The organism is Frankia sp. EI5c, assembly GCF_001636565.1.
Lineage (GTDB): Bacteria > Actinomycetota > Actinomycetes > Frankiales > Frankiaceae > Parafrankia.
In genome coordinates this window covers 57,672-141,047 of record NZ_LRTK01000010.1, presented here as the reverse complement: position 1 = coordinate 141,047, position 83,376 = coordinate 57,672, and the positions used below count along the sequence as shown (strand labels likewise).

58 protein-coding genes, 2 tRNA genes and 49 pseudogenes (1 of these 109 cut by a window edge) are annotated in these 83,376 nt (G+C 72.3%); 34 read left to right on the top strand and 75 right to left on the bottom strand.

Annotated elements, in window-relative coordinates; translation table 11 throughout:
• Positions 1-643: 643 nt before the first annotated feature.
• The 3 pseudogenes from UG55_RS33935 to UG55_RS33925 all read right to left on the bottom strand — a co-directional run.
• Positions 644-952: pseudogene (locus UG55_RS33935) on the bottom strand (DDE-type integrase/transposase/recombinase); the annotation flags it as partial.
• Between the two features lies 1 nt (position 953).
• A pseudogene (locus tag UG55_RS33930) lies at positions 954-1,158 on the bottom strand (DDE-type integrase/transposase/recombinase); the annotation flags it as partial.
• Position 1,159: 1 nt separating this feature from the next.
• Positions 1,160-1,354 (bottom strand): annotated as a pseudogene (locus tag UG55_RS33925) (IS6 family transposase); the annotation flags it as partial.
• 16 nt (positions 1,355-1,370) lie between these two features.
• On the opposite strand from UG55_RS33925, the pseudogene UG55_RS33920 reads away from it, so the two are divergent.
• The 5 genes and pseudogenes from UG55_RS33920 to UG55_RS08395 all read left to right on the top strand — a co-directional run.
• Positions 1,371-1,673: pseudogene (locus tag UG55_RS33920) on the top strand (hypothetical protein); the annotation flags it as partial.
• Between the two features lie 6 nt (positions 1,674-1,679).
• A pseudogene (locus tag UG55_RS33915) lies at positions 1,680-1,845 on the top strand (site-specific integrase); the annotation flags it as partial.
• A gap of 1 nt (position 1,846) precedes the next feature.
• A pseudogene (locus UG55_RS33910) lies at positions 1,847-1,890 on the top strand (hypothetical protein); the annotation flags it as partial.
• A gap of 1 nt (position 1,891) precedes the next feature.
• A pseudogene (locus UG55_RS33905) lies at positions 1,892-2,177 on the top strand (site-specific integrase); the annotation flags it as partial.
• A gap of 12 nt (positions 2,178-2,189) precedes the next feature.
• Positions 2,190-2,278 (top strand) — tRNA-Ser (locus UG55_RS08395).
• Positions 2,279-2,320: 42 nt separating this feature from the next.
• Here UG55_RS08395 and UG55_RS08390 read toward each other — a convergent pair.
• From UG55_RS08390 to UG55_RS33880, 6 genes and pseudogenes are all read right to left on the bottom strand, one after another.
• Positions 2,321-2,680 (bottom strand): tyrosine-type recombinase/integrase, encoded by a 360-nt coding sequence (locus UG55_RS08390; RefSeq protein WP_242423993.1) that lies wholly within the window; start codon positions 2,678-2,680, stop codon positions 2,321-2,323.
• 83 nt (positions 2,681-2,763) lie between these two features.
• Complete coding sequence (locus UG55_RS28335) at positions 2,764-2,988, bottom strand: hypothetical protein (protein ID WP_066065244.1); 225 nt, start codon at positions 2,986-2,988, stop codon at positions 2,764-2,766.
• Positions 2,989-3,761: 773 nt separating this feature from the next.
• Positions 3,762-3,986, bottom strand: a pseudogene (locus UG55_RS33900) (DUF664 domain-containing protein); the annotation flags it as partial.
• Between the two features lies 1 nt (position 3,987).
• Positions 3,988-4,241 (bottom strand): DUF664 domain-containing protein (locus UG55_RS33895; RefSeq protein ID WP_242424002.1); only part of this gene is annotated, 254 nt, incomplete at its 3' end.
• 73 nt (positions 4,242-4,314) lie between these two features.
• Positions 4,315-4,933: pseudogene (locus tag UG55_RS33890) on the bottom strand (LysR substrate-binding domain-containing protein); the annotation flags it as partial.
• A gap of 37 nt (positions 4,934-4,970) precedes the next feature.
• Positions 4,971-5,334, bottom strand: a 364-nt coding sequence (locus tag UG55_RS33880; RefSeq protein ID WP_242423992.1) for a LysR family transcriptional regulator, incomplete at its 3' end; no start/stop codon positions are given.
• 281 nt (positions 5,335-5,615) lie between these two features.
• Here UG55_RS33880 and UG55_RS08370 point away from each other — a divergent pair.
• Positions 5,616-6,113 carry an O-methyltransferase gene (locus tag UG55_RS08370; protein ID WP_242424001.1) on the top strand — a complete coding sequence of 166 codons (498 nt, stop codon included), beginning with the start codon at positions 5,616-5,618 and terminating at the stop codon, positions 6,111-6,113.
• Positions 6,114-6,166: 53 nt separating this feature from the next.
• Here the strand turns inward: UG55_RS08370 and UG55_RS08365 are convergent.
• A pseudogene (locus tag UG55_RS08365) lies at positions 6,167-6,934 on the bottom strand (SAM-dependent methyltransferase); the annotation flags it as partial.
• 1 nt (position 6,935) lies between these two features.
• Positions 6,936-7,033, bottom strand: a 98-nt coding sequence (locus tag UG55_RS46890; protein ID WP_396230842.1) for a hypothetical protein, incomplete at its 3' end; no start/stop codon positions are given.
• Positions 7,034-7,340: 307 nt separating this feature from the next.
• Here UG55_RS46890 and UG55_RS45215 point away from each other — a divergent pair.
• The 4 genes and pseudogenes from UG55_RS45215 to UG55_RS08350 all read left to right on the top strand — a co-directional run.
• Positions 7,341-7,562, top strand: a pseudogene (locus UG55_RS45215) (siderophore-interacting protein); the annotation flags it as partial.
• A 1-nt stretch (position 7,563) separates the two neighbouring features.
• On the top strand, positions 7,564-8,129 hold a 566-nt coding region (locus tag UG55_RS08360), incomplete at its 5' end, for a siderophore-interacting protein (RefSeq protein WP_242423991.1).
• Between the two features lie 761 nt (positions 8,130-8,890).
• Complete coding sequence (locus UG55_RS33870) at positions 8,891-9,190, top strand: hypothetical protein (protein ID WP_242423990.1); 300 nt, start codon at positions 8,891-8,893, stop codon at positions 9,188-9,190.
• A 139-nt stretch (positions 9,191-9,329) separates the two neighbouring features.
• On the top strand, positions 9,330-10,244 hold the full coding sequence (locus UG55_RS08350) for a hypothetical protein (RefSeq protein ID WP_242423989.1): 915 nt from the start codon (positions 9,330-9,332) through the stop codon (positions 10,242-10,244).
• Between the two features lie 30 nt (positions 10,245-10,274).
• Here the strand turns inward: UG55_RS08350 and UG55_RS08345 are convergent, their stop codons facing one another.
• From UG55_RS08345 to UG55_RS33855, 6 genes and pseudogenes are all read right to left on the bottom strand, one after another.
• Positions 10,275-10,682: a DUF3817 domain-containing protein gene (locus UG55_RS08345; RefSeq protein ID WP_242423988.1), complete on the bottom strand. Its 408-nt coding sequence runs from the start codon at positions 10,680-10,682 to the stop codon at positions 10,275-10,277.
• Positions 10,679-11,110 carry a hypothetical protein gene (locus tag UG55_RS08340; RefSeq protein ID WP_066065220.1) on the bottom strand — a complete coding sequence of 144 codons (432 nt, stop codon included), beginning with the start codon at positions 11,108-11,110 and terminating at the stop codon, positions 10,679-10,681. The genes UG55_RS08345 and UG55_RS08340 overlap by 4 nt, the downstream gene beginning before the upstream one ends.
• Before the next feature lie 508 nt (positions 11,111-11,618).
• Positions 11,619-12,761: a hypothetical protein gene (locus UG55_RS08335; RefSeq protein ID WP_128422901.1), complete on the bottom strand. Its 1,143-nt coding sequence runs from the start codon at positions 12,759-12,761 to the stop codon at positions 11,619-11,621.
• A 374-nt stretch (positions 12,762-13,135) separates the two neighbouring features.
• Complete coding sequence (locus UG55_RS33865; protein WP_242423987.1) at positions 13,136-13,615, bottom strand: sigma factor-like helix-turn-helix DNA-binding protein; 480 nt, start codon at positions 13,613-13,615, stop codon at positions 13,136-13,138.
• Between the two features lies 1 nt (position 13,616).
• Positions 13,617-13,711: pseudogene (locus UG55_RS33860) on the bottom strand (SigE family RNA polymerase sigma factor); the annotation flags it as partial.
• A gap of 1 nt (position 13,712) precedes the next feature.
• Positions 13,713-14,200, bottom strand: a pseudogene (locus UG55_RS33855) (hypothetical protein); the annotation flags it as partial.
• Between the two features lie 521 nt (positions 14,201-14,721).
• Here UG55_RS33855 and UG55_RS08320 point away from each other — a divergent pair.
• Positions 14,722-15,714, top strand: coding sequence for an NAD(P)H-quinone oxidoreductase (locus UG55_RS08320; protein WP_083986583.1), 993 nt, complete (start codon positions 14,722-14,724; stop codon positions 15,712-15,714).
• A gap of 201 nt (positions 15,715-15,915) precedes the next feature.
• Entirely contained in the window at positions 15,916-16,494 is a 579-nt protein-coding gene (locus UG55_RS08315; RefSeq protein WP_083986582.1) for a bacterial proteasome activator family protein, read from the top strand.
• Positions 16,495-16,553: 59 nt separating this feature from the next.
• Here the strand turns inward: UG55_RS08315 and UG55_RS33850 are convergent.
• The 7 genes and pseudogenes from UG55_RS33850 to UG55_RS08300 all read right to left on the bottom strand — a co-directional run.
• Positions 16,554-16,999, bottom strand: a pseudogene (locus tag UG55_RS33850) (metallopeptidase TldD-related protein); the annotation flags it as partial.
• 1 nt (position 17,000) lies between these two features.
• Positions 17,001-17,370: pseudogene (locus UG55_RS33845) on the bottom strand (metallopeptidase TldD-related protein); the annotation flags it as partial.
• Between the two features lies 1 nt (position 17,371).
• Positions 17,372-17,520, bottom strand: a pseudogene (locus tag UG55_RS33840) (TldD/PmbA family protein); the annotation flags it as partial.
• A 1-nt stretch (position 17,521) separates the two neighbouring features.
• On the bottom strand, positions 17,522-18,056 hold a 535-nt coding region (locus tag UG55_RS33835; RefSeq protein WP_304440394.1), incomplete at its 3' end, for a PmbA/TldA family metallopeptidase.
• Positions 18,053-18,509: pseudogene (locus tag UG55_RS33830) on the bottom strand (metallopeptidase TldD-related protein); the annotation flags it as partial. The pseudogene UG55_RS33830 and the gene UG55_RS33835, both read right to left, overlap by 4 nt.
• Position 18,510: 1 nt before the next feature.
• A partial coding sequence (locus UG55_RS08305) for a TldD/PmbA family protein (protein ID WP_242423986.1) occupies positions 18,511-19,624 on the bottom strand: 1,114 nt, incomplete at its 3' end.
• A 59-nt stretch (positions 19,625-19,683) separates the two neighbouring features.
• Positions 19,684-21,105, bottom strand: coding sequence for a hypothetical protein (locus tag UG55_RS08300; protein WP_066065203.1), 1,422 nt, complete (start codon positions 21,103-21,105; stop codon positions 19,684-19,686).
• Positions 21,106-21,691: 586 nt separating this feature from the next.
• On the opposite strand from UG55_RS08300, the gene UG55_RS08295 reads away from it, so the two are divergent.
• Both UG55_RS08295 and UG55_RS08285 read left to right on the top strand, forming a co-directional pair.
• Positions 21,692-21,892 carry a hypothetical protein gene (locus tag UG55_RS08295; protein WP_066065200.1) on the top strand — a complete coding sequence of 67 codons (201 nt, stop codon included), beginning with the start codon at positions 21,692-21,694 and terminating at the stop codon, positions 21,890-21,892.
• A gap of 779 nt (positions 21,893-22,671) precedes the next feature.
• The gene (locus UG55_RS08285; protein ID WP_066065194.1) at positions 22,672-23,589 is read left to right on the top strand and encodes a helix-turn-helix transcriptional regulator; all 918 of its coding nucleotides are present in this window, start codon (positions 22,672-22,674) and stop codon (positions 23,587-23,589) included.
• Positions 23,590-23,625: 36 nt separating this feature from the next.
• Here UG55_RS08285 and UG55_RS08280 read toward each other — a convergent pair whose 3' ends face one another.
• Entirely contained in the window at positions 23,626-24,432 is an 807-nt protein-coding gene (locus UG55_RS08280) for a Cof-type HAD-IIB family hydrolase (RefSeq protein ID WP_066065328.1), read from the bottom strand.
• A gap of 145 nt (positions 24,433-24,577) precedes the next feature.
• Between UG55_RS08280 and UG55_RS33825 the strand changes: the two genes are divergently transcribed.
• From UG55_RS33825 to UG55_RS33810, 5 genes and pseudogenes are all read left to right on the top strand, one after another.
• Positions 24,578-25,069 (top strand): phosphoribosyl-ATP diphosphatase, encoded by a 492-nt coding sequence (locus UG55_RS33825; protein ID WP_242423985.1) that lies wholly within the window; start codon positions 24,578-24,580, stop codon positions 25,067-25,069.
• A gap of 85 nt (positions 25,070-25,154) precedes the next feature.
• A pseudogene (gene hisG, locus UG55_RS08270) lies at positions 25,155-25,729 on the top strand (ATP phosphoribosyltransferase); the annotation flags it as partial.
• A 1-nt stretch (position 25,730) separates the two neighbouring features.
• Positions 25,731-25,973 (top strand): ATP phosphoribosyltransferase (hisG, locus tag UG55_RS33820; protein WP_396230838.1); only part of this gene is annotated, 243 nt, incomplete at its 5' end.
• Between the two features lie 48 nt (positions 25,974-26,021).
• Positions 26,022-27,169 (top strand): annotated as a pseudogene (glsA, locus tag UG55_RS33815) (glutaminase A); the annotation flags it as partial.
• A gap of 1 nt (position 27,170) precedes the next feature.
• Positions 27,171-27,911: Crp/Fnr family transcriptional regulator (locus UG55_RS33810; RefSeq protein ID WP_304440393.1), on the top strand; the 741-nt coding region annotated here is incomplete at its 5' end.
• Positions 27,912-27,952: 41 nt separating this feature from the next.
• Here UG55_RS33810 and UG55_RS33805 read toward each other — a convergent pair.
• The 9 genes and pseudogenes from UG55_RS33805 to dacB all read right to left on the bottom strand — a co-directional run.
• Positions 27,953-28,071, bottom strand: a pseudogene (locus UG55_RS33805) (GTP cyclohydrolase I FolE); the annotation flags it as partial.
• A gap of 29 nt (positions 28,072-28,100) precedes the next feature.
• Positions 28,101-28,579: pseudogene (gene folE / locus UG55_RS33795) on the bottom strand (GTP cyclohydrolase I); the annotation flags it as partial.
• Between the two features lie 122 nt (positions 28,580-28,701).
• Positions 28,702-29,641: pseudogene (locus UG55_RS33790) on the bottom strand (cell division protein FtsH); the annotation flags it as partial.
• Between the two features lies 1 nt (position 29,642).
• On the bottom strand, positions 29,643-30,957 hold a 1,315-nt coding region (gene ftsH, locus UG55_RS33785; RefSeq protein WP_242423984.1), incomplete at its 3' end, for an ATP-dependent zinc metalloprotease FtsH.
• A 223-nt stretch (positions 30,958-31,180) separates the two neighbouring features.
• A pseudogene (locus UG55_RS33780) lies at positions 31,181-31,520 on the bottom strand (phosphoribosyltransferase); the annotation flags it as partial.
• Between the two features lies 1 nt (position 31,521).
• Positions 31,522-32,893: tRNA lysidine(34) synthetase TilS (tilS, locus tag UG55_RS08250; protein ID WP_242423983.1), on the bottom strand; the 1,372-nt coding region annotated here is incomplete at its 3' end.
• 134 nt (positions 32,894-33,027) lie between these two features.
• Positions 33,028-33,418, bottom strand: a pseudogene (locus UG55_RS33775) (zinc-dependent metalloprotease); the annotation flags it as partial.
• A 1-nt stretch (position 33,419) separates the two neighbouring features.
• Positions 33,420-34,164: zinc-dependent metalloprotease (locus UG55_RS08245; protein ID WP_242423982.1), on the bottom strand; the 745-nt coding region annotated here is incomplete at its 3' end.
• Between the two features lie 174 nt (positions 34,165-34,338).
• Positions 34,339-35,787, bottom strand: coding sequence for a D-alanyl-D-alanine carboxypeptidase/D-alanyl-D-alanine-endopeptidase (gene dacB / locus UG55_RS08240; RefSeq protein WP_066065181.1), 1,449 nt, complete (start codon positions 35,785-35,787; stop codon positions 34,339-34,341).
• Between the two features lie 484 nt (positions 35,788-36,271).
• On the opposite strand from dacB, the pseudogene UG55_RS33770 reads away from it, so the two are divergent.
• Together UG55_RS33770 and UG55_RS33765 are read left to right on the top strand one after the other, a co-directional pair.
• Positions 36,272-36,662, top strand: a pseudogene (locus UG55_RS33770) (inorganic diphosphatase); the annotation flags it as partial.
• A 1-nt stretch (position 36,663) separates the two neighbouring features.
• Positions 36,664-36,808: pseudogene (locus tag UG55_RS33765) on the top strand (inorganic diphosphatase); the annotation flags it as partial.
• A gap of 306 nt (positions 36,809-37,114) precedes the next feature.
• Here UG55_RS33765 and UG55_RS08230 read toward each other — a convergent pair.
• Positions 37,115-37,186 (bottom strand) — tRNA-Thr (locus tag UG55_RS08230).
• 452 nt (positions 37,187-37,638) lie between these two features.
• Here UG55_RS08230 and UG55_RS08225 point away from each other — a divergent pair.
• Positions 37,639-38,299 (top strand): annotated as a pseudogene (locus tag UG55_RS08225) (response regulator transcription factor); the annotation flags it as partial.
• A 228-nt stretch (positions 38,300-38,527) separates the two neighbouring features.
• Here UG55_RS08225 and UG55_RS08220 read toward each other — a convergent pair.
• From UG55_RS08220 to UG55_RS45210, 16 genes and pseudogenes are all read right to left on the bottom strand, one after another.
• Positions 38,528-38,992 (bottom strand): annotated as a pseudogene (locus tag UG55_RS08220) (histidine phosphatase family protein); the annotation flags it as partial.
• Between the two features lie 53 nt (positions 38,993-39,045).
• Positions 39,046-39,514, bottom strand: a pseudogene (ricT, locus tag UG55_RS33760) (regulatory iron-sulfur-containing complex subunit RicT); the annotation flags it as partial.
• A 1-nt stretch (position 39,515) separates the two neighbouring features.
• A partial coding sequence (locus tag UG55_RS33755; protein WP_304440392.1) for a regulatory iron-sulfur-containing complex subunit RicT occupies positions 39,516-40,047 on the bottom strand: 532 nt, incomplete at its 3' end.
• Positions 40,048-40,175: 128 nt separating this feature from the next.
• Positions 40,176-41,282 carry a metallophosphoesterase gene (locus tag UG55_RS46165; RefSeq protein WP_313954590.1) on the bottom strand — a complete coding sequence of 369 codons (1,107 nt, stop codon included), beginning with the start codon at positions 41,280-41,282 and terminating at the stop codon, positions 40,176-40,178.
• A gap of 60 nt (positions 41,283-41,342) precedes the next feature.
• Positions 41,343-41,400: pseudogene (locus tag UG55_RS45950) on the bottom strand (hypothetical protein); the annotation flags it as partial.
• Between the two features lies 1 nt (position 41,401).
• Positions 41,402-42,602 (bottom strand): DNA polymerase III subunit delta' (locus UG55_RS08205; protein WP_242423981.1); only part of this gene is annotated, 1,201 nt, incomplete at its 3' end.
• Positions 42,603-42,656: 54 nt separating this feature from the next.
• Positions 42,657-43,894: pseudogene (tmk, locus tag UG55_RS33745) on the bottom strand (dTMP kinase); the annotation flags it as partial.
• A gap of 1 nt (position 43,895) precedes the next feature.
• Positions 43,896-44,641: pseudogene (locus UG55_RS33740) on the bottom strand (MFS transporter); the annotation flags it as partial.
• A gap of 1 nt (position 44,642) precedes the next feature.
• Positions 44,643-44,999 (bottom strand): annotated as a pseudogene (locus UG55_RS33735) (thymidylate kinase); the annotation flags it as partial.
• The gene (gene topA, locus UG55_RS08195; RefSeq protein WP_066065164.1) at positions 44,999-48,157 is read right to left on the bottom strand and encodes a type I DNA topoisomerase; all 3,159 of its coding nucleotides are present in this window, start codon (positions 48,155-48,157) and stop codon (positions 44,999-45,001) included. The pseudogene UG55_RS33735 and the gene topA, both read right to left, overlap by 1 nt.
• Positions 48,158-48,715: 558 nt before the next feature.
• Positions 48,716-50,836 (bottom strand): annotated as a pseudogene (locus tag UG55_RS08190) (sodium-translocating pyrophosphatase); the annotation flags it as partial.
• A 1-nt stretch (position 50,837) separates the two neighbouring features.
• On the bottom strand, positions 50,838-51,037 hold a 200-nt coding region (locus tag UG55_RS33730; RefSeq protein ID WP_255360446.1), incomplete at its 3' end, for a sodium/proton-translocating pyrophosphatase.
• A gap of 666 nt (positions 51,038-51,703) precedes the next feature.
• Positions 51,704-51,942 (bottom strand): annotated as a pseudogene (locus tag UG55_RS33725) (ATP-binding protein); the annotation flags it as partial.
• Position 51,943: 1 nt separating this feature from the next.
• Positions 51,944-52,288, bottom strand: a 345-nt coding sequence (locus UG55_RS33720; protein WP_242423980.1) for an ATP-binding protein, incomplete at its 3' end; no start/stop codon positions are given.
• A gap of 36 nt (positions 52,289-52,324) precedes the next feature.
• Positions 52,325-52,611 (bottom strand): annotated as a pseudogene (locus UG55_RS08180) (STAS domain-containing protein); the annotation flags it as partial.
• 1 nt (position 52,612) lies between these two features.
• Positions 52,613-52,656: pseudogene (locus tag UG55_RS45210) on the bottom strand (hypothetical protein); the annotation flags it as partial.
• 345 nt (positions 52,657-53,001) lie between these two features.
• On the opposite strand from UG55_RS45210, the gene UG55_RS08175 reads away from it, so the two are divergent.
• Positions 53,002-55,467, top strand: a complete 2,466-nt coding sequence (locus tag UG55_RS08175; RefSeq protein ID WP_066065151.1) for a DEAD/DEAH box helicase — start codon at positions 53,002-53,004, stop codon at positions 55,465-55,467.
• A gap of 157 nt (positions 55,468-55,624) precedes the next feature.
• On the opposite strand, the gene UG55_RS46885 is transcribed toward UG55_RS08175, so the two are convergent.
• From UG55_RS46885 to UG55_RS08145, 8 genes and pseudogenes are all read right to left on the bottom strand, one after another.
• Positions 55,625-57,185: Rv3654c family TadE-like protein (locus tag UG55_RS46885; RefSeq protein WP_396230837.1), on the bottom strand; the 1,561-nt coding region annotated here is incomplete at its 3' end.
• A complete protein-coding gene (locus UG55_RS08170; RefSeq protein WP_242423979.1) occupies positions 57,182-57,538 on the bottom strand; it encodes a TadE family type IV pilus minor pilin in 357 nt (118 codons plus the stop codon). The genes UG55_RS08170 and UG55_RS46885, both read right to left, overlap by 4 nt.
• Positions 57,539-57,598: 60 nt before the next feature.
• Entirely contained in the window at positions 57,599-57,841 is a 243-nt protein-coding gene (locus UG55_RS33715; RefSeq protein ID WP_242423978.1) for a DUF4244 domain-containing protein, read from the bottom strand.
• A 159-nt stretch (positions 57,842-58,000) separates the two neighbouring features.
• A complete protein-coding gene (locus UG55_RS08160; protein ID WP_066065142.1) occupies positions 58,001-59,431 on the bottom strand; it encodes a secretion system protein in 1,431 nt (476 codons plus the stop codon).
• Positions 59,428-60,158: pseudogene (locus tag UG55_RS33710) on the bottom strand (ATPase, T2SS/T4P/T4SS family); the annotation flags it as partial. The gene UG55_RS08160 and the pseudogene UG55_RS33710, both read right to left, overlap by 4 nt.
• A gap of 1 nt (position 60,159) precedes the next feature.
• Positions 60,160-60,846 (bottom strand): ATPase, T2SS/T4P/T4SS family (locus UG55_RS33705; protein WP_242423977.1); only part of this gene is annotated, 687 nt, incomplete at its 3' end.
• Entirely contained in the window at positions 60,843-62,207 is a 1,365-nt protein-coding gene (gene ssd, locus UG55_RS08150; protein WP_066065138.1) for a septum site-determining protein Ssd, read from the bottom strand. The genes UG55_RS33705 and ssd, both read right to left, overlap by 4 nt.
• 120 nt (positions 62,208-62,327) lie before the next feature.
• Entirely contained in the window at positions 62,328-63,344 is a 1,017-nt protein-coding gene (locus tag UG55_RS08145; RefSeq protein ID WP_066065136.1) for a hypothetical protein, read from the bottom strand.
• Positions 63,345-63,741: 397 nt separating this feature from the next.
• On the opposite strand from UG55_RS08145, the gene UG55_RS08140 reads away from it, so the two are divergent.
• Both UG55_RS08140 and UG55_RS08135 read left to right on the top strand, forming a co-directional pair.
• A complete protein-coding gene (locus UG55_RS08140; RefSeq protein ID WP_242423976.1) occupies positions 63,742-64,278 on the top strand; it encodes a phage holin family protein in 537 nt (178 codons plus the stop codon).
• 90 nt (positions 64,279-64,368) lie between these two features.
• The gene (locus tag UG55_RS08135; protein ID WP_066065307.1) at positions 64,369-65,304 is read left to right on the top strand and encodes an alpha/beta fold hydrolase; all 936 of its coding nucleotides are present in this window, start codon (positions 64,369-64,371) and stop codon (positions 65,302-65,304) included.
• Between the two features lie 63 nt (positions 65,305-65,367).
• Here UG55_RS08135 and UG55_RS33700 read toward each other — a convergent pair.
• From UG55_RS33700 to nth, 7 genes and pseudogenes are all read right to left on the bottom strand, one after another.
• Positions 65,368-65,636, bottom strand: a pseudogene (locus tag UG55_RS33700) (trypsin-like serine protease); the annotation flags it as partial.
• A gap of 1 nt (position 65,637) precedes the next feature.
• A pseudogene (locus UG55_RS33695) lies at positions 65,638-65,761 on the bottom strand (serine protease); the annotation flags it as partial.
• Position 65,762: 1 nt separating this feature from the next.
• Positions 65,763-66,549, bottom strand: a 787-nt coding sequence (locus UG55_RS08130; RefSeq protein ID WP_242423975.1) for a MarP family serine protease, incomplete at its 3' end; no start/stop codon positions are given.
• A gap of 57 nt (positions 66,550-66,606) precedes the next feature.
• Positions 66,607-67,017, bottom strand: coding sequence for a cupredoxin domain-containing protein (locus UG55_RS08125; protein ID WP_066065133.1), 411 nt, complete (start codon positions 67,015-67,017; stop codon positions 66,607-66,609).
• A gap of 2 nt (positions 67,018-67,019) precedes the next feature.
• Positions 67,020-67,524: pseudogene (locus UG55_RS33690) on the bottom strand (NUDIX hydrolase); the annotation flags it as partial.
• A 1-nt stretch (position 67,525) separates the two neighbouring features.
• Positions 67,526-67,715: pseudogene (locus UG55_RS33685) on the bottom strand (CoA pyrophosphatase); the annotation flags it as partial.
• Positions 67,716-67,843: 128 nt separating this feature from the next.
• Positions 67,844-68,569 (bottom strand): endonuclease III, encoded by a 726-nt coding sequence (gene nth, locus UG55_RS08115; RefSeq protein ID WP_066065130.1) that lies wholly within the window; start codon positions 68,567-68,569, stop codon positions 67,844-67,846.
• Positions 68,570-68,688: 119 nt separating this feature from the next.
• Between nth and UG55_RS08110 the strand changes: the two genes are divergently transcribed.
• Positions 68,689-68,925, top strand: a complete 237-nt coding sequence (locus UG55_RS08110) for a hypothetical protein (RefSeq protein WP_066065127.1) — start codon at positions 68,689-68,691, stop codon at positions 68,923-68,925.
• Between the two features lie 278 nt (positions 68,926-69,203).
• On the top strand, positions 69,204-69,893 hold the full coding sequence (locus UG55_RS08105; protein WP_018637435.1) for a Crp/Fnr family transcriptional regulator: 690 nt from the start codon (positions 69,204-69,206) through the stop codon (positions 69,891-69,893).
• Here the strand turns inward: UG55_RS08105 and UG55_RS33680 are convergent.
• The 7 genes and pseudogenes from UG55_RS33680 to UG55_RS28320 form a co-directional block, all read right to left on the bottom strand.
• A pseudogene (locus UG55_RS33680) lies at positions 69,840-72,020 on the bottom strand (tetratricopeptide repeat protein); the annotation flags it as partial. The gene UG55_RS08105 and the pseudogene UG55_RS33680 sit on opposite strands and share 54 nt — an antisense overlap.
• A 1-nt stretch (position 72,021) precedes the next feature.
• Positions 72,022-72,515 (bottom strand): annotated as a pseudogene (locus UG55_RS33675) (guanylate cyclase); the annotation flags it as partial.
• Between the two features lies 1 nt (position 72,516).
• A partial coding sequence (locus UG55_RS33670) for an adenylate/guanylate cyclase domain-containing protein (protein WP_242423974.1) occupies positions 72,517-73,601 on the bottom strand: 1,085 nt, incomplete at its 3' end.
• 457 nt (positions 73,602-74,058) lie between these two features.
• Positions 74,059-74,838, bottom strand: coding sequence for an MBL fold metallo-hydrolase (locus UG55_RS08095; RefSeq protein ID WP_066065121.1), 780 nt, complete (start codon positions 74,836-74,838; stop codon positions 74,059-74,061).
• Complete coding sequence (locus tag UG55_RS08090) at positions 74,838-75,737, bottom strand: NUDIX hydrolase (RefSeq protein ID WP_066065118.1); 900 nt, start codon at positions 75,735-75,737, stop codon at positions 74,838-74,840. Before UG55_RS08090 ends, UG55_RS08095 begins: the two co-directional genes overlap by 1 nt.
• 40 nt (positions 75,738-75,777) lie before the next feature.
• Positions 75,778-76,269, bottom strand: a complete 492-nt coding sequence (locus UG55_RS08085) for a RidA family protein (RefSeq protein ID WP_066065114.1) — start codon at positions 76,267-76,269, stop codon at positions 75,778-75,780.
• 9 nt (positions 76,270-76,278) lie between these two features.
• A complete protein-coding gene (locus UG55_RS28320) occupies positions 76,279-76,437 on the bottom strand; it encodes a DUF4177 domain-containing protein (protein ID WP_128422900.1) in 159 nt (52 codons plus the stop codon).
• Between the two features lie 172 nt (positions 76,438-76,609).
• Here UG55_RS28320 and UG55_RS33665 point away from each other — a divergent pair.
• From UG55_RS33665 to UG55_RS08075, 3 genes and pseudogenes are all read left to right on the top strand, one after another.
• Positions 76,610-77,100: pseudogene (locus tag UG55_RS33665) on the top strand (ArsA-related P-loop ATPase); the annotation flags it as partial.
• An 82-nt stretch (positions 77,101-77,182) separates the two neighbouring features.
• A pseudogene (locus UG55_RS45945) lies at positions 77,183-77,577 on the top strand (ATPase); the annotation flags it as partial.
• Between the two features lie 272 nt (positions 77,578-77,849).
• Entirely contained in the window at positions 77,850-79,010 is a 1,161-nt protein-coding gene (locus UG55_RS08075; RefSeq protein WP_396230841.1) for an ArsA family ATPase, read from the top strand.
• A 402-nt stretch (positions 79,011-79,412) separates the two neighbouring features.
• Here the strand turns inward: UG55_RS08075 and UG55_RS08070 are convergent, their stop codons facing one another.
• Positions 79,413-79,769 (bottom strand): WhiB family transcriptional regulator, encoded by a 357-nt coding sequence (locus UG55_RS08070; protein ID WP_018637428.1) that lies wholly within the window; start codon positions 79,767-79,769, stop codon positions 79,413-79,415.
• 689 nt (positions 79,770-80,458) lie between these two features.
• Between UG55_RS08070 and UG55_RS33660 the strand changes: the two are divergent.
• From UG55_RS33660 to UG55_RS33645, 4 genes and pseudogenes are all read left to right on the top strand, one after another.
• A pseudogene (locus UG55_RS33660) lies at positions 80,459-80,789 on the top strand (transglycosylase domain-containing protein); the annotation flags it as partial.
• A gap of 1 nt (position 80,790) precedes the next feature.
• Positions 80,791-81,677, top strand: a pseudogene (locus UG55_RS33655) (transglycosylase domain-containing protein); the annotation flags it as partial.
• A gap of 1 nt (position 81,678) precedes the next feature.
• Positions 81,679-82,420 (top strand): annotated as a pseudogene (locus tag UG55_RS33650) (penicillin-binding transpeptidase domain-containing protein); the annotation flags it as partial.
• A gap of 9 nt (positions 82,421-82,429) precedes the next feature.
• Positions 82,430-82,825 (top strand): PASTA domain-containing protein, encoded by a 396-nt coding sequence (locus UG55_RS33645; RefSeq protein ID WP_396230840.1) that lies wholly within the window; start codon positions 82,430-82,432, stop codon positions 82,823-82,825.
• A 121-nt stretch (positions 82,826-82,946) separates the two neighbouring features.
• On the opposite strand, the gene UG55_RS08060 is transcribed toward UG55_RS33645, so the two are convergent.
• Positions 82,947-83,376 carry the 3' portion of a GatB/YqeY domain-containing protein gene (locus UG55_RS08060; RefSeq protein ID WP_066065289.1) on the bottom strand. The gene runs 29 nt beyond the window's last position, so the window shows 430 of its 459 coding nt (coding positions 30-459); its start codon lies off the right edge, out of view; it ends in the stop codon at positions 82,947-82,949.

The window sequence follows — 83,376 nt, the reverse complement described above, 5'->3', positions numbered from 1 at the left end:
TCGGTCAGGTGCGGACCGGTAACGCGCCCCAGGTCATGGCCAGCCTCCGCAACCTCGCGATCGCAATCCTGCGCCTGGCCGGTACTACGAACATCGCCGCGGGAATCCGCTATCACGCCCGCCGCCCCGAACGCCCCCTACAGACGATCACGAAGCTTGCTTGCTAAGCGACAACTTTGCCGGGGCCCTGGTCCGTCACCCGCTATCTCGACGATATGACCACAGCTCAGAGCCGAGTGACAGGCGGTTGGCTGGCGACTGGCGACCTTGGCTACCTCGTAGACCACGAGCTCGTCGTTTGCGGCCGATCCAAAGATTTGATCATAATCGGTGGCCGCAACCTCCACCCGGAGGAGGTAGAACAGGCCGTGGCAGTCGTGCCGGGTGTCCGCCNCGGAAATGCCATCGCATTCGCGATCCGCCGGACTGACATCGGTACGGACGGCGTCGCCATCGCTGTTGAACTGCGAGCCGGCTATGACGAGGATGCCGTTCGACAGCGGGTTGAAAGCGCGGTCTATACTGCCGTCGGCGTGATCCCGGCGGCAGTACACGTCCTGCCGCCGGGATCCGTGCCGAAGACTCCGTCCGGGTCTGTTGCGTTACGGGATGGCAGGGCATGGCTGACCCTGCCAAGCGGTGATCAGATCGCGGCGGCGAGTCCAATGAATGCGGCTGCCAGCCGGAGCTGTGGGTCGGTGTCGGTGGCGAGTTCGTAGTGGCCGCGGCGGATGTTCTGGACGAGGGCATGCCCGGAACTGATCGTCTGGACCGAGCGGAGGCGTTTCAGCCCGCGCATCGGCCGGAGCCGTGCTTTCAACCGGCCGTGGTCGGCTTCGATCCGGTTGTTCTCCCGCGCGGCGTCGACGTGGCAGGCCTCGGGCAGCAGCTCGTCGAGGATCCGCGGGTAGACCGAGGCCTTGTCGGTCGTGACCTCGGCTGGCCGGCGCCCNTGCGCCAGGGCCCGAACGAAGAAGCGCCGGGCAGCGAGCTGGTCGCGTCGTTCGCTGGCGAGGACGTCGATGACCTGGCCATGCTGGTCAACGGCCCGGTACAGATACGTCCACCGGCCCGCGACCTTCACGTACGTCTCATCGACGAACCACCTATCCCCAGGCCGGTGCCGACACGGACGAGCCGCCTCAACCAGCAAGGGCGNGAAGCGCTGCACCCACCGATACACGGTCACGTGATCAACCTCGAGGCCGCGTTCGGCAAGCAGCTCCTCGACATCCCGGTAGGACAGGGCGTATCGCAGGTACCAGCGGACAGCGAGGATGATCACCTCGGGTGGGAACCGAAACCCCGCGAACTCCGATGTCGGGGCCGGTGGACAGGCACGACGTCGACGCATCACTCGATCATGACCGATCGACGGCCGTGGGACAGCGGACTCCGCCGAATGCAACAGAGCCGTCGCCAATCCTGACCAGGTACGGGCGCTGCTCCGGGCGGTCCGCGACCAGGGGGCCACCGGTCGGCACCTGGTGGCGTTCTACGGCTGCCTGTACTTCGCGGGGATGCGCCCATCGGAGGTCGTGGCGCTGCGCCGCTCGTCGTGCGTGCTGCCCGAATCCGGCTGGGGTCGGCTCGACCTGGACGGTTCCGAACCGCGGGCGGGGGTGCGCTGGACGGACGACGGGGCGGCCCGCGACGCTCGGCAACTCAAGCACNGTGCCGTGAAGACGGTGCGTCCGGTCCCGATCCCGCCGGAGCTGGTGGCGCTGCTGCGTGCCCACATCGACGCCCACGGCACGACGGAGGACGGACGGCTGTTCCGTACCGGCTCCGGTGGCCCGTTGCAGAACCACACGATCGCGAAGGTCTGGCGGACGGCGCGGGCGANCGGGCTGAGCGTGGAACAGGCCTCGTCGCCGCTGGCCCGGCGCCNGTACGACCTGCGGCACGCGGCGGCCACGCTGTGGCTGAACTCCGGTGTACCGGCAACGGAGGTCGCGCGACGGCTCGGCCACGGGGTCGCGGTGCTGCTCAAGGTGTACGCGAACTGCCTGGACGGCCAGGAGGTCATCGCGAACGGCTCGATCGAACAGGCCCTCGGCACACCCGGCGCCGGAGCTGCGATACTCGACCTTGACCACCCGGCCGGCGACGGCACGGACGGTCACGCGGAACAGGCGCGGAACGGCACTAGGGACGATCGGGGCCAACCGGGCTGAAGCCGCAGGTCAGGAGGGCTCGCCTAGTGGCCGATGGCGGCGGTCTTGAAAACCGCTAAGGGGAGTGATCCTCTTCGTGGGTTCGAATCCCACGCCCTCCGCTCTACCAGGGGTTTTGCCGAAGGTGGCGCCGGACCGGCGCCCTACTTCGGGCCCGGAACGGGCTTGGAACCCGCATGGTCCCCGCGCCGGACCGCTCTCGGGATCGCCGCGGCCACCTTCTCCGCGGCCGCCTGACCGGCCGGCCGCAGCAGGTGGACGTACGGCGCACCGGTGGTCGCTGGCGTTGAGTGACCGAGACGCTTGGACACCGGGGCGAGATCGACGCCTTCGGCAATCTGGATCGATGCCGACGAGTGGCGAAGATCGTGCAGCCGCTTGCGTGAGAGCAGACCCCGGCCGAGCTCGGCGCCCGCCGCGACGTCGACCGGGAGCGGGTCGGCCAGGGGAGCCGGACACGGCCGCCCCGCACCCCGGACACCGACACGACCGTCACGGTGCACACCGGCTCCCGTGCGGCCGAGTTGATCGGCTCCGGAGCCGTCAGTGCAGGCCGGGACCTGCACTGACGGCTTAGTGGAGACGCTCAGGAAACCGGGGTCCAGCCGCTGCCGTCGGGGTAGAACAACATTTGGTAGATGTTGTAGTTGCCCCAGCGGCCAGCCGTCTGGGTGGAGTTGAACTGAACTCCGTATACGACAGGCCCGTAGCCGGTGCTCAGTGCCCGGGCGCCGCAGAACTTCAGGATTCCGGCGCCGTCACTGGAATACGTGTTCTCGGCCATCCAGAGATTGTTGTCGTAAATGCTCACCCAGACTCCTGATCCGGACGGGCTGAATCCACCGGTGAGCGGGCTGTAGAAACCGGGGCGAGCGTATGATCCGCTCTTCTGGGTGGTGTGTGATACCGGCCCGTATCCGCTGACGAGATAGGGTTTGAGGTCGATGACTGCGCCAGTCGGCCCCCAGTCTGCGCTACAGGAGACCGCCGCCCGGGCTGGCGAGGCAGGCGTCACGATCAGTGCCGCGACTACGGCGAGAAGGGCCGGGAGAATCGCGAACCTGGATCGTATTCTGGAAGGTCTGAACCGCATCTTGGCCTCCGTGGCTGGAAGTCTCCGGGTGGAGACACGCTTCGAATCCCTGTTGCTGTTGCCCGGTGCTCGCGAACCGTGGCGGCAGAATCTGCGCCGTATCCCGTGGACTGCAGTGCACTGTTGTCGACGGCAAGAATCGATTGTCCGGAGTGAGATGCGCTGGTGCGAGCGGGGTCCCGGCCGCTCGTGACTGACAGGCGGCGATGGGATCCTGCGAACAGTGCGCGGTCGTTCTTGCGGGGGTGGCGGCGCGCTTACTCGCATCTATTCTGGATGATCCCTTGCCGTCATGCAAACAAAATCGTCTGACCTGCGCATTTAGCGGAACGTTAGCTGCTTTGGTTTGCTTGCCGACAGTCGAATCTCAAGATCCGGGTGTGGCCCACCCCGGGCGTACTCCCGCTGCTCGGGCCGTGAGCGGACCGCTTACGGTCGGTCTCTTCGTCCAGCGCCTCGAAATACGCCTCCCGCGGAGGCTGCGACTGGCGCTAGCCGAGAACGCCGGTTGCGCCGTCGGTGAGCTCGCGGACGATGTCGGCGTGGCCGGTGTGCCGGGCCGTCTCCTCGATCATGTGGACGTAGATCCAGCGCAGTGACACCTGGCCCAGTTCGGGGTGGGGCACGACGTCGTCGAGAGTGAATCGGGCCGCCACCGTCCGGGACACCTCACACGCGCGGGCGTACCGCGCCAACACGGATTCGAGGGTGTCGCTNTCGTCGAGGACCCAGCCGGCGTCTTCGGAGCTGGAAGGCTGAGTGTCGGAGTTCTCGCCGGTCAGGCTGTGGAACCACTCCTGTTCGACCGCGGTGAGATGCCGGACGAGTCCCGCGAGGGTGGTGAGCGAGGGCAGGAGCCGGTGCCTGGCGGCCTGGTCACCGACACCGCGAGCCTTGTGCGCGAGCACGTCTCGGTAGAAGTCGAGGAAGGCTTCGAGGATCTCCCGTTCGCCGGCGGTGCTTGCTGCCATGACCCGCGCGGCCGGCTGTCGGGGCGTCGGGTGTTCCATGCGGGCACTGTAACGAGGTGGTAGCCCGGGGCTGTCAACCGGTGATCTGCTGGTAGCTATTAGTGATCCGGCCGCTCCGGCCGGTCCGGCCCCTCCCGCCCCTCCGGTCGGCCACGCCCTCGCCCGCGGGCGCGTCGAGGGCCTGCCGCAGGCAGTCGCGGATGCGGTCGCGTAGCCAGCGATGCTCGCCGTCGGCGTCCTGGCGGGGATGCCAGGCCTGGGACAGCACGAGCGGTGGGAGCCGCAGGTCGAGGTCGAGCGCGACGAGGCCGAGTGTCTCCAGGTGGGTGCGGCCCAGCCGGATCGGTGCCACCGTGACGAGGTCGCTGCTGGCGACGAGAAGCAGCGCCGCGGCCTGGGTCGGCACGGCGGCGGCGACCTCGCGGCGCAGCCCGTGAGCCGCGAGCATGTCGTCCAGTGGACCGGTCAGCCGGCCGCGCCGGGACGCTGTCACGTGACGTGCGGCCGCGAGACGTTCGAGGGTGACCTCGCCGTCGGTCAGCGGGTGCCCCGCGCGAACCACCGCGATCGCCCGTTCCTCCCCGACCACCTCGGTGATGATCTCTGGTGCGGTGGAGTCGATCTCTCCGATCTCGAGGTCGGCGGTGCCATCCCGGAGCGGGTCGGACGGCGCGTTCGGCTCGGGCAGGAACNGCAGGCGTACGCCGGGAGCCTCGCGGCCCAGCCGGNCGAGCAGGTCGACGGCGATGGCCGTGATGAGGGCGTCGCCGCTGAGGATCGTGAACGTCCGGGTCAGCGTGCCCGGTTCGGTGGCGCGGGATGCGGCGAACACCGCCTGGGAACGCAGTACCAGGTCGTGGACTTCGGCGCGCATCGCCAGCGCGCGCGGTGTCGGCACCATGCTGTGGCCGGCCCGTACCAGCACGGGGTCGTTGACCGCCCGTCGGATGCGGCTGAGCGTCCTGCTCATGGCGGACTCGGTGAGGTGCAGGCGGCGGGCGGCGCCGCTGACGCTGAGCTCATCGAGGAGTGCGTCCAGGGCGGTCAGCAGGTTGAGGTCGACGCTGGGCGGCCCCGATTGATTTTCACGCATCTGATGACTGTACAAATTGCATTTGAAGTCAGATCGCGAGCTTCCTAGAGTCGAGCCGACCGCTTCCGGAGCCGGCACCGAGCGTGCTCCGAGCTGGAAAGGACGACCTCGTGAACACGTCATCACTGCTCACAACACCCACGGTCGATGTGCTCGACCGGCTGTTCGNCGCATCCGCGAAGGACGACGCGGCGTTCGCCGGGCTGCGCCTGGCGTACCCCGGCCTCGTCCCGGGGGAGACGCCGGCGGCCAGGCTCGCCGAACTGGCCGAGGACATCTACATGCCGGTCTCCCGAGCGACCGGGGCATTCCTGTACCAGCTCGTCCGGGCCGCGCGCCCCGCGCTGGTCGTGGAGTTCGGCACCTCGTTCGGGATTTCCGCTGTGCACCTGGCCGCCGCGGTGCGCGACAATGGGGCCGGGCGCGTCCTCAGCACCGAACTGTCGGCGGCCAAGGCCCACGCGGCCGGCGTCAACCTCGCGGAGGCGGGGCTGGGTGATCTGGTCGAGATCCGGACCGGCGACGCGATGGAGACGCTCGCCGCGCTGCCGGGCCCGGTCGACCTGCTGTTGCTGGACGGCTGGAACCACCTGTACCTGCCGGTCCTGCGTCTGATCGAGCCCAGGCTTTCACCCGGCGCCATGGTGGTCGCGGACGACGTCGAATTGCTCGCCGGCGAGACGGTGGACTATCTCGCCTACGTCCGCGACCCGGCGAACGGGTACGTCTCCGCCTCGCTTCCGGTGGATGACGGCCTGGAGCTCTCCACCCGGCTCTGAACGCCGCCGGCCAACCGCGCCGGTCCTGGACGCAAGGCTCCGGCTCCGAACGCTCAGGGGATGCGGGCGATGCCTCCGTACCAGCTCACCTGGGCGTCGGTCGGCCCGTCCGGCGCCACCTCGGCGCGCCAGCGGTGGACGAACCGTACGCCCGGCTCGACGAGTTCGAGGCCGGCGAAGAAGCCTTCGACCTCGGCCAGCGGCCGGGTGGTGAGGGGAATGCCGCGCTGCCGGTAGATCTCGACGAGCCGGTCGGCTTCGTCCGGGGCGGCGTCGGAGGTGGCGTGGGTGAGGGCCAGGTAGCTGCCGGACGGCAGCGCGTCGAGGTAACGACGCAGCAGGTCGGCGACCTCGTCGGCATCGGGGAAGAAATGCAGGATCGCGATCAGCGACAGTGCGATCGGGCGGGTCAGATCGAGGGTCTCGCGCACCTCGGTCGATCCCAGGATCTTCTCCGGTTCGCGTACGTCGGCGTTCAGGTAGGCCGTGCGGCCTTCCGGGGTGCTGGCGAGGAGCGCGCGGGCGTGGGCGAGAACGATCGGGTCGTTGTCCGCGTAGACCACCCGCGCGCCGGGGGCGATGCCCTGTGCGACCTCATGCAGGTTCGGGGAGGTCGGGATGCCGGTGCCGATGTCGAGGAACTGGTGCAGTCCCACCTCGCCGGCGAGGAACCGGGTGGCGCGGTGGACGAAGGCCCGGTTCTGCTGCGCGGCGATGCGCAGCGTGGGGAAGGCTGTCAGCGCCTGCTCGGCGGCCTCCCGGTCGGCGGGGAAGTTGTCCTTGCCGCCGAGGAAGAAGTCGTACATCCGCGCCGAGTGCGGNACGTCCGTTCGCAGGTCGGTCGGCTCGATCCGCTCGACCAGCCTGTTCAAGTGAAACTCCGCCTGCTTTTCGGTCACGGGCCGGCCTCTCTGCCTCATCTGGTCTGCCTCGTCTGGGCTGCTTCGCACCCTTGCCTGTCCGGGCCGGCTGCCCCTGCATGCTCGGCAGTCGGTCAGGTACTGGGCGTGTTACTACCGGATTATGGTGGTTCGCTCGCTGGGGGTGACAGCAGGGCGGATGCCGAAACCGCGGTTGTCCCGGGGCGCCCCGTGTCCACCGGCCCGTGTCCACCGGCCCGTGTCCACCAGGAGGAGCGTTGTCGTCGGGTCGGCTGCTTCCTACAGTCGNTCGCGCTGTCTCCGTCGTCCCCGGCGGCGCCGTCTCTCGTCGAGGAGGACTTTGATCATGACTGACAACGAGGGTGCGCCCGCACCGGTCACGTCGCCGCGGCGGCGGGCGTGGCGGCTGTTGGACAGGGTGCTGCTCCACGCCCGGGTCGAGTCCGTGGACATGATCGCCCGGCGCACCCGCCGGATCGTGCTCGCCGGCCCGGCCCTGGTCGATCTTGCGTGGTCGCCCGGGCAGAACGTCACGGTCTTCCTGACTGATCCGACCACGCTGGCGGGGNGGCGCAACGGGCCGCGTGACCTCAGGCGCAGCTACTCGGTGTGGGAATACGACCCGCCGCGCGGCCGGCTGGAGCTGGCGGTCTACGACCACGGCGGCGAGGCCCCCGGGACGTCCTGGGCGCGTCGGGTCGGGCCGGGGGACGAGATCATCGTCACTCGCCCCGAGGGGCGTCTGGTGACCAGCCCCGAGCCGGGCCTGCAGCTGTTCGTGGGGGAGGACACCGCGGCCGTCTCGTTCGGCGCGATGCTGCGGGCGCTGCCGGCGTCCGCGGTCGTCCGGGGGGTGGTCGAGTGCGACGAGGAGGACGACCGGCTGCCGCTGCCCCGGGCGGCGGAACTGACGTGGGTGTACCGCCGGGGTGCCTCCGCGGCGAACTCCGCGCTGTTGCCGGCGGCGCTCGCCGATCTTGATCTCTCGGCTGACGCGCCTGGTGCCGCCTATGTGGTCGGGGAGGTCCGCACCTGCCAGGCGGTCCGGCGCCATCTCATCGAGGAAAGAGGCTGGCCTCGCCAGAAGGTACTGGTCAGGGCATTCTGGACGCCGGGCCGCCGCGGGATGGACTGAGGCCCGGGTCGGCCCGAACCCGGTTCGGGGCAGACCGGGCGCGAGCGGGTTTCGATGGCTGATGAAACGGCCCCCGGTTTTCCCGCATTCGTCCAGTCCTCAACTCGTCCACCCGCCCAGTCCTCCACCCGTCCAGTCCTCCACTCGTCCCGCGCCTTTGACCTGTGCGCGTAAAACGTCCGGAAGAATGGATTTGTCTAATGGGTGGGCGAGGAATGCGCGGAAAGTTTCTGTGCCGCCGCACTGGTTTCGGTGGTTTCGGTGGCGCTGCGTCGGATGACGCCTCGGGGCGGCGGTGGACCGGAGGGAGCGGCGGCGCGCGCGCCGGCCCGGCGCCGCACGTCCCGCGGTTGCACGGCGACCCGGACCCCCGCTGTACGCAGCGCCGGAGCAGCCGCGCGCGGGACCACACCGAGCCCCGAGGGGTCACCCGTTCAGGCCGGAGGTCCCCGGGAGGTGGCTGTGCCGCAAAGCCCGGCGGGTCATCATGCCCTGGCCTTTCTGCCTGCGAGTGACCAGGTGGGCTGGGTGACGGACCACCTGGAAGGGCCAAAGAAGGGCGGAACACCGAAGAACTCTGAAGAGTCGACGCCCGGTTGCGTGACGCTTGTGCCGGTGTACGACAGGATGGCCGGGTGCCTCCCCGCCGCTCTGCTGGTCGGCGCGCGATCCCGACCCCACTCGCGCCGAATACCGCCCCACGTGCCGTTTCGGTGACGCTGCCGGCTCGGCCGGGTCCGTCCACTCAGCAGGCGCTCCCCATGCCTGTCGACTCCTCCCGCCAGCCCGCCCGGCTTCGCGTCCTGCCCGTCGTGGTGAGCTGCGGAGGCTGTGCCGAGCGCTGGTCCGACCTGGACGCGGCGCACTGCCGCGCCTGCCATCAGCTGTGGCCGACGACGGCTGGTTTCGACGAGCACCTGGTCGAGTGCCCGGCCTCCCCCGAGATCGCGCCCAGGAAGGCGAAGCGGATTCCTGATCAGCGCCGGCGCCCGGTGGAAGAGGCCCAGTCGGCCGCCGACCCGCCCGCGGGAGCGGACCGGGGCGAGGCGAACGTCGCCTGAGGCCGGCGGCCTGCCCGGCGGTTATGCCGGCTGTGCACCCACCCCGATGGCCGGCGCCGGGCGGATGATGCGGCCATTGGCCGCAACCGCTCGGTGATCCGGTCAGCAAGCTGCTACGTTCCGGCGCGGGAGCGTGGTTGTGCGTTCCGTGACGGTGCGCTCGGGGCGGGAGGACGGCATGACCGTGTGCGGGCTGCTGCGACTGGACGGCGCGGACGTCCGCCGTTCGGAGCTCACCGGGATGCTCGCGGCGTCCTCGATCGGTCTGCCCGCCGCACGTCGCGTGCACCTGGACGGTTCGTTCGGGGTGGTGACCGCCGCCGCCGACGCGGCCGGTGTCCTTCCTACCGTGCTGGTCGGGCCGTCGGGGCTGGTCATCGTGATCGCGGATCACAGCGTGGGCGCGCGGGTCGTGCCGGTCGGCACCGGAACGCCGCGCACCGCCGGCCTGGCCGAGGTTCCTCGTCCCGTGGCGCGTACCGAGGCGGCCTCGCCCGGTTTCGGCTCGGTGACCGTGCTCCGGCCGGCCGGGCCGGGGGGCCCGCTGCCGAGGAGCAGGTCAGGGCAGGACGAGCGCCCCGGCTCCGATCGCGCCGATGACGCCGGGGCCGAGCCCGGCGGGTCCGACGGGGCTGCGGCCGGGCCCGGCGGGGCCGGCAGCGGCTCGGGTGCCGATCTCCGCGGGGAGCGGGATCGCGGTTCGCGGGCGGCGGCCGCGCTGATGGGCGCATACCGATCCGCCGGGCAGCGTGCGTTCGCCGTGTTGGGTGAACATCTGCTGGCGGTCGTCTGGGAGCCGGCCCGCCGGCAGCTGATCGTCAGCCGTGGTGGCCGGCGCGCCGACGATCTCGTGATCTGGTCCGATGGCAGGTATTTCGCCTTCGGAGTCGAGGCGGCCCAGGTGCTTGCGGCGGGGCCGGTCGGCGCCGCCCGCCCGCGCCGCCTCGCGGCCGGTGAGACCCTGCCGGTGACCGTGGCGACCAGGCTCCGCCGGCCGCCCACGGCCGCGTACTCCCGGATGCGGGCCGGCGCGGCGGACGCCCCCGTCACCTGAACGGCTTCGGGTGGGTGGTGCCGGTCGGCGTCAGCCGGAAGTGGTCAGCCCGCCGCGGATACTCGCGGCGACCTTCCGCTCCGCGATGAAGGAGAGGAACGGGATCGTGCCCGCGAGCATGACGAGGATGGTCTTCTTGCCCGGGAACCGGCAGCGGGTAGCCAGATCGAACGTTGCCGCCAGGTAGATCATGTAGATCAGTCCGTGGATCGGGCCGACGGTGTCCACGACTGAAGGCTCGTCCGCCAGGTACTTCAGCGGCATGCCCACCAGCACCAGCGCGATCAGGACCACGCCGACCACATAGGCGATGATCCGGTACCGGGCGAGCGACGAGCGGACGGCGGCGGGCGCCGACCGCGGCCCGCCGGGGGCCACTGGCTGCCCGGCGGCCGAGGCGGTCGACGGGGGTGTCATGGGATCGGAGGATGCCGTCACCGGTTGGCTCCCTTGGCGTTGTTGGCCTGGCCGGCGGCGTCGCGCTCGTACAGCGACGCGAGGTAGCGGTTGTAGGCGGCGAGTTCCCCGTCCTCGTCGGTCTCCGCACCGGCGCCGGCGTCAGAGTCGGCCCGGGTGTGCAGTGCGGGCCCCTCGGGCGCTATCCGCCCGCCCTGGCCCCACTGGGGTCCGGGGTCCTCGCCGGAGTCACGCGGATGAAGGTCCTCGGAGACCATCCGCCACCACCAGTAGACGACGAAGGCGGCGAAGATCGGCCACTCGACGCCGTAGAAGAGGTTCTGCAGGGTTCCGTGGTCGGATTCACCCTTGGTCCACTGCCAGATGCCCATCCGCAGGAAGAGCCCGACCAGGAAGAGCGCGAGCACGTGGCGGGCGACCCACGACGGGCGGAACAGAATCCTGCGCACGAGCCGACGGTACCTGCCTGGTCGCGCCAGCGGGTAGGCCCGGTGATCCCGACGTGACCGGACGATCTCGATGAGGGGTCCGGGCGGTCCACCGGCTTCGGCTTCCGAGGGGCGCGGCGGTGCCCGCGAGCGGAGGGGGGAGGAGTGGGAGGGCCCGTGACCGGGCGGAGGGCAGCCCTCCCACCAGCGGCGGTGCTCGTCGAACGCCGGCGGGTGACGGACGCCGTCGGCGGAGATGTGACGTACGAGCTTCCGCGCTCCGGCCCCGGCCGCCGTAACAGGCCGGTGCCAGCTTCAGTTCGGCCCGCCCGCCCGGCTGGGGGGGGGTTAGCGGGGACGGGCGGGCCGGAACGGCCACCGCAACCTGGCGCGGTGTACGGCAGCGCGTTCATATGTCCAGTCGCCCGGGGGCCGGTGGAGGTTGCCGCGAATCCCGAGTTTTTTCTTCGTTGTCCGTTTCGCGGGGCTGGATGTCCTGGGTTCGGCGCCGGATGTCCGGGGTTCGGTCTCAGTAGAGAATGGCGGCCGCGAGCGCGAGTACACCGTCGCGGCCGCCGGCGGTGACCGTGACGGAGGTCGATCCCGAAGCGCGCGGAAGCCACACGGAAAGCACGGCGTCGGAATCGGCGTGTTGCCGCGAGTCCAGCGTCACCCGGTGTTCGTCGGCAGCACGCCCGTTCCCGACGAGCACCTCGAAGCCCCCGGCGGACGACCCGACGTAGATGTCGAGGCGTCGCGGTCCCGAGCTCACATCGACATCCAGTCGCACCAGGGAGGTGAGGAGGCGGTCGTTGTCGCTCGACCCGGCGGCGATCGGCCGCCCGCCCGTCCAGGCGAAGCCGTTCGGGAAGCCCCCGGCGCCTTTGCCGGTGGCGGTCCGGCCGGCGTCGATGGCGGTCCCGGCGGCGGCCGCCCGGGTCTGGACGCCGCCCGCGTCGAACAGCACCCAGTCGAGGCAGCGGTCACTGGGCAGGACGACCCGCTCGCCGCGGGCGAACGTCCGCGCTGAGGCGGCACTGGCCGGGTTGGCGGAGTGGGAGCCGCGGGCGGCGCCGTCCCGGTCCGACGAGGTGCCGGCCGAGTCGTGGGACCGCCAGTCTCCGCGGGAACGGTCCCCCGCGCCGGCCTGGGATCCGCCGGCGGAACGCGATCCGTCGCGGTCGCCGCCAGTCGCCGTTCCTCGTCCATGGCCCGAGGAATCCGTGGAGCCCGAGCCGGCGGCGGAGCCCGACCCGGCGGCCGTCTCCGCCGACGAGGGTGACGCCGGAGTGCCGGTGGTGACACCGGGCTGCCCTCCGGGCGGCGGGCCGCTGGTTCCCTCCTGGCCGGTGCTGGGTTCCGGGGCGGCCGAGGGGGGCGGTGTGCTGGCCGTCTGGTCGTCAACGACCGCGTCGCCATCCCTGGGCTGGCGGCTCTCCTGGGTGGCGGAGGTGCCCGCGGCCGGGTGCGAACCCGCGGTCACGGTGCCCAGGTCGGCACCGCCGCGGGCGAGGGTGCCGTTCAGGAGCAGCAGCCCGAGGAGGGCCGCGGCTCCGGCCCCGGCCAGAAGCGGGACGCGCGCCCTGCGCTGGCCGCGGCCCGGACCGGGATGGTCGGCCGCCGTCGTCCCGGCGCCGCGGCGCTGGGACCGCAGCCGCGGTGCCCGCGACACCAGCGGTGACCGCCGCGGCTGTCCCGCCCGTCCCGCCCGTTCTGATCGTTTCGACCGGTTCGCCCGCCCCGACCGCCGTGGCCGCGAGGCGGGCCGGCCGCCGATCACGTCCTCGGGTACGGGCTCCCGGCCGGTGTCCGGTCCACCCGGCGCGGTCGCTCCCAGGGCCGTCGGCCGAGCCGCGGAGGTCGGCCCGGCCACGGGACAGCCGGCGATGAGGAGGCGGGCGCGGATCCGTTCCGTGTCCGGTGTGTGTTCCGTAGCGGCGTCGGTGAACAGAGCCCGCAGCGCGGGGCTGGGAGCCGGGAGGCCGTCCGCCGCCTGACCGTCTTCGGCCCGATGACCGGGTGAGCGCCCGGCGGAACGATCGCGGATCATGGCATGCCCATTATGCGAGGTATGGGCGTGGGTGGTCGCGCGTTTTCACCCGCGCTGGGGGCTGCCGGATCCCCCACTCCGCCGGAGCGCCGCCGACTGCGGGCGGTGTTACCGCGGAGTGGCATCTGGGGGAGTGTCGTGAGCTGCTCCCGCCGGCGCGGCGGTTCGCCCGGCGCGGCGGGCTGGCGCAGATCCGGCCGGGTGCCGAGTAGACGTTCGAGCTCCGCGACCGCCTTGGAGGTCTGGCTCTTGACCGTGCCGATCGAGACGCCGAGCACCCGCGCTGTCTCCGCTTCGGAGAGATCGAAGGCGTAGCGGAGCACCACACAGGCCCGTTTGCGCACGGGCAGCGACATCAGAGCGGCCCGCAGATCCACCGCGGCCGGCAGGTCCGCGCTGTCGGCGGCCGGCCTGGAGTGCTCCGCGAGCATGCCCAGCATGGTCATGCCGCGGCGCTCCCTGATCACTCGCCGCAGNCTGCTGGTGGCGAGGTTCGCCAGGATGCGCCGGACGTAGGCGAGCGGGCTGTCGGCCGCGCTCACCCTGTCCCAGCGGGTCCAGGCGGCCGTGAGNGCGTCGGCGGTCAGATCGTCGGCCGCGTCGCGGTCACCCGTGAGCAGATAGGCGAAGCGCGACAGTTCCCGGTGGTGGTTCTCGAAGAAGTCCTGGAACTCGGCCCGGGCGTTCGGCCCGCCGGCCGGCCCGCCGTCGGTCTGCCCGCCGTCGGTCTGCCCGCGGTCGGTCTGCCCGTCTCCCGCCGGCCCGCTTCGCGCCGGCCCGTCTCCCGCTGGCTGGTCTCCCGCCAGCTGGTCGCCCGCCGGTACCGCCTCGGGCCGATCGGCGTCCGGCGGCGCCGGCTCCAGCTGTTCGCAGTCCGCCTGCTCGGGGGCTAACAGCAGGGGGTCCCACAGGGGAGAGGGATGCCCCGTGAGAAACCGCTGGGTATGGGTGCCTATGTCCGCGGCGCTGTCCACACTCACCAGGCACACTCCCACGGCTGGTTTCGGTGATCTCGCGTGTCCACGGTGGTCCGGCAGTGGCCGTGTGCGCCCCTGCGTCATCACCGCGCCGCCCCGGTGGCAGCATCCATCCTTGGTATTGACGGGCGCGACGGCACCGCTCCGTGGACGGTACTCCGTGCCGGAAGTATCGCGAAAGGGTTGCAAGGTGAAGAAAAGGGATCGGGAGAAGGGCGTCCGGAGTGGTCTGGAGTGGCATGTTCGTCCGGCCGGATCCGGGGTAGGCGAGCCGCATGCCCTCGCTGACTGACGCCGTGCCGGCCGGCCCCCGCTCACCCGGTCTCCCGTCATCCGCCGGGTCCCGCCCTTCCCGGCACCCGGCCACCGGGGAGCGGGCGACGGCCGCGGCCGCGGTCCCGCGGCGGCCGGACAACCCGCCCCCGCTCGACCCGGACATACCCATCCCGGATGATCCCGGCCCGCTGCTTCCGGATACCCCGGACCTTCCGCCGGCGCCCCACGAGCCGTCCCCCTACACCNCGCCGACACCCGAACGCCCCGAGCCTGAGCCCGAGCCTGTCTGAACGCGAGCGGGCCGTGGCCCTCGCCGTACAGTGGCATCCGTGCATGCGGTGACGGTGAGCGCTCCTGGTGACCCCGACGTCATGGCCTGGGCAGAGGTGCCCGACCTGCCGCCGCCCGGGCCGGGTGAGGTCACCCTCGACATCGCGGCGACGGCGGTCAACCGTGCGGACATCCTGCAGCGTAAGGGCTTCTACCCGCCGCCCGCCGGGGCGAGCGAGATCCTCGGCCTGGAGTGCTCGGGCCGGGTGGCCGCGGTGGGCTCCGGTGTCGAGGGCTACGCACCGGGTGACGAGGTGTGCGCGCTGCTCGTCGGCGGCGGTTACGCGAGCCAGGTCAACGTCCCGGCCAGCCAGCTCCTGCCGGTGCCCGCCGGGGTGGATCTCGTTCACGCCGCCGGGCTGCCCGAGGTGGCCTGCACCGTGTATTCCACGGTGTTCGACCGCGCGGCGCTCGCGGACGGCGAGGTCTTCCTCGTCCACGGCGGCGCCTCGGGCATCGGGACGTTCGCGATCCAGGCCGTGCGGGCGCTGCGCCCGGCCGCGGTGATCGCCACGACCGCGGGCAGCCCTGAGAAGCTGGCACGCTGCCGTGAGCTGGGCGCGAACATCACGATCTCCTACCGGGACGAGGATTTCGTCGCCCGGGTGCGGGCGGAGACCGACGGCCACGGCGCGGATGTCATCCTCGACAACATGGGCGCCTCCTACCTGGAGCGCAACGTCACGCTGCTCGCGGCGGACGGCCGCCTGGTCGTGATCGGCCTGCAGGGCGGTACCAAGGCCACCCTGAACCTCGCGGTGCTGCTGCCCAAGCGCGCCAGTGTCCACGCGCTGTCGCTGCGGCACCGTCCACTGGCGCAGAAGGCGCGGATCGTGGCGGGCGTGCGCGAACACGTGTGGCCGGCGATCGCCGACGGGCGGGTCCAGCCGGTGATCGACCGCGTCCTGCCGGTCGCGGAGGTCGCCGAAGCCCACCGGTTGGTGGAGGGCCTGGGGCACGTGGGCAAAGTCATCCTGCGGGTCGGCGGCTGACCGGACCGCGTCGGGCCGCCGGGTGGTGGGCGGGACTGATTCAGCCGCTCGAATTCGGTTGGATGTCGCTTTCTCGCGGGATTCATCCCGGCTTGCGCGCGGTTTGTCCTCCGGTCCGCTGTGGCCGGAGTGTGAACCGTTGGCAGGTGGGACAGGAGTTGGTCTGTACCAGGGATGGGTTCGTCGGATCAGAAGGGCAGGATGGAGGGCATGACAGACCAACCGAAGCCCCGCGTCGTCGTTGTTGGTCCGGACGGCGCCCTGCAGGAGGTTCGCGGCGCGGTCGGCGTCCCGCTCGCGCCGCCCCCGGAGGCCGGTGCCCGGCCGGACGCCGACGGGCCGGAGGAGGCCAGGAACCCCTTCGCCGACATGGTGTCCCAGCCCGACAAGGTGATGCGCATCGGCACCATGATCAAGCAGCTGTTGGACGAGGTGCGGGCCGCGCCGCTGGACGACGCCAGCCGGGTCCGGCTCCGCCGCATCCACCAGAGCTCGATCACCGAGCTCTCGGACGGGCTCGCGCCCGAGCTGCGTGACGAGCTCGCCCGGCTCTCCCTGCCGTTCGACGAGGACGCGACACCCTCCGACGGGGAGCTGCGCATCGCCCAGGCCCAGTTGGTCGGCTGGCTCGAAGGGCTCTTCCACGGTCTGCAGACGGCGCTGTTCGCCCAGCAGATGGCGGCCCGCGCGCAGCTTGAGGAGATGCGCCGCCGTGCGCTTCCCAGCGGGCAGCAGCAGGCCCAGGGCAGAAACGAGCCGTTCGGCGGCACCTACCTCTGAAGTCGGTGATCCGGCCGTCGACGGCCGGCCCCGTGGGGCCGGCCCCGCCGAGGGCCGGCTCAGCTGGCCGGGCTCACCGAGCTCATGTTGAAATCGGTGATCCGCATCGGTGGCATCCTGGCCAGGGTGAACCAGTCGGCCCATTCCCGGGGCATCGTCCGGGTCGAGGCGCCGATCTCCGCGGCGCGGCCGAGCAGATCCACCGGTGACTCGTTGAACCGGAAGTTGTTCACTGCCCCGACGACCTCACCGTTCTCGACGAGGAAGACCCCGTCGCGGGTGAGGCCGGTGAGCAGCAGCACCTCCGGGTCGACGTCGCGGATGTACCACAGGCAGGTGAGGAGCAGCCCCCGCTTAGTCGAGGCGATCATGTCGTCCAGGCTGGCGGTGCCGCCGCCGTCGAGGAGCAGGTTGTCGATGTAGGGCGTCACGGCAGTGCCGGTGGTGCCGGTGGCTGTGCCGGTCGTGCCGGCGGCCGGGCTGGTTGTCTGGGCGGCGCGGTCGGNCGCGCGGGCTGAGGCGCGGGTGTGGACGAGGGAGTGGAGACGCCCGTCCAGGATCCAGTCGGTCGGCTCCAGCGGCAGGCCGTTGTCGAACACGCTGGTGGTGGCCGAGGACGAGGTGGCCGTGGTGAAGGGCGTCGTGGCCAGACCGGCCGCCCCGGGGTCGCTCCACAGCCGCAGGCCCGCCGGGCCGATCGACTCGCCCACGCGCGTTCCGCCGCCGGCGCGGCTGAACACCGTGCGCCCCTCGGCCGCGTCCCGGCCGGCGGCCGACCAGTAGAGGTTGACCATGAGGTCGGCGACGGCCGACGGCGGCAGCAGCGTCTCGTAACGCCCCGCGGGCAGCTCCACGGCGCGGCCGCACCAGGCCAGCNTGGCCCGGAGGTGCGCGTCGGTGGCGGCGACGTCCACGTCGGTGAAGTCGTGCGTGGACTGGCCGTGCCACACGGAGCCACCGGGGACGTCGTTCTTGGCGTTCCACTCGACCGAGCCGGTGGGCTGGCTGTGGCGCAGTCGCAGGCCCNTCGACGTCCCCAGCCAGGTGGTCGTGAGGTCATGCTCGGCGAAGCCGAACAGCCGCCTGTTCTCGGCCCGCGCGGAGCCGAACGCCTCGGCCAGGTCCCCGGCGAACGCGGCGAACACCGCGCTGCTGGTCCGCTCGGCCGGGTCGGTGAAGGCGCCCGCGGGCCGCGCCGCGGTGGCCGGGAGTACCAGATCGCTGTAATCCTCGGCGTCGTCCGCCTCCTTGGCGGCCGCCTCCGCCGCCCGGACCAGCGTCTCCAGCCCGTCCAGGTCACCGCCGGCGGTCGGGCCGTCCACGGCGGAGACGCTGCGGACCCCGAAGGAGCGCCCGAGCACGCTGATGACCGTCACCGAACGATCGCGGGCAGCGCCGTTCGTGGTCAGGGTGTTGTTCGCCCACCGCAGGTTGACGGTGCTCGACTCGCTGACGATGACGATTGTGCCGTCCGCGCGGGCCAGGTCCAGAGCTCGTTCGACGATCTCGTGTGACCCGCGGATCGCCCGCGCCGTACCCGCCACCGGGAACCCCCCGCTCATCGCCCGCCCTCGCGGCGGGTGTTCAGGATGTTGACGCCACGGAACAGCGCCGAGGGGCAGCCGTGGCTGACCGCGGCGACCTGGCCCGGCTGGCCCTTGCCACAGTTGAACGCCCCGCCCAGCACGTAGGTCTGGGGGCCGCCGACCGCCTCCAGCGAGCCCCAGAAATCGGTGGTCGTCGCCTGGTAGGCGACGTCGCGGAGCTGGCCGACGAGCTGCCCGCCGCGGATCTCGTAGAAGCGCTGCCCGGTGAACTGGAAGTTGTAGCGCTGCATGTCGATCGACCAGCTCCGGTCGCCGACCACGTAGATCCCGCGGTCAACCCGGCTGATCAGCTCCGCCGTGGCGGGGCCGCCCGGATCCGGCCGCAGTGACACGTTCGCCATCCGCTGGATCGGAACATGCCCCGGCGAGTCGGCGAAGGCGCAGCCGTTCGACCGCTCCACTCCCAGGNCGGCCGCGTTCTGGGCCGCCATCCGCCGGTCGAGCTGGTAACCGACCAGCACGCCGTCCCGGACGATGTCCCACCGTCCCGTCTGGACACCTTCGTCGTCATAGCCGATCGTGGCCAGGCCGTGCTGCGCGGTGCGGTCACCGGTCACCGTCATCGCCGGCGACCCGTAGCGCAGCGAGCCGAGCCGGTCGAGCGTGGCGAAGGACGTCCCGGCGTAGGCGGCCTCGTAGCCGAGGGCCCGATCGAGCTCGGTGGCGTGCCCGACGGACTCGTGGATCGTCAGCCAGAGGTTCGACGGGTCGATGACCAGGTCGTAGCGGCCGGGTTCGACCGAGGACGCCTTCGCCTTCTCGGCCAGCAACGACGGGAGGAGGTCGATCTCGGACTCCCAGTCCCAGCAGCCGGCCGCGGGTCCGCCGACCATCCACTCCCAGCCGCGGCCGACCGGCGGCGCGATCGTCCGCATCGTCTCGAAACCGCCCCCGGGATCGACCCGGGTCGCCTCGATCTGGCAGAGCACCCTGACCCGCTGCTGGGTGGTGTCGGTGCCGGCGGTGTCGGCGTAGAACTTGTTCTCCATGACGGCGTCGAAGTGACCGTCGACATGGTCGACGTCCTGCGCGGCGAACAGCGTTCGGCACAGCCCGCCGACCCGCTCGATCCGGTCGCGCGGGTCGATGGCGAACGGGTCCGCGGCGTAGGCCGAGACCCAGGTGGCGCCGGCGTGCACCGGCTCGCCGGCCAGTTCCACCGGCTCGGAGTTGAGCGGCCGGGCGACCTTCGCCATGGCCACCGCCTCCCGGGCCACCCGGACGGCCTCGTCCACGGTCAGATCGACTCCGGCGGCGAAGCCCCACGTCCCGTCGTGCACCACCCGCACCGCGAAGCCGGCGGTGACACCGTCGGAACGGCTCTCCAGCCCGGCGTCACGGAAGGACAGCGAGGACTCCTTGAGCCGTTCGAGGCGGATGTCGGCATGGGTGACGCCGAGATCGCGGGCGGTCTGGAGGGCCGCGTCCGCCAGTGCCGCGGTGGGCAGAGCGCGGAACTCCTCGTCGATCTCGTGCGGCGGCGGGTTCGGCGCGGCCGGATCCCGGGGAACGGAAGTCGCCATGTCCCTATCCTGGCCTGCCCTGCTCGCCGCCGCGCCACCGCGTGCGGACGGCGGCGCGGTCAGCGACCGAAGTAGGGACCGCCCGGCGGATGCTCGCCGGGCCGGCGGCGCGCGGGTCCGCGCCGCCGGTCGCGCTCATCCTCTCGTGGCGGTGCCGGCTGACTGGGCGGTGCGGGCTGAGTGGGCGGTGTCGGCGGCCGAGGCGGGATCCTGATCCGGTGCCGGGCCGCCCCCGGCCGCGTCGTCCCGCCATGGGCACCCGGGACGCCGGGGCCTCCGGTCCGCCGCGAGACGAGGGTTCCCGACGTGCTCAACCCCGCCCGTGTGCCCACCACGTCCCAGCGACGCTCGGTCTCCCGGACCGCCGCGACCAGGCTGTCCATCTGCGCTGCGGGCGCCCGGCCGCCGAGGAGGTCCAGCGTCAGGGTGAGCGCACAGACGAAATGCCGCGCCTCCGGGGCGTGCGCGTCTATCCGCGCCGGATGCCCGGAGCGGGGCGTCACGGCGTTCAGATAAAGGCCGAGAATGCGCTCGATGCGGGCCGTGAGGTTCTCGAAGAACGGGTCCTCCCGCGCTCGCCAGGAACCCCCCGGCGGCGGCGGGTACGCCGGGGCGTCATCCCAGCGTGACCCCGCCTCGGCCGGGTCCTCGGCCGCGTCCTCCCAGGCGCTGTCGGGGTCGTCCGCCCCGCGCTCCGCCTCCGCCCAGGCAGCGTGGGAGCCCCAGCCGAACAGTGCCCAGTCAGCGGCGGCGTCCGCCGGGAGGCGCCAGTCGTCCTCGACGAACGGGCGCCAGTCATCCGTTCCGGGAGTGGTCGGGTCCCCCGCCGAGGTGGCTTCCGGTTCCGTCGGCTGGCCCGTCGCCGTGGAACGTTCCGCCGTGGAACGTTCCGCCGTGGAATGCTCTGCCCCCGTGGAACGCTCCGGCCCGGCCGGGTGCCCCGGGCCGTCGAGGTCTCGGCGGGGGGTGGGCAGCGGGGTGTGCGTCCACCGCACCGCGGCGGGATCCGGGGACCAGGTCGTGTCGGCACTCTCCCGACGCCTGTTCCAGAACCGTTTTCCGGATTCGGGCCCGCTTCCGCGCCGCCGGGGCTCGCGGTATCCGTTCCGCTTCCCGCCTCGCCGGCCGGACCACCGCGACCAGGGGCGCCGGGCGGCCGTGCCGAGGAGGACCAGGGCCGCGCCCAGCACAGTCAGGACCAGGGAGAACCCGTCGATCCCGCCATCCGGGCCGCCGCCGGCCGTTCCCGGCGCGATGCCGGGCAGGGATGAGCCGGCACCATCGACCGGCCCGCCCGACCTGACCGCGGCGAGCGCCCCTATTCCCACGGCGCCCGCCAGCAGCAGCGTGCAGGCGGCGAGCAGGAACGCGGTGCGAAACCTTCGCAGACCGGAGGCGACGGCGGTCAACGCCACGCCGAGGAAGACCGCCACCACAACCGGGAGGTCCGGGTGGAGGCCGTGGTGCGTGAGCACGTTCATTCCTGTTCTCCCTCGGCCGGGTGCGCGAGGGATTCGGCTGGGTGGATTCCCGTCGGCGGGTGTGCCCTGCCGGCGCCGGCCCGGGTCCGTGTCAGCGGCGGACCGGCGGGGGAGAGGATGTGGGGGCGGGCCGCAGTCCGCGGCCCGCTACCTGGCCGTGATCGCACGGATGGCCGTCCCCCGGTGCCAGTCATCCGACGCACCTCCTCGATGTACGGGAGGACCTTGACGCCCCGGTATCTCTGCCAGGGCTTGTCCACGAATCGTGACTCCTGCCGCGCTGGGCCACAAGCTCTTTTCCGCGAATAATCCTTGATCTTTGCGCGATGACGCCGAAAGTCGATATCTGATTACATCAAGATGTCGGTTGTCTACGATGAGTGATCGCCGACAGTTTTCGTGGTCGCGGAATTACCTTGCAATGATTGAATTATTTCGCGTCCATAATTTTCGCCGCGAAGCATGACTTTATGGTCTACTCGGTTCTGTTTCCCGGCCGCGCGCGACGATCCCGTCCGTCCCGCCGCGCGGGACGTCGACCGGTGCCGGGCCGGCGTTCTGGGTCGTGTACAGAGAGGTCGAATCAATGCGCCTGACCCCCCTGACGGCCGTGTGTTCCGGCTCCGGCTGTCCAGCGGTGTTCCTGAGTGATTCGGGGGCGGTGGTCGTCCAGGGTGATCATGTGGATCCGTCACCGCTCACTGTCCGGCTCTCTCCCGGCGAGGTCCTGGTCCAGATTCCCCGGGACGTTCTGCTGGCGGCGGCCCGGAGCATCGAAGCGCTGTGACGGTCCGCTCCGGGCGGCCGCGCGGTCGCCCGGTGGGGCTGCCGGCCTCGGCAGTGCGAGGCGGGGAGTCGCCCGAGGCCGGTGGAACNGCCTAGTGCCCCCGGAACCGCTGGTTCGGACCGAAACAACCGGAGTGGCGCAAGTCACAGTCCGGCCGCGTTGCTGCCGCCAAGCGGGTGAATGGATCCGGTACTCGCGGCGGCGGTCATGGATCGCGCGGAGAAGGTCGGGTGGCGGGATTGGCGACGGCGGCCGTTGATTTGTCGCCGAGCAATTTCCGGATTTTGTGACGAATCTATCCACGCCTGATCACGGAATGTAATTTTCGATGCGTGGAGGGGCTCGGGGGCTACGTGGGAACGGCCTGCTCCGAGGCTATATTCAGGCAACTGCGGGCTGGAGTCCGCCAGTATTCGGCCGGTCGCCCGAATATGCCCCCGATCCGGGCCGGCACCTCTGGCGGTCGGCGGTCTCGTATAGAGCTGACAGTCAGGAGCCACNGAGCGATGAAGCTCACGCCACTGGTCGGTATCGCCTGCAACACCTCGGCGTGCCCGACAATATTCACCACTGATGGTACCGACCTCGTGGTGCAGGGTTATATTGTCCCAGATCGTTCCGGGGCCGGGGAGGTGCCGGCCGGTGAGACCCTGGTACGGATTCCTCGCCAGCTGCTGCTGGACGCCGTTCAGAAGCTTCCCGCCGCGGAGGAGTAGTCCCGGCCGTCGACCGGCTGCCGGCCACTGACTCGATGTAGTAGCCGTACCGAGGTGGCGGTGATGGACAACGGACCCGGCACGTCCTCCCCTCATGAGACGGCCCGCGGTGACCAGCCCTCGGCGGTCGGAATCGGCCAGATCCTCAAGTCCCTGCGGCGGCAGCGCGGGCTGACGGGGGAGGCACTGGGCAACAAGGTCGACATGAGCCAGGCGAAGATCTCCAAGCTGGAGCGCGGGCAGTTACGGCCGACTCCGGTCGATGTCGACCGGATCGCCCGGGCGCTGGAGGTGCCCGAGAGCACCCACCGCGATCTGATGGCGGAGGCGGAGCGGCTTCGGGCCGCCGCCACCCGGCCCGGCGGCGGCCGCCGCGACCGCCGCCGGCCCGGCGCCGTCGGGCAGCAGGACTACTTCACCGAGGAGGGCCGGGCCCGTGACCTCCGCAGCTATGAGCCGGTGGCGGTACCCGGCCTGCTGCAGATCAGCGAGTACACCCGTCGTGTCGTGAACGGGTTCTACTCGCTGCGGTACGCGGCGGACGCATCCGAGCAGGAGTGGCACGCGGACACGGCGGCGACGGTCTCCCTCCGGGCCCAGCGGCAGGAGCGGCTCTACGAACCGCACCGGACCTTCGACTTCGTGGTCATGGAGTCGGTGCTGAGCAACCGCTTCGCCCCGCCCGCGTACATGCTGGCCCAGATGGACCGCATAGAAAAGGTGGCGGAGCTCCCCAACGTCACGGTGCGGGTGGTGCCCCGCGGCGTTGAGCTGAGGTTTCCGCCCGCCCACGGGTTCACGCTCCTCGACGACCGGGTCGTGATGCTTGAGTCGATTGAGGCGACCATTGTGCGGGACCGGCGGACCGTGGACTTCTACCGGCGGGTGCACGACTATTTCGTCCGGAACTCCGAAACCGATCTGGGGCGGATAGTCGAGGTCTACAAGACCCTTTACGCTGATCTCGCCCGGCCCCGCTGATCTCCCACCCGGGCCGCTGTCCGCACGGGTGGCGTCTCAGGGGTAGAGGCGTTCCAGTACCTGGGCCACGCCGTCCTCGTCGTTGGAGGCGGTGACCTCGTCGGCGGCGGCGAGGACCTCCGGGTGCGCGTTCGCGACCGCGACACAGTGGCCCGCCCAGCCGAACATCGGCAGGTCGTTGGGCATGTCACCGAACGCGATGACCTGGCCGGGCAGGATTCCCCGATCGCCGGCAAGCTCGGCCAGCGCGACCGCCTTGGAGACCCCCGGGCCGGAGATCTCGATCAGGTCGCTGCTTGACATCGTGACGGCCGCCTCCTCCCCGGCGAGTCGGACGATCGTCTCGTAGACGTCGGTCATCGCCGCGCCGCCACGGCGGACGAGGAGCTTGGCCGTGGGCAGGCAGGTGAGCAGTTCGGTGAAACCGGCGACCAGTTCGTCCGGATCAGGCCACATCGTGCGGAAATCCGGTTCGCGGCCGAACCGGTGGCCACTTTCCACCGCGAAGGCGACGCCGGGTACCGATTCTCTGATCGCCCGCGCGAGCCGTACCGCGGCGGCTGACTCCAGCACCGTCCGGCGCACCGGTGCGCAGGTGTCGAGGTCATAGACGAGTGCGCCGTTGGCGCAGATGGCGATGCCGGTCGCCGCGGTCTGCCGGACGATGTCAGCCATCATTCGGGTCGGGCGCCCGGTCACGAACACCACGGTCGCTCCGGCGTCCTCCACCCGGCGCAACGCCATTCTGGTCCGATCGGAGACGGTGCCGTCGGAACGGATCAGCGTTCCATCCAGATCGGTGGCGACGAGAGCGGGGCCGGACACAAGTAAGGAGTGAACCATTCTGGAGGATGGGACACCATCGTCCAGCGGGATCTCGGCGGTGTCATCTTCGGGTCTCACCATCGGATCTCTCCGCCGCGGCAGGGCTGCGATGGCCTTACGATCATGGATCGTCCGCTCTGGCCGCTGCGGGTAGCATGCGGGCATGGTCTTCTCCGACGCGCCCGATGCGTCCCGTCCGCCGGTGACCAGCGGCGCGGGCGGGGCGGGCGGCGGCGACAGCAGGGGTGGCGGGAGCGGCCCGGTGGTCTCGCCGGCCGGTGGGGCGCAGCACGACGGCCTGCCCGCGGCGCCGGCCACCCCGGGTGGCCCGGCGGCGTCATCTCCGTCCGTCGGCGTGGCGTCACCCGGCGCGGGGCGCGTCGGCGCTGAAAGAAAAACATTTGACGAACTCTTTGTTGAGCTCGCCGGAAAATGGCGCGACCGGGTGCCGGGCTCGGGCACCGTCGCCGCGCTCGACCAGGGCGTACATCATCTGGGTAAGAAGCTTGTGGAGGAGGCCGCCGAGACCTGGATGGCGGCCGAGCACGAGAGCCGGGACCGCGCGGCCGAGGAACTCTCACAGCTGCTCTACTGGAGTCAGCTGATGATGATTTCTCTGGGCCTTTCCCTGGAGGACGTATACTCCCACCTGTGAGTGCGTCCTTTTCTTTCGCGGCCGGGTGGGCCGTGCGCGCCATCGGTGAGTGGTGCTGATGCTGCGTATCGCTGTTCCGAACAANGGCGGGCTCGCGGCGCCGTCCAGCCAGTTGCTCTGCGATGCGGGTTACCTCGCGCGGCGTGAGTCCGCCGAGCTCGTGGTGGCGGATCTTGAGAACGACATCGAGTTCTTCTTCCTCCGCCCCCGGGACATAGCGGTATATGTCGGTACCGGCCGGCTTGATCTCGGCATCACCGGCCGGGACCTCCTCGTCGACAGCAACACCGCCGCGCAGGAACTGGTCCCGCTGGGATTCGGTCGGTCTACGTTTCACTACGCGGCTCCGGCGGGTGCGCTGAGTGACCTCCGGGAGCTCGACGGGTTGCGCATCGCGACCTCGTTCCCCGGCCTGGTGCGCACCGACCTCGCCGGGCGCGGCCTGTCGGCCCAGATCGTCAAGCTCGACGGCGCGGTGGAGACCGCCGTGCGGCTCGGTGTGGCCGACGCGGTGGCCGACGTCGTCGAGACGGGGCGGACGCTGCGCGCCGCGGGACTGGAGCTCGTCGGCGAGTCGGTGCTGAAGTCCGAGGCGATCATGATTGCCAAGCGGGGCGGCGAGCTGTCGGCCGCCCACGAGCGGCTGCTGCGCCGGGTTCANGGCGTCCTCGTCGCCCGTCGCTACGTGATGATGGACTACGACGTCCCCGCCTCCGTGTTGGAGAAGGCCTGTGAGATCACGCCGGGGTACGAGTCCCCGACGATCTCACCACTGCAGCGCGAGGGTTGGGTCGCCGTCCGGGCGATGGTGCTGAAGGCCGACGTCAACCGCACCATGGACGATCTGTGGGATCTCGGCGCCCGCGGAATCCTCGTCTCCGGCATCCAGGCCTGCCGCCTGTAGCGTCCCCGGCGGGGGTCGGCGCACCGGTGGATCGTGTTTGATCGGAGCATGCGCCAGAGCGGGAAGGTCGGGTCGGCGGCAGCGCCTTCAGGAGGGGCGTCGGGTGGGGCCGTGTCCGACGTCGGCCCGATGGAGAAGGTGCTCGCCGACATCCACGAGGCGTTCCGCGGCGATACCTCGGGTGACGTGGCCAGCTACATCCCCGAGCTCGCCACGGCGGACCCGTCGCTGTTCGGCCTTGCCGTCACCACGATGGATGGTCTGCACTACCAGGTCGGCGACAGCCAGGTTCCGTTCACGATCCAGTCCGTCTCCAAGCCGTTCGTGTACGCGCTCGCGCTGCGCGACCGCGGTGTCGAGGACGTCCTCGGCAGAGTCGGCGTGGAACCCACCGGTGACGCCTTCAACGCGATCACGCTTGAACCGGAGACCGGCCGGCCGCTGAACCCGATGGTCAACGCGGGTGCGATCCTCACGTCCAGCCTGGTGTTCGGCGCGGATGCCGAGGAACGGTTCGAGCGCATCGTGGAGGGGCTGTCCGCCTTCGCGGGCCGGCGGCTGACGCTGAACGAGCGGGTCTTCACCTCGGAGCGCGACACCGGCGATCGCAACCGCGCGATCGGCCATCTGATGCGTGGAGCCGGGGCGTTGCGCGGCTCGGTGGACGAGATCTGCGACGTCTACTTCCGGCAGTGCGCCGTCGAGGTCACCGCCGCCGATCTCGCTGTGATGGCGGGCACGCTGGCCCGCGGCGGGGTCAATCCCCGGACGGGCGAGCGCGTGCTGGCCGAGGAACACGTCAACCACGTACTGACCGTCATGGTGACGTGTGGCATGTACGACCGGGCCGGCACCTGGCTGTTCAGGGTGGGCCTGCCGGCGAAGAGCGGCGTGGCGGGCGGCGTGTGCGCGGTGCTGCCCGGGCAGCTGGGGATCGGGGTGTACAGCCCGCCGCTCGACGAGGTGGGAAACAGCGTCCGCGGCGTCCGGGCCTGCGAGATGCTGGCCTCCCGCTTCGCCCTGCATCTGCTGGCCCCGCAGGGCGAGCCCCCGCACCCGGTGCGGGGGACGCACCGCGGCGGCGCGCTGACCTCCAAGCGCCTGCGCGGGTCGCGGGAACGCGCCGTGCTCGAGCGGAGGGGCGCCGCGGTTGTCATCCACGAACTTCAGGGCGACCTTGTCTTCGCCAGCGCGGANCGGGTGGTCCGCACGGTCGGGCAGAACCTGGACGGGGCCCGGTGGGTCGTGCTCGACCTGCGGCGGGTGGCCGCGGTCCGGGAACCCGCGGTGGAGCTCATCCGGGTCATGGTGGAGGACCTGGCGACGCGGGGAATCGACGTCCTCTTCGCGGATCCCCGCGACGTGCCGGGGGTCGACCGGTTGATGCGTGGCCTGCCGAACGCGCGGCGGCTACCGGACCTGGAAACCGCGCTGGAGCAGGCGGAGGAGGCGCTGCTGACCGGCGCGGATTTGGTCACGCCGCCGCCGACCGCGCATGTCGAACTCGGCGCGCAGGAACTGCTCGCCGAGCTCGGCGAGCCCGCGGCGTCGGTCATCGCCGCCGCCTGCGAACGGCGTACCTACGACCGCGGCGTGACCATCTTCGACGAGGGTGAGCCGTCCGATGCGCTGTACTTCGTCACCCGCGGAGTCGTCGATGCGCTCGCTCCGACCTCCGACGGCACGCGCTGGTTCCGGCTCAGCTCGATCCCGGCCGGCAGCGCCTTCGGCGAGCTGGCGCTCGTCGAAGGCGGCCGGCGGTCGACCCGGACGGTCGTCGCCCAGGCGGCGACCTGCGAGGTGCTGTCGACCGAGGCCTTCGAGGGGCTGCGACGTCACCATCCGGACGTGTACAACGACCTGGTGCGCTCGATCGCGCGGAGCCTGTCGTCCCAGCTGCGCCGGGCGACGCTGGAGATCCAGTCGCTGGAGGAGTGAACCGGCACCCGTGGCGCGTGTGTGCCTGTGCGTGCGTGCGGTCAGCGACCCCGCATGATCAGTGACATGCCCTCGCTGCGGGTGGCCGGGCTCAGGAACTGGCCGCGGACCGCTGAGGTCACCGTGGTCGCTCCCGGCTTGCGCACACCCCGCATGGACANGCACAGGTGCTCCGCCTCGACGACCACNATGACACCGCGCGGGTCCAGGACGTCGACGAGGGCGTCGGCCACCTGCGAGGTGAGGCGCTCCTGCACCTGCGGCCGCCGGGCGTAGAGGTCCACCAGCCGGGCGAGCTTGGAAAGGCCGGTGATCTGGCCCTTCTCGTTCGGGATGTACGCGACGTGGGCCTTGCCCGCGAAGACCACCAGGTGGTGCTCGCACAGGGACGAGAAGTCGATGTCCCGGACGAGCACCATCTCGTCGTGACCTTCGTCGAAGACCGTGGTGAGGACCTCGGCCGGATCGCGCCCCAGCCCCTCGACGGCCTCCTGGTAGGCGCGGGCGACGCGGTCCGGGGTCTTGCGCAGACCTTCCCGGTCCGGGTCCTCCCCGATGCCGATCAGCAGCTCGCGGACCGCTCGCGCGACCCGGTCATGATCGAACGGGCGGACCAGATCCGGCCGGTTCTGTCGGCTGCGCGCCGGACGCTCGGCCGATCCGCCATCNGTGGGGAGGCTGCTCTCCGAGCCCGGTCCCGCGAAGACATCACGCCCGCCGGAGCCGACGGAACCCGCGGTGGGGTCGTCGACCTCCCGAGCAACGGTCAGCGCCTGGTCGGAATCGGAGCTCAACGGCGTCTCCTGTCGTCATCGTTGTCCCAGGTGGGCGGTGCCCACGGGTTCGAGATCCGCGGTGGTTCCGGTGCCTGGCCGCCAGCGCCACCCGGCCCGGCCGGTGCCTGGCCTGGCTGCCCACCGGGGCCGGGCACCCCGTGGCCGCTCTGCGCCGGGTCGCCGCCGGGGCTTCCCGGAGCGGGTGCGGGGGTGGGATCCCCTGCCGGCCGGGGGTGCCCCCCGGCCCCGTGGCCGTTCGGCACACCGCCGTTGGTTCCGCCGTTGTGCCGCCCGCCACCGTTCGTGGCCTGGCCGGTCGGCCCGCCGCCCTTGACCAGGCCGGTGACGTTGGGCACCAGGCCCAGCTCGGCCGGTGTCTGCACCGGCGGCCGATCGGAGGGGATACGTCGTCCCACTCCGGTGTACGAACCCCGGCTGGGGCGCTTCTGGACGGTGGCGAAGACCTCCAGCACGTCGTCCTTGCTCAGGGTCTCAACGTCCATCAGGCGCAGGACGAGGCTGTCCAGGACGTCCCGATAGGTGGCCAGGATCTCCCAGGCCTCGTCGTGGGCCGCCTCGATGAGCCGGCGCACCTCGTCGTCGATCTCGCTCGCGACTTCCTCGGAGTAGTCCCGCTGGTGGCCCATGTCGCGGCCCAGGAAGACCTCACCGGACTCACTGCCGAACTTGATCGCGCCGAGCTTGTCACTCATGCCGTACTGGGTGATCATCGCGCGGGCGATCTGGGTCGCCTTCTCGATGTCGTCGCTCGCCCCGGTGGTGGGCTCGTGGAAGACGAGCTCCTCCGCGGTGCGCCCGCCGAGGAGGACCGCGAGCCGGTCGAGCATCTCCGACCGGGTGGAGAGGTACTTGTCCTCCAGCGGCAGCTGCATCGTGTACCCGAGCGCGCGCCCACGCGGCAGGATCGTGATCTTGTGAACCGGGTCGGCGTTCNGGAGCGCGTGCGCCACGAGCGCGTGACCGCCCTCGTGGTAGGCGATCCGCTTCTTCTCCTTGTCGTTCATCGCCCGGGTCTTGCGCTCCGGCCCGGCCATGACCCGGTCGATCGACTCCTCAAGGAGCGCGCCGGAGATGAAGCGGACGTCGGACCGCGCCGCCAGCAGGGCGGCCTCGTTCAGGACGTTCGCGAGGTCGGCACCGGTGAAACCGGGGGTGCGGCGGGCGATGGTCAACAGGTCGACGTCCGAACCGATCGGCTTGCCCTTGGCGTGGACCTTCAGGATCGCCTCGCGCCCGAGGAGGTCGGGCCGGTCGACGACGATCTGGCGGTCGAAGCGCCCGGGGCGCAGCAGCGCCGGGTCGAGGATGTCGGGCCGGTTCGTGGCCGCGATCAGGATGACGCCACCCTTGACGTCGAATCCGTCCATCTCGACCAGGAGCTGGTTGAGCGTCTGCTCCCGCTCGTCGTGCCCGCCGCCCAGCCCGGCTCCGCGGTGCCGGCCGACGGCGTCGATCTCGTCCACGAAGATGATCGCGGGCGCGTTGGTCTTGGCCTGCTCGAACAGGTCGCGGACCCGGCTCGCGCCGACACCGACGAACATCTCGACGAAGTCGGAGCCGGAGATCGAGTAGAAGGGGACGCCGGCCTCGCCGGCGACCGCGCGGGCGAGCAGGGTCTTGCCGGTTCCCGGCGGCCCGTAGAGCAGGACGCCCTTGGGAATCTTGGCGCCGATTGCCTGGAACTTGCCCGGATTCTCCAGGAACTCCTTGATCTCCTGTAGCTCCTCGATCGCCTCGTCGGAGCCCGCGACATCGGCGAACGTGGTCTTCGGCGTGTCCTTGCTGACCAGTTTCGCCTTGGACTTCCCGAAGTTCATGACGCGGTTGCCGCCACCCTGCATCTGGTTCATGAAGAACAGCAGCAGGGCGACGATCAGCACGACCGGCAGCAGGTTCAGCAGCAGCGAGACCAGGACGTTCCCGCGGTCGACGGTGACGTTGTACTTGATGTTCTGCGTCTTGAGCTCGTTGGCGAGGAGGACCGCCTGCTCGGTGGCGAAGGACGCCTCGTACTTCTTGCCGTCCGCCAGCTCGATCCGGATGATCTGCTTGGAGTCCTGGATGGTCGCGTCGACGACCTTGCCGCCCGCGGCGGCACCCGAACTCTGGTCGATCTTCTGCTGGACGGCGCTCAGTTCCGTCTTCTGGTACTCACTCGGCCCGGACAGCACACCCGTCGTGAGAATGATCACGAAGAGGGCCAGCAGTAGCAGGGGTACCCAGCCGCGGAAGATTCTTCTTGGAGTCATCTGTTTGGAACGCCGGACACAAGCGTTCCNCCCTCCTGCCGTGTGTGCTGCCCTCGATCGGGATTCCCTTGTGCCGAGGGTACCGCCGGTCCGCGCATCTCACCGCGCGTACATCCCAGCAACGGACCGCGGACCCGCACTGTTCCGCGGGCGGGCACAGGATGCGGCCCACTCCGGCCGAGGGGTGCCACCGGCCGCGGGCGACGGGCGGCGGCCGGCCCCCTCAGGCCCGGCGGGCGATCGCCTCCGCGGTCAGGGTTCCGACGAACGGCAGCGTCCGGTAATGCTCGGCGTAGTCGAGGCCGTAGCCGACCACGAAGGCGCTCGGGATGTCGAAGCCCACATAGCGCAGATCCACGTCCACGGCGATCGCCTCGGGCTTGCGGAACAGTGCGAGCACCTCCAGTGACGCAGGTCCGCGCGACCGCAGGTTGCGCAGCAGCCAGGACAGCGTCAGCCCGGAGTCGATGATGTCCTCGACCACCAGCACGTCCCGACCCTCGATCGACCGGTCGAGGTCCTTGAGGATGCGGACCACACCGGAGGACGAGGTCGTCGAGCCGNAGGACGACACGGCCATGAAGTCCATCGTGATCGGCACCGTGAGCGCCCGGGACAGGTCCGCCATGACCATGACCGCGCCCTTGAGGACGCCCACCAGCAGGATTTCGCGGCCGGCGTAGTCCTCGTCGACCCGGGCCGCGAGCTCCGCGATCTTCGCCGCGATCTCCTGCTGGCTGACGAGGACCTCGTCGATGTCGGGATGTACCCGCCCCGGAGCGGACCCGGCGGCGGGGGTCGGATTGCCGTCGTTGTCGGGCGGTGCCGTCGCGGCCTGGCTCACCGGCCTGTCCTCCTGGTTGTGTGCTGACTGGCTGTGGGCTGGATGCTTGTGGGTTGGGCCGGTCGGGCCGCCACCACCGCCCGACTCCGCGTTTCCGGAGACGGCCGGCGTGTCCGGACCGACGATGGCGATCCTGCCACCCGTCCGGCGCGCCAGCACGCCCGACGGGAGCGGGACCGGTCGCTGCCCGCGCCAGCGGGTCACGAGTTCCTCCACCGCCCAGATGTGGCTGGCTCGCAGCGCGGAGGCGGACGACCCGGCCGAAAGCGCGGCCCGGCGAAGGACCCGGCTCCGGACAGCCTGGGACAGCCCGGCGAGAGCGGCGACATCGAACTCGACCCGGGCGGCCGGGGGGGCGGCCGCCTCGGCGGCCAGGTCGGAGAAGGCCGAGTCGGCCAGGGCCTCGAGGGCATCCGCGTCCGCGCGGAGCAGGTCGGCGGTACGGGCGAGCGCCTCGGTGATCCCCGGGCCCAGCTCCGCCTCCATCAGCGGCAGCACCGTCGATCTGGTGCGGGCCCGGGCGAAGGCCGGATCGGCGTTGGTGGGATCGTCCCAGTACCGCAGGCCCAGAAAGGCACAGGCCTGGCGGGTCTGCTCCCGGCGCAGGCCCAGCAGCGGCCGGCGGATCAGGCCGTCGGCCGCTGGCATGCCGCTCAGCGAGCGCGCACCCGACCCGCGGGCGAGCCGCAGCAGCACGGTCTCGGCCTGGTCGTCGAGGGTGTGCCCGAGCAGCACCGCGGGTGCGTCCAGACGTCGGGCGGCGGCGAGCAGCGCGACCCGGCGCGCGTCCCGGGCGGCGCCCTCGGAGCGGGGCGAGGGAGCGTCGAGGATCTCCACCGGGGCCAGTCCCAGCGCCCGACCCTGCGCGGCCACCTCGGTGGCCCGCGCGCGGGAGCCGTGATCCCAGGCGTGGTCCACGGTGAGCAGGCCGGCGCGCAGCGCGCGGCGCGGCGCGACGAAGGCGAGCGCCGCGGCGAGCGCGAGTGAGTCGGCCCCGCCTGAGCAGGCGACGAGGACCAGGGCACCGGGTGGGAGGTCGGCCACCGCGTCACGGACACCCAGGCGCACCGCCGCGACGGCTGGGGCGGGCATACCCGGCCCCCGGCCTCCGGCCGTTGCGGTGGCCGGCGAACCGGGAACGGGCTCGGTGGCCGTCAAAGCGGACGCCCGGCTGTCACGCGGACCGGGCCGGCGCCCGGACCGGGCCGGTCACCTGGGACCGGCCGTCACGCGGACATCGATGGCCGGGTGCCGAGCACCCGCAGCATCCAGGCTCCGGGGTCGGACAGCTCCGGCCGGGTCGGCAGGGTCCGCGGCGACTGCCAGACCTGGTTGAAGCCCTCGACGCCCACCTCCGCGACGACGGCGCGCACGAATGCGCCGCCCTGGCGGTACTGCTGCATCTTCAGATCCAGCCCGAGCAGGCGCCGCAGGAAGCGGTCGATCGGCGAGCCACCGGAGCGCCGGTTGTCGAACTTGGCGCGGATGTCGGCCACCGTCGGCACGACCCGTGGCCCGACCGCGTCCATGACCTGGTCGGCGTGGCCTTCCAGCAGGGTCATCAGGGCCTGCAGCCGGTCCAGCACCTCGCGCTGCGCCGGAGTCTGCAACGCCTCCNCGACGCTCGGCGTCTCCGGCCCGTGATCGCGCACCGCGCTGCGCATCGCGGAGACCGCGGCGCGCACCCGGTCGGCGAGGACGTCGGGGTCGAGGTCGGTGGCGGCGATGAAGGCCGTGATCTCGGACTCAAGGTGCCCGCGCAGCCAGGGGACCGCCGTGAACTGGCTGCGGTGCGTCTGCTCATGCAGGCAGACCCACAGCCGGAAGTCGTGCGGGACGACGCCCAGCGTCTCCTCCGCGTGGGCGATGTTGGGCGCCACCAGGCTCAGCCGGCCGACCGGGTGCTCGGCGGGGGCCTTGACGAGGGCCGCCCCGCCGGCGGGCCCGCCGCCCTCCTCGTACTCCTCCGGGGGCAGGAAGATCTCGAACTGCCCGAGGACCTTCCCCGCGAGGTAGGCGAGGGCCGATCCGATCTGGACTCCGGTCACCCGGCGCCCGACCGAGGCGGAGAGGCGGCCACGGTGCTGCTCGGAGAGCTTCTCCATCAGGGGTGTGGTGGCCACCCGCAACCCGGCGACGTTCGACCGCACCCACTCCGGCCGGTCGACCACGGCGATCGGGGTGGCGGGACCGGCGGGGACGAGCTGGGTGTAGTCCTGCACGTGGCTCTCGGCCACCACGGCGAGCCGACGGAGCTCGGCGACGATCTCGTCGGCCTGTGCCCGACTTCGCTGTGGGCCAGGTCGGACGAGCTTCTTCGCCGTTGCCACGGCGAGTCCCCAGTCGACCAGCTCAGCGTCCACGAACATGAGCGTACCGGGCTTCCGGTCGCCTGGCGCGCCCGAACGGACGACCCCTGTCGGGCAGCCGGTGTTTCCGCTGTTGCGTTCCGTTGAGCCCCACAACGGGCGAAAACCCGCCTGGCGGGATGTCCGTCCAGCTCAGGGTGGTGGGAGAGACTCCTGCGGGCCCGACTCCTACGGGCCTGCGGACGGGCCTGGCGGCGGCTGCTGGGAGGTCCGCGCCGTGTCCGTCACCGCCGTGGTCGTCGCCGGCGGGCACCCACAGGAGGCGAGGGCCGTGGCGACCCGGTCCAGCGCCATCCTGGTGAGGCCGTGTTCCTCGACCGGGGCGAACAGCCCGAACAGGAGCAGCCGCCCGTCGGCGTCGGTCACCAGGCCGGCGAGACTCGTCACGATCCGCAGCGTTCCGGTCTTCGCGCGGACGACACCGGCCGCCGCGGACGTCTCCCCGGCGCCGTACCGATCGCCGAGCGTGCCGGTGAATCCGGCGACCGGGAGCCCGGACAGCACGGTCCGCAGCGCGGGCTGGCCGGGCATGACCGCCGTGCGCAGTGCGGCCACCAGCGCGGCCGGTGTGATCCGGTTGTCGACCGACAGGCCGCTGGTGTCCCGCAGGACCGCGCCGTCGGTCGGGATACCCGCGTCCCGCAGCGCGCCCAGCACGCCCTGGGCGGCGCCGTCGAACGTCGCGGGCAGCCCACGCGCCAGCGCGACCTGCCGGCCGAGGCTCTCCGCCAGGTCGTTGTCCGAGTCGGTGAGCATGCGTTCGACCAGGACCTCGACGGTCGGGCTCCGCACGGCCGCGACCTCGTGCGCACCGGGGTCCGCCCGGCCCGTCGACACCGCGCCGACGGACACGCCGGCGGTGTGCAGCGCCGCGGCGAACGCGCCGGCTGCCGCCGCGTCCGGGGTGAGGGTGCGCGCGCCGGCGGCGCCCGGTGCGGATCGCCCGGCGTCCACCGAGAGCGCCGACACGGGGGTGACGTTCCCGTCGGTGACGTACCCCTCCCGCCAGCCCGCGGCCATCGCCGGGCCCGCGTACGCGGTGCCGTCACCGATCAAGGTGCCGACGGCGGTGATCCCGGCGTGGTGTACCTGCTCGGCGAGGTCGCTCAGGCGGGCCGCGGGCGGGTAGCCGACCGGGCCGGTGGCGGCGGTGAGGGTGGGGTCGCCGCCGCCCACCAGCCACAGCGTCCCGCCCGGGGCGTTGGCCGCGCCGCCGGCCGGCGGAAGGTAGACCGCGCGGGTGACCAGCTCGGCGGCCGGATCCAGAACGGTGAGCGCCGCGGTCGCCGTGGCGATTTTGATCGTCGAGGCGGGGGCGGTCGGCTCGGTGGCGCGCTGGGTGAACAGCACCTGGCCGGTCAGCGCGTCGACCACCAGTGCGGCCGGTGAGCCGAGCACGGGATCGGACAGCGGGCCGGCGAGCCGGGCGGCCACCGCGGCCGGTTCGGCCCGCGGCGCGTCGGGGTCCAGCCCGGGCAGGGCGGACGACTCGACCCGGGTGCCCGCGGACGTCGGGCCCGGGGCCGGCTGCGTGGGTGCGGCCGTGGGCGACAGCGAACCGGCGAGAAGGGCGCCGGCCAGGGCCGTGAGGCCACCGGTACGTGCTGCCAGCGGCACTGTGGTCACCCGCGGAACACTACGCAGGCCCGTGCGGCTGGGACAGTCCTGCCGGGCGGGTCCGGCCCGGGGTCGCGTGGGTGGGAAACAAGGGGGAACATTTCCTAGACGCCAGCGGACAAGACGCGCGGACAAGGCAGGCGCCCGCCACTGGGATCGGATACGGAGAAGGCCACACCTTGGCGCCCACACTGAGGTGGAACGGGCACGATGTACACGACGCGCGCGGGCTTTCGGCCGAGGCCGCCGGTTCACGGCGCGTCAGATGTCGGACCCGGACCCCGCCACGTCCTGTCACTGTGGGCAGGGCACAGTGGACCGACGCGAACCGCGGGCCCGCCTCGGGCGTCGGCGTCACGCGCACCGGGTGTGCTCGGGCCGCCGGGCGCCGCGCGACGATGGCCGGCGGGGCACGGCCAACGCGAACGTGTCAGACCAGATCCGGCCGTCGGCGCCGGACGGACCGAAGGAGACAGGGAACGGCGTGGACCTTGAGTTCGATGTGACCATCGAGATCCCCAAGGGGCAGCGCAACAAGTACGAGATGGATCACCACACCGGACGCATCCGGCTGGACCGGATGCTGTTCACGTCCACTCACTACCCGTCCGACTACGGGTTCATCGAGGGCACCCTCGGGCGTGACGGCGATCCGCTCGACGCGCTCGTCCTGCTGGAGGAGCCGACGTTTCCGGGCTGCCTCGTGCGTTGCCGGACGATCGGCATGTTCCGCATGACGGACGAGAAGGGCCCGGACGACAAGGTCCTGTGCGTTCCGGTGGCGGACGTCCGGCAGGAGCACCTGCGTGACATCCGTCACCTGCCGGAGTTCGACCGGCTGGAGATCCAGCACTTCTTCGAGGTCTACAAGGACCNCGAGCCCGGCAAGTCCGTCGAAGGGGCCTCCTGGGTCGACCGGCGCGACGCGGAGAAGGAGATCCTCGCCTCGATCACCCGGCTCAAGGAGTCCGAGCAGGGCGAGCACGGGGCGGACGACGACGCGCACGCGCGGACGGCCTGACCCGACGGTGACGGCGCCGCCGGCGAGGTCTCGACGGCGACACCGTTGAAGCGGCGCGAGGCCGCGGGCGGCTGGCGGGGCTTCCGCCGGCCGCCCTTTTCGCGTCCGGCCGCGGGACGCGGTGCCGGAGCGAGGGCCGCAGGGGCCGAGCGTCGGGGAAGCGCCGCGAGCCGGTGGCGGCGGCAGCTTGGCGCGGATGACCGGGAATGCGCCGCCAGTCGCCCGTGAAATGACGGCGGGGTGGGCCCGTGCCGCCAGACCACGATGATCGCCGTTGGGCGGTGTTCCCTGGTGGGACCGAGTCTGAGCCGGAGGCGGGGATTGAACCCGCGACCTATCGCTTACGAGGCGATTGCTCTGCCACTGAGCTACTCCGGCATCCGCCCGGCGGCGTGGGCTCGCGCACCCCGACTCCGCCCTGCGCGGACGATTATGCCAGACGGGAGCCCGGGCGCGATCGGCGCCCGCGGGTGGTGACGCGGCGGCCGCGCCCCCACGTCAGCCCCGCCGCGGCGGATGGGCGCCGGGCCGCTGGCCGGCCCCGCGCTCGCGCCGACTCCCCGACCGCGCCGCGGGCGCGGTCGGGGGCGCGGTCGGGGGCCCGGTGTCACGGCGTGACCGCCCTGTGGATCTGTGCGTCAGGCCACACCACGTGCGGACGGTGGGTTGTCCTGCGTGAGCGGAATACGTGCGCGGTGCACTGATCGCATGCCTTGTGCGGCTTTCCGTTACGAAAGCGGTGAGGGAAGTTCCGGCGAGTGGGTCGGAAGATGCGGAAAAGGCACCCCCGGTCGCAGTGGCTCCGGAGAGGTTGCGTAGGGTTTCGCACCATGACCGGGGCCGGGGAAGGAGCGCCAGGAACGACGCGTGGAGCGTCGTTGCTGGTTGCCGAAGACGACGAGGCATCGCGAATCGCGCTGGCACGCAGCCTTGAGCGATTCGGATACCGGGTGCTGGAGGCGGCGGACGGCGAAGCAGCGCTGCGGCTGTTCCAGACCACAGAGGTTGACCTTGTTGTGCTGGACGTGGCCATGCCGCGGATGGACGGCTTCGCCGTCCTGAGCAGGCTCCGCCAGACCAGCGAGGTTCCGGTGATCATGTTGACGGGCCGCGCGGAGGAGGTTGACCGCGTCGTTGGCCTTGAGCTGGGTGCCGACGACTACGTGGTCAAGCCCTACTCCCTGCGTGAGCTGGTCGCCCGGGTGCGTGCGCGGCTGCGCCGCCGGCCGGTGGAGGCGCCGCCGCAGCGGACGGGTGACGGCAACGAACCCCTCGTCTACGGTGACGTCTCCATCGACCTGCGCGCGCGGGAGGTGGCCGTGGCCGGCGAGCGGGTGGATCTGACTGCCCGCGAGTACGAGCTGCTCGCCTTCCTCGCCCGCCACCCTCGCCGGGTCTTCAGCCGCGAGGAGCTGCTGGAACAGGTCTGGGGGACCAGGTTCCAGGATCCGGCGACGGTGACCGAGCATGTGCGGCGGGTGCGCACCAAGGNGGAAGGCAGACCGCCGCAGCGCCGGCTGGTCACCACACTCCGGGGGATGGGCTACCGGTTCGATCCGTGAGTTCGAGCGGCTCGCGCAGCACCTCGTCGTCCTCGCGCAGCTCGATGATCGAGCCGTTCGGGACGGGGTTGCGCACCTGGAGTTCGCGGTAACCATCCATGTCGAGCCGCCGGACGCGGCCCGCACGGCTCCGTAGGCACCAGTCGACCGCCCGGATGAACATCCCGTGGCTGAAGATGACGACGAGGCCATCAGGAGCCGTGCGTAACCGGGCGAGGAGCCGGTCGGCCCGGTCCAGCAGCCCCGCGAACGACTCGCAGCCGAACTCCGGCCGGTCCACCGTGTAGGGATCCGCCGCCTGCCAGTAGGCCCGGGCGTACGGCGCCCGTTCGTGGTCGCTCAGCGCCATGCCGTGCAGGCTGCCCAGGTAGGTGAACTCGTGCACCTCCCAGATCTCGCGGGGGGTGGCGGGGAACCTGCGCACGGTCGGCTCGGCCGTCAGCTGCGCCCGCAGGTAGGCCGAGACCACGATCAGCGCGGGCTCGCGCGGAATGCTATCCGCCACGGCGTCGGCCTGGCGGGCCCCGAGCGCGGTGAGGCCGATGCCGTGGGGATCCACCGTCGGCTGCCCCGCGTTGGCGGTGCTCTCACCGTGGCGTACGAGCCACACCTGCCGTCCCATGGTGCTCCCGTAACTCGTAGGTCCCCCCGACAGGTCAGATCCGCGGCGGGCTGTCACTGCTCGGTGCGCCGACGTGACCGCCGCCGGCGGGAGGACGCGTCCGCCTCCGCGTCGGCCGAGGAGCCGCACGGCGACTTCGCAGGCTCCGGCGCCTGGAACCCGCGCGGCGCGGGCGACTCCGGTGAATCCCGTGACCCGGAGGCCGCGGTCGGCCCGGACGCCTCCCGTGTCTCCCGCGCCTCCCGGGCCGCCTCGTAAGCCTGGCGCGAGCCGCAGACGTCGGCACGCGAGCAGCTGTGGCGACCGCCGCCGTCCAGCGCGACTGTCACCTCCTGGCGCGGCACGTCATGACCGACGACGCGGCCGTCACCGGCCGGGGTCGAGGCCCGGGCGCCGAGGGCGGGGACCGCCGCGGTGAACTCCTCGTAGAGGGGGTGCTCGTATCGCAGGCAGCACATCAGCCGGCCGCAGGCGCCGCTGATCCGCATGGGGTTCAGCGAGAGGTTCTGGTCCTTTGCCATCNGCACGCTCACCGGCTCGAAGTCGGTGAGGAAGGTGGAACAGCACAGGTCCCGGCCGCAGGAGCCGATGCCGCCCTGCAGCTTCGCGCTGTCGCGGGCGGAGAGCTGCCGGAGCTGGACCCGAGCGGACAACGTCCGGTTGAGATCACGCACCAGCGCCCGGAAGTCGACCCTGTTCTCGGCGGTGAAGTAGATGGTGATGGCGTTCGTTTCGGGGACGACGTCCACGCCGATCACCTTCATCGGCAGCGCGTGCTCCCGGACCAGCCGACGCGCGGCCACCCTGGCCTGCGCCCGGCGCCGGCGGGCGGCGTCGTTGCGGCGAAGATCCTCCTCGCCGGCGAGCCCGGCCAGGACGGGAAGGCCGCCGACGTCCTCGCTGACCCATTGCGGGGGCCACACGCAGGTCGCGACCTCGGGGCCGTCGTCGGTGGGCACCAGCACGCGATCGCCCACCCGCGGGCTGTGCGGGCCGGGGTCGGCGTAGTAGAGACGCCCTCGGCGGGAGAACGACACCGCGCACATCATCGGCATGCGACGGTCCGCCACCTTCCCCGCTCGGGTGCCTGGTACCCCCGCAGACTACGACGGGTCCGGCGGGCATGACTCCCGCTTCGCCCATCTCGGTCGGACCTCGTCCGCCGGCACCGGCACCGGGCGGGCTATCCGACCCGGGCGCCGCCGGGAAGGTGGTAGACGGCGAACGGCGCGACGATCACGGGGCGGGCGACGTTGCGCACCGGGACTCCGCGGGGAGTACGGCCCATCTCCTGCCCGTGGTGGGCATGCCCGTGGACGGCCAGCGTGGTTGTGGCCTCCCGGGTGCTCGGACCGGCACCGCCGGAGGACGCACCGACCCGCCCGGCGGCAGCGGGCCGCGGCACCGCCGCACCGGGACGCGTGGACGGCGACGCGCTTCCCGGCTGTCCCGCCCCGGGTGGACCCGGCCGCTCCGACGGACCGGACTGCTCCGACGGACCGGACTGCTCCGACGGACCGGACTGCTCCCACGGACCGGACTGTTCCGGCAGGCCGGACGACGTGGTCGCGGGTGCGGGTGCGGGTGCGTCGAATGACAGGGGGCGGGCTCTCCACGCGGTGAGCCTCGCCGCGGTCGCCGCCGATCCGCCGCGGGCGCCGGTGGCCCCGCTGTGGGCCTCCGCCGGAGCGGGCCCACCGGCTCTCGCCGCGGGGGCGGGCGCCTCCCCGGCGAGGGAACCGTCGATCGCGGCACCGAGGAGAGCACTGCCGAGGTACCGGTGGATCTCCGGCGCCTCGCCTGTGAGCGTCTCCCGAACCGGCGCGAAGTGGGTGAGCGCGATGCGGACGTCGGTGTCGAGGGAGGCCAGTGCGTCCCGGAGCCGGAAGGCGTCGGCGACATCGCTGGTAACCGCCTCGTCGGGGTTGTCCTCACCGTCGAAGTTGTCCGAGAAGCCCTTGATCCCCGCGACTCCGATCCGGCCGCGGGACGTCTCGACGGTGGTGGCGGTGCCGTCGAGCACGATCGCGCCCGCGTCGCCGAGCATAGCGGCGACCTTCGCACCCTCGCCGGCGTCGTGGTCGTGGTTGCCGAGGACCGCCACCACCGGCAGGTCGAGGTTCCCGACGACGGCACACAGCTCCGCCGCGGAGTCCAGGTCGCCCGCGTTGGTGAGGTCACCGGCGAGCAGGAGGAGGTCCGCGACCAGCGCCGCGCGCTGGTAGAGGGGCCGGAGGCGGTGCGCGGCCCCGGGAACGACATGGAGGTCCCCGACAGCGGCAACCCGCATGATCATCCTCTCGTCAGGTGGTGGCCCCGGCACGTCGCGTTGTCATCTTCGAGCAGGTTCTCACGCGTCGCGCAGCTGCAACGCGAGGGACTCGGTGGCGAGCTGTGGCACGAGGCCCNGGTTGTCCGCGAGCGCCTGCCGGGTCGCCAGGACCGCCTCCCACCGGCGCAGGGTCTGCTCGGGCGTGGCGGTGGAACCCAACCGTTCCGTCGCCTCCGCGTGGTCGGGATGGACCAGCGCCACCTCGGCCCGCAGTTGCCGCACCAGGATGTCCCGGTAAAGCCCGGCGAGATCGACGAGCGCCCGGTCGAGGGAGTCGAGGACCGTGCGCCGCCCCCGGCTCTTCTGCGTCCGCTCAAGCTCCTTGAGCGCGCCGGCGGCGCCCCGGACCTGGATCGATCGCGGCTTGGCACCCGCCCGCCCACCGCCGCGGGCGGAGGCCGAACGGGTACCGGCCGAGGTGGCGCCGACCCCCAGGGCCGTCTTGAGCGCCGCGGTCTCGGTCTCGTCCCGCTCGGCGTTCGCCGCCTGGGCGTCCGCGTTCGCGGCCTCGACCAGCGCCGCCGCGGCGGCGAGGCAGTCACCGACCCGGTTCAGCTGGGCCGGCAGACGCAGCACCGACTCCCGCCGGGCGCGAGCCTGGGGATCCGCGGCCAGCCGCCGGGCCTGGCCGACATGGCCCTGTGCGGCCTGGGCCGCCACCCGGGCGAGATCGGCGTCCGCACCCTCCCGGACGAGAGCGGCGACGACGTCCTCGACTGTGGGCAGGCGCAACGCGACCGAACGGCAGCGCGAGCGGATCGTGGGGAGGACATCGTCCGCGCTGGGCGCGCACAGCAGGAACACCGCCCGCTCGGCGGGCTCCTCCAGCGCCTTGAGCAGTGCGTTCGCGGCTGAGTCGGTGAACCGGTCGGCGTCCTCGATCAGCAGGATGCGCCAGCGGCCGGCACTGGGGGCGCTGGCCGCGTCCCTGATCAGGGCCCGTACGTCCCGCACCCCGATCGACAGCCCTTCCGGGCGCACCGTGCGCAGGTCGGCGGCGGTGTCGGAGAGAACGGTGTGGCAGCCGGGGCACTGCCCGCAGCCCGGCTGGTCGCGCTGGCAGAGCAACCCGGCGGCGAAGGCCCGGGCGGCCTCCGCGAGACCGGAACCGGCCGGCCCGGTGAACAACCAGGAGTGGGTCATGCCGGCGCGGGCGGCGGCGAGCGGGCCCTCGGTGGCCACCAGCGCCGCGGCCGAGGCCGCCGCGGCGAGCGTGGAGACCACGGCGTCCTGCCCGACCAGCGCATCCCAGACCGTCACCCGCTCATTGTCTGCCATCGCACCGTGCGAGCCAGCCGGGTGCCCCGGTTGCGGGCTGTGGAGGGAAGTTGCTCAGACGGTGGCCGCGTCGGTGTCCTGCCGGATGCGCCCGGCGATCACCGAGCGGATCCGGCGCTGCAGCTCCTGTTCGGGCAGCGTCGCGTCCAGGGTCACGTGCCGGCTTGGGTCCTCCTCGGCGAGCCTGCGGAACAGCTCCCGCACCCGGCGGTGATAGGCGGCTGTCCCGTCGTCCGCGGTGACCGCGGCCGCGGTGGTGCCGGCGGGGCGCGGGCGGGCCGTCTTCGGCTCGGGCGGCGGATCCAGCAGGATCGTCACGTCGGGAAGCAGCGAATGGGTCGCCCACTGGGCGAGCACGGCCAGCTCGTCCCGGTCGAGCCGCGGGTCCGCGCCACGGTACGCGATCGATGACGCCGCGTAACGATCGGTGAGGACGATGGCGCCCCGCGCCAGCGCCGGCTCGATGATCCGGGCCACCTGCTCGGCCCGGTCGGCCGCGTCCAGCAGAGCCTCGGTCCGGAAATGCGGCCGTGCGGACGGGTCACCCAGCAGACCACGCAGGCCGGCGCCGAGCGGCGTGCCGCTCTTCTCCCGGACGACCACGACCTCACGACCGCTGGCGGACAGCCATTCCGTGAGCAGTTCCAGCTGCTCCGAGGTTCCGGTGCCCTCGGCGCCCTCGACCGTGATGAACAGCCCGGCGTGACGAGGCCGCCGGGGCCCGCGGGACCGACGTCCCCGCACCGCGTTCCACAGTTCCGGCAGGACGGCCTCGCCGTCGTTGTCGTCCATCTGCCGGTACGAGAAGAGGCCGACGGCCACGGCCAGCAGCCCGCCGCCCAGCAACACGGCGGTGACACCGTCCGCGCGGACGTCGATGTCCCCCCACAGGTGGATCTCGTGGAAGCCGATCAGGCCGACGAGGGCCGGCGCGGCGGCGAGGACCAGCAGCAGGTCGACCCGCACCAGTGACTGCACCAGTGCGAACGTGCGGCCGCGCAGCTCGTCGGCGACCTCGGCCTGCAACAGGGTGTACCCGGTGACCCAGGCGACCCCGGCGAACGCGCCGACGAGCACGACCAGGCCACAGGCGATCACCAGGTTGGGGATGATCGCGACGACGACCAGGGTTATGCCGGCGCCGGTGACACAGACACCGAACAGCCGGGTGCGGCTGTAGTCCCCGAGTAGCCGTGGGCCGGCGGCCATGCCGGCGGCCAGCCCGATGAAGACGGCACCGAAGAGCACACCGTAGGCGGAGTCACCACCGCCGAGGATCTCGACGTAGAGCTNGCCGAGCGCGACCACGCAGCCGGCACCCGCGAAGCCGCCGAGGATGCCGACGACGAGGCCGCGGACGAGACGGTCCTGACCGACGAACTTCCAGCCCTCGGTGATCGAGGCGAAGAAGCCGGGCTCGGCGCTGTGCTCCGGCCGCTCCGCGCGGCCGATCGAACGCAGTCCCCAGATGACGATCGCGGACAGCAGGAAGGTGGCCGCGTTGAAGTACAGCGCCAGGTCCAGCGAGCGGTCCTCGAAGAAACTGATGCTTGGGGCCAGCGCCCGCGACACCGTCGCCAGCAGCGTGAAGATCGCGGCTGCCAGCGGCGCGGTTCCGTACGTGGTGATCAGGCTGAGGGTGTTGGCCGCCGCCAGCCTGTTACGGGGCACCAGATGCGGGATCGACGCCTCCTTGGCCGGCGCCCACACGAGGCTGACGCATTCGACCAGGAAGGAGGCGATCAGCAGCCATTCGAGGGTGCCCACGATCGGGATGGACAGGAACAGCCCGAATCGCATCACGTCCGTGACGACCATGGTCATCCGGCGGTCGAGGCGGTCGGCGATCGCACCCGCCAGCGGCCCGAGCACGAGGGCGGGCAGCAGCCGGACGATCAGCAGCGAGCCGATCGCGTACGCCTTGCCGGAGAAGCTGGTGGTCAGCTCGGTGATCAGCGCCGTGGTGGCCAGCAGACCCAGCCAGTCGCCGAGACTGGACAGACTGAGCTGAATCCACATCCGGCGGAACTCGGGGATCCNCAGAACCGCGCGCAGATCGCTGTCCGAACTGCCGGCGTTGCGCGAGCGTGGCGGCGGTGACGGCACGGTCGTGACCGGGTGGCGGCTGAGCGGGCGGCGGACTCGCATCCGCGTGGTGCGCCGCGGGCTCGCCCCCGGCCGATCAGCCTGCTCCGGCCGATCAGCCTGCTCCGGCTGCGCTGGCTGCTCCGGCTGTTCCGGCTGCTGACGCTGTGGGCTGTCCGCCCGCTGCTCCTGGTATGGCGGGCCGGGCGGGGTCTCGCCCCCCCGGCTGCTCCCGTCCGGCGGCTCGCCGCCGGGAGCCCGCACCGGAAGACCCCCCAGTTCGCCGTGGCTTTCGCCGACGGGCAGGTCCATCAGCCCGACCGGCGCGAGCCGCTGGACGCGGCCCCGGCGGCACCGCTGCCGCCGTCGTCGAGGTCCTGGATCGGCGTGCCGTCGACGTTGTCGCCCGCACCGGCCTTGGCGGTCCTCGACCTGCGCGTGGCGGGCGCGGCTGCCGGGGCATCGGCACCGTTGTCGCTGCCGGCCGCGCTGCCGGCCGCGTTCCGGGTCCTCGCGGTGGGCTTGGCGGTGCTCTTGGCGCCGCTCTTGGTTTCACTCTTCTCGGTGCTCTTCGCCGCCCGTGCCTTCGTGGCGGTCTTCGACGTGCTCTTGGCGGGTGACTTCGCCGTGGTCTTCGTGGCCCTGCGGGGAGTGGTGGCCGTGCGGGCCCGGCGCTCGGCGAGCAACTCGGCCGCCCGCTCGGCGGAGATGGTCTCGACGGCGTCTCCCTTACGGAGGCTGGCGTTCGTCTCCCCGTCCGTCACATACGGGCCGAAACGGCCCTCGCGCAGGACCATCGGGCGCTCGGTGGCCGGGTCGGGACCCAGCTCACGCAACGGCGGGGTCTGCGCGGCCTGCCGCCGCCCGCGCGCCTTCGGCTGGGCCAGCAGCGCCAGCGCCTCGTCCAGAGTGACCGTGAACAACTGCTCCTCGGACTCCAGCGAACGGCTTTCCGTGCCCTTCTTCACGTACGGCCCGTACCGCCCGTTCTGGGCGGTCACCTCGGCGCCGTCTTCGCCCACCCCCAGCACGCGGGGAAGAGTCAGCAGACGCAGCGCATCCTCGAGGGTCACCGTCTCCAGCGACATGGTGCGCAGCAGGCTCGCCGTCCGCGGCGGCTCGCCGTCGGTGGTCACGTAGGGGCCGTAGCGGCCGGCCTTGGCGGTGATCGAGGCACCGGTCTGCGGGTCGGTGCCGAGCACCCGGTCCCCGCTGGGCGCGGCCAGCAGCTCCAGGGCGCGTTCGACGGTGAGCTCGTCCGGGGCGACCTCGTCCGGGACGCTGGCGCGACCCTCACCGTGCTGGACGTACGGGCCATACCGGCCCACCCGCACGACGACGGCCTCGCCGTCCTCGGCCTTGCCCAGCGGGATCGAGTTCACCTCACGGGCGTCGATCTCGCCCAGTCGCTCGCCGACCAGGTGCTTGAGGCCCTCGGCCGGTTCGCCCGACTCCTCCGCGCCCGGGGCGCCGAAGTAGAAGGCGGTCAGCCAGTCGGTGGACGCGGCCGTGCCGGCCGCGATCGCGTCCAGGTCGTCCTCCATCGAGGCCGTGAACTGGTAGTCGACGAGCCGTCCGAAATGGTCCTCGAGCAGGCCGACCACGGCGAAGGCCACAAAGCTCGGCACCAGGGCCGAGCCCTTCTTCCAGACGTAGCCGCGGTCCTGAATCGTGCCGATGATGGACGCGTAGGTGGACGGCCGGCCGATCCCCAGCTCCTCCAGGGTCTTGACCAGGCTCGCCTCGGTGAATCGCGGCGGCGGGCTGGTGGTGTGCCCGCGGGGCGTGAGCGTGCGGGTGGCCAGCGCGTCGCCCTGGCGGACGTCCGGCAGCCGCCGTTCCCGGTCCTCCAGCTCGGCGTCCGGGTCGTCAGCGCCCTCGACGTAGGCGCGCAGGAAACCCGGGAAGGTGATGACCTTGCCGGAGGCGGAGAACTCGGCGTCCTCACCGGCCGTGGACCGGGCGCCGAGCCGGATCGTGGCACTGGTCCCACGGGCGTCGGCCATCTGGCTCGCCACCGTGCGCTGCCAGATCAGCTCGTAGAGCCGGAACGAGTCGCCGTCGAGCTCGGGGCGGACCTCGCCGGGGGTCCGGAAGTGGTCGCCGGCCGGCCGGATCGCCTCGTGGGCCTCCTGGGCGTTCTTGACCTTCTTGGCGTAGATGCGGGGCCGGTCGGGGACGTACTCGGCCCCGTAGAGGGTGCGGGCCTGGTCCCGGGCGGCGGCCAGCGCGGTCTCGGAGAGGTTCGTCGAGTCCGTACGCATGTAGGTGATGTAGCCGTTCTCGTACAGGCGCTGGGCCACCTGCATCGTCCGCTGGCTGGAGAAACGGAGCTTGCGCCCGGCCTCCTGCTGCAGGGTCGAGGTCATGAACGGCGGGTAGGGCGAGCGCCGGTAGGGCTTCGTCTCCACCGACCGCACGGAGAACGTGGCGTCCGCCAGCCGGGCCGCGAGCTGCCGGGCGCCCGTCTCGTCGAGCAGGGCGACCGTGTCGGACGTCAGCTCGCCGGTGGGCGCGAAGTCGCGGCCGCTGGCGAGGCGTCGGCCGTTCAGCGCGACCAGGACGGCCGGCAGCGGCGTCGGGTCCGGCGCGGCGCCGTCGTGGGCGACGGTCTGGGTGAAGACGCCCTCGATGTTCCAGTACTCGGCGGTGCGGAACCGCATCCGCGCCCGCTCGCGCTCGACGAGGACCCGGGTCGCCACGCTCTGGACCCGCCCCGCCGACAGCTTGGGCATGACCTTTTTCCACAGCACGGGGGAGACCTCGTAGCCGTAGAGCCGGTCCAGGATCCGCCGGGTCTCCTGGGCGTTGACCAGGTTCTCGTTGATCTCCCGAGGGCTGTCGACCGCCCGCTGGATCGCCTGCGGGGTGATCTCGTGGAAGACCATGCGCTTGACCGGCACCGTCGGCTTCAGGGTCTGGAGCAGGTGCCAGGCGATGGCCTCGCCCTCGCGGTCCTCGTCTGTCGCCAGGTAAAGCTCACTGGCGTCCTTGACGAGCGACTTGAGCTTGCTGACCTGGACCTTCTTGTCCGGGCTGACGACGTACAGCGGTTCGAAACCGTTGTCGACGTCAACGCCGAGCCGGGCCCACGGCTTGCCCTTGTGGGCCGGCGGCACATCGGCGGCACTGCGCGGAAGGTCCCGGATGTGGCCGATGCTCGACTCGACCTGCCAGCCGGGGCCGAGGTAGCCCGCGATCGTCTTCGCCTTGGCCGGCGACTCCACGATCACCAGACGGGTTCCCTCCCCGCTCGCGGCGGGCCGCGCCGCGCGACGGCCGCTGGTCGCGCGACCAGCGCTCGGGGCACCGATCGGCGCACCCTCCTCGGTGGCGGCGTCGGCCGTGGCGGGCATGACGGTGGTCGCGGTCGCGGTGGTGCCGACGGGCTGGGCGCGTTCGGCAGGCTCGGCGACCGGCGTGGGCGACCCCGCGGTCGTCCGGCTCGTCGACTTCGTGCGCGGTGGCACTTCTCTCCTCGTCACGGCGTGCTGCATCCGGTGGAACCTCCGGGCCGTTGGGCCAGCCCGAGTGATCCTCGTCTGATCTACCTCTGTCAGTTGCTCCAATGCCCGCTCGGGCCGTCGTCGGCACGCCGGCTTCCGCTCCGTGGGCGTGGACGCGGGCCCGGCGCGACCGGACATCTCCCGGTGCCGGAATCGGCCGCAGGGAGCACCGTACGCCGGTGTGTCGCCGGAGGGACCCCCCCGCCCGCTGTCGGGGGTCGAGCGAGTTCTCTCTCCGTGGTCGCATCGACCGCCGGCCGCACCATCGTGCCGTGGCGGACGGTGGTCGGTCCAGCGCCGGAAGGATCTCCGCTCCGGAGCGGCGGACACCGGTCGCGCTCGCTTCGGACGTCCCCCACCAGGCTCGTGTCCGGGCTGGGCGCTGCCCCGGCGGGGCGCGTCGGGTGGCGGCCCGGACACACGCGGGGGCCGCGGTCTGCGGTTCGGCAGGCCGCGGCCCCGTGCGATGCGGTCACGGAGTGTGGATATTCCATCCGGACCGGGCAGTGCGGGTTGACGCGGTCAGACCGGTACCTGCGGGTCGGTCCGCGGGGTGAGGGCCGGGGGTTGCGCGGGAGCCGTCGGCTTGTCGTTCGTCCGTGACCCACGCCGCTTCGACGTGGCGACCGCCGCGATGATGAACGCGACCGCGGCGAGCGCGATGGCGATCCGCGCGGCGGTGTTCTCGTCCTCGCCCACGGAGAACTTCACCACCAGTGGCGCGATCAGCAGACTGACCAGGTTCATCACCTTGAGCAGCGGATTGATCGAAGGGCCGGCGGTGTCCTTGAACGGATCGCCCACGGTGTCACCGATGACCGTCGCGGCGTGCACCTCCGAGCCCTTGCCGCCGTAGTTTCCGTCCTCGACCAGTTTCTTCGCGTTGTCCCAGGCGCCCCCGGAGTTCGCGAGGAAGACCGCCATCAGGAGGCCACCGGCGATCGCCCCGCCGAGGAAGGCGCCCAGCGGCGGGTAGCCCAGGCCGAACCCCACCGCGATCGGCGCCATCACCGCGAGCGTCCCGGGTGTGACGAGTTCGCGCAGCGAATCCCTGGTGCAGATGTCCACCACCGCGCCGTAGTCGGGGCGCTCGGTGCCCTGCATGATTCCCGGCCTCGTCCGGAACTGGTTGCGCACCTCCACCACGACGCGCCCGGCCGCCCGCCCGACGGCATTGATGGCCAGCCCGGAGAAAAGGAAGACCACGGCGGCACCGATCACCAGACCGACCAGTGCGTCCGGGTACGCGATGTTGAGACCCCCGACGGTGCCTCGGCCGGACTCGGGCAGGACTCCGGCTTCGGCGAGCGCCGTTGTCACCGTGTCAGTGAACGATCCGAACAGTGCGGTGGCGGCTAGTACGGCGGTCGCGATCGCGATACCTTTGGTAATTGCCTTGGTGGTGTTGCCCACCGCGTCCAGGGAGGTGAGAATCGCCGCTCCGCGCTCGTCCAGACCCTCCGGCCCGGCTGACATCTCGGCGATTCCCTGTGCGTTGTCACTGACCGGGCCGAACGTGTCCATCGAGACGATGACGCCGACCGTGGTGAGCAGGCCCGTCCCGGCCAGGGCGACCGCGAACAGCGCTATCGTCACGCTGCCCGAGCCGAGCAGATACGCCCCGAAGACGGCCGCCGCGACAAGCAGCGCCGAATACACGGCCGACTCCATACCCACCCCGATACCGGCCAGGATGTTCGTGGCCGGCCCGGTCGTCGACGCCTCCGCCACCCCCAGCACCGGCCGGCGGTTTGTCTCCGTGAAGTAGCCGGTGAGGAGCTGGATGGCGGCCGCCAGCACGATGCCGATGAGAACGGCACTGATCGCGATCACCCGCGGATTCCCGGTCTGAGCGCTGTCCGCCAGGCCCGGGAACTCGGCGAAGGTGCCGGGAAGATAGACCAGGGAGACGACGACCACGCCGATCGCGGACGTCACCGCGGAGACGAAGAAGCCGCGGTTGATGGCGGTCATGCCGTTGCGGTCACCGGCCCGGGGGGAGACCGCGAAAATTCCGATGATGGCGGTGATCACACCGACCGCCGGGATCAGCAGGGGGAAGACCAGCCCGTTCTCACCGAAGGCCTTGACGCCGAGAATCAGCGCGGCCACCAGCATGACGGCATAGGATTCGAACAGGTCCGCGGCCATTCCGGCGCAGTCCCCGACGTTGTCGCCCACGTTGTCGGCGATGGTCGCGGCGTTGCGTGGATCATCCTCCGGAATGCCCTGCTCCACCTTGCCGACGAGGTCCGCTCCGACGTCGGCGGCCTTCGTGAAGATCCCGCCGCCGACCCGCATGAACATGGCCAGCAGCGCGGCCCCGAAACCGAACCCCTCCAGCACCTGCGGAGCGGTGTCCCGGAAGACCAGGACCACCACGGCGGCGCCGAGCAGGCCCAGGCCGACGGTGAACATCCCGACGACCCCGCCGGTGCGGAAGGCGATCCGCATCGCGGCGCGCTCCCCGTGCTCGAAGGCCGCCGCGGCCGTGCGGGTGTTGGCGCGGGTGGCCAGGGACATGCCGACGAACCCGACGAGAGCCGAGAACAGCGCGCCGACAACAAAGAACACGGATCGGCCTACGCGGGAGCCGGTGTCCTCGGCGGGAAGCAGCAACAGGATCAGCGGGATGACAAGGACNAATCCGGCAAGGGTCTGGAACTGCCGTCGGAGGTATGCTGCGGCTCCCTCCTGAACCGCTCTGCCTACCTCGATCATCTTCGGAGTGCCCGCGCTCGCGGCCAGTACCTCGCGAACGAGGTAGCCGGCTACGAGCAGGGCGAGCGCTGCGACGATCGCCACACCGGCGACCAGTACGACAGCTCCACCGCTAAGGTCGATAGGAGAGGTATCGGCCTGTAGGGTGTGGATCGNGGACATGGCTCCTCCCGGTCTGCTGTGTGCACCCTCCGTGATCGCGGGCGGGGTGGATGCGGACGCCGACCGTCCGTGCTCCGTCGTTCGTCGATCACAGCCAGCCACGTCGCATCCGACGACGTTCTGGGTGGTGACCGGCACCGGTCAGCCGGCGAGAGGCGCCTTTCGATGCGGGCCGAAGCGGTTGCCGGCAGCAACTCCGGCGAGGGAGTCAGTGCCGGTCCCAACCCGGCACCGATTCCCGCACGTTCGGCGGGCACCTTCACGCGGCCCTTGCCTGCGGTCCGGGGTCGGACCCCACGGGGAACACCAAGGGAAACGCCGGCGGCTTCAACGAGGCCGTCGGTGAGATGCGGCGGATTCTATCCGCACGTGTGTGACCTGCGCAGGTTTTTCGGTTGTGACTGGCCGTGCTGGTTGTTTTTGTTGTAGTTCTCGTGGGGGCGTGGCGGTGCTCGCCAACCGCGCTGACCAGGCAAACTCATTCGCCCGTACCGCAATCGAGGCCCTTACCGAGGGCCGAACGTGGGATCAGGCCGGCGCCGAACACAGAACTGGGAGCCTCCGGAAAATCCGGAAGCTCCCAGGACCGACACAAATCCGCCCGGAGCGGGCCCCGCGGTGCCGCGGTCAGGCCTCCCGGCGGGCGGAACCGGAGATCTGGGCGGCAAGCGCCGCATACGCGGAGGAGTCGAGGTCGGCGTCCTCCGCCGGTTCACCGGTGTGCCAGGTCATCTCGACGACGGTGCCCGTGCCGTCCATGCCGTCGCGGACAGCCACCTCGTCCACCAGCCCTTCGATGAGGGCGAGCCCCAGGCCTGGCGGAACAGGCGGATCCGAGTCGTCGCCGTCGCCCTGGGCGGCCGCGGNGGGGAACAGCGGGCCCGCCGCCGCGCCGTCGAGGTCCAACAGGGCGTCGATACTCATCAGGCCGCCGTCCGGACCCGGCACGATCTCCTCGCCGGCCGCGCCGCTGTCGGACACGATGACCGTGAACGTGTCCGGGGTGTCCGTCAGCGCCACGTGCACCAGCGCCCCGGGATTGGTCCGGCGGTTGACCCGGACGGCACGGGCGCAGGCCTCCCCGACGGCCAACCTGATCTCGTCGATGGCCCCGGCTGGCACCCCCGCCCGCCTACTGACCGCCGTGGCGATCATCCTTGCGGTGCGGACGTGGCCGGGCAGGGCAGCGAAGCACAACTCGACGGTGGGCATGCGTCCGAGGACCTGCCTTTCACGAAGGGACCTGACTCAGTCGCTGGCGGCCAGCGCGTCCCCGATGGAGGAGTGGATTGGGAAGACCTTGGTCAGCCCCGTGATCCGGAAGATTTTGAGAATGCGCTCCTGCGTGCAGACCAGACGCAGCGAGCCCTCGTGCGCACGAACCCGCTTGAGCCCGCCGACCAGGACCCCGAGGCCCGTGGAGTCAAGGAACTCCACACCCTCCATGTCGACCACCAGATGGTACGACCCGGCCGAGACCAGGTCGATGAGCTGCTCGCGGAGCTTGGGGGCGGTGTAGACATCGATCTCGCCGCNCACCACGACGACCGTGTGGGTCCCTTCTTGACGGGTCGTGAGGGNCAGATCCACGGATCCTCCTAGTGGTGCTTCCCGGTGCCCGCGCCTCGGGCAACCGACATCACGGCGGCACTACCCTCCCATGAGGAGGATCAATCCGGTGGCCCGCAACACTCTCAAACGGGCCGGCGTCACGGTGTGACCGCCGAACGAGCCGCACTACTGCGACTTTCCCCTCGTCTGTGGGCGGTGCACCCCCCAGGGATGCTATCGCCGATCTAGCGCCGGGGGAGGCAGGGGCGGGGGTCGGGCAGGTGGCGCAAGCTGGCGGGGCCCGCTGTGACCGGCCCGGGAGGCGAGGTCCGGCTCTGGGCGTCCGCCACACCTCACCGCCTATCGTGACGTGCGTGGGTTCGTCGGCTGCCACCGAGCGCGATGTCGCGCGGGCGCGCAGCGTGCTTTCCCGGCTCGCCCTCGATGGCCGTCGGGCCGCCAACATCACCCATGTCGAGCACGTGCCAGCCCGGGGCGGCCGCACGGCGGCGTGGCCAGACTGGGCGGACGAGGTGCTGGTCGGCCGGCTGCGGGCGGCGGGGATCGACCAGCCCTGGGTGCACCAGGCCCAGACCGCCCAGGCGGCGCACGAGGGGCGCGACGTCGTGCTCGCGACCGGCACCGCATCCGGGAAATCGGTGGGCTACCTGCTGCCGGTGCTGTCTCGACTGCTGGGCGAGCCGGGCGCGCGGGCGGTGTATCTCGCACCCACCAAGGCGCTGGCCCATGACCAGCTCCGGGCGGTGCGCTCACTGCGACTGACCGGTGTGCGGGCCTCGACCTACGACGGCGACACGCCGGGGCCCGAGCGCGAATGGGTGCGGGCCCACGCGACCCTCGTCCTGACCAACCCCGACATGCTGCACCGCGGCATTCTTCCGGCGCACCGTCGTTGGTCGTCCTTCTTCCGTGGTCTGCGGTATGTGGTCATCGATGAGTGCCATGGCTACCGGGGCGTCTTCGGGGCGCACGTGGCGCTGGTGCTGCGCAGGCTGCGGCGGGTCTGTGCCCGCTACGGCGCCCGACCGGTGTTCATCCTCGCCTCGGCGACGGTGGCCGACCCGGGCATGTCGGCCTCCCGCCTTACCGGGGTGGACGTCGAGGTGGTCGACACCGACACCTCCCCCCGCGGCCCCCTGGACTTCGCGCTCTACGAGCCCCCGCTGCTCGGCGCGCGAGCCGGTCGGCGGGAGCACCCTCTCGCGCCGCCGAGCCTCGAGGTTGGCGACCGGGCCGGGGTTGGCGAGCAGACCGGGGTTGGCGAGCGTGCCGGGGCGGTTTCGACGCCGCGCGGCGAGAACGACGCCCCCGTCCGGCGGGCCGCGACCGCGGAGTCGGCCGATCTCCTGGCCGACCTGGTGACGGAGGGGGTGCGGACGTTGGTGTTCGTCCGCTCCCGCCGCGCCGCCGAGATCGTCGCCGCCGCCGCCCGCCGGGGCCTGGACGAGGTCGCGCCGGAGCTGGCCGCGCGGGTCGCCGCCTACCGCGCCGGCTACCTCGCCGAGGAACGCCGCGATCTGGAGAGCCGGCTGCGGACCGGGGAACTTCTCGGTGTGGCCGCGACGTCCGCGCTGGAACTCGGCGTCGACATCAGCGGGCTCGACGCCACGGTGATCGCGGGATTCCCCGGGACCCTGGCCTCGCTGTGGCAGCAGGCTGGTCGTGCCGGGCGAGCGGGGCAGGGGGCGCTCGCCGTTCTCGTGGCCCGAGACGACCCGCTCGACACCTATCTCGTCCACCACCCGGCGACCGTCTTCGGTCGACCGGTCGAGGCCAGTGTGTTCGACCCCGACAATCCCTATGTCCTGATGCCACATCTCGAGTGCGCGGCCAGTGAACTGCCGCTGACTGATGAGGACCTGGTTCTTTTCGGCACCGGGGCTCGCGCGGCCGTCGACGACCTCGTGCGCCGGGGCCGGCTGCGCCGACGGCCCACCGGCTGGTTCTGGACCCAGCGGCAGCGGCCCGACGTCGACATCAGGGGGGCCGGCGGATCCCCCGTCCGCATCGTCGAGGCGGGAACCGGCCGCCTGCTCGGCACGGTCGACGCCGCGACCTCGCACTCGACGGTGCATCAGGGCGCGGTGTATCTGCATCAGGGCGCCACCTTCGTCGTCGCCGAGCTGGACCTCGAGGACTCCGTGGCGTTCGTCGAGGCGGCCTCGCCGGACTGGACGACGGTCGCCCGTGAGCACACCGATATCTCCATCGTGGAGTCCACCCGGTCGGCACGGTTCGCGGACGTGGAAATCCATCTCGGTACCGTCGAGGTCACCAGTCAGGTAGTCGGCTTTCAGCGCCGCCGGCTGGCCACCGGCGAGATCCTCGGGCAGGAGCCGCTCGACCTCCCGCCGCGCCAGCTGCGTACCCGGGCCGTCTGGTACACCGTCACCGCCGAGCTGCTCGCCGCGGCGGGTATCGAGCCCGCGGATGTGCCCGGTGCGGTGCACGCGGCGGAGCACGCGGCGATCGGGCTGCTTCCGCTGTTCGCGACCTGTGACCGCTGGGATATCGGCGGTGTGTCCACCGCGCTGCACCCGGACACCGGGCGGACCAGCGTCTTCGTCTACGACGGCCACGCCGGCGGGGCGGGGTTCGCCGAGCGGGGGTTCCTGCGGGTCGCCTCCTGGCTGCGCGCGACGCGGGACGCTGTCGCCGCCTGCGAATGCCCTGCGGGCTGCCCTTCCTGCGTGCAGTCCCCGAAGTGCGGAAACGGCAACGAGCCGCTCGCGAAGGCGGCCGCGGTGAGACTGTTGGACTCGGTGCTGACCGCGGTGGATCCCGACCCGGCGAAGGCACCGAAGCCACGAGAGGAATAGACACCTTCGTGGGCTGGGGGTGCAGGCGACCGTATCGGGGGTAGAACCGTTCCGCGTCGGATTCTCGCAGCGGTCTGGCATCTCATACTCGGCAGGAATCTGGAGGTTCCGGTGGTCACCGTCGGCGTGGTGCTGTTGCTTCTGGCGGGTGTTCTCNCCGCGGACATCGTCCTGGAGAACTCGGGCCAGACAGAAGTGATGATCATGGGGCAGGCGCTGTCCTTCGACGTCTGGGGCCTTTTCGTCCTGGGGCTGTCCACCGGAGTGCTGGTGGTGGCCGGTGTGCAGATCGGCCTGCAGGGATTCGCCCGGGACCGGCAGCGGCGACGGGAAGAACGCCAGCGAGCCCGGGAGCTGGCCGCGATGACCCGCGCGGTACCCACGTCATACGCGTCGCGCCCGCGGACATCGACGGTGTCGGTAACGCCTGCCCACGTCGCCGCGTCCTCCACCGCCCCGGCGCCCGCCGCGCCGCCTGTACCTGCGCCTGCCACGGCATCCGGGCCCACGCCGATCCCGGCGGCGCCCACCTCGGCTCCGCCGGCTGACGGTCCGGCCGCGGGAGCGGCGGGCGCCGTCTCCCGGGGCGGTATGGCGCCGATGGCCGCCGGTGGTGCCGGGGCCGCGCCGGCGGGAAGGCCGCGCGAGGCAGCCGCGACTCGGCCCGTCGCGCCGGCACCGGCGAGCCCGGCACCGTCGAGCCCGGCACCGTCGAGCCCGGCACCGTCGAGCCCGGCACCGTCGAGCCCGGCACCGTCGAGCCCGGCACCGTCCGTCGGCCAGCCACCGTCCGTCGGCCAGCCGGGCACCGCGGGTGCCGCCACGGCCCCGACCAGGCCCATCGAGCCACTCGTCGGACGGGGGCGGGACAGCAGCGGGCACAGCTCGGCCAGGCCGGCCGGACCGGCGGACCAGGGGACGGCCGGCCGGGCTGCCGCCGATACCGGCCGGCAGCCCGGATCGACGGGTGGCGAGCGGAAGGGACGGACGGCACCGCGCAGTGAGCCGGCGGCCACGACCGTCCCGTCAGCGGCGCCCCGGGCCGACCGGATCGTCGCCAGGGTCTCCGACCTGCGCCGTAAGAAGAACGACGGGGAACGGGCGGAAGCCGGTACAGCTGAGCGCGGGAGCCGCCGGGACTCCGCGGCTGGTGAGTCCAGGCCGTCAGCCCCCACCGGGGGCCGCTCGAGCTGATCGGACCGGGGTCGGCTGATCGCCGGCGCCACCAGGCCGGGCCCAGCCGCGCCGTCCTGCGCTGTGCCACCCCCAACGCTGAGCCCTGCCGTGCGGTGTTCCGCTGCGGTGTCGAGCCTGGCCGCCCTGGGCTCGTAGGCGCCGGGTGCGCCTTCCCACGGCCCGGCCCGCGCACGGGCGCGGGCCGGGCCGAAGAGCCGCAGCGGGCCCGGTAGATCGGCCTCGACGGCAATGCTGACGCTCACGGCGTCCACCCGGCAGGCGACCAACCACGCGGAGTTGGCCCGGGCCGTTGCCAGCGCCCGCTGACAGGCGACCACCGGCACGGCGGAACGGTCCGCCGCCGCGGCCAGGGCGGCGAGGTCGGCGGCCGTGGCCGCCCGCTGACGACTCGCGTCGACCTGCACCAGACTCAGCGCCGTCGACCCGACCAGGACGACCAGCATGATCCCGCCGAGCAGCCAGATCGTGGCGGAGCCGCGGTCCCCGGCTGGCGACGACGCTCGCCGGAACCTGGTTGTCATGACCCGCCCGCTCTCGGCGGGTCCTCGACCGCGGCGACCGCGACGGCCGACACGGTCACCGCCGGCGCCAGGCTGCCGGCACCTCCGGCCCGTACCGCCACGGCGACACGGACCTGAACGGCCCCGGCGCCGCCGTCGCCGTCGCGGTTGATCTCGACGACGGCACCGGCCGGGGCCGCACGCAGGGCCCAGGTCCGGGTGTCGGCCGGTGTCTCTCCCCGGGCGGCGGCGCGTGCGCCGAGACGGGCCGCCTCCGCGCACCGGGTCTGTGCCGCAACCGCGCTGATCATCCACAGGAGCAGGAACACCACTGCCACGAGACTGGGCAGGCCCATGGCCAGTTCAGCGGTCACCTGGCCGCGATCCCGCCCAGCGTGGCTGTTGTCGGGCCGCGTCGCCGTCATCGGCCGGCCTCAGAACGAGACCGTCAGCGCGCGCTGGACCACCGAGGAGATCAACGACCGGGTGGCCGAACTCGAGACCACCGCATAGAGCACACCGGCGAAGGCGACGGCCGCCAGCGTGCCGACGGCGTACTCGGCCGTCGACATTCCCGCGTCCGCCCCGCCGCGGCCCAGCTCGCGGCCCAGGCCGCGGCGCGTCCCTCGCCGGGGGTCGGGCGGCCCGCCCACGAGGGACGCCAGGTGAAGCAGCATGAGGAGAAGTCGCACTGTTGCCTCCGGGTCAGGAAGGAGGAAGGGTGATCGGACCGCCGCACCGATCGTCGGCCGCGGACGGCTCGCGGAGGCCGGATGCGCGCCCGCTGTGGACAGCGAGATCTCATCCACAGCGCCTGCCCTCCGCGCTCAGCGAGATCAGAGCCCAGGGGACAGCGCCGGTCCGAGGTCCGGCGCGGAACCGATGACCACGGGCACGACCCCCAGCAGCAGGAAGGCCGGCAGGAAGCAGAGCCCGAGCGGGGCCACGGCCAGCACCCCGGCCCGCCGGGCCGCGGTGATCGTCGCGGCGTGGGCCTCCTGGCGGGCCCGGGCGCTGATTCTGGTGAGCGTGGTGGCGAGCCGGGCCCCGGACGATTCCGTACGGCCGATGGCGGCGGCGGCAGCCAGCACCATCCGCCCCTCCCGCTGCCGCGCCGACGCCCGGCGGGGAAACGCGCCGAGGCCCAGCACCCGCCTCAGCCCGGTACCGGCACCGCGGTGCCGTCGATCGCCGAGGTGGTGTCCGTCCCGGGACGGGGACCGTGCTCGGCTCTCGCCGACCGCCGCCAGCATCCGCAGGCAGGCCTCCTGAGCGGGGGTTCCGTGGCGTAGCGCGCGGCCGGTTGCCCGCAGCTCGACGCCGGCCGGGCCCCCGGTCGCGATGCCGACGACCTCAAGCGCCTGCGGGGTTGTCGCGCCCGAACGCAGACAGGCCGAGACGAGGTCGAGGGCGAGCGGGAGGTCGGCCAGCAGGCGCCGCCGGTACTCGGCCGAGGTCGCTCCGCCCCGGCGCGAACCGGGCTGACCGGGTCGCGGCCGCCACGTCGACCGGCCTGGCTCGACCGGGCCCGCGCATACCGGGGGGACCCGTGCCTGGACGCCGTCCGCGATACGGCGAAGCCAGCGCAGTCCGGCCAGGTCGAGCAGCACCCCGGCGGTCAGGCAGGCTGTTCCGAGCGGGGGCGTCACCAGGACCTGCGCCGGCGCTGCGCCGAGCAGAGCTCCCAGTGCGACCCCGAGCAGGGGCAGGCTCGCGACGAGGCGGCCGGAGGATCGCGGCCCGGCGAGCGCTGAGGCGAGTTCGTCGGCGCGCGCCGCGTCGGATCGGGCGGCGTCGGCGAGCATGGCCGCAACCGGGGCGAGGCGGACCCCGGTCAGGCGGCAGACCCGGAAGGCTGTGGCGAGCTGGCGCAGCGCCGCCGCGTCGCACCTGGCCAGCAGCCGCGCGGAATCGCCGGACCCGGCCAGCTGGTCGCGCAGCCGCGGCAGGTCGAGCGGCCAGGCGACGCGGCCGGCGGGGCCTGCACGGACGCCCGGGTGGGCCGGGAGCGCGCTGACCGAGGCCAGGGCCGTACGCAGGGCCTCGTCGGGGGTGGCCCCGGCGTCCAGCTCGGTCGCCAGCCCGGCGAGGACGTCCTCCGCGGACACACGCAGCTCCGTCTCGTAGCGCCGCAGGACCCACCGGTGTAGGGCGCGGCGTCCGGAGAACAGCAGGATGACCGTGATCCCGGCGAGCGGACCGGCGAGCGCCGTGGCGGCGACGACCGCACCGGTCCCTCCGATCCACCGGATGAGGCGGGTCGTCATCGTGCGCCGCGCCGGGTCGCCGCCGACCGCGCCGCCGCCGTCGACCGCGGTGGCTCCGGTGGCACTGGTGGCTCCGCTGGCACTGGTGGCGCTGGTGGCGCTGGTGGCGCCGGCGGCACGGCCGGTGCGATGGAGGGCGGTGACTGGGCGGGCGAGGTGGGTGCCGCGGTCGGTACCGACCGCAGTCGCACCCCACGATCGTCGAGGAGCTCCAGCAGTGTCGGCAGTCCCTCCGGCGTCGGCGGGGTGCCGGGCCGCCCGCCGCCCCGGCGCGCCGGCGCCGCGGCGCCGCCGGTGATGACCGCGGGGACGACCTGGACCAGGCCGTCCGCTCCCTGGCGGAACACCCCGATGCTGGCGACCCGCCGGGCGCCGTTGCCGTCCCGGCGGAGGTGGATGGCGACCTGGACCGCGGCCGCGACGTGGCTGTGCAACGCGGAACGTCCCAGCCCGGCCAGCGCTCCGAGGGCCTCCAGCCGTGCCGGCAGCGTCTCGGCCGTGTTGGCGTGCACCGTGCCCAACCCGCCTTCGTGGCCGGTGTTCATGGCCATCAGGAGGTCGAGTACTTCCGGGCCGCGAACCTCACCCACGATGAGGCGGTCCGGCCGCATGCGCAGGGCCTGTCGGACGAGTTCCCGCTGCGTGATCTCACCCGCGCCCTCGATGTTGGCCGGTCGGGCCTCCAGCCGGACCACGTTGGTTCTGGAGAGGACGAGTTCGGCGGTGTNCTCCACCAACACGACCCGTTCCGTGGCCGGCACGGCGTCCAGCAGGGCGGCGAGCAGGGTGCTCTTGCCCGTTCCGGTTCCGCCGCTGATCAGTGCCGTCAGCCTGGCGGTGAGGACGGCGCGCAGCACGGTCGCCGCGCGGGGGCCCACGGTGCCTGCCGCGGCGAGGTCGTCCAGGGTGAACGGCACGGCGCGCGGACGGCGCAGTGACAGGCACGTACCGCCGAGCGCGGGCGGGGACAGCATCGCGTGCAACCTGATTCCGTCCCGCAACCGGATGTCGGCGAACGGCATGGCGGTGTCGAGACGGCGGCCGCTGCTGGCGGCGAGCCGGACGGCGAGCCCGCGGACGGCGGCGTCGTCGGCGAAGCGCACGCCGGTGGGGCGGAGCCGGCCCGCTCGTTCGACCCAGACGCTGTCCGGGCCGTTGACCAGGATGTCGGTGACCTCAGGGTCCCGCAGCAGGGCGGCGAGCGGTCCCAACCGGGGCCCGGGGCCGGAGTGCTGGACGAGGCTCGGCCCCGGCCGGGCCGGGCCGTCCGCCGCGAGCCGGGACTCGCCGGCGGGCGAGGCCGCAGCGGTGGCGGTGGACGGCGAGGTGGCGGTGGACGGCGTGATGGCGGTGGACGGCGAGGTGGCGGCGGCTTGGGAACCACGCCAGGGCCGGTGCGCGGGCCGTCTCCTCATCGGTCTTCTCCGCCGGTGAGACCGAGCTCGGCGAGAAACAGATCGCTGAACTGGATGATTGATGCGCCGATGGTCCTTCCCGGTCCAGCCGAGTCGTCGTCGACGGACCCCGGCGTTGTGATCCCATCTGTGGGATCTGAACGCGACACACCCGGCTTCCGGACAGTGGTCGGAGCGTGTCCCCCGGCCCGTGCTGGTCGGTGCCGGCCCTGCCCGGCCATGGCCTCGGGATTCGCCGCCGGTTCATGGTGGATGACGCCGGCCAGCGGAAGGCCGACCTCGGTGGCCACCTTGCGCGCCAGGGCCGCGGGTACGGAGCCGCCGGCCCGGCGTCGCGACTCCGGTCCGGGGAAGGCCCGGTCGGCGGTCGGGTGACCTGCCGGCACGGCTCCTGGTGGTGGCAGGCGAACGACGAGCCTGACGTCCGAGCAGACGCGGGCCGCGTACGCGCCGACCCGGGCGGCCGCCGCGGCCGCCGCCCGCTCGGCGGTCACGACGACGAGCACGGTGTCGCAGAGGAACAGGCTGACGTCGGCCGCGGCATCGGTGGAACGGGGCAGGTCAGCCACGATCAGGTCGGCGCTGCCACGAGCCGTGGAGAACAGGGCGCTCACCGCCGGCGGCGACAGGGTCGGGATCTCATCGCGATCCCAGGAGAGCACCGGCAGGTCGCCGCCCAGCAGCGGCGGCCCGGCGAGGAAGCGGTCGAGAGTGTCGTCGGTGTCGAGAGTGTCGACGGTGTCGTCTGGCAGAGGCGTGCCGCGCGTCCGCCCACCGGGCGGGCCGCCGGGGCCGCGCAGGTGCCTCATCCCCGCGGCTGGGCGGCCCGGGCCCACCGTGAGCCCGCCGAAGGGGTCGATCTCCAGCAGGACCGAGCGGACCTGGCGCCGCAGCCCCGCCCGGGCGAGCGTGACGGCCAGCGTGGTGGAGCCCGTGCCGCCTCGGCCGCCGAGCACACCAACGGTCCGCGACCGGCGCCGGGCCGTGTCGGCGGCGCGGGAGAGCAGGTTCACCAGCCAGGTCTCGGCCGCCGGGAGGAAGACCACGTGCTCGGCATTGATCAGGAGCGCCAGGCTCCAGGTGCGGCGGTCGTCGACATCGGTGCCGACCAGCACGATGTCCGACCGGGCGGGTAGATCCGCGGCGACGCAGGCCGCGGCGCGGTCGACGCCGACCACCACGAGCGGCGCCTTGTCCCAGTACCGGGTCGCGGCCCGGGCGGTCGGCACGACCGTCACGGCCGCGCCCGCCGCCGCTGCCAGCCGGAGCAGGTCGTCCAGCAGGTCCGGTGAGTCGGTGACGACGAGTGGACGTCCACGCGGGGTGTCGTCGGCTGATGTGGTCGGCTTCGCGGGGGTCATGGCGAGCCCGTCCCTTCGGCGCGGGTGGCTGTGTGCGGCCACCATGCGCCCGGGATCCCGCCCTATGTGGATCTTCAGCGGCTCCAGGAACGTGCTATAAAAATCGTTTCTCTTCCGCGGTCAGGCGCGGGAAATGGCCTCGCACACCGCCAGGGACTCCCGGGCCGCCAACGCGACCGCGCCCGCGCAGTGCCGGACCCAGATGCCCACACCCTCCGCACCGCCCGCCAGGTAGGCGGCCAGCGCCGCGCCGTAGTCCGCCACGGGCGCGGCGGCCTCGTCACCGCCGCCCTGGGCCAGCTCAAGGTGGCCGACGTCCGTCGCGACCAGCGCCTTCGGGTCGAGCCCACGGCTGATCAGGACCAGCCGCGCGGCGGCCCGGGCAATGATCCCGTCGAGCGCGCCGAAGGGTCTGATCGCGAGCAGCTCCCCGTGCGTGACCGCCGCGACCACGATCGCTGGGGCCTTCGTCGGCCCGGTCAGCACCGCGGTGAGGCCGTCGAGGCGGGCCGACATCTCCGCGGCGGACACGGCCGGGGCCGACATCGCCCAGGGTGGTGTCGGCAGGGCCGACGGTGGGGGTGGCTGCTGACCCGCGGCGCCGGCGGCGCCCGGCGCGCCGACCGGCTGGCCATCCGCCCGCGGCCGTCCCAGCACCGCGTCGGGCAGCAGCCCGCGGCCGGCGAGGAGGTGCATCCGCGCGAGTGCCTGGCGGGGAGCGCGTTCCCAGGCCGAGGACAGCGTGCCCAGCTCCGCGTAGAGCCGGACGGCGCCCAGTGTCACCGCGAGTGAGCGCCCGTCGGTGCTGTCGGTCGAGGTCGCGGCCTGCCCCGCCGGCTGACCGGTGGCGGCGCCGGCGCCGGCCGGGACCTGCTCGCCGTCCGCCAGCTGGTCGCCGAGGTGGGCTCGCAGCACATCGAGGGGGATGTCGTGCCCCTCCAGCGCGGCGGAGGCGCGGGCGGCGCGCAGAGACGCCTCGGCGGTCACCTCGGCGCTGCTGCGGCGGAGGACACGGTGCCGCAGCAGCGTGTCGACGGCGGCGCGGGCGGAGGTCGCGGCGTCGTCGACGCCGGGAACCGCCGCAACCTGACTCAGGGGGTCGGTTTCGGCGACCGACACCGACGAACGTGCTGTCACCCGGCAGACGCTACCCCGCCCGGGGGTGCCGAGGCCGGCCGGCGGTCCGGCGCCGGACCGCCGGCGGACAGCGGCGAGCGGCTGGCGTGGAGCCGGCGAGAACGTGACGTGAACCCGACAAGGAGCCGATGAGCAGCCGATGAGCAGCCGATTGAGCGGCTCGCGAGCTGGTGGCGCGGGTCGTCATGACCGGTGACAGGGCGAATCGTCCTGGGGATCACACCGTTCGATCGCGCTGTTGCCGCCCGTGTGGCGCCTCGGCAGGCCACACTGCACGCAGAGGATTCGGACGGGGCGGACGCGTGGCCGTGACCCCGCGGCCGGCGGAGGGCGCCGGTACCGGACCTGATCGCCGGGGTCGCGGGCCGGTTTTCGACAGGGGAGGGCCGGAGTGCCGATGAGAACCGACAGCTCGCGAGCCGGCCGGGAGCCGTCCCTGGGAGAGCTGGTCGCGCTGGCGACCCGGGACATGTCGTTGCTGATCCGCCAGGAGATCGAGCTGGCCAAGGCCGAGCTCGCCCGGCAGGCGGTCTCCGCCGGGCTCGGGGCCGGCTTCCTGGTGGCGGCGGCCGGGCTGGCGTTCGGGGCGCTCATCGCCGGGACGATCTTCCTGGGTGAGCTGTTCACCTGGGCCGGTATGGAACGTTTCTGGGCCTACCTGCTGACGACGTTCCTCTACCTGGCGGTGGCCGGCCTGCTGGTGCTGTTCGCGGTGACCCGCTTCAGGAAGCTCTCACCGCCCGAACGGACCATCCAGTCCGTCCGGGACGACATCGCCGTGTTGCGCCGGCCGGCGGGCCGGTCCGGAGCCGGGGCGGCCGGGACGCCCGCCGCGGTCGGCCAGGACGGACTGGTGGGCCTGGAGGGCCCCGACCCGGCCGGGCAGGTGGGCCGGGGCACGAGCCCGGGCCTGCCGGAGTTCGACCCGAGGTGACGGCTTGCGGCCGGCTCACGCCACGCGGACATTCTCAGCACACGTACCACTTGTCGGCGAGGCGGTGGAGACCTGCCATCCTTGCTGGTGATGGAGGATGCCACCCCTGAGCCGGCCACCGTTCTCATCGATGGGCCGTGGCGGCACCGGGACGTCTCGACCAACGGCACCCGTCTGCACGTGGCCGAGGCGGGGGAGGGGCCCCTGGTCCTTCTGCTCCACGGCTTCCCGCAGTTCTGGTGGACATGGCGTGGCCAGCTGCGGGAGCTTCCCCGAGCCGGCTACCGGGTGGTCGCGGCCGACCTGCGCGGCTACGGCGCCAGCGACAAGCCGCCGCGCGGCTACGACGCCTTCACCCTGGCCGACGATGTCGCCGGTCTCGTGCGGGCGCTCGGCGAACGCGACGCGGTGCTCGTGGGGCATGACTGGGGCGGCCTGCTCGGCTGGACGACGGCGGTCCGGCAACCACGGGTGGTGCGCGGGCTGGCGGTGATCGGCATGCCGCACCCGCTGCGGGTCCGGCGCCAGATCGCCGCGGATCCGCGCGGGCAGGGCCTCGCGAGCCGGTATCTGGCCGCGTTCCAGCTCCCCTGGGCACCCGAACGCCGCCTCGTGGCGGACAACGCGGCCTACGTCGCCGACCTGCTGCGCTCCTGGGGCGGGCCGGGGTACCCCACCCCGGATACCGAAGCCCGCTACCGCGGCGCCATGCGGATTCCCGGCGTCGCCCACAGCTCACTGGAGTACCACCGCTGGGTCGTGCGGTCGCTGGTGCGCCGGGACGGCGCGCGGTTCGTCGAGCGGCTGCGGACGCCGGTACGGGTTCCGACACTGCACCTGCACGGCCGCCTGGACCGCTGCTTCCTGGAGTCGACCGCGGCCGGTTCCCACCGGTACGTGTCCGCGCCCTACACCTGGCGCCTGTATGACGGCCTCGGGCATTTCCCGCACGAGGAGGACCCCGACACCGTCACCCGCGATCTGGTCGCCTGGCTCCGGCAGAGCGTGGACGCGCCAGGCCACTGACGGCGGGATGGCGCTGACGGCGGGATGGCGCTGACGGCCGGTGGAACGCTGACGGCCGGTGGATCAGTCGCAGCTCTGGGTGCTCACCGGCACGGTCGCCTGGGCGCCGCGCTGGGCGGGAATGCTGACCTCCTGCGCCGTCAGGACGTACCCGGTGTCGTCGTCGTCCGTCGCGGCGGCGAAGACCACCCCGACCACCGTGCCGGTCGCGGACAGCAGTGGGCCGCCCGAGTTGCCCGGCAGCACCTGGCCGCGGACCGCGAAGATCTCCCGCCGAACCGTGCCGCGCGAGTAGATGTCCGGCGCGCTCGCGTTCTGCTCGTTGCGGATGCNGGCGGGCTCGGTGGTGTACGGACCGTCCTGGGGATAGCCGGCGACCACCACCGGATCACCGGCCTCGCCGGGCGGGGACGTCTGGAACCGCAGCGGCGGCCGCCGAAGGTCGGGAACGTACAACNCCGCCACGTCCCGCTCGGGGTCGAACAGCACCACCTCGGCGGGCAGTGAACGGGAGTCCAGCTCGACGACTGCCTCAGTCACCCCGGCCACCACGTGCGCGTTCGTCATGATGTGCTGCGGTGAGAACACGAAGCCGGTGCCTTCCACCTGCTTGCCGCACGACGGCGCCTGCCCACGGATCTTCAGGATGCTCGCCGCGGCGTTCTGTACCTCGGCGATGGTCACGACCCCCGGGTCCGGCGGGTCGACGGCCACGATGCGCTCACCGTCGAGCCCGGCGAAGACCTCGGGAAACCCCTGATCGTCCATGAGCTGACGGAGATCGGCGAAGGTGTGGCGGACGTCGTCAGGCATCTTGGCGTCGACGGCGCCCAGGACTTCCGACCCGCGGGCGGCCCGGGCGAGTGTCTGGAACGGCGAGCGGTCCACCGCGGTCGCGACCAGCCAGGCCACCAGCAGCACCGACGCCCCGGAGAGCACCGCGCCGGCCACGGCGTCGACCCGCTGACCGGGCCGCCAGGTCAGCCGCCCGCGCAGGGTCGCGCCCAGGGCCGTCCCGAGGATCTGGCCCATGAGGGCCAGCCCCACCACCACGATGAGGCCGACGAGCGCGCCGTCCTCCTCACGGCCGATGAGCTCGGCGAAGGGAGGCGCGACCTTGGCGCCGAGGACACCGCCACCGAGGAAGCCGATGAAGGACAGCGCGCCGACCGCGAACCCCTGGCGATATCCGGAAATCGCGAACATCACGACCAGAGCGATCAGGACGAGATCGAGAAGATTCACCTAGGGCCCGTGTCGAGGTTCGGAAAGAGGCACGATCAGGGTGCGGCGTGATGCGGTTCAGCGGATCACGAGGGTGGCGGTCATCCCCTGGTGCAGGGTACAGACGACGGGATACCGCCCAGGCTCGGACACGGTGAAGGTGATCGACTGTGACTCCCCGGCGCGGAGGATTTTCGTGCTTGCGCCCGGGATCGTTTCGATGACGAAGTTGTGCGGGGCGGAGCCCTTCACGACCGAGAAGTCGACCCGGATCGTTCCGGGGCTGGCGACGAGCTCGCCGGCGGAGAACGTCTGGTCCACCTGGCCGATGACGTCGAAGACCTGGACCCCGTCACTCACGGTCGGTGTCAGCGTCGCGGCCACCGGAGGCGCGCCGCCGCTCCCGCCGCCGCAGCCCGCCGCCCCGGTGAGCAGCGTCGTGGCGGCGACCAGCGCGACCAGCGCGTTCCGAGCGGATCTTGAGGTCATCCTCAGACGGTACCGCCCGCTTCGTCGGGAGCGGCCCGAGGTTCCACCACCGCTCGGGGGAGGGCCATCGCCGCGGAGATCGCGGCGGTGATCTCCGGGACGTCCACGCGTGTCGTGACGTCCCAGGGCTGTTCCCACCCGCCGACCCGCAGCAGCGCGTCGAGGATGCCCGCCGTGAAGCCCCAGACCGTCATCCCGCGGACCCGGAAGGCCGGGCTGCCGAACCCGGCCGGATGCCACAGCAGGATCCGGTTGGCGGGGTCGGCGAGCTCGACCACCGGCACCCGCGCCACCGAGGACGTCTCGGCCGGATCGACCGCGCCCACCGCACTCGGCGTGTGCCACCAGGCCAGCACCGGCGTGACGTGGAAGTGGCTGGCGGCGAGATAGAGCGGTGTCGTGGTCGCGAGAACCTCGACGCCCGAGGGGTCGAGCCCGACCTCCTCCTCGGCCTCGCGCAGCGCCGTCGCCGCCATCGAGATGTCCGTCTCGTCCGCCCCGCCGCCGNGGAAGGCGGGTTGGCCCGCGTGATTGCGCATGTCGGCCGCCCGCTGCAGCAGCAGGATGTCCGGGCCGGCGGGACCTTCCCCGAACAGGATCAGGACGGCGGCCTGCCGAGCGCCCGGGCGGGGTGTCTGCATCGCGTGGCGGGTCTGCACCGGGATGCCCTCGCCGACCGCGTCGACCAGATCCCGCAGCCACGGTGGAGCCGTCGTGTCACGGCGGGAGGAGGAGGCGCCGGTCCGCCGAGCCCGCGGCTGCGGCTGTGGCTGCGGCTGTGGCTGGGAGTGGGACTGGGACTGAGGCCGGGGCTGTCCGGGGGCGCTCACCGGGCGGCCTCCGCGTCGCCGCGGATCAGCCGCGCGGCCTGTTCGGGATCGGTGGGCCCCTCGCCGAAGGACGGGCAGAGCCGCGCGATCGCGCAGGCCCCGCAGGCGGGCCGGCGGGCGTGGCACACCCGGCGGCCATGAAAGATCATCCGGTCGGACGCGATGGTCCAGTCCCGCCGCTCGATGAGCGCGCCGAGATCACTCTCCACCCGGACGGGGTCGGTCTCGGTGGTCAGCGCGAATCGGCGGGAGAGCCGCCCCACATGGGTGTCGACCGTGATCCCGGGGATGCCGAAGGCGTGGCCGAGGACTACGTTCGCGGTCTTGCGCCCCACTCCCGGCAGCGTCACCAGCGCGTCCAGCCGGCCGGGCACCTCACCGGCGAACCTTTCGGTGAGCGCGGCACCGATGCCGATCAGTGAGTTCGCCTTCGCCCGGAAGAAGCCGGTGGGGCGCAGCAACACCTCGAGTTCGTCGCGATCCGCCGCGGCGTAGGCGGCCGCGTCCGGATAGCGCGCGAAGACGGCCGGGGTGACCTCGTTGACCTTCTTGTCGGTGCACTGGGCCGACAGCACCGTCGCGACCAACAGCTCCAACGGGGTGCTGAAGTGCAGCGCGATACGTGCGTCCGGGTGGAGCTCGCCGAGTGCGCGGACGATGCGCCGCGCGCGCCGGGTCCGGGCCAGAGCCGTCTCTGCTGTCGCGTCGACGGTGGTTGCCATGCTCCGCAGATTATCTGTCGGGCCCCGCGCCACGACTGGTTGTCTGATCGTGGTCCGCTCTGGCGCGCCGACCCCCCGGGTGCGCGACCGGCGTCGCCATCGGCGACCATGGACGCGCCATGTTTGTATTTGCCGCGGTTACGGTCCCCTTGGTGCTGCTCGGGCTCCTGCTGGCGATGGAGCGGGTGGAGCGCCCCCTGAACGCTGCCGACACCGGCAAGGGGCTGGAAGGCTTCCTCGACAGTGCGCGGCCCGACGAGGTCGCGACGTTCGTCCAGCAGGGCCTGCCCGCCGCGCTGGAGCGTTACCGGCGCCGGCTGCGCCGCACGCCCCCCGGCAAGCACCGGGCCATCTGACCCCGTCCGGCGTCGCTGATCGGCGCGACGCTGATCGGCGTGACTCCGGTCGGCGTGACTCCGCGGTGGCCGGCGGGCTGGCCGACGGGCTGGCGGGGCCGGCCATGCCGGCGAAATCGACCGTGTTCGGAGGATTGTGACTCTCGCCACCTTGGTGGTGGGTCTGCTGTCACTTTGCGTATCAGAAACGGAGTATTCGGGTACATCTGCGTGACCTGACCAGGCCGATGGGGGTCCCTGGCCGTGCTCAACGTCCCGCACCCTGGCATGCTCACCTCGTGGACGATCTGCTAGCCCGCGTTCCGCTCTTCGCCGGGTTGTCCGAGCCCGACCGCCAGGCGCTTTCTGATCACCTGGACCGGCAGGACGTGACCCGTGGCGATGTGCTGTTCCGCGAAGGGGATGTCGGTGACCGCGTCTTCGTGGTTCTTTCCGGCAAGGTCAAAATAGGACGCCAGTCCGCCGATGGGCGGGAGAACCTGCTGTACGTGATGGGGCCGGGAGACCTCTTCGGAGAGCTCTCCCTGTTCGATCCCGGGCCGCGCACCGCGACGGCGACCGCCGTGACCGACGCGTCGCTCGTCGCGCTGGATCACACCGCGTTGCGGCCGTGGCTGCGTTCCCGGCCCGAAGCCGGGGCGCTGCTGCTGCGTGTGCTGGCCCGCCGCCTGCGGCGGACCAACGACACGATGGCGGACATGGTCTTCACGGACGTGCCCGGCCGCGTGGCGAAGGCGCTGCTCGATCTGGCCGACCGCTTCGGCGAGCCGGCCCAGCCGGGCAACGAGGCGGCCGGGGTCCGGGTCGAACACGGCCTCACACAGGAGGAACTGGCACAACTGGTCGGTGCCTCGCGGGAGACGGTGAACAAAGCCCTGGCCGATTTCGCCACTCGTGGGTGGCTTCGCCTGGACTCACGCGCCGTCGTGCTGCTCGACCGTGAGCGGCTCGCCCGCCGGGCCCGCTGAACTCACCGCCGGTAGTGGAGCCGGCAAGTCCGTTGCCCGCCCGTCTCCCGGTTCCGCCAAGGACGCCGGATCCGGGAGCGGCGTGGTCACGGCTGTGACGGCGACGGCGCTGGTCCGGGCAACCGGGCCGGCGGCGCTGTCGGGCTCGTCGCCTCCCCGCGTGGCAGGAGGCAAGGCGGCGATCAGCCTTCTGGTCGTCGGCACCTCGCTGACCGCGCCGGTGGCCGTCGCCGCGGCGAGCGCCTGCTGGTAGGCCTCACGGCTGCCCTCTACGTCGCCGTGGGCGGCCAGCACCGTGCCCAGCGCCCGGTAGGCCAGCACCTGCGCGCGAACGTCCTCCGCGTCCACACTCACCGCGCGCCGGGCGACCCGCAGGGCCTCCTCGGGCTCGCCCGCGTCCAGCAGCGTTCCCGCCAGGTGGGCGTAGGCCTGCCGGCGCGGGAACATCAGCGTCGCGGGCTCACTGACGGCGAGCGCGCCGCGCAAGCCGGTGATCGCCTCGTCCAGCCGGCCGCGGGCGCGGGCGACCTGCGCCACCAGCACTTTCGCCCCGAGCTGTGCGTGTGGCCGTAGCTCCAGCCGGTCCAGATCGGCCAGCGCGCGCTGCGCGGCCTGGTCCGCCGCGTCCACCTCGCCCGCATCCAGCCTGGTCAGACCCAGCAGGACCTGCGCGAACGCGCCGATGATGACGTGCCCGGTGGCCGCTGCCTCGGTGCACACCTCGGTGAGCAGCTCGGCCCCCCGCCTCGGCTCGCCGGCCCCGCGGGCGGCCAGCCCCCGGGCGATCAGGGTGAGGGTGTGCCCCCAGGAGTCGCCGGTCTCGGTGAACAGCTCCGCCGCCCGGGCCGCCTCGGCCTCGGCGGTCTCGATGTCGCCGAGCTCGGCGGCGGCGACCGCGTCGATCGTCAGGCAGATCGCCTGACCCCAGCGCTCCCGCATCGACTCGGCGAGGTTGATGAGCACCCGGGAGACCTTGCGGGTGCGGGTGAGCTGGCCGGAAAGCAGCAGGACGAGGGCTTCGGTGCCCGAGCACCAGCCGAGCCCGCCGGCATCCTCCAGCCGCTCGAACAGCGCGGACGCCTCGCGAAGCGTGCGCTCAGCCTGGCTGTAGTCCCCGCGGGTGGTGGCGCTCCAGGCCAGGTGCTGCAGGGCCCAGCCGACCCCGCGGGGGTCGTCCACCCGGCGCGCGAGCGTCAGCGCCTCCCGGTAGCGCTCCTCCGCGGCCTGGATGCGGCCGGCCGAGTACTCCAGAAGTCCGAGCCTGCGCAGCGAGGCGGCCACGGCCCGGTCGTCACCGGCGCGGTGGGCCGCGTCCAGCGCGGTGATCAGGGACTGTCGGGCCTCCTCGCCGCGGCCCTGCTTCTGCCGGAGCTCGCCGAGGACGGCGTAGGCGGCGGCCCGCTGGCTCGGCGTGTTCATCCGCAGCGCCGGTCGCAGCGCGCGTTCCGCCTCGTCCAGCCGGCGCAGCCAGACGAGCGCCTCGGCGTGCAGCACCCGTACCTTGATGTCGTCGTCGCCGTCGATCACGCCGCGCCCGAGCCGGCGGGCGTTGGAGAGCAGGTCGGCGGCGGTCCGGTGGTCGTCGCGGGCGAGCGCGGAGCGGGCCAGCCGGACATGGGCGTGGAAGCCGGCCTCCCGGGCCGACCAGGCCGGGTCGTCCGGGGGCAGGGCCATCGAGGCGGCCAGGTCATAGGCGCGGAGCGCGTGCGAGGCGACGAAGGTCGACACCTCGCGGGACGAACCGATCATCGCCGTGACCCCCCACCGGGCGGCGGTGGCGTGCCGGCGGGCGCGCTCGACCTTCGGCAGACCCGAGTAGGCCACGTCCCGCGCCATCGGATGCACGAACCGCCACAGCGTCTCGCCCTGGCGCGGCGGCCGCACGAGCTGCCGTTCGGTGAGCACGGACAGCGCCCGCTCCACCTCGGCGGCGGGGCGTTCACCGACCGCCTGGAGCGCTTCCGCGGGGAAGCGGGGACCGAGCACGGCGGCGGCCCGCAACGCGGCCTTCGCGGTCGGGTCCAGATCGTCGATGCGCGCGGCCAGCACCGACTGCACACCGGCCGGCAGCACGGTCTCGGCCAGCGACCCCTCCAGCACCCACCGCATCCCCTCCCCGTCCGGGTCNGGCACCTGGTGCAGCAGCCCGCGGTCCACCAGCAGGTTGAGCAGCTCGGTGAGGAAGAAGGGGTTGCCGTGCACCCTGGCCAGCAGCGCGGCCTGGTTGGCCCGGGACAGCCCGGGCTCACCCAGGTAGTCCTTGAGCAGGGCGCGGGCCGCGTTCTCCGGGAGCGGGGTCAGCGCGATCCGGCGGGCGGCGGCGAGGTCGGCGAAGCGCGGGTTCTCCCGGTCGAGCAGCAGCAGCATCACCGGGCCGGTCAGGGCGCTGGTGAGCCGGCGCAGCGCGACGGTGAGGCGGCTGGTCGCCCATTCCAGGTCGTCGATGATCACAATGACCGGGCCCTGCACGGCCATCGCGCTCAGGAGCAGGCCCACGGTCTCCACGGCGTCGTCGACGGCCCGCTGGATCGCCTCGCCGTGGGATGCCCGGCCGACGGGGTCACCGGGCGGGATCGCCGCTCCGGCGCTGGGACGGCGGTCCGGTGGCACGCCGAGCATGCCNAGCAGCCGGTCGCCGATGGCGGACGGCAGCTTGGTGCCGAAGATCGGATGGGTGAGGCTGGCGACCCGGCGCCGCACCCGGTCGGCGACCCGGTCCAGGCTGTCGCCGTCGGTGACGCCGCACGCGCCGCGGATGAGATCGATCAGTGGCGCCAGGTCACGCACGTCGCCGTGCCGGACGGTCCGCCCCCACAGCACGGTCGCGCCGCTGTTCGCGGCGGCGGTGTCGGCGAGCTCACGGGCGAGCCGGGTCTTACCGATCCCGGCCTCGCCGGTGACGATGACGACGTCCGGCGCGCCGCGCTCGAGGACGCCGGTGAAGTAGCCGCTGAGCTCGGCCAGCTCGCCGTCCCGCCCGATGAAGGCGGTGTCGTCGGCGAGCCCCGGCCGCGCGATGTTGGACGGGCGTAGGCTGACCAGCTCGTAGGCCGGCACCGGCTCGCGCTTGCCCTTGAGGATCAGCGGCGGCAGATCGCGCCAGGTCGCCACCGACCTGGTGGCCTGGACGGTGTCCCGTCCCGCGTAGACGGTGCCCACGGCGGCCGCGCCGGACAGCCGGGCGGCGGTGTTCACCGTGTCCCCGATGACGGTGTAGGAGAGGGCGGCCTGCACACCGGCCAGCACCTCGCCGGTGTTGACGCCGACCCGCAGGCCCAGCGGGCTGCTGTCGCCACCCTCGTCCATGATCAGGCGACGGACGGTCTCCTGCATGGCGGCGGCGGCCCGTACCGCGCGTTCGGGGTCGTCCTCGTGGGCGGTCGGTGCCCCGAAGACGGCCATGATTCCGTCCCCGCTGAGGTTGTCGACCCGCCCGCCGACCTCGTCGACCTCCCGGGCGAGCGCGGCGAGCACCCGGTCGGTGACCTCGCCGACACGCTCTGGGTCCCGGTCCTCGGCCCAGGCGGTGAAGTCGGAGAGGTCACCGAAGAGCACCGTGACGACGCGCCGCTCCGCGGCCTCGGTGCGCGGGGTGTCGGTCTGGGTGAACTGGAGCCCGCAGTTGAAGCAGAAGCGCCCACCGGGGACGGTCGGGGTGCCGCATCTGGGGCACACCAGGGGCCCGGGCGTGGGAGAGCTGATCACCATTGTGGACCGGTTCCTCTCCGCCGGATGAACGCTGGGCCGCGCGAGCCGCTGGAGCGGGAAGCCGGGCGGTGGCCGGCGCCGGGTCGAGCGCGGTGGGTCACGCCCCGCGAGTACGCGGATCCGCGGGCGTTACCAGGGGTCCGAATGGTTACAAAGCGCACGAGCCGTCTCCTCCGCCGGAAAGTTTAGTGGCCTTGGTCTCCCTTTCTGGATCAAGCTGTGTCGGATGACTGACCTGGGCGGGCCCGGGGGAACCGAGGGCGGGGGCCCGCCTCGGCGCTATTGTGGCGCAGGTCACTACGCTGCCCGCTTTTCGGGGGTACCCGGTTTTCCGCCGGTAGCTCCCGCCGGCCGCGGACGTCCGCGCGCGCCTCGGGCGGCGGCCGGCCGCGCCGCGGCCGGCGTGGCGGATGTCACGTGCCGGGGAGCGCGGCGACGGTCGCCCGCGCGGGCTGCCTCAGCGGGAATCGAGGTACTCGAGCTGGGCCCGGACGGACAGTTCCGCCGCCGGCCAGAGCGCCCGGTCCACGTCGGCGTAGACGAGGCGCACGACATCCGCCGGGGCCACCCGCCCGGCGGGCTCGCCCAGCTCGGCCAGCGCGGCGACCACCTGGTCGAGGCGCGCGGCCCGATGGTCCAGGTAGGCCTGCGCCGCCCGGCCGGCCGCCGGCAGCTCGGGACCGTGACCGGGCAACACCGTCATCTCACCGAGCTCGCGCAGCTGTCGCAGGCTCGCGAGATAGTCACCGAGCCGGCCGTCGGGATGCGCGACCACGGTGCTGCCCCGGCCCAGGATGGTGTCCCCGGTGAGCACCGCCTGGTGCCGGTCGTCCCCGGCGAGCACGAACGACAGCGAGTCGGCGGTGTGCCCGGGCGTGGCCAGCACACGCAGCTCGACGCCGGCGGTGGCGATGACGTCCCCGGCGCCCAGCCCCTCCGAGCCGAGCCGGTGCGCCGGGTCGAGGGCCCGCACCCGCGCACCGGTCAGGGCATGCAGCGTCGCCGCGCCCGCGCTGTGGTCCGCATGGCCGTGGGTGAGCAGGATGGCGTGCACCGGACCGGCCGCGGCCACCCGGGCGAGGTGCTCGTCGTGGTCCGGCCCGGGGTCGACCACGACGCAGCCGGCTTCGCCGGGGGCGCGCAGGATCCAGGTGTTCGTGCCTTCCAGGGTCATCGGGCCCGGGTTCGGTGCCAGCACGACGGCGGCCAGCGCGGTGACCTGGCGGGGAGCGCTCATCACGCGGTGGACCCGTCGATGTCCGCGGCCCGGGGGCGCAGATGGGGGAACAGCAGCCGCCAGCGGCCGGCGGAGACGTCGATCTCCGGCATGACGGGGGCGAGGTCCCGGCCCCGCGCGGCGGCGAGCACACCGGCGACGTCCTCGAACTCGGCCAGCTCGGCAAGGGTGAAGGCGGTCGGCGGCAGCATCGCCATCGCACCGGCGGTGAACCGGTCGAGCGCGTCCGCGGGGCGGATCCAGAGGACTCCGTCCGCCTCGGTCGAGGCGATGCCCGGCTGCTGGCCCGCGGGCAGCGCGGCGACGAAGAAACGCGTGTCGTAGCGGCGGGGCTCAAGCTCCGGCGCGACCCAGCGGGTCCAGGCCGCGAGCAGGTCCGCGCGCAGCGCCAGCGAGCGGCGGCCGAGGACGTCCGCGAGACCGAGGCGGCGGTCCTCCATGGCCTGGCGGTCAGCGGCCAGCCCGGGGACGTCACGCAGGTCGGTGGTCTCCTCCCGGCCACTGGCCGCGGTGGCGAGCAGGACCCCGCACTCCTCGAAGGTCTCCCGCACCGCGGCGCAGACCAGGGCCCGGGCCTTCGCGGGATCCGGGTCCAGCCCCGGCATCACCTCGGCCACCGGCGGGCCCAGCCAGGGAAGGGTGTCGTCGCTGTCGGCCGGATCGAGCCGGCCGCCCGGAAAGGCGTACATGCCGCCGGCGAACGACATCGTGGTGGTGCGCCGGAGCATGTAGGCCTCGATACCGCCACCGGCCGGCGCGTCGCGCAGCAGGATGACCGTCGAGGCGTCCCGCGGAACCGCCGGTGACGCGGCCAGCCGGGCCAGCGCGGCCGCCTCGTCGGCAGCCACCCGGCGAGGACTGCCGAACCGGGTGATCAGCTCCGCCTGATGATCAACCATGTCTTCCGATAGTAGACACCGCGGCCGGCGGACGGCGGGGTCAGCCGGCCACGCGGGCCACCAGCTCGATCTCCACCGGGGCTCCCAACGGCAGGGCCGCGACCCCGACGGCCGACCTGGCATGCCGGCCGGCGTCACCGAACACAGCGGCGAGCAGCTCGCTCGCGCCGTTCACCACCGCCGGTTGCGCGGTGAATCCCGGTGCGCTGGCGACGAATCCGACGACCTTCACGATGCGGGCCAGCGCGTCGAGCCCGCCCGCCGCGCCGGCCGCCGCGGCGAGCGCGTTCAGCGCGCACACCCGGGCCAGTTCCGCGGCCCGCTCGGCGCTGATCTGGTCGCCGACCAGGCCGGTGGCCGCGAGGCTGCCGTCGACGAGCGGGAGCTGCCCCGCCGTCCAGACCAGCTCACCGTCGCGGACGGCCGGGAGGTAGGCCCCCGCCGGAGTGGGCACCGCCGGCAGGACCAGGCCGAGTTCGGCGAGCCGCTCGGACGGCCGCGCGGCGCCCGCGGGGAGCACGGGGGAGGCCACGGCGCGCGCCTAGGCCTTGGGCCGCTTGAAGTACGCGACCAGGCTCTCGGGGTTCGGCCCGGGGACCACCTGGACGAGCTCCCAGCCGTCCTCGCCGAAGTTGTCGAGGATCTGCTTGGTGGCGTGGATCAGGAGCGGGGCGGTCATGTACTCCCACTTGGTCTGCATGACCTTGGACCCTAGAGCATCACAGCACTGTCACCGGCCGGGTGGGCGTTCGTCACCGCTCGGGGTCGGCCGGGCGGGTGTGCCCGTCAGGACCCACGGCCCCCGGGTACGGTCGAGCACGTGACCGGTGACGACAGGCCGCACCAGACGGCCGTTGGGCTCTGGGACCGCNGGCTGCACATCGTCACCGGTAAGGGCGGCACAGGAAAGACCACGATCGCGGGCGCCCTCGCCGTGGCGCTGGCCACCGGCGGGCACCGGGTGCTGCTCACGGAGGTCGAGGGCCGGCAGCAGATCGCCCAGCTCTTCGACACCCCGCCGCTGCCCTACCGGGAGCGGAAGGTGGCGAGCGCCCCCGGCGGTGGCGAGGTGTTCGCCCTCGCCATCGACGCGGACGAAGCGCTCCTGGAATACCTGGAGATGTTCTACAACCTGCGCCGTGCCGGCCGCGCGCTCGGCCGGGTCGGCGCGGTCGACTTCGCCACGACCGTCGCCCCCGGGGTCCGGGACGTGCTGCTCACCGGAAAGGTGAAGGAGGCCGTCAACCGGCCGGACGGGACGCGGCCGAGCGGGCTCGCCTATGACGCGGTGGTCCTGGACGCGCCCCCCACCGGCCGGATCGCACGGTTCCTGAACGTCTCGGCGGAGGTCGCCGGGCTGGCCNAAATGGGTCCGATCCGAGCCCAGGCCGAGGCCGTGATGAAGGTGCTTGCCCCGGAACGGGCCGCGGTGCACCTGGTCACCNTGCTGGAGGAGATGCCCGTCCAGGAGACGGTCGACGGGATCGGCGAGCTGTGCGAGGTGGGCCTGCCGGTCGGCGCCGTCGTCGTGAACATGGTGCGCAGCCCGCTGCTCGCGCCCGACGAGCTGGAGCTGGCCCGGCGCGGCGAGCTCGACCACGAGGAACTCGCGACCGGAGTCAAGGAGGCCGGCATCGAGCCGACCGAGGAACTGCTCGCCTCGCTGGCCTGGGAGGCGGCCCAGCACGCGGAGCGGGTCGCGCTGGAGTCGGCGCAGCGCGCGCAGATCGCCGGCCTGGACCGTCCGGTATGTGAGGTGCCGCTGATGGCTGACGGGGTAGACCTCGGCACGCTCTACCGGATCGCGGAGATCCTGCGGGCGCAGCGGATGAGCGCGTGACTCCCGCCGCCCGTGAGCCCGACGACGCCGGGCCACCGCGCCGCGCGACCGCGGGTCGGGCGAAGTCGAGCCGCCCCGCGTCCGGCCGGCCGACCTCAGGTCGGTCCGGGTCAGGCCGCGCCACAGGCCAGTCGGGCTCGGGCCAGTCGGGCTCGGGCCGGTCGGCGTCAGGCAAGGCAGTGTCAGGCAAGGCAGCGTCGGGCAAGGCAGCGTCGGGCAAGGCAGCGTCGGGCAAGGCGGCGCCAGGCCGGTCGGCGTCGAACGGCCCGGCGCTGAGCCGACCGGCGTCCCGGCCCCATCCGTCCGGAGTGCCGCGTCTCGACGTGGACGCGATGCTCGACTCCGAACGGATCATCGTCTGCTGCGGCTCGGGGGGTGTCGGCAAGACGACGACCGCCGCCGCGCTCGCGCTGCGGGCGGCCGAGCGCGGGCGGCGCGTGGTCGTGCTGACCATCGACCCCGCGCGTCGACTGGCCCAGTCGCTCGGCCTCACCGCGCTGGACAACACTCCCCGCGAGGTCGGTGGAGTGGACGGCTCGGCCGGTGGCCGGCTCGACGCGATGATGCTCGACATGAAGCGGACGTTCGACGAGATCGTCCTCGACCACAGCACACCCGAACGCGCCGAGGCGTTGCTGGCGAACCCCTTCTACCAGTCGCTGTCCTCCTCCTTCGCCGGCACCCAGGAGTACATGGCGATGGAGAAACTGGGCCAGCTGGACGCCAGTGGCCTTTGGGACCTGATCGTCGTCGACACTCCGCCGACTCGCTCCGCGCTGGACTTCCTGGATGCGCCGGGCCGGCTGGGCGATTTCCTCGACGGGCGGCTGCTGCGTGTGCTGCTGGCACCGGCGAAGGCCGGGGGGCGGGCCTACGCGAAGGTCCTGGGCGCCGGTCTGGGCATGTTCACCAGGGTCATCACCAAGGTGCTCGGTGCTCAGCTGCTCACCGACCTGAGCCAGTTCGTCGCCGCGCTGGAGACGATGTTCGGCGGCTTCCGCGCCCGCGCGGACCAGACGTTCCGTCTGCTCGCCGCGCCCGGCACTTCGTTCGTCGTGGTGGCCGCGCCGGAGGCGGCCGCGCTGCGGGAGGCGTCCTACTTCGTGGATCGGCTTGACGCCGACGGCATGCCGCTGGCCGGCCTCATCGTCAATCGGATGCACTTCTGTGACACGTCAGGGCTCACCGTCGAGCGCGGGGCGGCCGGTGCGGAGACGCTGAACGAACACGGCGAGCATCCGTTGGCCGCGGCGGTGCTGCGGATCCATGCCGACCGGGCCCGGCTTGCCGAGCGTGAGATCCGGCTGCGTGAGCGGTTCACCAGCGCGCATCCGGACACTGCGCTCGTCGAGGTCGAGGCGCTGGCCGAGGACGTCCATGATCTGGCCGGATTGCGTGAGATCGGCCGGGCGATGGCTGCCCTGGCCACCTGAGCGAGCCCTGCTTACCTGAGCAAGCGCTGGCACCTGAGCGGGCGCTGGCTGCCTGAGCGCGCCTGTGCCTGCGTCTGCGCCGGCGCGTCCGAGCCGGAGACGAGAAGGCGCTTAGGTGCGCGACCCGCGCTGATACAGCCCAACCCGAAATGCGGCCCCNGGAATCGCGCCGGTGCGATGTGCACCCGGGTCCAAAGAGGGCCCTCCGCCTGTTTGGGCCATGCACGACAAGCGTGCAACCCAGGATCTTGCGGGGGACCAGCGCCACTGATGGAGACTTCACCGCCCATCCGGGCTATATCGCGACGCGGATGGAAACAACTGTGCGTTACCGGTGTTACCTGACGTGGTGGTGCCCGTTCGACCCCGCTGTCGTCGGACACCGCCGGGTGAGGGTCGGGNCTAGCCCGCGGACGCGGACCGGTGATCCGCCTGGGCGTCGGCGAGGAGCTTCCGCCAGGAGGTGACGTCCGGGCGGCGGCGAAGGAGAGCACGGCGCTCCCGTTCGGTCATTCCACCCCAGACGCCGAACTCGACCTGGTTGTCGAGAGCGTCCGCCAGGCATTCGGTGCGTACGACGCAGCCGAAGCACCTGGTCTTCACCCGGTTCTGGGCGGCCCCCTGGACGAAGAGCTCGTCCGGGTCGAGGTCGCGACAGGCGGCGTGCGCCGTCCAGTCGCCGTCGGCGGTGGAGCCGACGAGCCCGGTCGTACTGGTACGGCGTGACAGGCTGACGGTCGGGGTCAGGCTTCTGGTCATGCCACCTGCCTTTCTTCTCGAGTCCGGGTCAGGGGGCCCGTGCGGGTGGTGACGTGGCGTTGACCCGAAACCGTACGGAGTGGCGTGGCCACGGCACAGACCCCACACGGGTGGTTGTCCAAATGACTAGTCCGGGCCATTGATCCCGATCGCCGCAGTAGTGCGGTCTGTGACAGACGTGTGTCAGTTCNGTGACGCCGACGTGACTCTGCTGTGGCGTCGTAGTCTTAGTTCGATGAGATGGCGCTTACGCCAGCTCGCACATTGGATCACAGGTTGTGGATCAGCGCAGTACTGGATCATCGCCTCGGCCTCGGCCGGTGCGGGTACCTGCCGAAAGCCGGCATCGTTGACGGCAGCGGAGGACTCGAGCGGANGGTCCCGGGCTCAGTGTTCATACCAGGCCGAACCACAAGTAAGGAGCCGGTTCCGGGCAGGTGCGCCCGTGCCGAGTTCCGCCTGCGGCCCCCCGGGGCGGTGACGCCCCGTCCTGTCTGGGTGGACTGGCGCACCAGCGTCGTTCACGGGGTCCGTCCGTGAAGCGCCCAGATCTCCGGAGGTCCCTCCGGCGGCGTACCGGTGGCGGCGGGGAACAGGAGAACGTTCCCGCCGGCGGACGGGTCGGGCCACCCGCGGCGCGTCGTCGCCAGGTCACACCGAAACGACTTCTCGGTGTCCTTGCCGCCAGTATGGCGGCCGGAGTGCTGGTCGGCATGCTGGCGCTGCCGGTCGTCGGCCTGGTGGGAGTCACGGCCAAAGGCGGAGCGGACCATTTCCTCTCACTGCCGGCGAATCTCACCGTCCCGCCGTTGGCGCAGCCTTCGCGGATCCTGGACTCGGCCGGAAACGAGATCGCGGTACTCCGCGGTGAACAGGACCGCGAACTGGTCGCACTCGACCAGGTGCCGCAGCCGATGCGCCAGGCGATCATCGACATCGAGGACGCCCGCTTCTACGAGCATTCGGGTGTCGACTACCGCGGAATGATCCGCGCCTACCTGGCGAACCAGGAGTCCGGCGNGGTCACCCAGGGCGGCTCGACGCTGACCCAGCAGTACGTGAAGAACGTCCTGCTGACGTCGGCCAGGACCACGGTGGAAAAGGAGCAGGCAACCGAGCAGACGGTCGACCGAAAGCTCCGCGAGGCCCGCTATGCGCTCTACCTGGAAGATCACCTGAGCAAGGACGAGATCCTCGAGCGCTATCTCAACATCGCCTACTTCGGTGACGGTGCCTACGGCGTCCAGGCGGCCGCGCACCACTACTTCAACATCGACGTCAGCAAGCTCACGCTCACCCAGTCGGCGTTGCTCGCGGGCCTGGTCAAGAATCCCACGGCCTACAACCCGGTGCTGCACCCCCAGGCGGCGCGGGAACGCCGGAACACGGTTCTCGGCAGAATGCACGATCTCGGGCACGTGGACACCGCCGTCTGGGAGGCGGCCCGGAACGAGGAGGTCGTGCTGGACCGGCCGGCCCGGTCGGTCGACGCCTGCAAGGACTCCTCCGCTCCGTACTTCTGCTCCTACGTCCGCCAGGTCCTGCTTGCCGACCGGACGTTCGCCGCGACGAAGGAGGACGCCCAGCGCCTGCTGTTCGAGGGCGGCCTGACCATCAGGACCACGCTCGACCCCGTCGCGCAGGGCGCGGCGCAGACCTCCGCGGAAGAGGTGATCCCGGTCGGGGAGCGAGTCGCCGCCGGGGTCGTGATGATGCAGCCGGGCACCGGCAACGTGCTCGCGCTCGCCCAGAACCGGCAGTACGGGGACCCCGTCGACAATCTCCCGCCGGCGCTCACCAGCGACTTCACCCACACGAGGGAGATCTACCCGGTCGACGAGGACTCGTTCTCGCCCGGCTCGACCTTCAAGGTGTTCACGCTGGCGGCCGCGCTGGAGAACAACATCCNGCTGTCGACCACCTTCCACTCACCCCTGTGCTATCCGTCGGTGAAGTTCGACAACCCGGATTCGGGTGGGAAGAAGTGCTACGGAAACGCCGACCCGAGCGAGGACGGCTTCTACTCGTTGACCACCGCGACCTGGAGCTCGGTCAACACCTACTACATCCAGCTCGCCGAGCAGCTCGGCGTTCTGAAGACCGCCGAGATGGCCCGCCGGCTCGGGGTCAGCTCCTGCCGCATCCGGCCGGCCGGAGAGAACGACCCGGAATGCAAGAACGTCAACGGAATCAGCTCCGTGGATGGTTCGGCGATCCTCGGCTCCAACGAGATCAGCACGCTGGACCTCGCCACCGCGTACGCGACGCTCGCCGCGCGCGGAAACCGCTGCCATCCCCGGGTGGTGCTGTCCATCACCCAGCGGATCGGCACCGCGGACCGGCCGCTGGCCTTCGACACCGGAAAGCCGTGCGAGCAGGTGCTCGACCCGGCGATCGCGGACACCGTGGCAGCGGTTCTCCAGGGCGTCATCAACCACGGAACCGCTTCGGGCAATGCCCGGATCGGCCGCCCCGCGGCCGGTAAGACGGGCACCGCCGAAGGCTTCAGCACCGCGTCGTTCGCGGGATACATCCCGCAGCTGGCGACCGCTGTCACGTTGGCCGACCCGCGTGGCCCGACAGCCCATCAGCTGCGCAACGTCCTGGGCAGCCGACAGGTTTTCGGTGGCGGTTTCCCGGCCCAGATCTGGNCCCGCACCATGACCCGGACGATTGACGGTCTGGCGCTGCCGGTCATGCCGCTGCCGCAGCCGGACAACACGCAGCCGCAGGTGCCGAAGAAGATGCTGCCGGATGTCCGCGGCCAGCTTCAGCAGGTCGCCGAGGCCGCGCTGCGAGAGCAGGGATTCCGGGTGCGGTTGACGACAGTGCCGCATCTGGCGCAACCCGGGATCGTCGTCGGCATGTCGCCGGAGCCCGGCGAGACCTCGCTCGACACCGAGGTCGTGCTGCAGGTGTCCGGCGGGCTCACCGGGGCGTCGCTGCTGCCGAACGGCATCAATCCGCGCCCCGGCGCGACCGTCACCCCGCCGACGGTGAACGAGCGTTTCGGCCGGAACCAGCTGCCGGACCTACGCGATCGGCTCCGCGGGTAGTCATCCGACCGGGTCCGGATAGTCCGACGGACTACCCGGACCCGGCCAGACAGCCCCTTCCGGCTGTTCAGTGCCCGGATTTCAATCAGCGATGTCGGGTGGGACGGGCTCCAGCCGCCTCTCAGGCGCTACTCAAACGTGCCCGGACGAGTTCTGACACCCGCTTTCCGTCCGCGCGACCCGCCACTCGGGCCTGTGTGGCCTTCATCACCTGGCCCATGGCCTTCAGGTCGGTGACCCCGAGCTCGGCCAGGACGCCGTCCACGATGGCGGTCAGCTCCTCGTCGCCGAGCTGGCTGGGCAGGTAGCCGGCGAGCACGTCACCCTCCGCCCGCTCGCGGCTGGACTGCTCGGTGCGGCCCGCGGCCGCGAACGCCTCGGCGGCCTCCCGCCGCTTGCGGACCTCGCGGGCCAGGATCTTCTGGACCTCCGCGTCGTCAAGCTCCCGGGCGGCACTGCCGGCGACCTCCGCGTCCTTCACCGCGGCGAGGGCAAGGCGCAGCGTCGACAACCGCAGCTCGTCACGGGCACGCATCGCGCCGGTGAGATCG

Coding starts and splice junctions, on each gene's coding strand:
- UG55_RS08370 (WP_242424001.1), top strand. CDS start 5,616: ATGCCGGTCTCCCGAGCGACCGGGGCATTCCTGTACCAGCTCGTCCGG.
- UG55_RS33870 (WP_242423990.1), top strand. CDS start 8,891: ATGCCTGTCGACTCCTCCCGCCAGCCCGCCCGGCTTCGCGTCCTGCCC.
- UG55_RS08315 (WP_083986582.1), top strand. CDS start 15,916: ATGGAGGGCATGACAGACCAACCGAAGCCCCGCGTCGTCGTTGTTGGT.
- UG55_RS08300 (WP_066065203.1), bottom strand. CDS start 21,105: ATGAACGTGCTCACGCACCACGGCCTCCACCCGGACCTCCCGGTTGTG.
- UG55_RS08295 (WP_066065200.1), top strand. CDS start 21,692: ATGCGCCTGACCCCCCTGACGGCCGTGTGTTCCGGCTCCGGCTGTCCA.
- UG55_RS08285 (WP_066065194.1), top strand. CDS start 22,672: ATGGACAACGGACCCGGCACGTCCTCCCCTCATGAGACGGCCCGCGGT.
- UG55_RS08280 (WP_066065328.1), bottom strand. CDS start 24,432: ATGGTTCACTCCTTACTTGTGTCCGGCCCCGCTCTCGTCGCCACCGAT.
- UG55_RS33825 (WP_242423985.1), top strand. CDS start 24,578: ATGGTCTTCTCCGACGCGCCCGATGCGTCCCGTCCGCCGGTGACCAGC.
- UG55_RS46165 (WP_313954590.1), bottom strand. CDS start 41,282: ATGCGGGTTGCCGCTGTCGGGGACCTCCATGTCGTTCCCGGGGCCGCG.
- UG55_RS33715 (WP_242423978.1), bottom strand. CDS start 57,841: ATGCTGCTTCACCTGGCGTCCCTCGTGGGCGGGCCGCCCGACCCCCGG.
- UG55_RS08160 (WP_066065142.1), bottom strand. CDS start 59,431: ATGACGACCCGCCTCATCCGGTGGATCGGAGGGACCGGTGCGGTCGTC.
- ssd (WP_066065138.1), bottom strand. CDS start 62,207: ATGACCCCCGCGAAGCCGACCACATCAGCCGACGACACCCCGCGTGGA.
- UG55_RS08140 (WP_242423976.1), top strand. CDS start 63,742: ATGAGAACCGACAGCTCGCGAGCCGGCCGGGAGCCGTCCCTGGGAGAG.
- UG55_RS08135 (WP_066065307.1), top strand. CDS start 64,369: ATGGAGGATGCCACCCCTGAGCCGGCCACCGTTCTCATCGATGGGCCG.
- UG55_RS08125 (WP_066065133.1), bottom strand. CDS start 67,017: ATGACCTCAAGATCCGCTCGGAACGCGCTGGTCGCGCTGGTCGCCGCC.
- nth (WP_066065130.1), bottom strand. CDS start 68,569: ATGGCAACCACCGTCGACGCGACAGCAGAGACGGCTCTGGCCCGGACC.
- UG55_RS08110 (WP_066065127.1), top strand. CDS start 68,689: ATGTTTGTATTTGCCGCGGTTACGGTCCCCTTGGTGCTGCTCGGGCTC.
- UG55_RS08095 (WP_066065121.1), bottom strand. CDS start 74,838: ATGAGCGCTCCCCGCCAGGTCACCGCGCTGGCCGCCGTCGTGCTGGCA.
- UG55_RS08090 (WP_066065118.1), bottom strand. CDS start 75,737: ATGGTTGATCATCAGGCGGAGCTGATCACCCGGTTCGGCAGTCCTCGC.
- UG55_RS28320 (WP_128422900.1), bottom strand. CDS start 76,437: ATGCAGACCAAGTGGGAGTACATGACCGCCCCGCTCCTGATCCACGCC.
- UG55_RS08070 (WP_018637428.1), bottom strand. CDS start 79,769: ATGACCAGAAGCCTGACCCCGACCGTCAGCCTGTCACGCCGTACCAGT.
- UG55_RS33645 (WP_396230840.1), top strand. CDS start 82,430: ATGACCCGGACGATTGACGGTCTGGCGCTGCCGGTCATGCCGCTGCCG.